At 47.5% G+C, this 115,343-nt stretch carries 102 protein-coding genes, 32 tRNA genes and 1 pseudogene (2 of these 135 cut by a window edge); 88 read left to right on the plus strand and 47 right to left on the minus strand.

What is annotated here, in order from left to right:
* On the minus strand, window positions 1-1,415 hold the 5' portion of the coding sequence (locus tag NDI48_13265; GenBank protein MEP0832171.1) for a hypothetical protein. The gene continues 256 nt to the left of window position 1, outside the view; only the first 1,415 of its 1,671 coding nucleotides appear in the window; it begins with the start codon at window positions 1,413-1,415; the stop codon falls past the left edge of the window.
* A gap of 311 nt (window positions 1,416-1,726) precedes the next feature.
* Between NDI48_13265 and NDI48_13270 the strand changes: the two genes are divergently transcribed.
* The 5 genes from NDI48_13270 to NDI48_13290 all read left to right on the plus strand — a co-directional run bounded on the left by NDI48_13270 (window position 1,727) and on the right by NDI48_13290 (window position 4,292).
* A complete protein-coding gene (locus NDI48_13270; GenBank protein MEP0832172.1) occupies window positions 1,727-2,083 on the plus strand; it encodes an iron-sulfur cluster assembly accessory protein in 357 nt (118 codons plus the stop codon).
* A 214-nt stretch (window positions 2,084-2,297) separates the two neighbouring features.
* Window positions 2,298-2,720 carry a hypothetical protein gene (locus NDI48_13275; protein ID MEP0832173.1) on the plus strand — a complete coding sequence of 141 codons (423 nt, stop codon included), beginning with the start codon at window positions 2,298-2,300 and terminating at the stop codon, window positions 2,718-2,720.
* Between the two features lie 358 nt (window positions 2,721-3,078).
* On the plus strand, window positions 3,079-3,954 hold the full coding sequence (locus NDI48_13280; GenBank protein MEP0832174.1) for a M48 family metallopeptidase: 876 nt from the start codon (window positions 3,079-3,081) through the stop codon (window positions 3,952-3,954).
* Window positions 3,933-4,015, plus strand: a tRNA-Leu gene (locus tag NDI48_13285). Before NDI48_13280 ends, NDI48_13285 begins: the two co-directional genes overlap by 22 nt.
* Before the next feature lie 22 nt (window positions 4,016-4,037).
* Window positions 4,038-4,292 (plus strand): hypothetical protein, encoded by a 255-nt coding sequence (locus tag NDI48_13290; protein MEP0832175.1) that lies wholly within the window; start codon window positions 4,038-4,040, stop codon window positions 4,290-4,292.
* Between the two features lie 232 nt (window positions 4,293-4,524).
* Here the strand turns inward: NDI48_13290 and NDI48_13295 are convergent, their stop codons facing one another.
* Entirely contained in the window at window positions 4,525-5,709 is a 1,185-nt protein-coding gene (locus tag NDI48_13295) for a hypothetical protein (protein MEP0832176.1), read from the minus strand.
* 728 nt (window positions 5,710-6,437) lie between these two features.
* Between NDI48_13295 and NDI48_13300 the strand changes: the two genes are divergently transcribed.
* Both NDI48_13300 and NDI48_13305 read left to right on the plus strand, forming a co-directional pair.
* A complete protein-coding gene (locus NDI48_13300) occupies window positions 6,438-7,499 on the plus strand; it encodes a polysaccharide deacetylase family protein (GenBank protein MEP0832177.1) in 1,062 nt (353 codons plus the stop codon).
* Window positions 7,500-7,825: 326 nt separating this feature from the next.
* Window positions 7,826-9,325: an S-layer homology domain-containing protein gene (locus NDI48_13305; protein MEP0832178.1), complete on the plus strand. Its 1,500-nt coding sequence runs from the start codon at window positions 7,826-7,828 to the stop codon at window positions 9,323-9,325.
* A 383-nt stretch (window positions 9,326-9,708) separates the two neighbouring features.
* On the opposite strand, the gene NDI48_13310 is transcribed toward NDI48_13305, so the two are convergent.
* On the minus strand, window positions 9,709-10,668 hold the full coding sequence (locus NDI48_13310; GenBank protein ID MEP0832179.1) for a cation transporter: 960 nt from the start codon (window positions 10,666-10,668) through the stop codon (window positions 9,709-9,711).
* A gap of 142 nt (window positions 10,669-10,810) precedes the next feature.
* Between NDI48_13310 and NDI48_13315 the strand changes: the two genes are divergently transcribed.
* Window positions 10,811-11,686: a Cof-type HAD-IIB family hydrolase gene (locus NDI48_13315; GenBank protein MEP0832180.1), complete on the plus strand. Its 876-nt coding sequence runs from the start codon at window positions 10,811-10,813 to the stop codon at window positions 11,684-11,686.
* A gap of 171 nt (window positions 11,687-11,857) precedes the next feature.
* Here the strand turns inward: NDI48_13315 and NDI48_13320 are convergent, their stop codons facing one another.
* Window positions 11,858-12,922 carry a DALR anticodon-binding domain-containing protein gene (locus NDI48_13320; GenBank protein MEP0832181.1) on the minus strand — a complete coding sequence of 355 codons (1,065 nt, stop codon included), beginning with the start codon at window positions 12,920-12,922 and terminating at the stop codon, window positions 11,858-11,860.
* A 99-nt stretch (window positions 12,923-13,021) separates the two neighbouring features.
* On the opposite strand from NDI48_13320, the gene NDI48_13325 reads away from it, so the two are divergent.
* Window positions 13,022-13,720: a Crp/Fnr family transcriptional regulator gene (locus tag NDI48_13325; protein ID MEP0832182.1), complete on the plus strand. Its 699-nt coding sequence runs from the start codon at window positions 13,022-13,024 to the stop codon at window positions 13,718-13,720.
* Between the two features lie 272 nt (window positions 13,721-13,992).
* On the opposite strand, the gene NDI48_13330 is transcribed toward NDI48_13325, so the two are convergent.
* From NDI48_13330 to NDI48_13355, 6 genes are all read right to left on the minus strand, one after another.
* A complete protein-coding gene (locus NDI48_13330; GenBank protein MEP0832183.1) occupies window positions 13,993-14,844 on the minus strand; it encodes a fatty acid desaturase in 852 nt (283 codons plus the stop codon).
* Between the two features lie 50 nt (window positions 14,845-14,894).
* Window positions 14,895-15,182, minus strand: a complete 288-nt coding sequence (locus tag NDI48_13335) for a hypothetical protein (protein ID MEP0832184.1) — start codon at window positions 15,180-15,182, stop codon at window positions 14,895-14,897.
* Window positions 15,183-15,328: 146 nt separating this feature from the next.
* Window positions 15,329-15,553 carry a pentapeptide repeat-containing protein gene (locus tag NDI48_13340; protein ID MEP0832185.1) on the minus strand — a complete coding sequence of 75 codons (225 nt, stop codon included), beginning with the start codon at window positions 15,551-15,553 and terminating at the stop codon, window positions 15,329-15,331.
* Window positions 15,554-15,620: 67 nt separating this feature from the next.
* Complete coding sequence (locus tag NDI48_13345) at window positions 15,621-15,833, minus strand: hypothetical protein (GenBank protein ID MEP0832186.1); 213 nt, start codon at window positions 15,831-15,833, stop codon at window positions 15,621-15,623.
* A 293-nt stretch (window positions 15,834-16,126) separates the two neighbouring features.
* Entirely contained in the window at window positions 16,127-16,450 is a 324-nt protein-coding gene (locus NDI48_13350) for a DUF1816 domain-containing protein (protein ID MEP0832187.1), read from the minus strand.
* Between the two features lie 116 nt (window positions 16,451-16,566).
* A complete protein-coding gene (locus tag NDI48_13355) occupies window positions 16,567-16,845 on the minus strand; it encodes a DUF1830 domain-containing protein (GenBank protein ID MEP0832188.1) in 279 nt (92 codons plus the stop codon).
* Window positions 16,846-17,599: 754 nt separating this feature from the next.
* Here NDI48_13355 and NDI48_13360 point away from each other — a divergent pair.
* On the plus strand, window positions 17,600-18,322 hold the full coding sequence (locus NDI48_13360; GenBank protein MEP0832189.1) for a Crp/Fnr family transcriptional regulator: 723 nt from the start codon (window positions 17,600-17,602) through the stop codon (window positions 18,320-18,322).
* A 134-nt stretch (window positions 18,323-18,456) separates the two neighbouring features.
* Here NDI48_13360 and NDI48_13365 read toward each other — a convergent pair whose 3' ends face one another.
* Complete coding sequence (locus NDI48_13365) at window positions 18,457-18,894, minus strand: secondary thiamine-phosphate synthase enzyme YjbQ (protein ID MEP0832190.1); 438 nt, start codon at window positions 18,892-18,894, stop codon at window positions 18,457-18,459.
* Between the two features lie 253 nt (window positions 18,895-19,147).
* On the opposite strand from NDI48_13365, the gene NDI48_13370 reads away from it, so the two are divergent.
* The 6 genes from NDI48_13370 to NDI48_13395 all read left to right on the plus strand — a co-directional run bounded on the left by NDI48_13370 (window position 19,148) and on the right by NDI48_13395 (window position 27,847).
* Window positions 19,148-19,468 (plus strand): hypothetical protein, encoded by a 321-nt coding sequence (locus tag NDI48_13370; GenBank protein MEP0832191.1) that lies wholly within the window; start codon window positions 19,148-19,150, stop codon window positions 19,466-19,468.
* Between the two features lie 184 nt (window positions 19,469-19,652).
* Entirely contained in the window at window positions 19,653-21,599 is a 1,947-nt protein-coding gene (locus NDI48_13375; GenBank protein MEP0832192.1) for a response regulator, read from the plus strand.
* 350 nt (window positions 21,600-21,949) lie between these two features.
* Window positions 21,950-22,216 carry a hypothetical protein gene (locus NDI48_13380; GenBank protein MEP0832193.1) on the plus strand — a complete coding sequence of 89 codons (267 nt, stop codon included), beginning with the start codon at window positions 21,950-21,952 and terminating at the stop codon, window positions 22,214-22,216.
* A gap of 77 nt (window positions 22,217-22,293) precedes the next feature.
* Entirely contained in the window at window positions 22,294-26,967 is a 4,674-nt protein-coding gene (locus tag NDI48_13385; GenBank protein MEP0832194.1) for a PAS domain S-box protein, read from the plus strand.
* Window positions 26,939-27,319: a response regulator gene (locus NDI48_13390; GenBank protein MEP0832195.1), complete on the plus strand. Its 381-nt coding sequence runs from the start codon at window positions 26,939-26,941 to the stop codon at window positions 27,317-27,319. Before NDI48_13385 ends, NDI48_13390 begins: the two co-directional genes overlap by 29 nt.
* Window positions 27,320-27,460: 141 nt before the next feature.
* On the plus strand, window positions 27,461-27,847 hold the full coding sequence (locus NDI48_13395) for a hypothetical protein (protein ID MEP0832196.1): 387 nt from the start codon (window positions 27,461-27,463) through the stop codon (window positions 27,845-27,847).
* Between the two features lie 157 nt (window positions 27,848-28,004).
* Here the strand turns inward: NDI48_13395 and NDI48_13400 are convergent, their stop codons facing one another.
* A complete protein-coding gene (locus NDI48_13400; GenBank protein ID MEP0832197.1) occupies window positions 28,005-28,784 on the minus strand; it encodes an MBL fold metallo-hydrolase in 780 nt (259 codons plus the stop codon).
* A gap of 382 nt (window positions 28,785-29,166) precedes the next feature.
* Here NDI48_13400 and NDI48_13405 point away from each other — a divergent pair, with 382 nt between their 5' ends.
* The gene (locus NDI48_13405; GenBank protein MEP0832198.1) at window positions 29,167-29,523 is read left to right on the plus strand and encodes a hypothetical protein; all 357 of its coding nucleotides are present in this window, start codon (window positions 29,167-29,169) and stop codon (window positions 29,521-29,523) included.
* Between the two features lie 249 nt (window positions 29,524-29,772).
* Here NDI48_13405 and NDI48_13410 read toward each other — a convergent pair whose 3' ends face one another.
* Window positions 29,773-30,189 (minus strand): pentapeptide repeat-containing protein, encoded by a 417-nt coding sequence (locus tag NDI48_13410; protein ID MEP0832199.1) that lies wholly within the window; start codon window positions 30,187-30,189, stop codon window positions 29,773-29,775.
* A gap of 75 nt (window positions 30,190-30,264) precedes the next feature.
* Window positions 30,265-30,603 carry a hypothetical protein gene (locus NDI48_13415; protein MEP0832200.1) on the minus strand — a complete coding sequence of 113 codons (339 nt, stop codon included), beginning with the start codon at window positions 30,601-30,603 and terminating at the stop codon, window positions 30,265-30,267.
* A gap of 94 nt (window positions 30,604-30,697) precedes the next feature.
* Here NDI48_13415 and NDI48_13420 point away from each other — a divergent pair, with 94 nt between their 5' ends.
* The 36 genes from NDI48_13420 to NDI48_13595 all read left to right on the plus strand — a co-directional run bounded on the left by NDI48_13420 (window position 30,698) and on the right by NDI48_13595 (window position 38,272).
* Window positions 30,698-30,961: a hypothetical protein gene (locus NDI48_13420; GenBank protein MEP0832201.1), complete on the plus strand. Its 264-nt coding sequence runs from the start codon at window positions 30,698-30,700 to the stop codon at window positions 30,959-30,961.
* 82 nt (window positions 30,962-31,043) lie between these two features.
* Window positions 31,044-31,583 (plus strand): HNH endonuclease, encoded by a 540-nt coding sequence (locus NDI48_13425; protein MEP0832202.1) that lies wholly within the window; start codon window positions 31,044-31,046, stop codon window positions 31,581-31,583.
* A 3-nt stretch (window positions 31,584-31,586) separates the two neighbouring features.
* The gene (locus NDI48_13430; GenBank protein ID MEP0832203.1) at window positions 31,587-31,967 is read left to right on the plus strand and encodes a hypothetical protein; all 381 of its coding nucleotides are present in this window, start codon (window positions 31,587-31,589) and stop codon (window positions 31,965-31,967) included.
* An 856-nt stretch (window positions 31,968-32,823) separates the two neighbouring features.
* Window positions 32,824-32,896 (plus strand) — tRNA-Asp (locus tag NDI48_13435).
* 179 nt (window positions 32,897-33,075) lie between these two features.
* Window positions 33,076-33,147: transfer RNA gene (locus NDI48_13440), tRNA-Glu, on the plus strand.
* A 16-nt stretch (window positions 33,148-33,163) separates the two neighbouring features.
* Window positions 33,164-33,237: transfer RNA gene (locus NDI48_13445), tRNA-Cys, on the plus strand.
* Window positions 33,238-33,263: 26 nt separating this feature from the next.
* Window positions 33,264-33,336 (plus strand) — tRNA-Lys (locus tag NDI48_13450).
* 13 nt (window positions 33,337-33,349) lie between these two features.
* Window positions 33,350-33,421: transfer RNA gene (locus tag NDI48_13455), tRNA-Asp, on the plus strand.
* A gap of 19 nt (window positions 33,422-33,440) precedes the next feature.
* Window positions 33,441-33,512: transfer RNA gene (locus tag NDI48_13460), tRNA-Met, on the plus strand.
* Window positions 33,513-33,622: 110 nt separating this feature from the next.
* Window positions 33,623-33,707: transfer RNA gene (locus NDI48_13465), tRNA-Ser, on the plus strand.
* An 11-nt stretch (window positions 33,708-33,718) separates the two neighbouring features.
* Window positions 33,719-33,801: transfer RNA gene (locus NDI48_13470), tRNA-Tyr, on the plus strand.
* Window positions 33,802-33,846: 45 nt separating this feature from the next.
* A tRNA-Trp gene (locus NDI48_13475) sits at window positions 33,847-33,921 on the plus strand.
* A 2-nt stretch (window positions 33,922-33,923) separates the two neighbouring features.
* Window positions 33,924-33,998: transfer RNA gene (locus NDI48_13480), tRNA-Arg, on the plus strand.
* 7 nt (window positions 33,999-34,005) lie between these two features.
* A tRNA-Ser gene (locus NDI48_13485) sits at window positions 34,006-34,091 on the plus strand.
* A 9-nt stretch (window positions 34,092-34,100) separates the two neighbouring features.
* Window positions 34,101-34,174: transfer RNA gene (locus NDI48_13490), tRNA-Phe, on the plus strand.
* 7 nt (window positions 34,175-34,181) lie between these two features.
* Window positions 34,182-34,256: transfer RNA gene (locus NDI48_13495), tRNA-Asn, on the plus strand.
* Between the two features lie 10 nt (window positions 34,257-34,266).
* Window positions 34,267-34,341 (plus strand) — tRNA-Gln (locus NDI48_13500).
* 5 nt (window positions 34,342-34,346) lie between these two features.
* A tRNA-Gln gene (locus NDI48_13505) sits at window positions 34,347-34,421 on the plus strand.
* A gap of 36 nt (window positions 34,422-34,457) precedes the next feature.
* Window positions 34,458-34,531, plus strand: a tRNA-Leu gene (locus NDI48_13510).
* Between the two features lie 4 nt (window positions 34,532-34,535).
* Window positions 34,536-34,609, plus strand: a tRNA-Pro gene (locus NDI48_13515).
* Window positions 34,610-34,612: 3 nt separating this feature from the next.
* A tRNA-Leu gene (locus tag NDI48_13520) sits at window positions 34,613-34,686 on the plus strand.
* 90 nt (window positions 34,687-34,776) lie between these two features.
* Window positions 34,777-34,848, plus strand: a tRNA-Thr gene (locus NDI48_13525).
* Window positions 34,849-35,096: 248 nt separating this feature from the next.
* A tRNA-Thr gene (locus NDI48_13530) sits at window positions 35,097-35,168 on the plus strand.
* Between the two features lie 46 nt (window positions 35,169-35,214).
* A complete protein-coding gene (locus NDI48_13535; GenBank protein MEP0832204.1) occupies window positions 35,215-35,844 on the plus strand; it encodes a hypothetical protein in 630 nt (209 codons plus the stop codon).
* Window positions 35,845-35,887: 43 nt separating this feature from the next.
* Window positions 35,888-35,963 (plus strand) — tRNA-Gly (locus tag NDI48_13540).
* 183 nt (window positions 35,964-36,146) lie between these two features.
* Window positions 36,147-36,217, plus strand: a tRNA-Gly gene (locus NDI48_13545).
* 10 nt (window positions 36,218-36,227) lie between these two features.
* Window positions 36,228-36,299, plus strand: a tRNA-Gly gene (locus NDI48_13550).
* 5 nt (window positions 36,300-36,304) lie between these two features.
* Window positions 36,305-36,380, plus strand: a tRNA-Val gene (locus NDI48_13555).
* Window positions 36,381-36,385: 5 nt separating this feature from the next.
* Window positions 36,386-36,459: transfer RNA gene (locus NDI48_13560), tRNA-Arg, on the plus strand.
* 71 nt (window positions 36,460-36,530) lie between these two features.
* Window positions 36,531-36,604 (plus strand) — tRNA-Ala (locus NDI48_13565).
* A gap of 8 nt (window positions 36,605-36,612) precedes the next feature.
* Window positions 36,613-36,685, plus strand: a tRNA-Ala gene (locus NDI48_13570).
* 65 nt (window positions 36,686-36,750) lie between these two features.
* Complete coding sequence (locus NDI48_13575) at window positions 36,751-37,629, plus strand: HNH endonuclease (protein ID MEP0832205.1); 879 nt, start codon at window positions 36,751-36,753, stop codon at window positions 37,627-37,629.
* A tRNA-Ala gene (locus NDI48_13580) sits at window positions 37,620-37,693 on the plus strand. Before NDI48_13575 ends, NDI48_13580 begins: the two co-directional genes overlap by 10 nt.
* Before the next feature lie 88 nt (window positions 37,694-37,781).
* Window positions 37,782-37,867: transfer RNA gene (locus NDI48_13585), tRNA-Ser, on the plus strand.
* A gap of 11 nt (window positions 37,868-37,878) precedes the next feature.
* Window positions 37,879-37,965 (plus strand) — tRNA-Ser (locus NDI48_13590).
* A gap of 235 nt (window positions 37,966-38,200) precedes the next feature.
* Window positions 38,201-38,272 (plus strand) — tRNA-Lys (locus NDI48_13595).
* Window positions 38,273-38,291: 19 nt separating this feature from the next.
* Here NDI48_13595 and NDI48_13600 read toward each other — a convergent pair.
* Both NDI48_13600 and NDI48_13605 read right to left on the minus strand, forming a co-directional pair.
* A complete protein-coding gene (locus NDI48_13600) occupies window positions 38,292-38,522 on the minus strand; it encodes a hypothetical protein (GenBank protein MEP0832206.1) in 231 nt (76 codons plus the stop codon).
* Between the two features lie 78 nt (window positions 38,523-38,600).
* A complete protein-coding gene (locus NDI48_13605) occupies window positions 38,601-38,765 on the minus strand; it encodes a ribbon-helix-helix domain-containing protein (protein ID MEP0832207.1) in 165 nt (54 codons plus the stop codon).
* Between the two features lie 213 nt (window positions 38,766-38,978).
* Between NDI48_13605 and NDI48_13610 the strand changes: the two genes are divergently transcribed.
* The 14 genes from NDI48_13610 to NDI48_13675 all read left to right on the plus strand — a co-directional run bounded on the left by NDI48_13610 (window position 38,979) and on the right by NDI48_13675 (window position 47,409).
* The gene (locus NDI48_13610; protein MEP0832208.1) at window positions 38,979-39,806 is read left to right on the plus strand and encodes a hypothetical protein; all 828 of its coding nucleotides are present in this window, start codon (window positions 38,979-38,981) and stop codon (window positions 39,804-39,806) included.
* Between the two features lie 82 nt (window positions 39,807-39,888).
* Complete coding sequence (locus tag NDI48_13615) at window positions 39,889-40,608, plus strand: Cthe_2314 family HEPN domain-containing protein (protein ID MEP0832209.1); 720 nt, start codon at window positions 39,889-39,891, stop codon at window positions 40,606-40,608.
* Window positions 40,609-40,870: 262 nt separating this feature from the next.
* Window positions 40,871-41,068: a ribbon-helix-helix protein, CopG family gene (locus NDI48_13620; GenBank protein ID MEP0832210.1), complete on the plus strand. Its 198-nt coding sequence runs from the start codon at window positions 40,871-40,873 to the stop codon at window positions 41,066-41,068.
* A complete protein-coding gene (locus tag NDI48_13625) occupies window positions 41,065-41,457 on the plus strand; it encodes a type II toxin-antitoxin system death-on-curing family toxin (GenBank protein ID MEP0832211.1) in 393 nt (130 codons plus the stop codon). The genes NDI48_13620 and NDI48_13625 overlap by 4 nt, the downstream gene beginning before the upstream one ends.
* A gap of 267 nt (window positions 41,458-41,724) precedes the next feature.
* A complete protein-coding gene (locus tag NDI48_13630) occupies window positions 41,725-41,925 on the plus strand; it encodes a type II toxin-antitoxin system HicB family antitoxin (GenBank protein MEP0832212.1) in 201 nt (66 codons plus the stop codon).
* Complete coding sequence (locus NDI48_13635; GenBank protein ID MEP0832213.1) at window positions 41,922-42,131, plus strand: type II toxin-antitoxin system HicA family toxin; 210 nt, start codon at window positions 41,922-41,924, stop codon at window positions 42,129-42,131. The genes NDI48_13630 and NDI48_13635 overlap by 4 nt, the downstream gene beginning before the upstream one ends.
* Window positions 42,132-42,355: 224 nt before the next feature.
* The gene (locus NDI48_13640; GenBank protein MEP0832214.1) at window positions 42,356-42,697 is read left to right on the plus strand and encodes a hypothetical protein; all 342 of its coding nucleotides are present in this window, start codon (window positions 42,356-42,358) and stop codon (window positions 42,695-42,697) included.
* On the plus strand, window positions 42,645-42,914 hold the full coding sequence (locus tag NDI48_13645; protein ID MEP0832215.1) for a hypothetical protein: 270 nt from the start codon (window positions 42,645-42,647) through the stop codon (window positions 42,912-42,914). The genes NDI48_13640 and NDI48_13645 overlap by 53 nt, the downstream gene beginning before the upstream one ends.
* 263 nt (window positions 42,915-43,177) lie before the next feature.
* Window positions 43,178-43,717 (plus strand): GNAT family N-acetyltransferase, encoded by a 540-nt coding sequence (locus NDI48_13650; GenBank protein ID MEP0832216.1) that lies wholly within the window; start codon window positions 43,178-43,180, stop codon window positions 43,715-43,717.
* A 165-nt stretch (window positions 43,718-43,882) separates the two neighbouring features.
* Window positions 43,883-44,500: a cation transporter gene (locus NDI48_13655; protein ID MEP0832217.1), complete on the plus strand. Its 618-nt coding sequence runs from the start codon at window positions 43,883-43,885 to the stop codon at window positions 44,498-44,500.
* Between the two features lie 147 nt (window positions 44,501-44,647).
* Window positions 44,648-45,175, plus strand: a complete 528-nt coding sequence (locus NDI48_13660; protein ID MEP0832218.1) for a dihydrofolate reductase family protein — start codon at window positions 44,648-44,650, stop codon at window positions 45,173-45,175.
* Between the two features lie 224 nt (window positions 45,176-45,399).
* Window positions 45,400-45,660, plus strand: coding sequence for a hypothetical protein (locus NDI48_13665; protein MEP0832219.1), 261 nt, complete (start codon window positions 45,400-45,402; stop codon window positions 45,658-45,660).
* A 125-nt stretch (window positions 45,661-45,785) separates the two neighbouring features.
* Window positions 45,786-46,790 carry a GNAT family N-acetyltransferase gene (locus tag NDI48_13670; protein MEP0832220.1) on the plus strand — a complete coding sequence of 335 codons (1,005 nt, stop codon included), beginning with the start codon at window positions 45,786-45,788 and terminating at the stop codon, window positions 46,788-46,790.
* Between the two features lie 214 nt (window positions 46,791-47,004).
* Entirely contained in the window at window positions 47,005-47,409 is a 405-nt protein-coding gene (locus NDI48_13675; GenBank protein ID MEP0832221.1) for a hypothetical protein, read from the plus strand.
* Window positions 47,410-47,457: 48 nt separating this feature from the next.
* On the opposite strand, the gene NDI48_13680 is transcribed toward NDI48_13675, so the two are convergent.
* Entirely contained in the window at window positions 47,458-47,943 is a 486-nt protein-coding gene (locus tag NDI48_13680; GenBank protein MEP0832222.1) for a low molecular weight phosphotyrosine protein phosphatase, read from the minus strand.
* 298 nt (window positions 47,944-48,241) lie between these two features.
* Between NDI48_13680 and NDI48_13685 the strand changes: the two genes are divergently transcribed.
* Window positions 48,242-49,636, plus strand: coding sequence for an SGNH/GDSL hydrolase family protein (locus tag NDI48_13685; protein MEP0832223.1), 1,395 nt, complete (start codon window positions 48,242-48,244; stop codon window positions 49,634-49,636).
* 124 nt (window positions 49,637-49,760) lie between these two features.
* On the opposite strand, the gene NDI48_13690 is transcribed toward NDI48_13685, so the two are convergent.
* From NDI48_13690 to murC, 3 genes are all read right to left on the minus strand, one after another.
* Entirely contained in the window at window positions 49,761-50,105 is a 345-nt protein-coding gene (locus tag NDI48_13690; GenBank protein ID MEP0832224.1) for a YbaB/EbfC family nucleoid-associated protein, read from the minus strand.
* A 120-nt stretch (window positions 50,106-50,225) separates the two neighbouring features.
* Window positions 50,226-51,203 (minus strand): UDP-N-acetylmuramate dehydrogenase, encoded by a 978-nt coding sequence (gene murB, locus NDI48_13695; protein MEP0832225.1) that lies wholly within the window; start codon window positions 51,201-51,203, stop codon window positions 50,226-50,228.
* Window positions 51,204-51,385: 182 nt separating this feature from the next.
* Window positions 51,386-52,978, minus strand: coding sequence for a UDP-N-acetylmuramate--L-alanine ligase (gene murC, locus NDI48_13700; GenBank protein ID MEP0832226.1), 1,593 nt, complete (start codon window positions 52,976-52,978; stop codon window positions 51,386-51,388).
* Between the two features lie 352 nt (window positions 52,979-53,330).
* On the opposite strand from murC, the gene nadD reads away from it, so the two are divergent.
* Together nadD and NDI48_13710 are read left to right on the plus strand one after the other, a co-directional pair.
* The gene (gene nadD, locus NDI48_13705; protein ID MEP0832227.1) at window positions 53,331-53,996 is read left to right on the plus strand and encodes a nicotinate (nicotinamide) nucleotide adenylyltransferase; all 666 of its coding nucleotides are present in this window, start codon (window positions 53,331-53,333) and stop codon (window positions 53,994-53,996) included.
* 271 nt (window positions 53,997-54,267) lie between these two features.
* The gene (locus tag NDI48_13710) at window positions 54,268-55,284 is read left to right on the plus strand and encodes a type I glyceraldehyde-3-phosphate dehydrogenase (GenBank protein MEP0832228.1); all 1,017 of its coding nucleotides are present in this window, start codon (window positions 54,268-54,270) and stop codon (window positions 55,282-55,284) included.
* 278 nt (window positions 55,285-55,562) lie between these two features.
* Here NDI48_13710 and thiL read toward each other — a convergent pair whose 3' ends face one another.
* Genes thiL through NDI48_13725 form a run of 3 tightly spaced genes read right to left on the minus strand, consistent with a single transcriptional unit; the run spans window position 55,563 to window position 58,245 of the window.
* Complete coding sequence (gene thiL / locus NDI48_13715; protein MEP0832229.1) at window positions 55,563-56,582, minus strand: thiamine-phosphate kinase; 1,020 nt, start codon at window positions 56,580-56,582, stop codon at window positions 55,563-55,565.
* On the minus strand, window positions 56,579-56,914 hold the full coding sequence (locus NDI48_13720) for a hypothetical protein (protein MEP0832230.1): 336 nt from the start codon (window positions 56,912-56,914) through the stop codon (window positions 56,579-56,581). Before NDI48_13720 ends, thiL begins: the two co-directional genes overlap by 4 nt.
* Before the next feature lie 14 nt (window positions 56,915-56,928).
* Window positions 56,929-58,245 carry a peptidylprolyl isomerase gene (locus tag NDI48_13725; GenBank protein ID MEP0832231.1) on the minus strand — a complete coding sequence of 439 codons (1,317 nt, stop codon included), beginning with the start codon at window positions 58,243-58,245 and terminating at the stop codon, window positions 56,929-56,931.
* A 571-nt stretch (window positions 58,246-58,816) separates the two neighbouring features.
* On the opposite strand from NDI48_13725, the gene efp reads away from it, so the two are divergent.
* The 3 genes from efp to NDI48_13740 all read left to right on the plus strand — a co-directional run bounded on the left by efp (window position 58,817) and on the right by NDI48_13740 (window position 60,634).
* Complete coding sequence (gene efp, locus NDI48_13730) at window positions 58,817-59,374, plus strand: elongation factor P (protein ID MEP0832232.1); 558 nt, start codon at window positions 58,817-58,819, stop codon at window positions 59,372-59,374.
* Window positions 59,375-59,609: 235 nt separating this feature from the next.
* Window positions 59,610-60,146 (plus strand): acetyl-CoA carboxylase biotin carboxyl carrier protein, encoded by a 537-nt coding sequence (accB, locus tag NDI48_13735; protein ID MEP0832233.1) that lies wholly within the window; start codon window positions 59,610-59,612, stop codon window positions 60,144-60,146.
* A 134-nt stretch (window positions 60,147-60,280) separates the two neighbouring features.
* Window positions 60,281-60,634 (plus strand): metalloregulator ArsR/SmtB family transcription factor, encoded by a 354-nt coding sequence (locus NDI48_13740; protein ID MEP0832234.1) that lies wholly within the window; start codon window positions 60,281-60,283, stop codon window positions 60,632-60,634.
* A 126-nt stretch (window positions 60,635-60,760) separates the two neighbouring features.
* Here the strand turns inward: NDI48_13740 and NDI48_13745 are convergent, their stop codons facing one another.
* Entirely contained in the window at window positions 60,761-61,438 is a 678-nt protein-coding gene (locus NDI48_13745; protein ID MEP0832235.1) for a GerMN domain-containing protein, read from the minus strand.
* A 101-nt stretch (window positions 61,439-61,539) separates the two neighbouring features.
* Between NDI48_13745 and NDI48_13750 the strand changes: the two genes are divergently transcribed.
* Window positions 61,540-61,695: a hypothetical protein gene (locus NDI48_13750; GenBank protein MEP0832236.1), complete on the plus strand. Its 156-nt coding sequence runs from the start codon at window positions 61,540-61,542 to the stop codon at window positions 61,693-61,695.
* A 505-nt stretch (window positions 61,696-62,200) separates the two neighbouring features.
* On the opposite strand, the gene NDI48_13755 is transcribed toward NDI48_13750, so the two are convergent.
* Genes NDI48_13755 through proS form a run of 3 tightly spaced genes read right to left on the minus strand, consistent with a single transcriptional unit; the run spans window position 62,201 to window position 65,853 of the window.
* On the minus strand, window positions 62,201-63,019 hold the full coding sequence (locus NDI48_13755; GenBank protein MEP0832237.1) for a DUF2993 domain-containing protein: 819 nt from the start codon (window positions 63,017-63,019) through the stop codon (window positions 62,201-62,203).
* A gap of 6 nt (window positions 63,020-63,025) precedes the next feature.
* On the minus strand, window positions 63,026-63,997 hold the full coding sequence (locus tag NDI48_13760; protein ID MEP0832238.1) for an endonuclease/exonuclease/phosphatase family protein: 972 nt from the start codon (window positions 63,995-63,997) through the stop codon (window positions 63,026-63,028).
* 50 nt (window positions 63,998-64,047) lie between these two features.
* Entirely contained in the window at window positions 64,048-65,853 is a 1,806-nt protein-coding gene (proS, locus tag NDI48_13765) for a proline--tRNA ligase (GenBank protein ID MEP0832239.1), read from the minus strand.
* Window positions 65,854-66,043: 190 nt separating this feature from the next.
* On the opposite strand from proS, the gene NDI48_13770 reads away from it, so the two are divergent.
* Both NDI48_13770 and NDI48_13775 read left to right on the plus strand, forming a co-directional pair.
* Window positions 66,044-66,277 carry a helix-turn-helix domain-containing protein gene (locus NDI48_13770; protein ID MEP0832240.1) on the plus strand — a complete coding sequence of 78 codons (234 nt, stop codon included), beginning with the start codon at window positions 66,044-66,046 and terminating at the stop codon, window positions 66,275-66,277.
* A gap of 37 nt (window positions 66,278-66,314) precedes the next feature.
* Window positions 66,315-67,244 carry a hypothetical protein gene (locus NDI48_13775; protein MEP0832241.1) on the plus strand — a complete coding sequence of 310 codons (930 nt, stop codon included), beginning with the start codon at window positions 66,315-66,317 and terminating at the stop codon, window positions 67,242-67,244.
* Between the two features lie 151 nt (window positions 67,245-67,395).
* Here the strand turns inward: NDI48_13775 and NDI48_13780 are convergent, their stop codons facing one another.
* Window positions 67,396-67,863: a hypothetical protein gene (locus NDI48_13780; protein ID MEP0832242.1), complete on the minus strand. Its 468-nt coding sequence runs from the start codon at window positions 67,861-67,863 to the stop codon at window positions 67,396-67,398.
* Window positions 67,864-68,329: 466 nt separating this feature from the next.
* Between NDI48_13780 and NDI48_13785 the strand changes: the two genes are divergently transcribed.
* Complete coding sequence (locus tag NDI48_13785) at window positions 68,330-68,536, plus strand: helix-turn-helix domain-containing protein (GenBank protein ID MEP0832243.1); 207 nt, start codon at window positions 68,330-68,332, stop codon at window positions 68,534-68,536.
* A 297-nt stretch (window positions 68,537-68,833) separates the two neighbouring features.
* Here the strand turns inward: NDI48_13785 and NDI48_13790 are convergent, their stop codons facing one another.
* Window positions 68,834-69,379, minus strand: a complete 546-nt coding sequence (locus NDI48_13790; GenBank protein MEP0832244.1) for a GNAT family N-acetyltransferase — start codon at window positions 69,377-69,379, stop codon at window positions 68,834-68,836.
* Between the two features lie 79 nt (window positions 69,380-69,458).
* Window positions 69,459-69,833 (minus strand): hypothetical protein, encoded by a 375-nt coding sequence (locus NDI48_13795; protein MEP0832245.1) that lies wholly within the window; start codon window positions 69,831-69,833, stop codon window positions 69,459-69,461.
* 93 nt (window positions 69,834-69,926) lie between these two features.
* On the opposite strand from NDI48_13795, the gene NDI48_13800 reads away from it, so the two are divergent.
* The 3 genes from NDI48_13800 (at window position 69,927) to NDI48_13810 (ending at window position 74,623) form a co-directional block, all read left to right on the plus strand.
* Entirely contained in the window at window positions 69,927-71,657 is a 1,731-nt protein-coding gene (locus tag NDI48_13800; protein MEP0832246.1) for a carotenoid oxygenase family protein, read from the plus strand.
* Between the two features lie 496 nt (window positions 71,658-72,153).
* Window positions 72,154-73,596 carry a 1-acyl-sn-glycerol-3-phosphate acyltransferase gene (locus tag NDI48_13805; protein ID MEP0832247.1) on the plus strand — a complete coding sequence of 481 codons (1,443 nt, stop codon included), beginning with the start codon at window positions 72,154-72,156 and terminating at the stop codon, window positions 73,594-73,596.
* A gap of 322 nt (window positions 73,597-73,918) precedes the next feature.
* Window positions 73,919-74,623 carry a serine/threonine protein phosphatase gene (locus NDI48_13810; GenBank protein ID MEP0832248.1) on the plus strand — a complete coding sequence of 235 codons (705 nt, stop codon included), beginning with the start codon at window positions 73,919-73,921 and terminating at the stop codon, window positions 74,621-74,623.
* Between the two features lie 41 nt (window positions 74,624-74,664).
* Here the strand turns inward: NDI48_13810 and NDI48_13815 are convergent, their stop codons facing one another.
* The 3 genes from NDI48_13815 to NDI48_13825 all read right to left on the minus strand — a co-directional run bounded on the left by NDI48_13815 (window position 74,665) and on the right by NDI48_13825 (window position 82,029).
* Window positions 74,665-78,648 (minus strand): CHAT domain-containing protein, encoded by a 3,984-nt coding sequence (locus NDI48_13815; protein MEP0832249.1) that lies wholly within the window; start codon window positions 78,646-78,648, stop codon window positions 74,665-74,667.
* A 450-nt stretch (window positions 78,649-79,098) separates the two neighbouring features.
* On the minus strand, window positions 79,099-79,773 hold the full coding sequence (locus NDI48_13820; GenBank protein MEP0832250.1) for an acetoacetate decarboxylase family protein: 675 nt from the start codon (window positions 79,771-79,773) through the stop codon (window positions 79,099-79,101).
* Between the two features lie 141 nt (window positions 79,774-79,914).
* A complete protein-coding gene (locus NDI48_13825; GenBank protein ID MEP0832251.1) occupies window positions 79,915-82,029 on the minus strand; it encodes a S8 family serine peptidase in 2,115 nt (704 codons plus the stop codon).
* A gap of 193 nt (window positions 82,030-82,222) precedes the next feature.
* Between NDI48_13825 and NDI48_13830 the strand changes: the two genes are divergently transcribed.
* The 3 genes from NDI48_13830 to grxD all read left to right on the plus strand — a co-directional run bounded on the left by NDI48_13830 (window position 82,223) and on the right by grxD (window position 83,553).
* Window positions 82,223-82,849, plus strand: a complete 627-nt coding sequence (locus NDI48_13830; protein ID MEP0832252.1) for a hypothetical protein — start codon at window positions 82,223-82,225, stop codon at window positions 82,847-82,849.
* 41 nt (window positions 82,850-82,890) lie between these two features.
* Window positions 82,891-83,151, plus strand: a complete 261-nt coding sequence (locus NDI48_13835) for a BolA family transcriptional regulator (GenBank protein ID MEP0832253.1) — start codon at window positions 82,891-82,893, stop codon at window positions 83,149-83,151.
* A gap of 78 nt (window positions 83,152-83,229) precedes the next feature.
* Window positions 83,230-83,553, plus strand: a complete 324-nt coding sequence (gene grxD / locus NDI48_13840; GenBank protein MEP0832254.1) for a Grx4 family monothiol glutaredoxin — start codon at window positions 83,230-83,232, stop codon at window positions 83,551-83,553.
* Between the two features lie 323 nt (window positions 83,554-83,876).
* Here the strand turns inward: grxD and NDI48_13845 are convergent, their stop codons facing one another.
* On the minus strand, window positions 83,877-84,134 hold the full coding sequence (locus NDI48_13845; GenBank protein ID MEP0832255.1) for a hypothetical protein: 258 nt from the start codon (window positions 84,132-84,134) through the stop codon (window positions 83,877-83,879).
* 500 nt (window positions 84,135-84,634) lie between these two features.
* Here NDI48_13845 and NDI48_13850 point away from each other — a divergent pair, with 500 nt between their 5' ends.
* Window positions 84,635-85,411: a response regulator transcription factor gene (locus tag NDI48_13850; GenBank protein MEP0832256.1), complete on the plus strand. Its 777-nt coding sequence runs from the start codon at window positions 84,635-84,637 to the stop codon at window positions 85,409-85,411.
* Window positions 85,412-85,424: 13 nt separating this feature from the next.
* Here NDI48_13850 and NDI48_13855 read toward each other — a convergent pair whose 3' ends face one another.
* Window positions 85,425-86,180: an ATP-binding cassette domain-containing protein gene (locus NDI48_13855; GenBank protein ID MEP0832257.1), complete on the minus strand. Its 756-nt coding sequence runs from the start codon at window positions 86,178-86,180 to the stop codon at window positions 85,425-85,427.
* Between the two features lie 148 nt (window positions 86,181-86,328).
* On the opposite strand from NDI48_13855, the gene NDI48_13860 reads away from it, so the two are divergent.
* Window positions 86,329-87,606, plus strand: coding sequence for an aminotransferase class V-fold PLP-dependent enzyme (locus tag NDI48_13860; protein ID MEP0832258.1), 1,278 nt, complete (start codon window positions 86,329-86,331; stop codon window positions 87,604-87,606).
* 138 nt (window positions 87,607-87,744) lie between these two features.
* On the opposite strand, the gene NDI48_13865 is transcribed toward NDI48_13860, so the two are convergent.
* On the minus strand, window positions 87,745-88,329 hold the full coding sequence (locus tag NDI48_13865; GenBank protein MEP0832259.1) for a hypothetical protein: 585 nt from the start codon (window positions 88,327-88,329) through the stop codon (window positions 87,745-87,747).
* Window positions 88,330-88,345: 16 nt separating this feature from the next.
* Complete coding sequence (locus NDI48_13870) at window positions 88,346-88,684, minus strand: (2Fe-2S)-binding protein (protein MEP0832260.1); 339 nt, start codon at window positions 88,682-88,684, stop codon at window positions 88,346-88,348.
* 133 nt (window positions 88,685-88,817) lie between these two features.
* Between NDI48_13870 and cimA the strand changes: the two genes are divergently transcribed.
* Window positions 88,818-90,509 carry a citramalate synthase gene (cimA, locus tag NDI48_13875; GenBank protein ID MEP0832261.1) on the plus strand — a complete coding sequence of 564 codons (1,692 nt, stop codon included), beginning with the start codon at window positions 88,818-88,820 and terminating at the stop codon, window positions 90,507-90,509.
* A gap of 83 nt (window positions 90,510-90,592) precedes the next feature.
* Here cimA and NDI48_13880 read toward each other — a convergent pair whose 3' ends face one another.
* On the minus strand, window positions 90,593-92,218 hold the full coding sequence (locus NDI48_13880) for a polysaccharide biosynthesis protein (protein ID MEP0832262.1): 1,626 nt from the start codon (window positions 92,216-92,218) through the stop codon (window positions 90,593-90,595).
* 1,251 nt (window positions 92,219-93,469) lie between these two features.
* On the opposite strand from NDI48_13880, the gene NDI48_13885 reads away from it, so the two are divergent.
* The gene (locus tag NDI48_13885; GenBank protein MEP0832263.1) at window positions 93,470-93,688 is read left to right on the plus strand and encodes a DUF4327 family protein; all 219 of its coding nucleotides are present in this window, start codon (window positions 93,470-93,472) and stop codon (window positions 93,686-93,688) included.
* Window positions 93,689-93,752: 64 nt separating this feature from the next.
* On the opposite strand, the gene NDI48_13890 is transcribed toward NDI48_13885, so the two are convergent.
* The 9 genes from NDI48_13890 to NDI48_13930 form a co-directional block, all read right to left on the minus strand.
* Window positions 93,753-95,051: a serine/threonine-protein kinase gene (locus NDI48_13890; GenBank protein MEP0832264.1), complete on the minus strand. Its 1,299-nt coding sequence runs from the start codon at window positions 95,049-95,051 to the stop codon at window positions 93,753-93,755.
* 63 nt (window positions 95,052-95,114) lie between these two features.
* Window positions 95,115-97,403, minus strand: coding sequence for a serine/threonine phosphatase (locus NDI48_13895; GenBank protein ID MEP0832265.1), 2,289 nt, complete (start codon window positions 97,401-97,403; stop codon window positions 95,115-95,117).
* A gap of 169 nt (window positions 97,404-97,572) precedes the next feature.
* A complete protein-coding gene (locus NDI48_13900; protein ID MEP0832266.1) occupies window positions 97,573-98,178 on the minus strand; it encodes a pseudouridine synthase in 606 nt (201 codons plus the stop codon).
* Window positions 98,179-98,353: 175 nt separating this feature from the next.
* Window positions 98,354-100,726, minus strand: coding sequence for a DUF11 domain-containing protein (locus tag NDI48_13905; protein MEP0832267.1), 2,373 nt, complete (start codon window positions 100,724-100,726; stop codon window positions 98,354-98,356).
* 450 nt (window positions 100,727-101,176) lie between these two features.
* Window positions 101,177-104,164: a DUF11 domain-containing protein gene (locus NDI48_13910; GenBank protein ID MEP0832268.1), complete on the minus strand. Its 2,988-nt coding sequence runs from the start codon at window positions 104,162-104,164 to the stop codon at window positions 101,177-101,179.
* Window positions 104,164-106,323, minus strand: coding sequence for an OmpA family protein (locus tag NDI48_13915; GenBank protein MEP0832269.1), 2,160 nt, complete (start codon window positions 106,321-106,323; stop codon window positions 104,164-104,166). The genes NDI48_13910 and NDI48_13915 overlap by 1 nt, the downstream gene beginning before the upstream one ends.
* Window positions 106,324-106,681: 358 nt before the next feature.
* Entirely contained in the window at window positions 106,682-111,121 is a 4,440-nt protein-coding gene (locus tag NDI48_13920) for a porin (protein ID MEP0832270.1), read from the minus strand.
* Window positions 111,118-112,035 carry a DUF11 domain-containing protein gene (locus NDI48_13925; GenBank protein MEP0832271.1) on the minus strand — a complete coding sequence of 306 codons (918 nt, stop codon included), beginning with the start codon at window positions 112,033-112,035 and terminating at the stop codon, window positions 111,118-111,120. Before NDI48_13925 ends, NDI48_13920 begins: the two co-directional genes overlap by 4 nt.
* 555 nt (window positions 112,036-112,590) lie before the next feature.
* The gene (locus NDI48_13930) at window positions 112,591-114,378 is read right to left on the minus strand and encodes a CHAT domain-containing protein (protein ID MEP0832272.1); all 1,788 of its coding nucleotides are present in this window, start codon (window positions 114,376-114,378) and stop codon (window positions 112,591-112,593) included.
* A gap of 808 nt (window positions 114,379-115,186) precedes the next feature.
* Between NDI48_13930 and NDI48_13935 the strand changes: the two are divergent.
* Window positions 115,187-115,343 (plus strand): annotated as a pseudogene (locus NDI48_13935) (hypothetical protein) (it continues 35 nt past the right edge of the window).

Below are 115,343 nucleotides of genomic sequence, written 5' to 3' on the forward strand. Positions count from 1 at the left end.
TGAAGAATGCCCAAGTCATAACGTTCGCCCACAAAGGGGTCTTCTCCTGGATTAAAGCAAATTGCTTTTAAACCCCCAGCGGTTTGGATCTGCTCAATCAGCACTTTGGCTTTGGGGCGAGTGGTTTGAATCAGAATGACTGGCATCCCTTCACCAGCCTCCTCAACTTCCTTCGACTGGTAGCAATCGACACCAGCCCGTAGCATTTCAACACTTTCCCAGGGAATCATTCCCAGGCTGAGGAATGCATCTTTTGGGATTAAATCATCCCGTAGTGGTGCCGCCATTTCCGCTTCGTCTAAATCATCATCCAAGTCATCATCAAAGTCGTCTTCAAAGTCATCTTCGTCAACGAACTGAGCCATTTCCAACAACTCGGTTGCTACATCCGGGAGCGTGGAAACTTTCACCGAAAGCGTTGATTTTGATTCAACTTCCAGGGGGACGGCGATGCGGTAACGCTTGGAGATTGTAGGGAACTCATCTGCGGCTAACTGCCGAGAGGTCGCTTTGAAAAAGCGATGGAGTGCTTCCAAGGCAATGTAAAGCGCGATCGCTTCTTCGTCATACAGAAAGGGTCGCATACCTTCCAAAGGATGCACCGTCCCGAAGTTCGGCACAATATCGGACACGGGCAAGTCCGCTAAATCAAAGTCATCCTCTTCATCATCTTCCTCCTGTTCATCGTCATCTCGTCCAAAGGTGACAAACAAGCAATCTTGCCCTAAAAAGGCTTTTTCCATCGCCTCGAACGACTCCTCGGCTAAAACCGATGCCCGGAACCGTTTTAGGGAATCCAAGGAACGATATAGCAGGACGCCATACTCCATCCCCAGCATTCCCATGACGGAGGCGTAAAACGTTTCCACATCCCATTGATTGATTTCAATGGAGAGAATATTGTGATCAGCTAGCAGTTCCCAAGGGGCATCTTGCCAAAGTTCATCGGATTTTTGCAGCAAGAGGTCGGCATATTGAGGGGGGAGCTCAGGGCGTCGATTGCTAGCGACTTCCGCAAACCCCCGAAATACCTCATCAATTAAAGGTAAATCTGGAACGTAATCAATCGTAATATCCAAATCTTGCAGGACACCGCGCAAATAAAACTGAATTTCCCGGTCTCGCACTACAATCTTCGAGGGTCGAGCCGGTCGAGCCGGGTTTTGGGGATGCTCCATGGCTCGCAGCAAGGCACGCACAACGGCTTCTGGACCCATTTCTGGTGACACCACATCCATTGCCCGCACAATGCCTTCGGAACCATCAACCCAGAGAATACATTCGCTGTTCCCTTCACTTTCCGATTCCATCGTGTCTGCAAAAGCTGACAGCGAACGGCGATCACCTTCCCACACACTAGGAATTTGTTGTAAATTTTTAAGCCGACGACAAGTAGTGGGATTCAGAGCAGACATAGAATAGCGATGGCGTTAATTGCAAAAAGAATAGCGAGCCGAGAACCAGTATAAGAGGAGATATTCCTATTAAACCGCAATAATTTCCGGGCTGTTGTTTTCTGGATCTGGCGCTGGATTTCTACTCTCTTCTACTAGGGCATCTTGAAGTTGCCACGCATGGATTTAAGTCGGATTCGTTACAATAAAAGGTAAAAAGCTAAGCACAGCAAGTTTACTCCCTTGTCAGTTGTCTTAATCAACTTGATCCAAGAGACTGGCAAAATAAACTATTCCCTATATAAAGAGCCAATAGGAGTCGCAAGGTATTCATGACACAAGCAACTCAGCCCCAACAAAGAGGTATCCAACTGACAGAGGCCGCCCTCAAGCATGTTTTAGCCCTGCGGGAGAGACAAGGAAAAGACCTCTACTTACGGGTGGGTGTCCGCCAGGGAGGCTGTTCGGGCATGTCTTACATGATGGATTTTGAAGACCCTAGTAAAGTTCGGGAGAATGATGAAGTCTTTGACTATGAAGGCTTTAAAATCGTCTGCGATCCGAAGAGTATGCTTTATCTCTATGGCTTAGTTCTCGATTACAGCGATGCCATGATTGGCGGTGGGTTCCAATTCACCAACCCCAATGCCAGTCAAAGCTGTGGTTGTGGTAAATCCTTTGGTGTTTAAGTTAGTTATGCCTGAAGGTTGATTGGGCAAGCTAGGGCAACTCACTCCATGACCGTTATTGTCGGTCTTAAGCAAACCAGATCCACTCTTCGAGCTGGGTCTGGTATCTTTTTGAGGGTAGGTAGAATCCTACTCGCGAAATATGTATTAAAGGTTATGTCAATATAGCAAGACGAGATTGATAACTCAGAAAAATCAGTAACCACGACTACTTATGACCGAGTCTATTACCTCCATGTTCGATATTGGTCTGGAACGTTACAACGCGGGTGAAGGTCCAGATACACTGCTTCCAGTTTTCAAGGAAATTTGCGATCGCTCTCCTAAAACGGCTGCCGCTTGGAGTTGTCTAGCATGGCTTTATTTGCTGGATGACAAACCGGAACAAGCCTATAAAGCGGCTCTCAAGGGCGTTAAGTTAGATCAGAGTGCCCCCCAAGCTAGAGTTAACCTCGCCATTGCCATGTTGGAAACCGGTCAAACCGGTGTGCGGAAACACATTGATGTCGCGAGGCAGCTAATGGCGATGGATTCCCAAGTCCGGCACGACTTGATGGAAAGTCTTGAAGATGGACTCAACAGAAAACCCGATTGGAAAAGTTTAAAGCGCGTTCAAGGTTGGTTATCGGAGCCTTGAGTACCTGAGGTCTACGGTTAGTTGGTTTGGTGTTAGGGTAAACCTTTCGAGGCTTTTGTTTTGAGGCGCTACATATAGATCCCCCCTACCCCCCTTAAAAAGGGGGGAGCCGGATCAGAGCTGTTGCAGATCATTGGGAAAACAATATCCGTCCTTGATTTTTAGGCGAGTGCAGACAAGGAGCAAGTACCTTTCTTGAGTAAGTAATGGGGGAGATTTACTTGGAGGTGCCAGACGTAGCCAGCAATCCCATCTCAAACGTGACATCATTAAGATTAGTCACTACACCAAGCTGATCGCTGAAAATCGCTTGACAAAAGCATCATTTAATACCCTTACAGAATTTACCGTAGTCTAAATGGGAATTTCAAAAACACTGCTCATTGGTCTAAAGGCAGACGATTTTCGCCATCCCCTAGATTTTGAAGCCACCCAATCCCTCAAGCAGGTGCCAGGGTTGGACTTGATGGTGCGGAATTTACTTGGCCCCTTAGCGGAACAGTTTTTTTACCTGAACAACATCGCTGCCAGCGTCTTGGTGGGTGAAAATCAACTGCCACATCTTCATAATCTCCTCTTAGATGCTTGCAAAACGCTAGATTTAGATCCACCCCAACTTTACGTACACCAGCATCCGGCACCTAATGCTTATACCTTCGCTATGCGGGGTAAGCAGCCTTTTATTGTGTTACACACATCCTTAATTGATATGCTCACGCCGGAAGAAATTCAGGCAGTGATTGCTCATGAACTAGGACATCTCAAATGTGAACACAGCGTCTACCTGACGCCGCTTAATATCATTATCCTAGCCGCTAGTTTAATCCCGACTTGGGGTTCAGTCATTGCTCAGAGCGTACAGGCACAGCTATTGGAATGGGTACGGTGTGCAGAATTTACGTGCGATCGCGCCGCACTCCTCGCCACTCAAGACCCCAGAGTCGTGATGTCAGTTTTGATGAAACTTGCTGGCGGTTCCCCCACTCTCGCCCCCCAACTCAACCTAGATGCCTTCATCGCTCAAGCGAGAGCTTACGACGCCATCAGCAATACCGAACTCGGTGAAATGCTCAAATCAGCACAAACCGCTCAGCTCACTCACCCCGTACCCGTACTCCGAGCCAGAGAGATTGATCGTTGGGCCAGCTCACAAACTTATCAATCTTTGTTGCAGGGACAAAAAAACGGGTATAATGAGAAGGTTGCTCCCCAGGGCGGGTGGCGAAATTGGTAGACGCACCACACTCAAAATGTGGCGGCCTTTGGTCATGAGAGTTCGAGTCTCTCCCCGCCCACTGTTATCCAGAGGCAACACTCATGACACAACGACTCAAGCGATGGGAATCTCCCCGTCGCCAGGGAAGAAACGACAAGGGTAAAGGTGGTTCTGCCAGGGCGAGACAACTCAAAAAGCAACAGCAGATGCTGAGGAAAAAGCTTCAAGAGGGTCAAAATGCAGACGACCAGAATAATCAACAAAATAATCCCCAGGGAAGAAGAATTCGTTCTCTTCCCTTATTTTTTGGTTTAAGCCCCTTAAAACAGGACTTACGCACTGTACAAATCACATGAGTATGACGCGACGCTGTTGGCGGCAAATCATACATTAACGATTCGGTCAATGCGTAAGTATAGTTGTTGCCATCAAGGTTAGGACAGATTTAATGGCTGAAATGACCACGTACCAGTAAGAAACATAAGAGCCTCCTCACGCTTAGCTCCGGTGCCTTCTGTCCTCACGCTTAGCTCCGGTCTGCCTTCTGTCTTTGCTAGAACTTTAAGAAAATTCAATCCTACCCATCAATCAACCCACAGGAATAGATTGACGACTCCTGGAATTCCCTGCAAACTTTTGCGAGTGTTTCCTAGTTTTAGCCGCTTTTTGGTCAAAGTCAGAAAAAAGTTCCTGAAGCCTTTGAGTATAAGGCAATAACAGTGGTATCTGAGTGGGTTCCAAGCGAGCCATGATTTCATTGACAAGAAAGCGTAACATTTGCCTCACCAACTCACCTGTCACGCCGATGTTAGGAAAAACCATGACACACAAAGGCAGTAATTCCTGTTCTATCGGTGCCATCTTCTTCTCTAGAAAACATAGCCAGAGGTAGAGTTGAAACATCTCCAAGTCTCGGATAGCCGAACTCATGACTCCTGGTTCGTTTAAATTTCCCCGACGAGTGCGATGCTCACAGTAAACTTGAGCCATCCGAGCATAGACGAGATGAGCAATTTCTTGGGTAACAGGTAAGAGTTGCTCAACAACTTTAATGATAGGTAAATTAGGAGGATACTGAGCCGCCGTATTGCAGACTCGTTGCCAGGGAATACACACTTGCTCTTCTACAAACTTGAAGTAGGGAGTCAGCAACACTTGTTCGCAGGGGGTAAGCTTCTCTAACAGTAAGTTACTGCTGAAGTGAAAGTGCGTACTGATGAAGCCAATGGTACGCGGATCGGGAGCTTGGTTTAATCGCTCGCGCAGATGCCATAATACAGGTTCCAGTCCCGTGACTAGCTGTTCTAGCATCGGCTCTGCCCACTCTTTATAGAGAGCGATTGAACAATTCACTGTCCCAATCGAGGAAGTTGCCGTTATTGCTGTTGGTCTTGCTAGCAACGAGGATAGGGAAGGCGATTGCTGCAAGTAAATGGATAGGGCTTTCTTATAAATGTGTGCAACATAGGGCGATAGTTGCCTTGCTTGTGCCAAATTTACTATGTTCGGAATGTAAGTAAACAGAGGGCTTGTCCGCATCCCTGCCGACTCGAAGTTATTATGGAGAAAACGCTCTAGCTTAGCAACTGTTTTTGCTCTCCCTGAAGGAGAAGCCACTTCAGCTAACTCAGAGACAGTGGACGGATTTGTCTCTAAACGCAGCATGGACAAGTTCGGTACGTAACGCTTTGCCCACAACTGTACTAGGCGATCGCCCGATTGAGATGACGACTGTTCGAGAACCGATACATGGGAACTGAATTGGTATTTCATTAAAGAAAAAAATTGAAGGTGAAATATTTGTCGGTGTGGAGTATTTCAGTTGTTGCATACTTTGCCATAGGCATTCTCTGCCTGAACTTGCACACTGAAAAGCGCAGGCATCCGTATTGGCAGTCAAAAAAAGTCTTGCTAAATCTAAAGTCAAGTCAGCACCCTAGCCAACGGCTTGACCCTAGGGAAGATCAACATCACCCTGGTAAAAAAGGTTTCTGGGTTTGGTCAGTAGCAAGTGGTTTGCATAATCTGTGTGGAGATGCCAGAACCTAGCCCTGACCTTTTTCAAGCTAAGGTTATTGAATGCGTAAAGCGACTGAAGCTGGAAGATGCGATTGTAACACTTGATGTCTTTAGTATACAGTATCCACTCCGAAAAGCAAACTTTTGTTAACTATCTTAACGTTTTTTACCGTAATATTATCTTTTGGCTTTTACCTTAGCCTTCGGGCAATCTGCAAACTCTAAAGTAATATCCGAGCAGACGTTTTAAGCCAATTCAACAATATTCTTTCTCATTGGTTAGAGAATAGACCTGTTGCCAAATTCGATAACGGGTTATGCTCACCCTACGATCGATTGCCAGCTCACCATATTTTGATAAAATTACTGACCGAACCTGTCTGTGCAGGGAAGAATCGGCGAGCAATCCTGGTAAAATCTCCCTCCAGGCGGCGATTTAGGAAAGGTAAAGCAAATCCTGAAAATGTGTAAGGAGAGATAATTTGGCTAAGCCGAATGCCTTCCGGTTGCGGAGGTTAATGTTTATCACGCTGCTTGTTATGGCTTTTGGCTTTGTTATTGGCTTAAGCTGGTACTCCCATAAATCCTCTCAGGGAGCATTTAGAGCGAAGAATTCAACGTTACCACCTGCGTCTGTTGTACCACCCCGCCCAGAAATTGCCTCAAATTCAGGAGGTAAAAGCTTACCAACACAGAACCCTGTTGAGACTTCCCTCTTCCCTGCCACTGCCAAACCAAAGGCAATTGATGGGAACCCTCTTGCTCAAAACCTCCCACCAGAGAGTACAACCTCATCGGGTGATGTCCTCAGCCCAGAAAGCCCATCCGGAGAGCAACCTACCATCAGTTTTGGGGTTTCCCCAGAGTTTCAGGCAAAAATCATAAAAAAGATAACACCGTTAAATCAGCAGAAGGTGATCGCACTCACCTTTGATGATGGGCCTTGGCCTAGCAATACATTAAAAATACTGGAAATCCTGAAGAAAAATAACATCAAAGCTACATTCTTTTGGGTGGGACAAGCACTGAAAGAGCATCCACAAATTGCTAAGCAGGTAGTGGCGGAAGGTCATGCCATTGGTAACCATACCTGGAACCATTGGTACCGTCGGCTAGATGCCTCTACGGCTGCCCGCGAACTGGATGACACGGCACAACTGATCTATAAGACGGTAGGGGTAAAAACCTCCCTATTTCGACCACCCGGAGCTGTAATGAATAATGGGGTTGCTGACTACGCCATCCAGCAAAAGAATGCGATCGTTATGTGGTCGAATGACCCAATGGACTATCGCCCACTCCCTGCCCATCAGTTAGTCAATAATGTCATCCGCAAGGCGCATCCCGGAGCAATTGTACTGATGCATGATGGGGGCGGCAACCACCCAGCAACAGTACAAGCTCTCCCGCAAATTATTACCAAACTTACACAGCAGGGATACAAGTTTGTGACTATCCCCCAACTGCTGAAAATGACAGACCCAAAAAAGTCGGAAGTAATCGCGAAAAAAGATTGGTCTTCGAGTTTTCTAACTCAACCCTAGTTTATTCCTTTACCTTTACACAATTTTTACTAACGGTGATCGATATAAAAATGCACTCAGCTAGATAAGTAATCTGAGGCAATGGCAAGCTCCAAAAGACGTAATTTAGAGAAGTCATCAATAGTTATTATTTATGCAACATTTCTCATTGCTGTTAATAGTGACGCGGCGATTGTTGGTGAGTTAAGATCCCGTAGATTGAATTGAATTCCTGAATTTATCAGCTAAAAAATTTACTTCGGCTGAAAATTTTTTGATTTTATCAACAGGAACAATTAAGAGAAGTAAACGTCTATTTAGATAGTTTGGCGTTTGGTGTGGGATTAATGAATTTGAGTCTTATTGCATCAAAGAGTGGGCTGATTTTGGCAGTAGTGGGAATTGTCTTAACCGAGATGACCGCAGGTATTTCGGCTTCTGTAGCTTCCCCAACTAATGCTTCGTCGATGAAGTTTTCTGGTCAAGAAGAAAGCGTTGAGCTAGCACAACAGTTATCTGTTAGCCAAATGACGAAAGATAAGGAGGAGAAAACAGATAAAGATGACGATGATGACAAGGACGACGATGATGAGAATGAGTCGATGGCACAAGAGTGCAGTTGCAAGGATGCCGTCTTCAAGGATGTTTCTCAAAAGACTGGAGTTGAATCATCGAAACTCCGAATTGTCAAAGTAGAAAAAGAAACCTGGTCGGATGGCTGTTTGGGTCTGGGCGACTCCAACAGCATGTGTACTCAATCGATGGTTCCAGGTTGGCGGGTAATTGTCGCTAGCGGCTCCCAAAGCTGGGTTTATCGCACCAATTTAGCGGGTACTGTAGCCAAGTGGGATGAAGTCGCAACTCAAACTCTTGCCAGTAGCCAGACAACAACGCAAACAACCAGCCGGCAAGAGGTGATCACCCGTACCAGTGAGACGATGCAATCCGTCACGGGTGGCAGCAACCAAAGTAGCAGCCAAAGCTCTCAAGCCGAGGGTAGCACCCAGATGAGCGAGGGTGTCAGCACCGAAACACAGCAGCAGCAGACAAGCATGGCTCGCCGTAGCTCTCAAGTCAGCTTTAGCGATATATCCGAAAGTTACTGGGCGAGAGGTTTCATTATGGAACTGGCTCAGCGAGGTATTCTGACTGGATTTCCTGATGGTAAATTTTATCCAGATAAACCCGTAACTCGCGGCGAGTTTGCCGCGTTGCTTGCCTCCGTTTTTAAGAAGACTAAAGTTCGCGATGCGATGAGTTTTCGGGATGTCTCAGCTAGCTACTGGGCTTACGAGGGTATCCGGGAGGCTTATGAGATGGGCTTTTTAGGCGCTGCTTCTGGCAGTCAATTCAAACCCTACCAAAGCCTAACTCGTCTGCAAATTTTAACGGCGTTGACGAAGGGGCTAAACTATACCTCATCGAGTAGTTCCATCGAGCAAATTTTGGCGGTTTATCGCGATGCCGGCGCGATCCCTGCTGAGGCTCGCAGCTTAGTTGCAGCAGCAACAGAGCGGGGCATTGTAGTGAACTATCCTAATAGCAACACTTGCAGTCCTAACAAGGTGGCAACGCGAGCCGAAGTCGCGGCATTTCTCTACCAGGCGATGGTTAATAATGGCGAGGCGACGGAAATTTCGTCGCCCTATATCGTCGGCAAAGAAACCAAATTCAGGGAAGCCGGGGAAATGAGGGAAGTGGGTGGAAGCGATCGCGAAAAACCCCGCCGTCAAAACTGCAACCAAGGCATTGGCAATGGAGCAGAAGGCTGTGATCCTGGTAACTCAAGTCCTCGCGGGGGTAGTAATGATGAAGGTGGACGGACGCCGGGAAATCGCCCACGATAATTAGTTCGTTTCGTTCCCCTAGATGGGTGCATAAAAGTCGATACTTCAACCGATAAGTCAGTAATTGAGTATCCTTTGATTTTGACCCCACTGGCTAGCGCAGCTCAGTGGGGTTTTTTCATTAAATTTTTTGAGAGTCTTGTCCTATTAGCTGGAGAAGCATTGACAAGAAAAGCCCAGCAGTGAGCTGCTGGGCATCATGGCTTGTAGCAAATGCACCAACGAACTTAATACCCTGTTATGGGCTGTAGCCGACTGAGGGGAGGTTCACTCCCCCTTATCACCCGTCAAGAAACCTCAGGGGAGTGGGGAAAAAGTCTGCTATCTTTGACTGCAACTGGGTATAACCCTGATGTCTGCCAAAGATGAATTGATTGTAATCATTAATTACTTCTACCCATCGGGTCATTTTTGCCCTTCACTTCTGTAATTGGAGGGGATTGGTTAAAATTAGCACCGGCTGCCATGTCATCATCGATAAAAAAAGTGACATGCACAGGGCCATAACGCTCTCGAATGACAGTTTCAATGCGTTCAGCAATTAAAGGCGTGAGTTTAGCCAGATCTGGCTGCACAATTAAGTGCATCTGAACATAGACCAAGCGTCCCACCAAACCTCGTGAACGAATGTGGTAACAGTGCGTAACGCCCTCAACTTGGCGGGCAATTTGAGCCAAAACTTCAGGTGCGATCGCCGTCTGCTCTACCATCAGCGGGAACTGCCAACTGACCACTTGCCAGCAACTTCCGGCAGCTAGCAGCACCAGCACAATCGCCAGGAAGACATCAAGCCAACTAATACCCCACCACACGCCCACCAGTCCACCAATGACCAATAGGGTCAGCAACACATCTTTGAACAGTTGACCTGCATTAAAGCGTAGGGCAGGATGACTGAGAAGTCTCCCTTGGTAAAGACCCAAGATAGCCATGCCTATGCTCGTTACGACTAGAACGCCTAATACCTGCATTAAAGGCCAACTGACGCGAACTGGAGAGCTTCGGGTGTCTCCTAAAACCGCACCTATTAGCTGCTGAGCCGACAACCCAATTAAATTTAAACCCGCAAAGCCTAAAATGGCGATCAGCAGAAACGTGATTATGACATCACGTTTACTCTGACCGTAGATGGGGTAACCGTTGGGGCGATAAGCTTTCAGCGTGAGCAAACTTAGGAAGGTGCTGACGCTAGTGAGAAGCGTGTGCAACGACTCTGCCATGAGACTGAGCGATCGCACTCTCCAAGCGGCTGAAACTTTGACTGATAAAATGAGCAACATCAGCCAGAAAGAGGTGAATAAAATCAGACGAACTACCTGAGCGCGGTTTTGTCCTTCAGTCATGGCCTGATGCTGCATTTATCCAAACATTATCGATCATCACTCAGCTTGACTGTGTAATTCACGAGCGATAGTGATGCCTTGCACAAGACGCAACGCTGATGCTGTCCTTGCTAATCTTTTGTTTTCTAACCGCTCAAAGCTTATGCCAGAACCTTCTACAGCTCATCAGTCAGCTTCATTGGACGCTATTGACCTCGATGCTCTTGATATTCAACTCCTGGTATTGGATATTGATGGGACAATCGCCGGTCGATCTAACGAAATCAACGAACCAGTGTTGCAGGCAATCCGTTCGGCTCAGGCCAAGGGGATTCAGGTGGCGATCGCCACGGGTCGAATGTATTGTTCTGCCTTGCGCTTTCATCAAGCCGTTAATTCCACCCTACCCTTACTCGCTTACCAAGGCGCGTGGATTCAACACCCTGCAACCGAAAAGATTTATCAACATCTACCCGTCTCGCGCAGTACCGCAGAGCAATTGTTGGATTACTTCGAGAGTGAAGCGTTGCGCTCTCTGCTGTCCGTTCATTTCTATATCAACGACCAATTGTATGTTCGGGAAATCACCTCGGAAACAAAAATCTATGCCCAACGCTCCGGTATTCAACCCCAGCCCGTGGGTGACTTGCGTAATACTTTAAGCAATGAACCAACAAAAATTTTAGCCTTGAGTGATGACACGGCCATTATTGACCAACTCTGGGGGAGTTTGCGCCAACAATATACCCCAGCCGAGCTATATTTGACCAAGTCGGTGGCAACCTTCTTTGAAGCCACTCATCCTGCCGTCAATAAAGGGGCTGCTGTACGCTACCTAGCCGAAGAACTTCTGGGACTTCAAGCCCACAATGTGATGGCTATAGGTGATAATTTTAATGATGTGGAAATGCTCGAATACGCAGGTTTAGGCGTTGCGATGGGCAATGCACCAACCGAGGTACAAGCTCTAGCCCAGTGGGTTGCCCCGACGGTTGAACAAGATGGTGCAGCGGCTGCCATCGAAGCCTTTACGCTGTAACCCACCAACCCAAACAAGTTATAAAAATCAGAAAGGGAACCGACGACTGGCCGTGTTTCGTCTCGGTTCCCTGACTGGTTCGCTCCTCACACAACCAGAATGATACCTGAAAGTTGTTGATTTTGTCACTACCTGTGGCAAAAATTTTTTTGTTGTTATGTAAAAATATCTTCATAGCTCGATCGGAGCGGTTACATGCAGGTGGTTTTGTAGGAGCGATCGCAGCAACTTTTGAGTAATCCCCACTAACCCCAATCTCGCCTGAGCAAGCTGAGGAGTCTCGGTTTTGACCTCTCCCCAAATGCGGCAGGCGCTGTAGAATTTTTCAAACCCATGACTTAAAGCATTCGCCAGTTCGATCACACCGGCTGGAGTAGGCAGCGTCAGTTGCTCGGTTCCATCTAAAACCTGCGCTATCAACCCTCGTTCTGCCGGATGCTTTAACCGCAAGCGTATGGGTTCCCACTCCATCGGTGAGTTGCCATCAAGCCAGGGAATGGGGTTAGGCTCAACCCATGCCCAGTTTGGATTGATGCTGTCTAAGCCGCTCAAGTTAATTAACCTTTGTCGGTGTGCCAAGCGCAGGAGTGAGCAGCAGCGGGCATGAGCATATTGAACTCTAAACACAGAGTTAGCCTGGTTTGCTGGTTCAGTTCGCTGGCTTTGAGCAGGAATCTGAGGGTGTGGTGAGTATGGATGTTTAATTTCTGCTTCCCTATCCTCCGGTTCCCCTAGCCTGTGAACTGCTATTGACGAATCCTTGGCCCCATGTGATAAAACAAGGGGTATTTGAATCAACTGTTGTAACCAGGTGGCTAAACCGCGATCGCTTAGGCGAAACTGAATCCAGCCTGGAGAGAACACCTCAACGCTGAAGTCTAAGCACACTTGGCTAGGACTTGGAGGCTGAGTCTTGAAAGTTTGACTTTTGATGGCTTGCTGCCCCCAGTTGCCCGTTTCTGCATTAATCGTATTTTGAGCGCTGATTGCCATGCCCTCAGCCAATTGATGTGCGATGTCGAGGGGTGGCAACTGCCAGAGGGGTGCAAGCTGAAGTGCGATCGCAGAGCGATAAATGACTCCTCTATCATCAGACAAACGATGCACAGGAATCGTTTCAACCGTTATTTTAAACTTGTCAAGTAACTCATTTGTGACAAGACTCCTACCCAATAAAGCGCTCGAAGCTAAGATTTGTTGCTGCAAAACTGGCTTAATAGCGACAGAATTCCCCAACAAACTTATACTTAGTGACCAACAGTTGGAAGTATTTTTTGTTACTTTTGACTCCATGTAAGATCTAAAAAAACTGGCGTTTTGCTCACGCTATCGTATATGAATTCATCATCCTCCGCATCAGAGGCATCTCGACCATTTTTAACTTGGCAACGGATTATAGACTGGGCGCAGGAACATTACCGCTATCGGACTTTCAGTAAAGACGAGCGAATTCCCGCCCGTACTGGATTGTTGTATCTAGTACAGAGGGGGGCAATTCGGTTAGTGGGTACGGCGCAAGTGAGTGCGAGTACCGGCAAGACAGCGTCTAAATTATTGAATCCGACAGCCGATGAAACTTTTTTAGGCTTTGTGGGAGCGGGTCAACCCTTTGAAATTGTGGCGCAATCGCCATTTACGCTGCAAGCTTATTCTCACGTCGATCAAACTTCGGTGGTGTGGATGTACTGGCATGACTTGGACAATTGGCCTCACTTTCGTCGGGAAGTGTTAGATGCATTTCGGTATCAGCATCAGCGTAAATTATTGTGGCTGAGTACCTTAGGACAACGACGAACGATTGATCGACTATTGGGATTTCTTACGTTATTAATAGAAGAATTTGGTGAACCTTGTAGCAATGGATACTGTTTACCGTTCCCTTTAACCCATGCACAAATTGGTAGTGCGATTGGTTCTACTCGTGTGACGGTGACTCGTTTGATGGGCAAACTTCGGCAACGTGAACTGATTTGTACCAAAGGAGATAATTTGATTTGCTTACCATCTCAAGCCATAGAAATTTCTCATAATTAAACCATTTAAGTTGGGTAGCCTACCTAGCGGCATCTATGGCATAGTTAGGCTTTAATGCCCCAAACAGTGCGTAGCCTCGTCTCGGCTCAGACCGTGAGCGGCATCAGTATCGACTTGCCTTAAGACTTCTACTGAGTCTAGCTTGTACCCGTTGCTCATAATTAACCTTCACTCTTAGCCGTTAATATTGAAGAAAAAAGAGCTGTTTTTGGGTTCGTTTACCTAAAAATCTATCTAAGTAAGTAAAGCTAATACTCAGTAAAAATTCGACTTTACCCTTGAACTGAACTTTCGGGATTCAGCCTCACAATTTTTTGGGCTAAACCAAAAGTACTTAAAACTTGAATCGCCCACCAAGTTACATCAATTTCCCACCAACGCTGTCCAGCTTTTGCCACATTGGGGTGAGCATGGTGGTTATTATGCCAACCTTCTCCATACGTTAAGAGCGCTGCCCACCAAAGGTTACGCGAGCCATCATCTGAAGAGAAATTACGATATCCTCGCAGGTGAGCTGCCGAGTTAATCAACCAGGTGCTATGCCAGAGCAATACTGACCTTAAGAACATCCCATAGATGACAAACGACCATCCTCCTAACCCATACAACAGCAGTCCCAGGGGAATTTGCAGAAGCAAGTAGTAGCGATTCAACCAACGGTAATAGGGGTCACGGTCTAGGTCAAGCGCAAATCTTTTATAACGCTCGTAGTTGAAAAACTCTTCGCGGATGTAAAAAAGCCACAGCATATGGCTCCACCAAAAACCTCGCGAAGCCGAGTAAGGGTCTTTGTCTTCATCCTCGGTATAGAGATGATGCATCCGGTGTGCGGCAACCCAGGTAATTGGTCCTTCTTGAAGGGCGAAGGCACCGATAGTCGTAATAATGTATTCCAACCAAGACGGCACCCTAAAACTACGATGAGTTAAAAGTCGGTGATACCCTAAACAGATACCAATGCTGCCAAATAACCAGTGGAGAAGTATCATTACTCCCAAAGCTGACCAAGAAAAAAACCAGGGAGCCAAAAGAGCCAAAGCGTGAACTGCACCAATAAAGGCAACAGTCGTCCAGCTGAGAGCAATGGGCTGCTTGCCCTCAGGGACATTTGATTGTCTAGTCATGAATCTTTCCTAAAAATGCTGTGAATAATTCAGGGTTGGTGCGGTTACTTCTAGGTAGCGCTATCTGTGTCCCCAGAGTAGTCATCCAGTATTCCGGCACCAGTTGCTTGCCTCACGCCCTCTTCTGTTTTTGCCTGATCGGGAAAATCAGTTTCTCCAAATACGGAAAGTTGCCAAAATCCCCAAACCTGGCTTCTGAAATCTGTTCCGAGTTGGCTGACTTGCGTCAAAACTTCTGCCCAGTTATAAGCCGTTTGAAGTTTGGTAGCCCACTCTTTTGCTGTTTGTCTTGAGAGTTCATCCGGTTGATTGAGTGAATCAGACTCTGGAACATTCATCGTTAGTCCCAATAGTTTTTATTAACATTCACTTGAGAAAAGTTACTTTTGCAGAAAAAAGAGCTATATCCTTACAAAGAACGAATTTCAGAGTTTATGTACTGAAAGTATGCGACCTTGGAGAGATAATCCCCGCGCTGACAGTTTCAGACATGGATTGTGCCATTTGGCATCGTGGTGTCATGCAGGTTGGCACTCGTTAAATCGGCTTCATCCAGGATGGCTTTGTATAAGTAAGCTCTACTTAGATCGGCACCACTGAAGTTAACTCCACTCAAGTTGATACCATTTAAGCGTGCGCCACTTAGATTAGTCCCCTGGAAATCCCTTCTACCGGCTGCATATAGCCTCAACAGTTCAGTAGCATCCATTTTCTTTCCTCTTAATAAAAAACTTTTATAAAGCTGTATTTTTGCTTGATGAGCGATTAGCGATCGCTTATTTCCGATCGGCTATAGATCCAGCCTCAACAAGCTTGGCTAGTGAATCGCTATCGAACTCATTCAGAGCTTTGCACAGATTTTCAAACTGCTTGTATTTCTCCAAGCTGTACTGACCTTCATCCATGTGTAATATCTGACAAAACTGCTTGTAATCAGTTTTCCAGTGAAAGGTGTTGAGAGCTTGAACAAAGGCTTTGATTGTAATCATTTAAAATGTCCTGATCAATAAGTGTAGAGAATAGAGCTTTAGGGCAATTTAGTGAGTGTTTGTGGATTTTTTGGGTCTCAAAAGTTTTTTAAACTACCTGCTATCTCTCCGTGATTACCCTAGATATTCTTTATCTTAATTGATTTGAGCAGAGAGTAATACAAAGCAATTGTATCAATAATCTTTTAACCTTTATTAAACCCTTTAAACTGAATTTATTCAACACCCTTTAGAGAGACATGTACTTAAAAATCGAGGTAATTATCAAGATTTACTAACATCCAAAAGCGGTATTAGCGGAGGCAAGCTTGAACAAATTTAGAGATAGCTAGCGAGAGCTTTCCCTCATAAGTTTCTGCCAATTCATCCTCAAAAATTGTTAACTCGCTTGGCTGACCCCGCTTGATATCGACGGCAATTACTTGCGCCCCTTCCTCTTCTAAATCTTCAATGTAACCCCCTAAGGACTGTTTAGCTTCGTTGGCTCTTGCAAAAGAACCAAAGTAGTAGATACAATGAGGTTCTTGGGTGATAATTTCGACCCACCAAGCCATTCCCATGTTCTCCAAATAACACGCAAAACACCCTTGATTATTTTCCCAATTTTTTCTGCTCATTCTTCGCGAGTCCTTTTGGTGGACTTTTGAACTTAAATTGATATTTTTTCTAGCGATAAGGGCAACATTTTTTATCTATATACTGCAAAAAAACGTAGTTTCTCAAAAATGTCTTATCAACTCAAAAGAGGCAAAGAAAAAGATTTATTTAAACTATATTTCTCATTAACACGCAGTTTGTTGCAAGGAATGAGGACGCTAGAAACTTGACAAATTTGAATTTCTAGTTGGTCTGAAGGCAGGGCTTCAAATAACACACGCTGCCCCGGAAAAACTACTTGCTCCCAAGGCGAATTTGGAAGAGTCCGGATAATTTGAATTTTGCAGGTGTCGTTGATATAGAAGCAGAGAATTTTTTCAGGAGAATTATTAAGAACAGAATTTAAAAAAGTCATATTGATAATTCCTTTAAAAAAGGAAATTTGTTTTCAGTAACCTAATACTTCCTGAGGGAGATTGTTGGTTAGGGAGGCGACATCCCTAAACGGCAAGCAGTCACAGAATTTTATAAGTGTTCGTCTTTACTAAAACTTGGTGAGCGCGAAAGTTGTAAAGCGTTACAGTGAAAGTCTTTCATCCGCCACGGCTTTCTACCTGAATCGTTCGAGAGAGGGTGCAAGACTTATTTGTGTACCAATAGCGAGTCTCAACCCAGTCCTGCGAAACTTGCCAACTCGTCACCTGGGGAAGGCGATCAAACTTTAGTCACCGGATAGTCTGGTGATAAGTTCAGACACAACCTGCCTTAAGGCTCAATACCCGCCTAATGTTGCCGATGAGCGCCACTACCCGTGAGAACCCAAAGTCCGTGATTCAGAGCAGACGGAATTGCGGATGTAAAAGAGGGCGCTGTACCTCTGGAACTCAGTCAAATCTTCAGAGCTTTGCTGATGCTGGGTTTTTGCCTACCTCCGCCTCCAAGGCGGCAGCTATTTGAACTTTTAGGTACGTTATCGTACTCACTATTAAATATAACACTTATGTGCGTCAACGTACTAAAAAACTTTGTTACACTGGTTATGTAAGCAACTAGCCGTAGAGCTTGTTCTTTAGAGATTTCACCTTTTGACATCGGAAGCGGAACCTTTAAACCGCACCTTGTGCCGTCAGTTGTCTTTTTTAAACACAACTGGCTCAAGGAGTGTCTCCATGCCCCTGTCCAACCCCCCCCGAACGCCAGGGGAAAACCGACTTTTGGCTGCTCTCCCCAGTGAGATCAAAGCACGTCTAGAACCCAACTTGGAAAGGGTTTCGCTGCCTTTCAAGGAAGTTCTCTACGAGTCCAGAGAAGTCATCGAGTACGTCTATTTCCCCATTAATGGCGTAGTCTCTCTGCTCACCATTGTGGAAGAGCGCACCCTAGCCGAAGTGGGTCTGGTAGGCAATGAAGGCATAGTCGGTCTCTCGGTTTTCTTGGGAATCGAGGCAAGTCCCTTCAAGGCGATTGTGCAGGTTCCTGGGGAAGCCATGAGGATGAAGGCGGATGTATTCAAAGACTTCGTCAACCCAGATAGTCCGCTTTACAGCCTGCTGCTGCGCTACACGCACGCGCTGATGTGCCAAATCTCGCAATCGGCGGCCTGCAACCGTCACCACTCAGTGGAAGAGCGTTGCTGCCGTTGGCTGCTGATGACGCGCGATCGCGTGCAGTCAGACCAGTTTCCGATCACCCATGAGTTCCTCTCCCAAATGCTGGGGGTGCGCCGCGCCGGTATCACGGTGGTGGCTGGGATGCTTCAAAAGGCGGGGCTGATTCGCTACAGTCGGGGTCAGATGACGATCCTTGATCGTCCAGGTCTCGAAGCGGTTAGCTGCCAGTGTTATCGGCTTGTCAAAGAAGAAGAAGACGGGTGCATCCCTTGCGTTGCATAACTGTTTTGAGAAGGGACTTTTAGAGATAAGGAAGACTTGGGGGACAAGGGGGATAGTACTGAGACAATGGGATGCTCCCCAAGTTGGGCAATTCAGAATGTTGACAGGATGCGATAGCTGAGTAATGAGTATTTTCACTCACCGCTAATTTGCACCAATACACTTCTTTTCCGAGGGCCATCCAAGTCAAAAAACAAGATTGATTGCCAGGTGCCGAGAGCCAATTTACCATCCACCACAGGAATGACTTCACTGGTACTCAACATCATCGCTATCAAGTGAGAGTGAGCATTCATGGGTTCATCCGGAGGGACATCTCTTAAGTGAAGGTCATTATGGAGATACCGCTCTGATTCAGGAGCCAACTTCCTAAAATGTATCTTTGTATCTTCGATTAATCTTTTTTCATATTCATTAATCGCTAAGGCTGTGGTTGTATGGCGTGAGAAAACGATGACTTGACCGTTTTTGATGCCTGTTGTCTCCAGGATTTTCTCAATCTGAGGAGTGATATTGTAAATCCCAATTCCCTTGTCTGTCTCTACTTCCAGGAATTCATTTGTGATGTGCATCGAGTCACCTGCTGCGGAACCAGCGTATTTTTAGAACTTTTTGGGCGAAAATCACTGTTGCTATCCTCTCATGGGTCGCTAACGACATGACCATCCCTTTTGTAGAGGAGGCATGAATGCACGTTACGTAAAATTTGGTATAGTTCCCTACTCAGGGAACTGTTGTTCTGCTAATCTGTTTGAAAATTAGATAGCCTAACTTAAATAAACACAAAGATTGCTGGATAATTTTTTAACATTTTTTAACAAAAAGATGATCAAACATTTTTCAGAAGAGTGGATTAATGAATGGTGCCAACTCAACGGTTGGACAGATTTATATATTGAGCGCTGTCACTACTGGGCTTTCCCACCGGGAGCCGTCATGCCTGAGCCAATCCCCACGGACGTGCTCAAAGTGATTAAAGCGGAAAAGGGATTATGTGGTGAGGAACGCTGGTGGTCAATGGCAGCGGTGGTGGTGAGTTTAATGGCTGCTCTTTTGAGCTATTGCCTGAAGTCCCCCATGCCAATCGTTGTGGCTTTTGCTTTTGGGGCGATCACGGTGGGTCTTCTTGAAGTTGAGTTGAACTAGGGTAACAATCCGCTATCTCTGCGCCTAGGGAATTCTTTTAGTCCCTGGAAAACTCCGCCTCACCTCCTAGTCAGCCCTCGATTGAAGAGTCTTACTTTGTTGAGGTAGGCGGACTACCCATAATTTGCCAAAAGAATTAAGCTGAGTGCTAGATAAAGATTTAAACTCAGGTTAACTAGCTGCTGTGAAAATTCTGCTAGTGGAAGATGATGAGCTTGTTGCCGAAGTTCTCAAGAAAGCTCTTATAGCTCAGCATTATTTAGTCGATTTGGCGGCTGATGGTCAGGAGGGTTGGGAACTAGCAGAAGCGTTTGAATACGATCTGATCTTGCTGGATTTGATGCTGCCGAAGCTAGACGGTCTTAGCTTTTGCAAACAGAGAAGGGCAATAGGCGATCGCACCCCGATTGTGATGTTGACAGGTCAGGATACCAGCACCAGCAAAGTCATCAGCTTAGACACAGGCGCTGATGATTATATCATAAAACCTTTTGATTTGCAAGAACTCCTGGCGCGAATTCGAGCCTTGCTGCGTCGCGGCAGTTCAAACCTAACACCCGTGCTGGAGTGGGATTGCCTGCGTTTAGACCCCAGTAACTGCCACGTCACCTATAATGAGCAACTGTTGCATCTCACCGCCAAGGAGTACGGTCTCCTAGAGCTTTTCTTACGGAACACGCAACGAATATTCAGTCAAAGTGCGCTGCTCGATCATCTTTGGTCGTTTGAAGAACCCCCTTCAGAAAATACGGTTAGGGCGCACATCAAAAGTTTACGGCAGAAGCTCAAAAAAGCTGGAGCCGCCTCGGATTTACTAGAGACGGTGTACGGGTTGGGGTATCGATTGAAACCCAGAGAAGGCAAAGTAGCGCAGCCCTCCGCTCTATCGCAAGTGGCGCGGGATGTATCTCAACAGGCACCGCAGAAAACGGAAACAACGAGTACCTCACGTCCCGATTCTAAATCCACTGCAACCTCACAAATTCCCCCAGAACTGATGGTGCTTTGGGAACGGAGTAAGGAAAAATATCGCGATCGCATCAACATCTTAGAGCAAGCTGTGACCGCTCTGGTCACAGATACTCTCAGTGCAGAATTACGACAACAAGCTCAGATGCAGGCGCATACCCTATTAGGGTCACTCGGTAGTTTTGGCTTAATGGACGCCTCTCGTCTATCCCGTGAGATTGAACAGACGTTTCAAACCAACAGAACGCTGAATCCAGCCCAAAAAGAGCAGTTGTCTACCCAGGTTTTAGCCTTACGGCAAGTACTGGCGCAACCCATGACTCCTGTGGCATCGGTTGAGACGGTGCCACAAATCGATCTCAATCCACCGATGAGTGTAGAGCCAAAGCCTCGACTGCTAGTGGTTGACGACGATGTTGCATTGGCGCTGGCTTTAGTTTCAGAAGCTTCATCCTGGGGAATACAGGCAGACATTGCTAGCAATTTAGCTAAAGCTAGAGAGGCGATTGCCCACATCCGACCGGATGTTGTACTCCTAGACTTATGCTTCCCAGAGTCACCAGAGAACGGTTTCGATCTGTTAACGGAACTGACATTAGAGCAGCCGTCTGTACCCGTTGTTGTATTTACGGCACAGGAAAGTTTTACTCAACGGGTCAAAGTGGCTCGTTTAGGCGGACGGGGGTTTCTGCAAAAGCCTGTTACTCCGGCTCAAGCCATGGAAGCGATCAGCCAACTTCTGCAACAATCCAGTAAGACAGAAGCCAAATTGCTACTGGTAGATGATGATCCTCAGATCTTGGATGTTGTTCGCACCCTACTAGAGCCTTGGGGATTCAATCTGACGCTGCTAGACGACCCTCAGCAGTTTTGGGATACCTTAGAGCAGACAGCTCCCGATTTGCTGATTCTAGATGTCGAAATGCCCGAATTGAGCGGTATTGATCTTTGCCAAGTAGTCCGTAATGACCCACGTTGGAGTGAGCTGCCGGTGCTGTTTCTCTCGGCTCGCACTGATATAGAGACCATCCAATCGGTGTTTACAGTCGGTGCTGATGACTATGTTAGTAAGCCAATTGTCGGGCCAGAGTTAGTGGCTCGTATCCTAAATCGGCTGGAACGAACCAAAATTTTACGTAAACTCCGAAAATTTATCGGCTAATTACAATCCCTTGATTTCTATTGATAAGGGTAACGGTTAAAGCTTTAATGTAGAGTTTTTCACCATTAATTGTGCCATGAAGGCTACAATTATTTTAGGCAATTAAAGAACCGTAAGGCTTAGGCTCAGCTAATAACCAGTCTCTCCCAATGGAGTCTGGAATTAAATTGTTACGTAATCCGTACAATTCTCGTCTTGATCAATGCTTGAGTTGATGCTGAGAAAATCGATATGCCGTTCCTAATCGGTGTTTGATTTCTGGCAGTATCACTCCTCAAAAGAGCAGTACAATTCCACGGTTTGAGGCTAACAATCATCTAAATTGTCGATTCCAAGAGTAGAGATTTCTTGTGAGATGGGCATCCTGCCCGTCTGAGTCAGGCAACTTTAATGCACAACAGCTTAGCTGTGGTCAACAGGTTCCTAAAAAGCTAGAAGAGAGATGGACGTTCTATCCTCAGTCTGAGTTACAACACAATCGCCACCACAGGACAGCCGTGACGAAAAACAATAGGGCGGTGGGGAGTTCCGCATCAGCTCAGGAGATTAAACACGACTTGCCCCCACCTGACTCCGTCAGCGGTTCGCACGGCAAGCCCGTCCAATGGGGACACTAAGGTTAGAGGCGCTTTTCGGGAGGGCTAATCAACGGCACTCCACCTTGATACAACGCTCTTGGGAAAGAAAACGAACAATGATGACAAGCGAACTGGGTCTGAGCTTGCTGATTCTTCTAGGTTTTGCCACATCGGCAACGCAGTCCAGTGTAATAGGGCTATTGGGTTCCAGCCTGATATTGGGGATTGTGTGGCTCGTTTATGCCTTGAATCGGCAAATCCAAAAGCGTCAACAAGCGGAAGCTGACTTTGAAGCCCTCTACAATCAGGCTCCTTGTGGCTATTACTCTGTAGATCAAGACAGTGTGTTGAGCGCTATTAATGATACCCAATTGCGCTGGTTAGGTTACAGCCGAGAGGATGTGATAGGCTCGCTCCAGATTACAGATTTAATTGTTTCTGAGGATGCGTCATCCTGGGCAAAAATCTTTTCCCGTATCCAGTCTCAGGGTGAAGTCAAAGACATAGAAATTCAGATGATTCGTCAAGATGGGACAAGCATCCCCGTACTCTTGAGTGCTACGGCAATCAGAAATGCGGTCGGTCAATTTGTGGGGGCTTGTGGCACTATCTTGAATATTACCCAGCACAAACAGAGGGAGGATGCGCTCCGCAAGAATGAAGAACGCTTTCGGTTGGCGATCGATCATATTCCCGATGGCTTCGTGATCTATGATGAACAGCGGCGGTTACAGTTTGTTAATGCTGAAGGGCTAAGACGGAGTGGACATTCCCAGGAGGAACTGCTGGGATACACCGATGAAGAAATCTATCCGCCCCAAATTACCTCTCAATATCTACCAACCCTACTACGAGCCATAGAGACGCGCAGCTTACAGACCTCAGAATGTACGCTCACGTTGCCCACCGTTGGGACTTTTACCGTGGTGGTAACCTACGTCCCATTACTGAATAAACAAGGGGAAATCTCGTCCATTTTCGGTATCACTCACGACCTGAGCGATCGCAAGCGGGAAGAAGAAGCTTTACGTGAGAGTGAAGCACGCGTTCGCTTAGCCTTAGAAGCGACTCAAATCGGCACTTGGGACTGGGATATTTTAACCAACCAGATGACTTGGTCGAGTGGTGAGCAACAGGTGTTTGGTCTGACCAATGGGACTTTTGAGGCGACCTATGAAGCTTTTGAAACTTGTCTTCCTCCTGAAGAACGGGACTCCCTACTCGGTGCGGTGAATCGTTCTCGTCGCACACGGCGGGAATTCCATCACGAATTCCGGCTGATGTGGCCCGATGGTAGCCTGCACTGGGTGGAAGGAAAAGGCAAGTTTTTCTACAACCAGGAAGGACAGGCCATCCGCATGGTCGGCACCCTCGTGGATATTAGTGAACGCAAGCAAGTTGAGGCTCAGTTACAGCAGAGTGAAGAAAAGTTCCGCCAGTTAACCGAAAACATCAATAAAGTGTTTTGGATGACAACAGCGGATTTCAGTGAAATGCTCTATGTCAGTCCCGCTTATGAGCAAATCTGGGGACGCAGTTGTGAAAGCTTGTACGCCAATCCTAAATCCTTTGCGGAGGCGATTCACCCCGAAGATCGACAACAAGCACTCGCGAGATTTGAGGATAACACGACCCAAGAATTGGACATTGAATATCGGATTGTCCAACCAGACGGCTCCTGGCGCTGGATTAGAGACCGCTGTTTTCCCATCCGAAACCATGCAGGAGAGGTTTACCGTCGCGTAGGGATTGCCCAAGACATTACCGAGCAAAAACAAGCTGAAACCTGCCTGCGACAGACGAACGAAGATTTAGAACGTCGAGTTGCCTTAAGAACCACAGAATTACAACAAGCCAATAAGCGATTGCAACGCGAACTGCTGGAACGGGAGCAAATGGAACAAGCCCTGCTCCTAGCCTATCAACACTTACAGTTCCATGTGGAAAACACCCCTTTAGCGGTGATTGAGTGGGACTGTAAATATCGCCTGATCAATTGGTCAAAACAGGCGGAAAAAATTTTTGGTTGGACAAGCGAAGAAGTCATCGGTAAGCATCCCCAGGAATGGCGGTTTATCCCTGAACAGGACAGCGAACGAGTCAATAAGGTGATGGACCAGTTAGCTACCGGCTCTCAACCGCGCAACCTTAGTGATAATCGCAACTACACCAAAGATGGCAGAGTCATCGACTGCGACTGGTACAACTCAGCTTTGTGTGATGCCTCTGGAAACCTAGTCTCAATTTTGTCTCTCGTTCAGGATGTCACGGAGCGCAAACAAGCTGAATCTGCACTGCGCCAAGCTTATGATCAGCTAGAAATTCGGGTTCAAGAACGAACACGAGAATTGTTCAATGCCAATAAAGAGTTAAAGAGTGAAAATACCGAACGTAAGCGGGTAGAGGCAGAACTCAACACCCGTGCCAGACAGCAAGCGGGTGTTGCCGAACTGGGTCAACAGGCACTAGCCGGTAAGCCACTCGACCCCCTGATTAATCAAGCGGTTGCTCTGGTTGCACAAATTTTAGAGGTAGAGTACTGCAAGGTTCTAGAACTTCTGCCCGATGGAAAAGCCTTGCTTCTGCGCGCTGGTGTCGGTTGGCAAGAAGGACTGGTAGGAGAAGCCAGAGTGAGTATGGATCTTGATTCTCAGGCTGGCTATACATTACTGTCGAGAGAACCTGTGATTGTGGAAGACTTAGGGCAAGAAGTAAGGTTTAGTGACCCCTGTCTCCTGCATCAGCATGGAGCTAAAAGTGGTATCAGTGTGATTATTCCCGGTCGAAACCGTCCCTATGGGGTTTTGGGAGCGCATACCACTCAATACCGGAAGTTTACGAAAGATGATATTCACTTTCTCCAAGCCACCGCTAATGTGCTGGCGACCGCAATCAACCGCCAGCATGTAGAAGAGGCACTCCGTCAGGCTCATGATGAGTTAGAAATTCGCGTTCAGGAACGAACAACAGACCTGGAAAAAGCCAATGCAGAACTTCAACAGAAAATTCTTGAGCTACAGCAGGCACAAGAAGAACGAGCCACACTGATCGCCATTCTGGAAGCTACTCCTGATATCGTTGCCACAGCCAGCGTTGATGAACAAATATACTACCTCAATAGTGCCGCTCGGAAGGCATTTGGATTTGGGGAACAAGAGGATTTTGCCAATTTCACCCTTGCCGATGCTCATCCGGATTGGGCTTATGAACTGATTCGTCATGAAGGAATTCCAGGGGCAATTCGTGATGGAGCCTGGGTGGGCGAAACGGCATTTTTAAGCCACCCGAGGACACGAGGAAGAAGTTCTGACGGTTCGCTCAAGGCTCCTGACGACCAAGGCATCGAAATTCCGGTCAGCCAAGTGATTATTGCCCACAAATCTCCGGATGGACATGTAAAGATGCTTTCGATGGTTGCCCGCGATATCACGCAACAAAAGAAAATCGCTGCAACCCTGTGTGAAGCGGAGCGACGTTGGCGCAGCCTACTCGAAAATGTACGTCTAGTGGTGGTGGGACTGGATAATCAGGGAAAGGTTGAGTATGCCAATCCCTGCTTTCTAGAATTGGTCGGGTACACCAAAGCCGAGGTCATAGGCAGCGATTGGTTTGAGACATTCCTGCCGCAACACCAGAAAAAGCGGCAGCAGAACAATTTTGTAGAATTTTTAGAACAGGAATTTTACACTCATAATCAGACCATCATCCTGACGAAGTCCGGTGAAGAGCGAGTGATTGCCTGGAACACGACGTTACTCCAAGATTTACAGGGTTATGTGGTTGGTACTCTGAGCATCGGGGAAGATATTACGGAACGTCAGGTGATCGAACGGATGAAAGACGAGTTTATCTCTGTGGTGAGCCATGAACTCCGCACTCCGTTGACTTCAATTCACGGGGCGCTAAACCTGTTATCGAGTGGCTTGGTGGATACTCAGTCAGAGAAGGGTCGTCGCGTCATCGATATTGCAGCACAGAGCGCCGAACGCCTCGTGCGGCTCGTCAACGATATCCTGGAGTTGGAGCGCTTAGAGTCTGGCAAAATTAGCTTGCTCAAACAAACCTGCGATGTCGCTGAGCTGATGATCAAAGCCACAGAGATGATTCAGGTGATGGCGAATCGAGCTGGAGTAACTTTGTCTGTGTCTCCCAACAGGGTTTCCCCGGAGGCATCGGCAAAGGCGATCTCACTATATGCTGACCCTGATCGGATTATTCAGGTCTTGACAAATTTACTCGGTAATGCAATAAAATTCTCGCCTAGAGGTGCTACCGTCTGGTTGACGGTGGAACTGCAAGAGCCAGAAGAACGGGAAAACAACCCCATCGTTTTAGACCCAACGTTACGGTTATCGCATCAAACCGCTCAAACGCCAACGCTCGTCAATGGGAGAACCACACACGGCCCTTCGACCAAGCTTCGCCAAGCCTCGTCAGTGGCGGAGAATTCTCTGTTCATCCTAGGTAAAACCGACCCATCCCTCGCCACCTCACCACCCCACCGCCTCACCTCCACTGTCTTGTTTAAGGTTAAAGACCAAGGACGTGGCATCCCTGCTGATAAACTGGAAACAATTTTTGAGCGCTTTCACCAAGTTGATGCCTCGGATTCCCGGAAAAAAGGAGGCACGGGTTTAGGATTGGCCATTTGCCGGAGTATTGTGCAGCAGCACGGTGGAAGGATTTGGGTTGAGAGTACTCTAGGTGAGGGCAGTACTTTTTACTTTACGCTGCCCGAACGCCATACTGAGGACGGCAACGATGACCACAAAGAAAGTTTTAGTGATTGACGATGAAGATGGTATTCGAGAAATTATCCAAATTTGCCTGGAGGCAGCAGCCGGATGGGATGTGTTAACGGCGGCTTCAGGTAGTGAGGGCTTAGCCACAGCTCAAGCTGAACAGCCTGATGCCATTTTGCTCGATGTCATGATGCCTGATATGGATGGACCGACAACGTTTCGGCAGTTGCAAGCTCATGCTGCCACCAAGCACATCCCAACAATTCTGCTCACCGCAAAGGCCAAAATTAGCGAACAACAGCAATTTATTGATTTGGGTGTAACAGGGGTGATTACAAAACCTTTCAAAGCTCAGGATTTAGTCAATCAGATTTGCGCGATTTTGCACTGGAAAGAATGACAAAAAAGTAGAAATGATGAAGTATCAAATAGCCCATTTTTTATTCTTCATACTTTATCTTTCAGTCTTCTATGACTGTTGTTTCGTCTATTTCTTCTGAGGTTATTTTCAGAGGGCGATTGGCCTTCGATCAGGGTTTCGATGATGGCAGAAACTAGAAAGAAAGCGCCAACAGCCATAAAGCTTAAAATTACTGGCATTCTTTTCGACTCCACTGTTGATACTTCAACAGTAGAAGTCTTTTCTTTGCTAGAGCTATTCCCTTATGCAACTCGTTTAATCGACTCTCTACTTTGGGTAAAACGAGGGCAATTTTTAAGGATGACTGAAATCTCGGAGTGGACAGTTTGGCAACTGGTACAGATGAGTTTGGCTTTTGTGGCGTGTCTGGGAATACTAACGATGGACAACATAACATACACCAAGCCAGAGCTAGGTGGGGAACTTCTGCTGATGGTTCTGGCTTTTTCTTTTTATCGCAACTCTCAGGTCAGCATATCTGTAAATAGGCAGACTTCTGCTGATTGATGTTGTTGGAGTATAAAGATGATTTCCCCATTCTAGGGGGATAGTGCTTGAATATTAACCCAGGATGACCCCTAACTAGGATGACCTCTAAAATAATAGGGTGCGTCTCAACGCACCCTACAGCAGTCACATAGCAAGATGCTTGCTTGTCAACTCCCTAAGTGGCTAAGGCTCGTGGCTTAAGTTCTAGTTCAAAGCGATCGCCTGGTTTAGGTTCGATGACTTGGGTAGAGAGATTGTTTTGAGCCAGCTTTGAACGAAATTCCTCAATACTCCCCACCGACCGCAGCGCAGAAACCAGCATTCCTGCATATTCGACTTCACCCGGTTCTGCTGAGGGCAGCATCACTTGGGGTTGCAGCCATTGTGCAACTTCTAAGCCGCTCTGGGTTCCTCTAATAATTGGCCCAATCAGGGGCAGCGCTAGGTCTATAAGTGGGGTAATCACGACATCAACAGGTGCAGCTTTCTTCAAGGATGGGGAATGAAAGCCATGGGGTTCGTAGTAGATCGTTAAATCCGTGCCTAACTCTTTGAGGAGATAGCCATTTTCTACAAGAGTCGGCCCAACAGGGCTACCGGGAGTTGCTTTGATTTCAACTCGATGATCGAGGCTGAAAGTTTCTCCATGCTTGAGGGCTGTCACTTCGGTATAACCCAACTCCCGCACCACCTTGGCGGCATTGGGAGAACCCACGACAGGAATTGTGCGAGCCAGTTGCTTCAGAGTTGGCGGATGTGCATGGTCTTCCAACCCTTGGGATAGCACGATTAGATCGATGTTGTCTGGAATTGCGCGATCGCTGTGTCGTGAACCTTTAAACAGCCAGTCGAGCTTACCAAAGACTAACGAATCCACTAACCAGGGGTCAATGAGGATTCGTTTTCCTCCAAGTTCAATTAGCCAGGAGTTACTGTCGAACCAAGTCAGGTACATAGTCGTTGTGAAGAGGACGCCTGTTCTTATTTTAAGCAATTGTTACGTAATATTAACTATTGCCTCAAAAAAAGGTCAAGAATTGAATATACAAAGCCATATAATTGAGTTGTCACTGCCTATTGAACTAAATAGTATTACGATAAAAATTGGTTTTTTCCGCAATAGTGTAAACAGCAACCCTTTGAAAACTTTTTTATATTGAAAGAGGGGCTTTATTCTGGCATGACCCAGATCTAAACGATATCCATCCCCAAAGAAGAACTTATCCCTATCTTTACTGGGTGTTTCTGACTTCACAAAATTTTCACGAATTTTTTTTAAATTACAGAATGTGATGTATGAATTAATTTTAATACTCATAAGTTAAGGAACATTAACGATGAACAGGTATCAAATAAGCCAATTAGAAGCTGCGGGCGAGTTCCTAAATCTGCTGGGTATTCCCGGTCCTTATACTTTCAAAGAAAAAATCAGAACGATTGAAGTTTCCCAAGAGGCGATAGAGGGTAGACTTCTAGGCTCTTGTGAAAGCTGCTACATTTCCATTCGAGAAGTAACAACTAAGATTTGTAAAGATATCTATGCTGAGCGCCTCAAGCGGCAAAAGAGGTTTCCTAGAAAACTTAACTTTGTGGATTGGCGGGATGATTTAGAATTATCTTCCTCAATAGTTAGTCCTAAGGGGTGGCTTGGAAGGAGGTTAGGTTCAAGACAAGGAAAAAGCTATCGCCTGTGAGATATTGCGCTCATGCTGTACTCAAAATGACTGCTCAAAGCCCCATTGCAGCCCGTGTGGACTATATAGTATCGAGCTTATTCGTTGCCTAAAAGCTCCCCTTGACAATATCACCCAATCGGGTGAACGCATCAGGTGAAGCCTAAGGAACTGCATCGAGCCTACGATCCAGAAATGTAACCACTGAGTCACCCCACCCTTTCACTCCGGTGGGGTTTTTTGGGGAAATTTCGGCAATTTCAGTTATTTTTATTGAGAAAATCGCGAACAATCTCTTTTAGAGACTCTCCCCTCTGGCAGGGTAGTATTGCACAAAAGAACAACGGAAAGTGTCGCTTTACTCAAGGTTGCATCCCTCAGGTTAGCATCGCTTAAATCGGCATCCATGAGGTTAGCATCGCTTAAATCCGCACCACTGAGGTTGGCTCCACTCAAGGTAGAACCACTGAGATTGGTACGCCTTAAATCAGCCCCCCTGAGGTTAGCCTTACTCAAACTGGCACCTTCTAAGTTGGAACCATAAAGGTTGGCTCCATTCAAGTTACATTGATCACACTTCTTAGTGGTTTGTAATTGCCGAATCAGCTCAGGGGTTTGAGCTTGGGTTGGACTTGCCAATACAACCAGAACCAGCAGTAAAAGAGAAGTCGGAAGCTTGAGATGCATAAACTTAGGAGCTACAACAATCCATGTAGGGGTAAAGGGTTTGAGGGCACCTTGACAAGAGTGCCCTCAAAAGTGTTAACTGTGCGACAAACTCTCTAAACTTAAGGGAACCATATCTCCACTTGTTGTCAGTCCTAATAGCATCGGCTCGTGCGGTCGAATAAACTTACCCGTGAGTACGCAGCGTTCTTCTTGTTGGGCTACAGCTTCTATACTGGCTCGGATATCAGACCGGGAAAATTCGGGGCGATAATCACCGGATTTTTGCTGCACATAGTTCCAAAGTACATCTCGTATCAGAGCTTGATATCCCTGGTTGCCAGAGAGTTCTTTGAGCTTCTCTTTGAGTTCTCTCTCTAAACGGATACTGGTCACTTCCATGTCAGTGGTTGCCGTTCTAGTGAGTGTACGCATCATCTTTTTTCTCCAAAATATATGGACATGTTTGTAATACCAGTGTAGTATGTAAAAGTCAGCTTTCAAATCCATCTTTACCAATTCACTTTCTGTGAGCCTTCATATATCTCTTTCCACCCTATGCCCTGATGCTGCCGCCCTTCGAGGTTGGCACTCAGTGACATCACGGGTGGATTTTTGGTATGAGGGCAGGTATAGCTCGATAGAAGAACATAAAGCAGAGATTGGCAATCAATTTAATAAAGACGCCGGGAATTTCCTGGGTGTTGATAGTAAAGCGGGACGCAATAGCGTCTTTCCACAACGAGATACCAGCCGGGGGAGGTACAGGCGAACAAACGCCGTACCAACATAGGACAAGAAGACTCTTAATGTTTTCACCTAACCCCCGCTCTTAAACCAAAGAGGCGGGGGTTTTAACTATGAGGAAGCAAACCGTGACGAGCGCAACTGAAGTGTTAAGGCAATCTGTGGTGGTGTTCTCGAAGAACTATCTGCCAGTCAGTCGGGTCAACATTAAGCGAGCGATCGCTCTCCTCGTGACGGGGAAAGCTGAACCTCTAGATTTTACGTTAGGCAAAGGAGGCAAAGGCATTGCCGTGCATTCACCCAGTGTGGTGCTGTTGGTACCTGAACACATTCGTTTGACGATTACAGATCGAGAGCGGGTTTGGAAAGTGCCTCCTGTGAATCGACGGGAAGTTTTAAGACGAGATAAGCACACCTGTCAATACTGCGGCAGCACCAAGCACTTAACACTCGATCACGTAATTCCCCGATCAAAAGGCGGAAAACACACTTGGGACAACGTAGTTATAGCTTGCGAACGGTGTAACAGCCGAAAAGGCGATCGCACTCCCCTGCAAGCGGGAATGACACTACGCACCCAGCCGAAAGCGCCAATGCACCCAACTGTTGCCTTCTCGGAGCAGTTCTGGCGTGAACAGCAAGTAAACCTGGAGAGGCAGGAGATATAGCTGATGCTGAAACTCACTTATACCGAAAACGGCTTTTATTTAGAGCGTCTGGCTCAACCCCTTGAGGAATGGGTCACGGCACGAGTGATTCTGGCGCTGAGAGCGGGTACTAACCTTTGTGTCGAACCCAGCACGGCATCGTTTCTGCTGCCCGTGGGGATGCCACAGCTGCGTCATCTGGAACGGCATAAGGAGGGAGAAGATGCGATCGCGCTTTCAATCTGCGATGCCGAATACGTCGAAGTCAGCCTCAAAGGAACTTGGATGACATCAGACATTGATGGTGCTGAAGGGGTCTTTGTAACATCCCTGAATTACGCGGTTGAATTTTTCCTGATCAAGCTGTGGGAAGAGTCTCAAATCCGGACTAGTTGTCTGCCATAACTCGCGCAGCAACCCTAATCATACCAAGTTGCGTTCATACGTAGCACTTTCTCTCCCCCTTGTCTCCCTTGTCTCCCTTGTCTTCAACAGTCCCCCTATCTACTATCTTTGACTGCAACTTGGTATCAGCCACCAATTGAATTGTGTGAGGTAGCACGGCGATGCTACCTCCTCTTTCCTTCGGCTGTATGAGAGGCACTCTTACAGAAGACTAAGGGCAAAAAATTTGCACTATATATTATCGACACTTCCTTAGCTTCTCTCGCTCAAGCCTAGTAACTGCAAGGCATTGACAACCTCAAAAAAAACTTTCCCCAAACCCTTGACACTTTATGTAGTATTTATGTAGTATTTATGTAGTGAAGCAAAGAACGGAGCTAAAAACTCCAACTCCAAAGCACTATGTTGTTACTACTGATTCGATTCCCCGGTCAACGTAGACCAAATCGGGATTCAAACAAAAGACCGAATCAGCCTCCTTTCCAAAAACCTGAAAGAGTGCGAGAACAACGGTCATCCGAACACATCAATCAAATACAAACCAACGTTCGCTATCACAATATCAGACAGATATATCAACTAGAACGTCGGTTCTTTCTCTAAATAATCTAAGTTCTTTCACTGAACCTTGAAAACTGAATAAGAAAGCACCCATTTAATTCATCAATCTGTGCTGACAGCCATAAGCACAGATGTCTTGAACGGAAGCGTAGCTCAACTGGTAATTAGTACAAGATGTTCTTCAATCTGTTCTGAAAACCCGTTGATTTCCTCTTACAAAAAGAGGTCAGGTAATAACCGGCTACGCTCCCAAAAATCAAGACCTATAAATAGTGGGAATTGCTGATTGAGTCCTGGGACTGTAGCTCAGTGGTTAGAGCGTTCCCCTGTCGAGGGAAGGGTCGCCAGTTCAAATCTGGTCAGTCTCGCTCAACGGCAATTATGGAAGTTTAAATTCAGATCTTGCACCAGGCTTTTTACCCCACCCCAACCCTCCCCTTATCAAGGGGAGGGAGCTAAAGTTCCCCCGAACTCAAGCCGGAGCTTTAGTGAGGAGGCTAGGGGGGTGGTGCAAGATGTGAGTTAAAACTTCCTTCTCCCACCGAATGGCCCCATCGAATAAGGGCTAATTCACCTGTCTTTCAAGCAGGCAATACGGGTTCGAGTCCCGTTGGGGCTATCAGATTGATGAACGAGGTCGAGTACCCAAGTGGTTCAAGGGAGCGGATTGCAAACCCGTTATTCGTGGGTTCAAATCCCACCTCGACCTCTCAATCTGCTAATCATCTGGTGCATGGGAGTATAGCTCAACTGGCAGAGCAGCGCCCTCTTAAGGCGAATGTAGCAGGTTCGACCCCTGCTACTCCCACATCAGTTCGCGAGGCTCCATCGTCTAGTGGTTAGGACGTCGCTCTGTCACGGCGGAGATGGGGGTTCAATTCCCCCTGGGGCCGTTGTTCGATTTAATGGCTTGGGAGTATAGCTCAGAGGTAGAGCAGTCCTCTCATAAGGGACTAGTCGCAGGTTCAAGTCCTGCTACTCCTACTGAAAAACATAGCCTCATCGTCTAGTGGTTAGGACACTGCCCCCTCAAGGCAGAAACGAGGTGTACCCTTCGGGAACACTGACGCGAACAAATCCCCCTGGGGCTATTTGGAGAGGTGGCTGAATTGGTTAAAGCACTTTCCTGCTAAGAAAGCATGGGGCAACCCATTGCAGGTTCAAATCCTGTCCTCTCCGCCTTTTTACCTGGGTCGGCTCGCCTATTAGCGTGGGCAACTGTCTGTAAAACAGCCGCTTTCGTGCGTTGCAGGTGCAAGTCCTGCTCGACCCATTGAATTTTGGATTTCAGATTTGGGTTTCAAAGTTCAAATCGTATGTGGGGATGGTGTAATTGGCAACATCTCGATCTCCAAAATCGAAGATCTGAGTTCAAATCTCAGTCCCCGCGCCAATGAGAGCGTAGTTTAACTGGATAAAACATTAGTCTACGAAACTGAAGAGGTGAAGGTTCGATTCCTTCCGCTCTCGTCAACTTGGAGAGGTGGTCGAGTGGCTTAAGGCGCAGACTTGGAAAGTCTGATTAGGTTTTACCTAACGCAGGTTCAAATCCTGTCCTCTCCGTTGAAACTTTCCCCGGTAGCTCAGTTGGTAGTAGCGCCTGTTTGAAGCACAGGAGGTCGTCAGTTCGATACTGACCTGGGGGGCTGTCGTTGCCTCATAGCTCAATGGTAGAGCCACGCGCTGTTAACGCGGGGGTTGTAGGTTCGAGTCCTACTGGGGCAGCCATTTATTTCATTGCCGGGTGGACGAATAGGCAAGTCGCAGTTCTCTGAAATCTGAGATACAGGTTCAAGCCCTGTCCCGGCATCCACGAATTGGGGAGTAGGCGACGTTGGCAAAGCCACCTGATTTTGGATCAGGATTTCGTAGGTTCGATTCCTGCCTCCCCAGTTGTGCTCTCTGACTTTGATAGAGCAGCTAAATAATACTCCTGTAGCCCAATCGGAAGAGGCAGCAAGCTTAAACCTTGCGCGTTGCTGGTTCAAACCCAGCCAGGAGTATCTACGGGATGTGGCGCAGCTTGGTAGCGCAGCAGCTTTGGGAGCTGATGGTCGCAGGTTCAAATCCTGTCATCCCGATATGCCCCTGTAGCCCAATCGGAAGAGGTGCCGCACTTAGAATGCGGAGGTTACTGGTTCAAGCCCAGTCAGGGGTATTGGTGCGATGCGGGGATAGAGCAACGGTTAAGGATCGGCAGTCTCATAAGCTGAAATCAGCAGGTTCGACCTGCCCCCGCCACCAAATTGCAGGCGTGGTGCAATGGCAAGCATAGGAGTTTCGTAATCTTCTGATGCGAGTTCGACTCTCGCCGCCTGCTTCGAGCAGATGTGGTGTAATACCAAGTTGCAGTCAAAGATAGTAGATAGGGGGACTGTTGAAGACAAGGGAGACAAGGGAGACAAGGGAGACAAGGGGGAGAGAAAGTGCTACGTATGAACGCAACTTGGTATAAGTGGTAACACAAGGGCATGGTAAGTCCTCGATGTGTGTACCCTAGCCTTCGGCAACGGCTAACGCCGAACGGGAACGCTTCGCGAACAATCCCCGCCGTCTGCTCCAGATAATGCAGGTGTGATGTAACTGGCAACATGAGGCTCTTGTAAAGCCTTCTTGCGAGTTCAAATCTCGCCACCTGCTTGTGGCTAGGCTAGAGGTCTTTTTTTGTAGTGGAGAGGAGGGAAATATGACAACCATGACGGTTACGGATGCTCTAGCAGAGTTGACGCTGTTGGAAAAGCGTATTAATTCAGCAAGAGTAGCTTTGGACAATAACACATTGATTGCTGTTGTTGAAGTCGGCAAAGTGCCAACAGGCTTTAAGTCCAGAGACGATCATGCAGCGCAAGCGAGAGCATCTCTGCAAAGGGTGGACGCTCTGATCGATCGCAGACGAGTTATCAAAAGAGCGATCGTTCTTTCTAACGCTTCGACGATGGTTTTTGTTGCAGGGCAAGAGATGACAATCGCAGAAGCCATTGAAATGAAAAGCTTCATCTCCTACTACAAAGAAGTGCTTGCCACGATTACCTTAGCTTACTCTCGCACCTGCCAGGAGTACAAAGTTGCCCAAGCGCGGGTGAAAGAGCGACTGGATAAACTGGCGATAGAAGTGTTAGGTAAGAATGCTTCTTCGGAAAAGTACCAGTCATTAGCGGATAGCTTCCTGGCACGCGAGGGGGTTGAACTGCTCGATCCAACTACTTTGGCAGAAGAAATTGCCAGACGAGTGACGTTCGTCGAACAGTTCGAGTCAACTTGCGATCGCGTTCTGTCTATCAGCAATGCGCGGACAATGATTGAAATTCCCGACTAAAATGGGCTTGCTGGTCACTCGAAAATCTCTAAATTTATGGTTTTGGTGGATAGCTCAATGGGTAGAGCGCATGACTTCCAATCATGAAGTTGTTGGTTCGAGTCCAACTCCATCAACCATGAATGTTAAAGCTTAAAGCTCAACGCTTAACGCTCAAAGTTCAATCGTTAAAGATTAGACAGTCAACATTCAAACCATAAAGGTTAAAGCTCGATAAAATCCAGGGGTTCTGGTTGTAGGTTCCATAAAACCTTGAGGTTTCCACCTGGCTGAGTGGTCAGCATCCCACTTCTTTTAATCAAGCGGATATGGTGTAACGGTAGCATCTGAGCCTTCCAAGCTTTAGGTACGAGTTCAAATCTCGTTGTCCGCTCTTTCAAAATGCGGGTGTGATGTAGTGGTTAGCATCTGAGTCTGCCAGTCTCAGCGCATGGGTTCGAGTCCCATCATCCGCTTTCGTAGTCCTGTAGCTCAGTCGGGAGAGCGCCTCTCTTACAAAGAGGATGTCACAGGTTCAAATCCTGTCAGGACTACCAATTATGGGAGTGTAACTCAACTGGATAGAGTACCAATCTTCTAAATTGGCTGCTGTAGGTTCAAGTCCTACCACTCCTGTTGCAAACAAGATAAAAGGAGGTTTTTTTTTCTGAAATTAATTGAACGGAATGTTGCGATCGCGATTGTATGGGTCTGTAGCTTAATTGGTAAAGCATCGCTCTGGCAGAGCGAAAGATGTCAGTTCAAGTCTGACCAGTATCCAGAAAACATGGGTCTGTAGTTCCAATGGGAGAACGCTTCTCTTGCAAAGAAGAAGTTGTGGGTTCGACCCCCACCAGATCCACTGTGTCTGAAGTAAAAGTGGTCAAGGTATCTTACAATATTCTTTGACCTTGACCACTTAAGCCAATGACTAAGAAGCAGCGTAAGTACAGCAAAGAGATTTTAGAAAGTGTTGTTAAAGAATCGCGAAGTATTAGTGAAGTTGCTAGAAGACTAGGCATTCCTGATAGAGGAGGAAACAGGAAAACAATTAAAAGTAAAATTAAGCAATTTGGAATTGATTGCAGTCACTTCACTGGACAAGCTTGGGCTAGAGGTCAAACGGCAGATACAAGCGAACCAATTCGTAGAATGAGAACGAAGCTCTCATATTCAAATGATGAAATATTTGTTCAAAATTCTAAATACTTAGGAGGGGGTAGCAGACTAGCTCCAAGACTCAGGAGCCTGGGATGGAATTATGTTTGTCAAGAGTGTGGATTGTCAGAGTGGAGGGGGAAAGCCTTGACCTTGCATTTAGATCACATCAATGGTATCCCTGATGACCACCGTTTGGAAAACTTACGTTTTCTTTGTCCTAATTGTCATCAGCAAACACAGACTTGGGGGAATAAGAGAAGGGATGGATATTGCAGTCCACCTTTATTAATTCAAAATAGTCAACTAATTTTGTCAACAGAAATAAATCATATATCGGTTAATACTTCTATTAAATTTTATTCTAAAAATCAATCAATAAATTGCTCTTATTGTGCTAAAGCTCTTACTACATCAAATCAACATAGTTACTGTTCTATGCAATGTTTCAACTTAGCATCCAGACGAATTGTAAGACCGCCTAAAGAGGAGTTAGAAAAAATGATTTGGACTAAACCAACTACTCATATAGCAAGGAATTTTGGGGTCAGTGATAAGGCAGTCGAAAAATGGTGTAAGGCTTATGGCATTGAGAAACCTCCCAGAGGTTACTGGGCAAAGCTAAATTCCAAGAATACGGGTCTGTAGCTTAACTGGGAAAGCAGCTAATTCGCAATTAGCGAGATGTGGGTTCTATTCCCACCAGTATCTACTTACGGTGTCTGAAGTCGAAGCGGTCGAGACACCAGGCCGTGACCCTGGTCATTAACGGGTTCAAGCCCCGTCAGGCACCCTTGAATGGAAGCTGCTGCCGAGAGGACGGCAACCTGTCTCGAAAGCAGGAGTGCAGTGAACAACTGTAGGGGTTCGACTCCTCCAGCTTCCGTTATTCAACTTGGAAGATGCCGCTGAATGGACGGCAACTGCGCTTGAACCGCAGGGTACGGCAGAGATGTCGTAGGGGTTCGATTCCTCCATCTTCCTTATCCACCAGAAGCCGAGAAGCGAGGCACTGTGCTGATAACGCAGAGGTAGGAGGGGCAGTACCTCCCTGGTGGATTTCCCTTACCTGCGGGATGCAGACTTGTCCCTCCGAAGGACAAGTAGCCAGGTTCAACTCCTGGGTAAGGGGTCATTCCTCGATCGCTCAACACCAGAGTTCTCTCCTGTCAACCGCAGGGTTCCTGCATCAAATCCAGGTTGAGGAGTTCACGTGAATGGGGATGTAGCTCGATGGCAGAGCAATCGGCTTTTAACCGATTGGGTGTGGGTTCGAGTCCCACCATCCCCACTAATTTACCCATTCGTTGTCAGTCACTTGTGGGGTTGGCGTCAGGGTCATAATTGCCCGTGGGCTGGAGTTTGGTCATCATTTGTCTGAGCAAGAAAGCATTGCTATTCCAAGCAGCGTATTGATTTGAGCCTCGCCCTCTCTGCCTCAGATAAAGTTCAGCTTTATCCCGGCAGCAAGTAGCCAGCAAGCTAACGACTGATACTAGACCAAGTTCATCAATCAGTTCCATCAGGTCATCTTGAGTCATGAGTAAACCTCCAGGGTTGTTTATTTCCTGAAGAATACCATGGCGTACCCTCAAAGGGTACTTACTGTATACTGATGGTTACTTGCTTTGTTGTTCGTCTACGAGATTGTATTCCTTTACGGCTGCCATAACTAGCAGAGTGGACATGGGGATTCCAGTCTGTTGGGAGATATTTTTCAATTTTTCCTGCAAACGTTTAGGAACTGTGACTTTAATCACAGCCGTCTCTTCTTTATCAGTCATTTCGAGGAGTCATGTTTAGATGAAACCAGCTTATCCCCTTTCCGAGTACCGATAAAGGGTAGCTATAGTCTTTGGCAGTACCGCTTCAGTGGTCGGAGTAGGGTAGTAAAGACATTTAGGCTTCAGAAGTACACGATAACATTACAGATAAGCGTGTTATATCGCTCTGCACATTTGAATAAATAGTCAGTTCCGCAGTCATAGAAGGAAATTATGGGAGTTGCCATTTGGGCTGCACTTCGGCAAATAGAAGCACTTCGTGAATCTGTTGCTTTCACAATTGAACACGGGGCTATCCAAAAAAACAAAAAATTAGATCTTGAAGAATTTGCTCAATGGATCAGGGATCAAGGTGTCACACCTGTAATCATAACTTATAGGGATTTTGAGACAGACCAAGAAACTGGAGAGGAAGAAGTCAATCTCCTTATATCAATGGAGAAATTTCTTGAGGAACGTTATCCATATGCACGAGCTGTTAGCAACGAGATGCGCCACATACAACATGGCGGTTTCGATTTTGGAGTTCATCGCAGTGGCGTAAGCTGGCACAGTTTACCCAACTTTGTCATTACTTCCGCTTTTGTTCGATTATTGGGAGCATCCGAGCAGTTTGAGTTAGATGTTCTCAAATCCCTTCTGTACTACAGACCTGCTGGAAAAGATGAGCTAGTCGATGAGTGTGATGTGGTTGCGGTAACTCCTGAAGTTTTAACAGAAGAACCTGACGAATCTGGTGCTTACTCAAGACCAACGATTTGGACGTGGATTAAGAAATCCGCTGAGAATAATGTAGAGCGAAAGAAAATTTTCAAGGGAGTTTATGAGATTGAAACTACACCAGAAGAATTTAATGGATTAAAGAAATCCGCTGTCAACAAGTATAGAAATGAACTTTATGAGAAACGTAACGCGATTGCACATGGACGTGCAAACGTCAAAATGCTTCTGAGCGATTACTGCACTGCTGAAATGTTTATGTTTGAAACAATTCGCACAATTGGTCAGCAGTGCCTTGATAAGCTGAAGGTAAATTTATGAGTTCAGCTAGCTGGACATAGTTACAATATTGGTTTTTATGGATAAAAAATATTGGACGTAGCCTTGCTACGAGAAGTGTTCTATGATTTTCGAGTTTCCATCTGAGGATGATTGGCAGCGTATATCTCGCACTTTTCCGTTTAAGGAACTCAATATTCCAAACGATAGTTTCGGTCAATACGGAGCTGCAAGTAACGATTTCAACCTACTATTTACGAAGACAGAACTGGAGGAATGGACAAAACATCTAAAAAATCGATTGTATGACGTTCACATGAGTTATGTAATGTTGTGCTTCTACTTTGAAAAAGGTATTCCAGACAAGGAATGGTTTATTTCGCCAGGACGGAATGGTGAGTCCGTTCAATATTTTCCACATTTCACCCAATATCACTTTCAAATAAAGAGTTGGTTTGATTACTATGTGGACACGTTCTATTACAAACTGTTTTCGGCACTGGATACTATAGGGCAGATTCTCAATATCAGGCATAACCTAGGGATAAAGAAACCAGATTTAGGTAAGGTTATGAAAAAACTAGAAAAGATGCGTCCGGATATTCATAACGAGCTAAAGCGATTGAAAGACAAGTCTGCTTTCAAGCAAGCGAATGAACTGAGAAACGATATTACACATAACTTCTTACCAAGTAGCATAGGTGGAAGCATTACAAAATTTCAGGATGCACCTGCTTTAGGGATCGGAGAATATGTACCATCGGCAACTATTAAACAAAATGTTATCGATGTGCTTTATGTATTTGCCGATATCCTGAATTATCTCAAGAGAGATGATAAATAGAGTTTTGCACAGCCATAGCTGTGCAAGCGGATAACATTATCTATATCGATAGATCTTTGCGATCGCGTTTACCTTCCATCTCACTTCAAGCGTTGGGTTTCGTTTCGAGTTATATGTCACCGATGAGTTTAGCTGTTAGCGTTCCAAGGATGCGATCGCTATGCTTGAAGATGTTATATAAGAATTTATACTCACAAAAAAGAGCTGTGTTAGTAGATAGATACAAGTGCTAGACTTTGTGGACTCCCAAAGAGGATTAGCTGTGGCTTCCATCACCATTAACATTCCAGACGCTCAATTACAGAAGTTGCAACAATTAGCACAGGAAAACGGAATCTCTCTTGAAGACTTGCTACGTGCAAGCATTGAGGATTGGCTCAGTTATCCAAAGAGCGAATTTGTCCAAGCGTCAAACTATGTGTTGAAGAAAAATGCTGAGTTATATCGACGCTTGGCATGATACGTTACCTGACGCTAGTCGAAGTGCTTAATCTGCACCGTCAGATTATCGAGCAGTCAGGAGGTGCTTTGGGTGTGCGTGACTTGGGTGCATTGGAATCTGCTCTAGCTCAACCTCGCATGACATTTGGCGGAGAAGATTTGTATCCAACGCTTGTTGATATGGCTGCTGCTGTAGGTTTCTCGATAGTGATGAATCATCCGTTTGTGGATGGCAATAAGCGCACAGGTCATGCGGCAATGGAAACGTTCCTGGTCTTGAATGGAATGGAGATTAGCGCTTCTGTCGATGAGCAAGAACAGGTTATCCTCGCGTTAGCATCTGGTAATTCAGGGCGTGAGTCGTTTGTCGAGTGGTTGAAGCAACATATCACAGCCATCGAACAGTAGCTTTAACTATTATCTACTACAGTAATGTATCAGTTGGAGCGATCGCGCTTACCTTCCATCTCACTTTAAGCGTTGGGCTTCGTTTCGAGTTATCTGTTACTGATGAGTTTAGCCCTTAGCGTTCCAAGTATGCGATCTGCGCTTCGCAGCAGCGCTTCGCTATCGCAGTTAGGTTGAGATTGTGATGGGCGATTGCCCAAGGGGCACCAGCAAAGCTGATCGCACAGCTACGCTAAAATCTAGGCACAGTACTCTGAGAGCTTGATTATGAAAATTAAGGCAGTCATCTGGCAGGAAGATGGGGTATGGTGTGGTTCTGTACCTGCTCTACCAGGCTGTCACACTTGGGGAGAAAGCTACGAGCAACTGTTGGAGATGCTAGAAGATGCTATTCAGGGTTGGCTGGAAGTTGCTAGTCAACAGGAAGAGCTTGAACCTGAGAAACAATTGATTGAGCTATCTGTATGAAATCTGTTTCCGGTAAAGCTCTTTGTAAGATTGTTGAGCGATATGGTTGGGAACTAAAACGAGTCACTGGTAGCCATCATATCTACGCTCATGAAGATATTAGGGCGATTCTCTCCATTCCTGTTCATGGTAATCGGGATCTGCCTACTGGAACTTTAAGAAGACTTCTCAAGGATGCTGAGCTTACTGAAGAAGACCTAGACTAACAGCGCGATCATCCATCACGGTAGGTTGAGTTGACACAAGGAAATCCAACATCTACTTTTGCTCATCATCTATGCCAATAACAGCGATCGCGCCTACCTTCCATGTGACTTCAAGCGTTGGTTTGGTTTCAGGGTTATCTGTCACCCAAGAGTTTAGCCGTTAGCGTTCCAAGGGGAGCGATCGCAAAGCTTGATATACTCATGAGATTTGACAATCAAATTCCATGAGCGGCATTGACCGTGACATTATCCTCGACCTCCGGCATATCGCCAAACATCTACCCGATACAACTCCAGTGCAAAGGTTATTGAGACGAGGACGATCAGCTCACGTTTTTAACGATGATGCCACAATGGATAGAATTGCCCAAGCCATTATAGAAACAGGAGAATATACAGGCATCATCAGAGGATATGAGCGTTACGGGTTATTTTTTACTGAACCCATTGGTTACAGAATCAATCCTGATGATGGTTCCCGAACTCCACTATTCTATGGAGAGGTGAAAATTGATACAGAAAACCGATATCACGTCATCCCCCGCACTCGACCCAGTGAGGGATAATTGGCACTTTACAGAAGTCTGGATCGATCCAATGTTGTCACCTCCATATGTATTACTACTCCTGAGCAACCAAGCAGGACACTGTTGCGTGTACGATCCTGCCGAAGGTTACAAGGTGATATTTAGCAGTTCAACCTACCAAGAAGCGCAGAATTGGCTGCTAGAAGATGAATATGAGCCAATTGAAGGGCGACTCTGTGCATCTGACTTTCAGTAGAGTGCGATCTGCTGAAAGCAGCAGCGCAACGCTCTCGCAAGCTTGCTGACGGTAGTTTTATTGCTTCATTATTGGGTAAAGAAGTGAACCGTTGAAGCTCATACCAATTCTCTATGAAGTTGCACTTTATGAACCCCCGGCTATCGCCGTCCCCCTTATTAAGGAGGACTACAGGGGGTAATCAATTAAGTGTATTGTTACTGAGAAATGGTATCACAACCGATTAACAACCCCTTGCACTTAACTGCCAATCAACTTGAGCCTTGCAATACTGTGAACTGATGAGTTGTGTACTCGAAACAATACGATTACAGCTTCGTTCTTGCCAGATAGAGGATGTTCAAATTGTCCACATACTCTGGATAAATGACTGCATTCGCTATTTCCTCTTCGACAACCGAGTAATTTCGTTGGACGAGGCACAATCCTTCGTTGAGGACAGCCTTGCAAACTTTGAACAGCATGGGTATGGAATCTGGCTAGTTTTTGAGCGCGGCAATGACAGTCTCGTCGGTTTTGCTGGCTTCTTGCCTTCACAAGAAGGGACTCCCAGTTTAATTTACGGAATTCATCCTAATCGCTGGGGATGTGGTTACGCCACGGAAGCCACCAGTGCCGTGTTGAATTATGCACTGGAAAATCTTGCTCTGTCCAAGGTGAGGGCGGATGTAGACGAACCGAATGTTGCATCTGTGCGAGTACTTGAGAAGCTACGCATGAGGCGAATCGGTGACGCAGTCGTTAATGGGCATCCACTTATTTATTTTGAGCGCTCGCGCTCGGAGGAGTCAATCAATAGTTAACCGACTTAAGCTACTAATGGAGGCGGTAAGTTAAGAGTTATTTGGCACAAACAATAATAGAAACGTAGTGATCAGCAAAATGTTGATAATCGTATTAAACTGCTGAAGTTGGCATTAGCAGAAATACAGAGGGGCATAAATCTTATGTCAGATTGCGGTTGCAAGATGGAAGCGCGAAACAAGCAGGAGCGGAAAACCCTTCTCACCGTTCTTACTATCAACAGATTGATGTTTTTTATCGAGTTTGGCTTCGGGTTCTTGGCACAATCTATAGGACTCATTGCTGATTCCCTCGATATGTTTGCCGATGCTTCTGTTTACGCTATCAGTTTGTACGCGATCGGTCGCAGTGTTTCACTTAAAACTAAAGCGGCTTTCATCAGTGGCATTACGCAAATAGCGCTAGCGTTGACGGCACTAGCGGATGTAATGCGTCGATTTATTTGGGGTAGTGAACCCATCAGTGGCTTAATCATAGGAATTGGTCTTCTTGCACTCATTGCTAACGTTACCTGCTTGCTTCTGATCTCCAAGCATCGACAAAGAGATGTTAATATGAGAGCCTTGTGGATCTTTTCCAAAAATGACGTGATTGCGAATTTAAGCGTTATTGTTTCTGGCGGTATTGTCGCGTTGACAGGTTCTCGGTATCCTGATTTTGTGATTGGATTCATGATTGCTGTTTTGGTATCGTGTGGTGGCTTTCAAATTTTACGCGAAGCTCGAACCTTATCAGTTGTGAACAATGAACGAAAACAAAGAACCCAATCAATTTTTTCGTAATGAAAAGTTAGATGAAAATCAAATCTTTGTTGAGGTGCCCACCGATCAACAATCCCAGAAAATTAGATTGACACGACACACCTTAACAGCAATAAATGTCAAAGATTCACAATAGTGAGAGTGGGCTAACCGTTCGCGTAGCGAGAAATGATTGTGACAGACTATATTCTTCAGATAGCAACCAGCCTTGATGGATACATTGCAAGATTAGATGGGAGTATTGATTGGTTACCAGTCCCTGAAGAGGGTGGCGAAGATTACGGCTACACTAAATTTTACAATTCAATTGAAGCATTGGTCATGGGTGCTACCACCTATGAACAGGTTTTAAGTTTTGGCGATTGGCCTTATCCAGGCAAATTTTCGTATGTTTTAACCACTCGAAATTTATCGACGACACGCACTGATGTACGTTTTGTGAAAGGTGGTGTTGAAGAAGTTGTAGAGGATGTCAAGAAGAAGGGTTATAAACGAGTTTGGTTGGTCGGAGGTGGAAAGGTTGCAGCCTCATTCATGGAGAAGGGATTAGTGAGCGAGTACATTATTGGAGTCATTCCCATTATCTTAGGAGCAGGTATCTCTCTGTATCAATCAGTACCAGAACAAAATCTCGATTTGATTGAGACAAACACTTTCTCTTCTGGTGTAGTCGGGCTTCGTTACAGGAAGAAGTGATACCTTGATTGATTGATTATCCATTGGCACGCGATCTAACAATTGTTGTAGCCAACACTCAAAGCCATTCGTGTTGTGTTCAAGCGTCATTACTGCTGCTGAATGTACATTCAATAGCAAAAGCAGAATTATCTTGGCGATCGCCACTTGGATGCGTCAACCTGAAAAACGCTGTAGTGTCTCCAAGTATAATCTCTACTATTTTCTGAACTTCCAGCCCAGCTATGATTCACCCAAAGCAAGTCGATCGCTTCAACGGTTCACTCACCGAATTGGCAGAAGACCTAGGGAATCTTCAGTACGATGTCCTTGCAGAATTTCTCGGCTTACTTGCTGTCAAGATTGAGCAGGATGCAAAAAAGGATAACGAACGTGGCAGAGTCAAGCTTGCAGCCTCATTGAAGCGATGCGCTGATGACCTGAAGAATGCGAAGGATGGGATTACCCAAGCATGGACAATCTGTCAACCTTATATAAAAGATTAGAGCGAAAGCTGATCACCCAATTGGGTCAGCCAACAGGATGAAGTGTGATTTCCGTAATCACTTGTAGCATGAGTGTAGTTAACTAAAGCTTAAATTGCTGCAACTGCCGCATCCTACGAAATTTTATGACTACGCTAACCATCCGCCCTTATGCCGGGGAAGCCGATTTAGAAGCGATCGCACATCTCATAAACGCTTGTGAAGCAGTAGATCGCACGGATTCAGGTACATCTGTCTCCGAACTACGACAATCGTTTGATGACCCATCCGTAGACAAAGCCCGTAACATCTATCTTTGGAAAGATGCAGAAAATCAGATAATTGGAATAGGTCGGTTGTGGATTCCTCCAGCAGACACAGTCATTGATGGCTTTCTGGGGTTTCGCGTCCACCCCACGGCACGGGGCAAGGATCTAGAGAAACAGATCATTGCGTGGGGCGAGGGACGGATGCGCGAGATACAGCAAGAGCGTGGTGTGCTGATGAAGCTACGCTCTCGCTCTCGCGCCGATCAATCTGAGCACGTTGCCCTACTAGAAAGCTCCGGTTTCAGAGCCGATCGCTACTTCTTCACAATGGAGCGATCGCTCTCACTACCTATCTCAGAACCTCAACTGCCAGAAGGTTTTGTAGTGCGGGAGATGCAAGGAGAACAGGATATTCAGGCTTGGGTAGAGATGTACAACCAGGCGTTTATCGACCACTGGAATCATCATGAATTAACTGTCGAGCGAATGCGCCATGAATGGAAAAACCCATACTACAAACCCGAATTAGACTTGATTGCGACGGCAACCGATGATACCTTTGCAGCCTTCTGCCACTGTCATATCAATCCAGAAGACAACAAACGGAACGGACGCCATGAAGGTTGGATTATCTGTCTGGGGACACGGCGAGGCTTTCGTCATCGAGGACTGGGACGGGCAATGTTGCTGGCTGGAATGCAGCGTTTACAAACGGCTGGTGTAGAAATAGCCAAGCTTGGTGTTGATGTCGAGAACCCCACTGGTGCGCTTCGGCTTTACGAATCCGTGGGTTTTCAAAAAGCTTACACTAACATCAGCTATGTCAAGGATGTGTCTAATACCGAGTTGCTGTCTAACGTAGAATTTAACGTAGACGCGTAGCGGCTTGCCGCAGCGTCCCACAAAGGGCACTCCAGGACGCTGAGGTAAGAGAAAGAGAGAGTTATATGTTTGAATGCAACTTGGTATAACATTTTGATTTCCCTGTTACAGCAAAAAGACTGGAGTCGCAATTGACTCCAGTCTTTTTTGTTTCGCCCAAATTTGAATTTTGCCTATATCGTTAATTGAATTAAGAAGTACATGGTTTAGCAGTATGTCGATTCAAGCAGGGAGAGAGGTGAAATTTACACAAGTCCTAGAGAAGTTAACCAAATGGAGACACGAACTGGTTGAGCAAATGAGGAATCCCAGCACAACTCAGCGAGTGAGAGAGGAGACGCTGCTATTGAAAAGTCAGCTCGATCACGCGATCGCCTGTCTCCAGATGTGTGAACGATACCAAATCTCACTCAATGCCAAAGTGATGGAAATCCCTCCACCCCAAAATAGGCGTTCATCTAAATACTATTTAATGGATGACTGTGGCTCAACAGAGCGTGATTGTTGGACAGAGGTACAGGCTAATGGCAAATCTCTTGCCGTTTCACCTGAAACTCTTCTGATTCAGCGGGACGCTGGTGCTTCTTGTTCAACCGTTAATTCTCAGCGTCGAGCTTAGAGGCATGTATACTTTACCCTGCACTATGTGCCGCTTCGTTAACATACTTTATTGGGTCAGCTTGTAGGTTTTAACAATATCTTGTAGTAGACCTTCACAAGCATCTAGGAGCAAATCGATCACTTTGTCAAATCCCTCCGGTCCACCGTAATAGGGATCAGGGACTTCTCGCTCACCGTGATGGCTGGCAAAATCACACATCAGTCGTACTTTATCCCGATACTTTCCGACTGGATCGAGGGAGAGAATATCTCGATAATTCTCCCGATCCATGGCTAAAATTAGGTCGAAGGTTTCAAAATCCGATTTTTGAAACTGCCGTGCTTGTCCCTTGAGCTTTATCCCCCGACGCAGAGCGGCTGTTGTCATGCGTCGATCTGGGGGAGAACCAATATGATAACCGCCAGTTCCAGCCGAATCACAGATAATGCTGTCAGTGAGACCTGTTTGTTCAATCAGGTGATTCATAATGTTCTCGGCGGATGGAGAACGGCAGATATTACCAAGGCAGACAAAAAGGAGTTTGCAGGACATAGGTATAATACTTAGCTTCTTGTGCCGTCAGAACAACGACCAATTGTTAGACAATGAGAATCTTGCACGTTTGTGTCGGGAACAGTTATCGCTTCCTGTCCTACTCCGTGCAGGCTTCTCGCTGTACCAGTGTTAAGTTTAGCAACGAAACTGCCCCATGCTGCCGTTACTCCTCTTGAAACCGGATAGCTCAACTCAAGCTCAACCATTGGCACTGTCCTTCCGGCAAAAGTCCATTGGTTACCCTAAATGTCAAAGGATGCTGCCTGATTCCAGGGTAATTTAAGGAAAGTATTGAATGTTCAAGTCGCGTCGCCGCTCTTATCGAAAGCCCCGTCGTTCATTGCCACTCCCACTCATCCTCGTAGCTATCCCTCTAGCTTTGATTCTCCTGGAATTGTCGGTACGGCTTTTCGTTGGTGTTACGGGTAAAAGCGCTGAATTAGCAGCTTATGAAGGTCAACCAGCTAATGTCACCGCTTACTGTCTCCAGTTCCTGAGTCAAGAAAAAAAGCCCTACGACGGTTTACCCGACCGTGGACGCCTTGCCGCCCAACCCAGTCTAGCTGGAGGCTACAAATTAGTCGGCAACCAAAAGAATAGTTTCTGGCAGATTAATGAGCAGGGTTTCCGCGACGACAACCCAGTTCCCTTAGAAAAAGCCAAAGAAGAAATCAGAATTTTTCTTTTAGGTGGCTCTACCGCTTTCGGTCAATGGAGTGCCAGTAACCAAGCAACCGCGACCATAGCAAAGAAGCTGGAAGTCCGTCTGAACGAACGGGTGGCGCAGCAGAGGAGTTCTCCCCAAAAGTACCGACCGATACCGTTGCCAGTCTATAAACCGGAACTAGAAAAAGCACTGACTTTGCCACCGAAACTTCGAGAGGGTCAGTATCGAGTAATTAATGCGGCTGTACCAGGCTATGCCTCTGGAAATCAACTGGCTCAGCTAGCCCTGCAAATTTTGCCCTACACTCCAGATGCTGTGATTGTTTTGGATGGATATACCGACCTGATGCTGCCCAGTCATAAAGCTCAAACGGATATTCCCGAAATCGACGGCTTCTTGAACAACGCACCAAGACACTTATGGGCTTACCTCACTGGGAAATTGACCGATTGGATTACCGATACTTATTTAGTGAAAGCTATACAGTACTGGCTATTGCGTCCGCAGCCATCAGTCAGTCAGCTCAGTTTGGTGGTCACGGAAAAGACCGCGCCCTTAGAACAACATCTTGCTCCTGACCCGACTGAACTACAGCGTCGTGTGGCACGATACCACAACTTCCACAAGCAAATGGTCAAGCTGACGACAGGGGCAAACATTCCTTTATTGATTGCTGTTCAGCCAGAAATTACAGGTCGCGGTACGCGTCAGCTTTCGCGCGATGAGCAAAAGCTTTTAAAGGAATTGGGAGCTATTTACAAACAACGGGTACAAACAGGGTACGCCCAGTTGGAGAAAGTCACACAAAAACTACAGGAGGCGTTTCCCAAAAATGTGAAAACTCTATACTTTTACAATCTTTACGAAAACTTTCCCAGTCGAGCGTTTTATGACGCCATTCACTTGACCGAGGAAGGGAACGCCCTGCTAGCAGAGCAATTGTATCAGGCGATCGCAACTGTACCCAAGCTACAAGTGGCTCCCCCCAAAAAAAGGGGGATTGGGAATGATAACGAAGGATGAAGGATGAAGAAGGGAAATTTTATACGAGGCGATGTCCTCATATGAACTCCAGCGCGGCGCTAATACCCTTCACACTTCATACTTCACACTTCATACTTTCCCAGCCCCTACTGCTTGCAAGCAATTACATTCCGGGAAGATTTAGCCCACTGGTGAGTTCTTCCATGCGTTCGCGCATCGTCGCGGTGGACTTATCGTAGGCATCTCTCATGGCTATTGTCACGAGTTCAGAAAGTGCTTCTGCGCCCTGACCCATAGCATCGGGAGAAATGGTTACTCGTATCGGCTCTTGGTTACCGCTAAGAACAACCTTGACAGTACCATCGTCTGAGGAACCCTCAATCTCCATCTGCTCCAATTCTTCCTGAAGCTGTTTGGCACCTTGTTGAACCTCTTGGGCTTTTTTGAATGCCTCGGCAAGCTCTTTCATCTTGCCTAAACCGAAGCCAAATCCTTGTCCTTTTGTCATAAAAATCTCCGGGAAGTCTGGGAACCCACTCCTTCCAGGGGTGGGAGGAAAGACAACTCAGCAGCTAAAGCTGCCTACAGTAGTCTTAATCTTAGTACTACTCGTGTCTCTGTAACAGCTTTAGACGGGTTGAAACTCGCCTAATATTTTCACCTCTGGCTCTAACCAGAGTGACCAATGCTGTTCTACTTGTTGTTGAATATGACGAATGATTTGGAAGATATCGCTGGCTTGGGCACCGCCACAATTGAGGATAAAGTTGGCATGGCGCTCCGCGACTTGAGCACCACCAATGGTGTAGCCTTTTAGGCCGAGTTGTTCAATTAACCAAGCCGCCGGACGAGTATCGGGATTGCGAAAGACGCTTCCACAACTGGGTAAGTGATAAGGCTGAGAGCGTCGTCGTTGCTCTAAATGTTGAGAGGTTGCGGCTCGAACTTGAACTGGATCAGCGCCCGGTTTTAACTGAAAGGTTGCCTCAACGACTAAGCGATCGCCGCATTGTAAGCTAGAGGTACGGTACTGAAAGCCCAAGTCTTGAGGGGTTAGCTCCTCTATGACTCCTGTCGGTGAAAGAGTTTGGGCATTGACCAATATATCTGCTGTGCAGTTTTTGTGCGCTCCTGCATTCATGACGACTGCACCACCGACGGTACCAGGAATGCCCACCGCCCACTCTAGCCCTTCCCAACCGCGTTCTGCGGCTTGCCATGCCAGACGAGCAATGGGTTCACCAGCACCGGCTGTGACTGTCCCTGTTTCCTCGTCGAACTGGGTGCGGCGTAAATGGCGAGTACAGATCACTAAACCGGGCAAGCCGCGATCGCTAATTAATAAATTGGAACCCGCCCCCAATAGCGTTAGGGGCAATCCTTGAGAGTGCCCCCACTCAAAGCTCGCTTGCAGATCTTCTAGGCGTTGGGGAGCAACGTACCACTCGGCTGGACCTCCGACTCGAAATGAGGTCAAGCTAGCTAAAGAGGCTTGAGCTCGGAGCGGGCAATCGGTTCCGGGCAGGTAAAGCAGCGACTCGTTATAAAGTATTTTCTTTTGGGTGAGTGTGCTATTAACACGGGGGGGATCGTGGGACAGAGTCATATTAATATGCGTGAAAAGAATGCCAATGGGTCTTGGGCAATGGAGTTGGGGCCAACCGTATGGTTCTGGGTTTAATTGAGTGTGAATTATGCGCTTGGGTTTTGCGATTGGGGGTTAGGAGCGGGATTTGGGGTTCAGCTTCCCAGTCCGAGCCCCCCATGCCGAGAGTGCCTCCATCAAACTCAGGCTTTCTGGCTCAACTCTTTGGAGCTATCGCTGTCAGCCTTTTGATAAAATTCCATCACCTGGGGAATAATTTGATTGAGATTGCCCGCTCCCAAAAACAGGGCAAGGTCTCCAGGTTGGAGGGTTTGTGTGAGAAATTCGGTGACAGACTCTAGAGTGGGTTGGTAATACACCCTCTTACTCTCGTGACAAGCCCCGTTCGCTGAATTCTGCGAGGCAGCACAGATCTCATCTCGAACCCGTTGGCCTGTTATTTGTCCTAAGTTGGGTTCGCCAGCACTATAAATATCGGTAATCACCACAATGTCAGCATTGTCGAATGCTTTAGCAAATTCTGACAAGAATGTCAAGGTGCGGCTGTAGCGGTGGGGCTGAAAAATTGCCACAATGCGTTGTTGCTCGGACGGTAGTCCTAGAGTTTCGCCTCCCCGCAAGCGGGCGGCTGCGAGTGTTGCCTCGATTTCACTAGGGTGATGGGCATAGTCATCGACAAACGAGATGCCATTGCACTTACCCCGCAACTCAAAGCGGCGCTTCGCTCCTTCAAAGGTAGCGATCGCCGACTCGATCACGTTAAACTCTAAACCCAGATATCGCCCTACGGCTACGGCGGCTAAGGCGTTGCTGAGATTGTGTTTACCCAGCAGCTTCAGATGTAACTCACCCAAAACCTGATCGCCTTCCCACACACAGGCTGTAGTCCCAAACGGTTGATATCTCACATTATCAACGCTGTAGTCAGCACCAACATCTCTCCGCAGGCTATAACTTTTGGTAAGTTTGAGACGCGATCTCACCGTCTCACAATCAATACACCCGATTAACGTTTGGCAGTGTTGAGCAAACGTCTCGAAGATGCTAATCACCTCTTCGAGTGACTCATAGTGGTCTGGATGATCCAACTCAATATTAGTAATGACACCAATCTTCGGAGAAAGCTTGGCTAAAGACCCATCCGACTCATCCGCTTCGGCAACAAGATAAGGACTCTCCCCTAAGCGCGCATTACCCTCCCATGCATCGACCTCACCCCCTACGACAATCGTGGGATCAAGACCCGCTTGCATTAGGAGATAACCAATCAAACTACTCGTTGTTGTTTTGCCATGAGTTCCTGCAACTGCAATGCTTTGGTAATCTTGAATCAAAGCAGCCAGTAAGTCCGAGCGATGAAAAATAGGATAGCCTCGTTCTAAAGCCGCCTGATACTCAGAATTAAATGGATTAATCGCGGTTGAACAAATGACTTGAGGCAAGTCTAAGGGAACTTTTTCCGTCGGTAGGAGCGAGTTCGATTTTGAGGGTTCACACGAGATTCCCGCATTCGTACTCATACCAATCGCGGTCGGGAATGCTTCATAGATGGACTCGCTTCCTGTTCGGAAAAATTCCAAGTTAGTCGCATCTTGCTTTCTAAAAAGATGAGCACCGACCGCTTGCAAACGTCGAGTAATATGCGTCGAACGAAGGTCTGACCCAGATACAGGGAGTTGACGCTTTGCTAGAACGTAGGCAAGGGCTGACATGCCAATTCCACCAATCCCGATGAAATGAAATGGCTTCCCGCTAAAATCAACATTATTCGGCATCTTGACTCCTTACACACCACACCACACAAGCCTACTGTGCCAATAACACGCGCTATCATATCAAGAATTGATTTTTCAAGATATAGCGAACAAGAGATTTATCTGAAGTTTCTCGCTATAGGTCTACTTATGATAGATTGTGTTATTGGTCAGTTGGATTTTTCTATCCCTAGACGGTTTTTATTATTAAACATATAGGCTAAATCCTGATCCGGAAACTTAAATCAAGGAATGACATTCCTAAACCCCAGGCGCGAGTTGCCAAATGTCGCGCTCGACTGGCTCCGTCACGCCAGTACCCTCCAGCGATTAATCCTAACCTTGAGTTAGTCTAATCTGTGCTGAATTGCGTATGGAACGAATAGCCATTTTGGGCGGCACATTCGATCCGGTTCACTGGGGACACCTGAAGATTGCCGAGACAGCATTGAGCCAGCTAGAGCTGGAAAGGGTGATTTGGGTACCCGTTCACCGTCCTCCCCATAAACGTGGGCGACGCTATGAGCATCGGCGGTTAATGGTGGAAATCGCGATCGCACAAAACTCAGCGTTTGTCCTCGATCCGAGGCAAGCCAATCATACTGAACCCGATTTTGCGAGCGATACTTTAGCTGACCTTCAAGATACATATCCTAACCGCCAGTGGTTCTGGATTGTCGGTCTAGACGCCTTCCAGACTTTACCACGATGGTACTGCCGTGAACGACTGATTCCAGCGTGTGATTGGTTAGTGGCACCCCGCCCTCTGGCTATGACTTCAACTGATGCTGGAGTCTCAACCCGTACTAGTCATCCCCAGGAAATCGATTTCCAAGCAAGCTGGCTGTGTCAACAAGTCGCTGAGCAGCTAGCCTCTCAAGATATCCCGATTCGCTGGCAGATGCTACAAATGACACCCCTTAAGATCTCATCCAGCCTGATTCGTCAGTACTGCTCTCAACGCCACTCTATTCGCGACTGGGTGCCAGAAGGGGTCCGAGCTTATATTACTACCCACAACCTCTATGTAGAAAATTAGGGATTAAGCGTTTGACATAGAGGCAGGGAAAGGTAAGCCCAGCGAATAGACATGGGGTAAGGGGGAAAACTTGCTCAATAATCCTGGACAGAAATTCGTTCCCTCTCCTGCTTCCCTGCTCTCACGCTCTTGTCCGCCGCCGCTTTTGCTTCTCCATTGTCCCTTCTCAACATCCTTAACTAAATTACCTGTTAGAAATACTCATGCTTTGCGATATGATCGGGAATATTAAAAAAGTATTTACTTAGTTGAAGACAGAGGGCAAGACGCAGTGATTAGAGTAGCGATCAATGGGTTTGGGCGCATCGGCCGCAACTTCGCACGATGCTGGCTGACCAGAGAAAACAGTCAGATAGACTTAGTGGGCATTAACGATACTTCTGACCCCAGAACCAATGCCCACCTGCTGAAATATGACACCATGCTGGGGACATTGGATGCTGATATCAGCGCTGATGATAACTCCATCATCGTTAACGGTAAAACCATTAAGTGTGTATCCGATCGCAATCCGCTAAACTTGCCCTGGGCTGATTGGGGAATTGACTTAATCATCGAATCGACGGGTGTCTTTATTGACAAAGACGGAGCTTCCAAGCATATCGCAGCCGGAGCCAAAAAAGTGCTGATTACAGCTCCTGGCAAAGGCCCGGATGTTGCTACCTTTGTGGTAGGCGTTAATCATAACGACTATGACCACAGCAAGCACAATATTGTTAGCAATGCTAGCTGTACCACCAACTGTCTAGCTCCTTTTGCCAAGGTGCTTCATGAACACTTTGGCATCATTAAAGGGACGATGACGACGACCCACAGCTACACCGGGGATCAACGTCTTCTGGATGCCAGCCACCGGGATGTTCGTAGGGCAAGAGCGGCAGCGATGAACATCGTGCCAACCACCACCGGTGCAGCAAAAGCCGTGGGTTTGGTTCTACCCGAACTGAAAGGTAAGTTGAATGGTATTGCCTTGCGGGTACCAACCCCGAATGTGTCCGTGGTCGATTTGGTGGTTCAAGTCGAGAAAAGCACCATCGCTGAGCAGGTGAATGACGTTCTCAGAGGTGCCGCCCAAGGCGAACTCAAGGGCGTTCTAGAATACAGTGACCTGCCGCTGGTTTCCTCAGACTATAAGGGTCATGATGCTTCTTCGATTGTGGATGCCAGTCTGACCATGGTCATGGGTGGCGATATGGTCAAAGTTGTTGCCTGGTATGACAACGAGTGGGGCTACTCTCAGCGCGTTGTAGATTTGGCTGAGCACATGGCGAAGAATTGGCAGAGTTAGCAAAGAGATTTGAGGTTTTAGATTGGCGATTTTGGCGCAAGCACACTGACATCTAACAAGCTCAAATCTAAGTCTAAATTTGCTGTTGTTGGATCTATCTGAGGGTAACCGACTGGGTTGCCCTCATTTTTGTCACAGTTATTCACACAAAGATCGGTGTCTATTCATCTTTCGCTTGCGGTCGCTCACGACATGCGGCTTGTAAGCACTGAGGAATAAAATTCATCCGTCCAATACTCAAAACCCACAGAGAAAATCCGAGAAACGATCGCCCAATCTCAAAAATGCTGAAATCCCCTACTCAGCGTCAACCGTTCCTCAGTAAAAGTGCCAGCGCTGTCTCTTAACCAAACCTCATTACCCCTGGTAATCGTACCAATCACAGTGGCTCCTTCACCTAGTTGTGTCACCAAGGTTTCAGCAGGTTCTGGAGGCAAACACAGTACGAGTTCAAAGTCTTCACCGCCATATAACGCCCAGTTCATCGCCTGCTCTGGGGACAAGAACTGACTCCAGGGCGCTGGCAAGGAAATCTTCGTGCGTTCAATAACAGCACCCACGCCACTAGCACGGCAAATTTGGATAACGGCATCGGCTAACCCATCGCTGCTATCCATTCCAGCTAGGGTAATGGGTAATGGAGAATCTAAAATTTTCCCCAAATTAGGCAGGATATCAAGTCTGGGTTTGGGGCGTTGGTGAGCTTGGATGAAACGCGATCGCTCATCTTCACTCAAATTTTCCCCTAACTCTGGGTTGAGCAGTAATTCTAACCCGGCTCGCGAGGCACCATGAACGCCTGTAACCACAATCGCATCCCCAACTTGGGCAGCATTGCGGCGGATCATCCGGGCAGGGGAAACTTGCCCGAAAGCGGTAATTGCGAGACTAACAACGGGCGATCGCACCACATCACCGCCAACAATCTCTGTATTGTATTGCTGCAAGCAATCAGTTAGACCTTGGTAGACTCTCTCTACCCAACTGACTGAAGTCTCACTCCTAATACTTAAACCCACCGTAATCCCTAACGGGGATGCTCCCATTGCCGCTAAATCTGATAAATTAGCCGCCGCCGCACGCCAACCAACATCTTCTGGTGAGGTGGTGCGATCGCTAAAATGCACTCCATCCACCAAAACATCCGTTGTCACGACCAACGATTGCCCCGACTCTGGAAATGGAAGGACGGCAGCATCATCGCCCACAATATCTCTAGGGCAAAATTGCTGCAAGCGTTCCAGAAGTCCCTGTTCCCCAATGTCTCGAACGAGTAGGGAGGACAGTTCACCACTCATGCCGATTTATCAGCATGAGGACGCCGCTGAATCTTCGGGAAGCGATAGAAGGTGTCCCCATCAGCATCTACTTCGGGAACTGCTCCAAACATCTTCACCTGACGCTCTAGATACTTCCGCGCTTGCTCCACATCTACTCTCGATGCTGCCGTTAGCTGAATCAGAGAGATACAACTGCTTTGCTCTTCAAGGAGCTGATAGAAGGAATCATCCAACTGCTGACGATTGAAGGCCGTTTCCAACTGCTGCTGGCGATTTAGGGGGCCAACACGCAGAAATACGCCCGCCAGAATGACGAGCGTAATCACCAGTACTAAATCAACAATTGGCATTGAGAATCGAGCAACTACGAGGTTGGGGTGTCAAGTATCGTGGGTTGAGAATTAGGAGTGATTACTGCTTCTGGCTTGGCTATAGCCTCAGTAATTTGCGAATTGACTAAATTCTCAGCCTCTTCAACCACTTTAGCGGATTCAATTTCATCCCGCTTTGTAGATGTTTGCTTTTGCCCAGATGAAGCTTCCGCGACTTGGGGTGTGACCAAATTCTCGGCTCCCTTCACAACTTTAGCGGATTGGATGACATCGCCCTCTTTCAGCTTTTCGAGTACCTCTTTGCCCTCGACGAGATAGCCAAAGACAGAATAACGTCCATCTAGAAGGTTGAGACCGGCTGGGGTTAATTCGGGTTCAAACAGGAAGAAGAAGAACTGAGATGAGCCACCATTCGGGTCATCGCCTGGACGCGCCATAGCGACGGTACCGTAGGCAGAGAAGGGCAGTACCGGCTGGTCACGGTAACGACCTGCGTCTTCTAAGGTAATGCCATAGACTGGCTCGGAGTCTCCTCTGACGAGGACTTCTAGGGGAATGGCTCGGTATTCGCCTGTTGCGGGGTCAACAAAACCCTCTTGTTTTCCCGGTGGATCACCAACTTGTAACACGTAGAAGTCTTCGGCGCGGATAAACTCCAGTCCGTTATAAAACCCTCGCTGAACCAAGTCCACAAAGTTACCAGCCGTAACAGGGGCACTGTAGCCATCAACCACTACGGTTAAGTTACCTTTGTTGGTGGTCATTTCTACAGTGGCGCGGCCTTTGAGCTGAGGCAGGTTGCTGTACTCTGCGGGTACCTCAAAGGGAAATTTCCCCATCATCAACTCTTCAAGTTCACCCACTTGATCGAGGATTTGACCCCGCAGAATCAAGATCTGTTCTTTATCTTTCGCTTCAACCGCTTCTCGGATTGAGGCAATGCCTTGATTCATTTGAGCAATCAAGGCTTCGGCTTGGGGTTGTTTCTCAATAGGGATGTCGGCGAGAAGTTTCTGTGCGCGATCGCTCAAAATTGTAGCCGCTTTGGTAATATCTCTACCGACCGGACTCCAGCGCTTAGCCCGTAATTGTGTGGAAATATCTTCAAGACTGGCTTGAATATCCCGCACAGGCTGATTGTCAATCGGTAGCGAATATCGCAACAAGGCTTTGCCATCTGTGATCGCATTTCCCACGGGTAATCGGCTTTCACGGGCGGGTTGGCTGTTCCCCGAATCCCACCAAGCCCCAGACAAACCTAGGGAGAGCGTAACTAAGAGCAGCGCTAGGAGGCTGGTCTGTGTCAAGCGTTTGTACCAATCAAGCTTGAGAATTTTTGAAAATCGCATAGCTATATCACTGAAGACTTCGCACCATTAGGTTTGAGGCTTATCCACAGCATGAAAGAACTTTATTTTTCATATTGCCATGAAGGGTTACACCTTAGACGGTTGAAGGTTGAAGCTTAGCAGGTCGAGCCAATTGGCAAATTGTCATTCAAGAAGGCAGAAGGCAGAAGAAGGAAGGCAGAAGGGAACCCATTGAAAGGGGTTTCAATCCCCTTTCAATTGGGAGCCATCAAACCGAAGTTTTGTTTATGGGCTTCATACCCTTACTCCTTAAAAGTCGTGGGCCAAGGATAAAGACATTTCTTCTGCCGTCTGCCGTCTGCCGTCTGCCGTCTGCCGTCTACCGTCTACCGTCTACCTTCTACCTTCTGCCTTCTGCCTTCTGCCTTCTGCCTTCTACCTTCTACCTTCTGCCTTCTGTCCTCGTATGATCTCCGGTTTGCCTTTTCTGGTGAAACCGGATTTTCCCACCTACAATCTTTGATGACCGCAACAGAGGTAAAATAAAGTGCCGATAGCCAAGCAGTAGCGAGTCTATCGAGCGTCTTGTTCTGCCCTTTGAAACAGGTTCATGATTTCTAGTAACGACTTTCGCCCTGGTGTCACGATTGAGTTAGATGGGTCTGTATGGCGGGTAGTGGAGTTTCTCCACGTCAAGCCTGGGAAGGGTTCCGCCTTTGTGCGTACAAAACTGAAAAACGTGCAAAGTGGAAGTGTTGTTGAGAAAACCTTCCGCGCTGGAGAAACGGTACCCCAAGCCAATCTGGAAAAGCGCACAATGCAGCATACCTACAAAGAAGCTGACCAGTTTGTCTTCATGGATATGGAAACCTATGAGGAAAGCAGTCTGAATTCGTCTCAGATTGGCGAACGCGTCAAGTATCTCAATGAAGGGATGGAGGTTAATGTTGTGACTTGGGGTGATCAAGTTCTGGAAGTAGAACTTCCCAACTCGGTCGTGTTAGAAGTTGTGGATACCGACCCCGGTGTCAAAGGCGATACCGCAACTGGTGGTACGAAACCCGCGATCGTTTCAACCGGTGCTCAGGTCATGGTTCCTCTGTTTATTTCGATCGGAGAGCGGATTAAAATCGACACCCGTAACGATTCCTACTTGGGTCGCGAATAATCGGTTTTGACCAGGCAAGAAGCATCGGGGTGGGTTGAAAGTTGGCAAGTCTTAGGGTTGAATGTTGACCCGTTGCAAGTTGACCGTTAATTAAAGATAACCTTTAACCTTCTTTCCCGACGCGACGCTTGAACACATGCTCCGAAAGGGCTTATGCTGTGCCATACAACCTTTTAACCCTCAATCCTTCCTTCAACCTTCAAGCTGTTTCTCGCCCCTAGCTCCTGATTTAGTTGTGACATTAGACTTTAATCAACTTCGCGAATTGCTCACCGCGATCGCACAAACCGATATTGCGGAATTGACCTTAAAAAGTGCTGACTTTGAACTGACAGTGCGTAAAGGCATTCCGATGGCTACGAGTGTTGCCCCATCTCTAAGTAGCCCTGGCGGCAACACAATTTCGGGATTGGTCAATGCCTCTACCCCAATGGCAACCCTGCCGACTTCATTGACTCCTGTCCCGGCAACCGCCACTACTGAGACGGCACCAGCACCGCCCGTGGCGACTCCTCCAACCGTAGATCCCAAATGGGTAGACGTTAAGTCTCCTATGGTGGGGACATTTTACCGATCACCCGCTCCAGATGAACCGCCTTTTGTGGAATTGAGCGATCGCATCCGCACGGGACAGACAATTTGCATCATCGAAGCGATGAAGCTCATGAATGAAATTGAAGCCGAAGTCTCAGGACAGGTCATGGAAATTCTGGTGCAGAATGGAGAAGCTGTGGAATACGATCAGCCATTGATGCGGATTAATCCAGGTTAAGACTCCTCCTGTTTCGCCTGCGTGGGCTTTCTTAAGCGATTTCTGTAAGAATTCCTTGAAGATTACTCCATTGTTATCAATAGACTAACGATAGCTGGTAAAATTTGGGGATCACTTAGTTCGGGATAGTAGGGATGCCCACAGCGAACACTGTACCACAAGAAGTAGTACAACAAGTTGCTGAATATTTTAGTATCTTGAGTGAGCCAATGCGACTGCGAATTTTAAATTTGCTCCGCGAAGGCGAAAAATGTGTACAAGAGCTAGTAGAGGCAACAGCCACGAGTCAGGCGAATGTATCCAAACACCTCAAGGTGATGCTGCAAGCCGGTATCCTCAGTCGTCGATCTGAAGGAACATCAGCTTACTACAAAGTAGAAGACGAGCTAATTTTTGAGCTTTGTAATTTGGTTTGCGATCGCCTCGCCACACGAATTGAACAGCAAGCCCGTCATTTCCGGGACTTCAGCCTCACCAATAAGGAGTGACCTAAACTTCCCCTAGCTGATCAATTCAGGAAATAACTTTCTTGCACGGGTCGATGGTACAAAGATGAGTGGGAGAGCGAAAACCCTCCTAACCCCTAATCCCTCGTTGTCAGAGCTAGAAAAACGCTATAGATTAAAGTTTTGCTCGAAGGTTTCGCGAGTGATCGGCTGATCCAGCATTAACCCCTCTCCCCCTAAAACTTCTAGTGGCTTCCCTTCTACAGAAATCCAGACTTTAGCTGATGGCTCTAAAGTACTAGCGGTGTAGATAACCTGCGCTACCCGACCCGTCATGGAGGCACTGCCGCCACCATCGGTAAATTCCTTGGACAAATCTACATGAACACCGTCAGGTTTGGAAGTGACCTTTCTCAGCGTTGTTCCTTGAGGAATTGTTGTAGCGAAAGCTGGGTCAGTCGGCCCTGCTAATAAGCTGTTGAATGCGCTTTCTAAAAGTTCACCAGGTTTGCCGGTACTTTTGAGTGAGACCGGACTAGGAACGACCTGTACTTTGTTATTGACATTATTGACCCAATAAACCTTAACGGTTTCCCCTTGCACGGACTCGACAGGCTTATTCGGTCTTGAGCCTAAGGGCTTCGCAGGCTGGGGCTGTACTGATGTGGAGGGCTGGGCAGGCTGAGACGGTACAGATGCAATTGGTGATGGTGTCGTTGTCGTGGAAGACTCACTAGAATTCGAGTTTTCCCCCGGTGAACATCCTCCTACGGCTACGAGTACAGCAGAAATACCAGCGATCACACATAAAACAGGAATGCGACGAACATTATATTGGTCTTGCATTGTAAATAGTTCCTCACAACTTTGACTTTATTTGACAAACTGAGCTAAATTTTTTCTGGGGGCTTTGATATAATTGATATAATTGAATCAAAGAGGTGATAGTGAGACATTCGCTCTTAGACAAGCTTTCCCGTGAATCTAGGGAAGCTTGGGAAGATATCATTACAACTCTCAGGCGAGGAAAGACCCCAAACCTGATTACTGAAAAACGTAAACAAGCGTTGCTAGAATTGGCAAAACTTTTAGAGGAACAATAGTCTTGCATGGCATCCAAGCGTAACAAGAACTTGATCAAACGCACGGCAAGGATTTACCTGAATGATTTGAATCAGGGTAAATCCCAAATTGTGCGTCAGTTCTTGTATCAATGCCATCTCTCGCGTGTTTAACAGGCGGTTGTCCCATTGGCTGTATAGAACTTTGGTGCAGTTGTTGGAAAGAAAGTGTGAGGAAGAGGGGATTCAGCCGGTGGTGAAAGACCCCTTCAAGACTTCGCAATTCTGCTCTGCCTGCAACAGATGGGACAGACGAAACCGAAAAGGCGATAGGTTCAAGTGTGTTCATTGCGGCTACCTTGCTCATGCTGACCACAATGCGGCTCACAATCTAGAACTTTTAGGTGTGGCGGGAGTTTATGGTCTCCGTTCCTACTTAAGTTCAAAATGTCAAACTTTTGGGTAACCATATCAAAAAACCTCCATGAAAATTAGACAGCATGGGCATACAGAGGTTTTAACAAATACGACACCTACACAAGATAATTTATGGACGACGCTCCCCTGATATAGAGGCAGACGACTGGTTGGAGGCATCAACTCGGACAAACGCTGCGACTTGTAGTTCATCAGTATCTACCTTCCATTGTAAGACTCGTGCTGTAATCCCGGCCTCTTCCAGGGTGCGGAGATCGAATCGTCTACCGATACCCTCAGAAAACCCTGCAATTAATATCGGTGAGAGCGATTGCCCGTTAAGAGTAACGGCTGGTTCCATGAGTTTTAAGCTGTGTCCGGCGGTAAAACTCAGTCCTGACTCCACCATCAGCGCGGTTGTTTCAGCATCTTTTTGGCGCAACTCGACCTGAAAACGGATGCGGTTGTTGCCCAAAAAATCCATCCGGGGATTGAGAACCTCATAAGCCTCCGGTGAACCTCCCAAAAAGCGACTACCTAGAACCCGTAATCGAGCCATCACAGCAGGTGACTGCAAAGCCTTGTTGATATCTGCCTCGGTAAGAGCTAAACGTACCCCCGCTTGTGCCGGTTGCCGTAGCGCTGCCTTGGGTGACCTCTGCCCTCCCTGCCTGAGACGTTGTAAATCCACATTTAGGGGGTCTGTTTCTATTTCCAAGGCCCCAATGCGAATATCCGGAGTGAGCCATAATCCTCGCCCAGCAATTCGCACTCGCTCCACTTTTCCTTGCACAAGCTGATAGCTAGGAGCATTGTCAACACGGACTTGCAATTGCTCTACCTTATTTAATCGAGAGCGGAGATTCTTCGCAATAATTTTATCCGTTACTATGCCGATTGGGGAGACAAGTGCAAGTAAGCCAGAGAGTAGGATGGTTAAAAATTCCATATTAAATTATTGTTTATAAATCAATAAATCCGTGATTAAAGGTAAATGGTCGGAACCAACCTGACGACCCGTGCGAATCTTTAAGACTTTAATATCTTCACCTACTAAACAATGGTCGATGGGAATAGATAGTAATGGAGAGTAAGTCGGCCATGTGGGTAAAATGCCAAAACCCCTTCGTGCGTTGCGTAGCCCAGCCTTGCTGACAAAGCGCTTATAATAGGGAGACCACATTGTTATATTCAAATCTCCAACCACCAAAGAATTTTTTTTATTTGCAACCTGAACGGCAATTGCATCCAGTTGGCTGTTTCGTTCCTCAAAAAAAGGCTTTCCAGTTGCCATAGAAGGATGGGAAGCGACCATTGAAATCATGTTTCCTGGAATCGTGACATCCGCCAAGACACTTCTTCTACCCTTTCCTAAGGACTTAACGGATTTGTTTTCCAGAGGTAGCTTGCTATAAATGGCTGTCCCATCTACCTCCTCCTCTTGGTGAGCTATGGAGTAGGGAAGAATATCTTGTAAAACTTCTAATTTTTTAGCTCCCGTCTTGCCGACTTCCAGGAAAACTGCAATATCAGGCTTTTCTTCCCTAACTAGAGAAATGACTTTAGCATAGTCATTATGATATTTATCAACATTGGACTGTAAAATTCTGATTTTTTGTCCCTGTATATTATTTGCACTACCAAATGACTGAGGAAGATACCAAGGCGCAATGTCATATAGGTTAATGAGGAGACAGAATAAACTTAAACCTAATCCTAAGCTATGGCGCGTGAGCAAAAAGAAAAAGAAGGGACAAAAGCTAACTATTAAATATTGCAGTTTGAAATGAGAAGTCAGTTCTAGGTAATTATTAAATAATCCAAAGTATCCTGCCAGAGAAACTAGAGTTAATAAAGCTGTTCCGAGTAAAAATATTCCGTCAAAGACAGATTTAAAGATAGGTCGCCATTTAAGAAGATTAGGCATAATTCTCCATACTTGTAAGGTGCGTTGTTAACGCACCCTACTACTAATAATTATTGCAAAGCAGCGTTAATCCAGTCTTTTAAGGTTGATACCACTTTATCCAGGGGAATATCCTGGGATTTTTTGGTGGCTCGTTCGACAACTTCTAATTTACCGTCTTTGAGCGATCGCCCCGTTACAATCCGGTAGGGAATCCCAATTAAATCAGCGTCTTTGAACTTCACACCGGCGCGTTCGTCGCGGTCATCGAGTAGAGTTTCGATACCTGCTTGATTGAGTTCGGTGTAGAGTTTTTCTGCTGCCTCCATCTGCGCGGCATCTCCCACGTTGGGAACGGTGACGATCGCATGGTAAGGTGCGATCGCAACGGGCCAGATTATTCCATCTTTGTCATAAGACTGCTCTACTGCTGCCTGAGCTAATCGCGACACGCCGACGCCGTAACATCCCATAAGTAGGGGAAGTTCTTCGCCTGACTCACTGGTGTAGGTGGCACCCATCGCTTTAGAGTATTTTGTTCCTAATTGAAAGATGTGTCCTGCTTCGATGCCGCGTGCGCTTTGCAGAGTTTGGCTGGGGTTATGGATTGCGCGATCGCCTATTTTTGCCTTCCGTAAATCGACCTCTAATTTAGGTAACTGGAATTGTTCGCCCCAGTTCGCCCCAACGACGTGATAGCCTGATTCGTTGGAACCTGTAACAAAGTTTTTTAGCTCAACGACTGTCTTATCCACCAATCGCAAAAATACAGGCGCGACTTCTTTATTGGGGCTGATGTAATCGTCTGCAATATCTGGGGCAATGTAGCCCAAGGGTAGCGGTTTCGATGCCCATTTTTGTTGAGCTGCGGCATCGGGTACGGTGAGCGAGAGGAGGGTTTTCGCCTTGTACTGCTCTGCCTGTCTCACCAGCTCGTTGTTCAGCTTCACTTCATTAACATCTTGATCGCCTCGAATGCTCACTAGCACCAGTACCGTCATGCCATTGTCATAGACGGCTTGGTAGAGGACGTTTTTCACTATTTGGGTCGGTGAGCATTTCAGGAATTGACAGAGGGAGTCAATGGTTGGGGTGTTGGGGGTTTCGCGTTTTTCGTAGGTGGTAAAGGGTGAGGGTTCGGCAACGTCGGGCAAGGATACTGCTTTTTCTACGTTGGCAGAGTACTGACCATCTTCGGTGTAGAGAACCTCATCTTCTCCCGCTTCTGCCAAAATCATGAACTCGGTGGAACCCGAACCGCCGATTGCCCCGGAGTCTGCTTCTACGGGTCGGAATTTCAGACCAGAGCGACGCATCATGTTGCTGTACGCTTGGTACATATCCTGATAGGTCTTTTTCAGGCTCTCTTCATCGGTATGGAACGAGTAGCCGTCTTTCATGATGAATTCGCGACCGCGCATCAGTCCGAAGCGAGGGCGAATTTCATCCCGGAATTTGGTTTGAATTTGGTACAGGTGCAGGGGGAGTTGGCGGTAGGAGCGAATCATGTCACGGGCAACGGTCGTGATCACTTCTTCATGGGTTGGGCCGAGTGCCACTTCTCGCTCTTGCCGGTCTGTGAAGGCGAACATGATGCCTTCGGCTTTGGTGTAGGTATCCCAGCGTCCGGACTCTTTCCACAATTCAGAGGGTTGCAACTGCGGCAGCAGACACTCTTGAGCACCTGTGGCATTCATCTCCTCGCGCACGATTTGGGAGACTTTTTGCAGTACGCGCCACATTAAGGGGAGATAGGCGTAAATCCCGCTACCGATGCGACGTATGTAGCCTGCGCGGAGTAGTAGTTTGTGACTGGGGATTTCCGCTTCTGCTGGGTCTTCCCGCAGGGTGACGAAAAGCATATTAGACAGTCGCATCGTATGTTCCCTTTCTCTTACTGGATTATCGCTATCCCAGTCTAGAACATCAGTTGCAACGCTTCAGCAGGGAAGTTGGGGAGGGTTAAGGTGTAGCGCTGTCAGAGTCACCTGGTAGTACATCTCCAGAATTTATACAACTGTGTTCGATTTATCCGGATTGGCAATACATCAAATGGTGTATGTAGCTATGCCACGAATCCAACATCTAGATATAGAAAACCTCATTAGTGAAATCCGTCAGCGGTTAGAGCTAACTCAGGAGCAATTAGCCCACCAGTTGGGCGTTACTTGCTTAACGGTCAACCGTTGGGAAAATAGACACGCCAAACCGTCTCCGATGGCACTGAAACTTATTGAACTGAAGCTGAAGCAGATGGGTGAACGAGGTCAAGATCTGTTAGAGCGGTATTTTACCGAGTAGCGAAGCGCCATCAATTCCTTAATGCGAGGACACAACCATGAGCCAAAATGCCAAAACCGTAGGAGGAGGTACAAGGATGAAGAAGTTTAACTATACCAAATGGGGCTTAATAATTGCTATTGCTGGAGTTATTGTTACTGCGTTAACAGTACCAGAACTTAGGAGGGTTATCGGGCTTCAATCTGAGACACCTAAATCAGAATCACCTATAGTATCAAAGGCAGTGGTTGAACTCATTACACAGACAGAAACAGGGGAAGCTTTAGACGGAGTACAAATTCGGTTTATCTCTCAAGGAGCACCTGAAGTTCAATACACCGATAATAATGGTTATGCTAAAGTTCAAATTCCCAGCCAAGGTGATGTGGTTGTCAACTTAAGCAAAAAAGGTTATCCGCCTCAAAACTTTATGATTAACTTAGAAAATGACCAAACTAGAACTAGAATTGTAAGGTTTACACAATCAGGTGTACCAAATGTACAACCACTTGCTTCTGCGTCTCTGCTTCCTTCCCCAAGTAGTTCACCTTCCCCCTCAACCTTACCTCCACAGAATTTATCGCAGGCAAATTCAGTTTCCCAACTAAGTTTTAAAAACGAAGAATTTCAATTTGATCTTCAAAAATGCCAGAGAAAACAGGGAATAGTAACTTGTGATTTTTTGTGGAAAAATATAGCAGATAAAAATAGAAATGTCGGCATAGGTAATGGCTCAAGCATACGTTCTCGCTGTTTTGATTTTTCGGGTAATGAATACTTCCCCCAAGAAGTGCAGCTTGGAAAAAGCCAAGGCAAGGAAGCCTATATAAGCCTAATCCCTGGTATTGCTGTAAAAGCAAGTCTGCGCTTTGAACTACCGCAAGACATAACCAAGTTAGCAGTACTGGAAGTAAAATACGATAACGTCTCGGGTGGACAATTCCAATCTGCTGAATTCCGTAACGTTGACATCGTTGTATCCAACTAAAACTCACCGTGGCTCTTGGTAAACAGCTTCGGTTGCTGACATTCTCATCAGTACGCCGAGTACGATCGCACACAAAGCCTTCCTCACCTTTCTAGCTGTGTCGTGTAAGGCAAGGGTGATGTGAACAGCAGGTGCGATCGCCTCTCTTCCCCTAAGTCACCACATCAGCATCAAAAACAACCTCGAACTCAGCCGCAGGCATCCACTTCCCAAGAAAGCGCTTATGATTTTCCGCTTCTATGCGGCTGTAGAAGCGACCAACCGTATAGTGTTGAGCATTCGGCAACAACCTAACCAGTGTCCAGGGATAATTCTTTTGATTCCAGAAGCTTTGCGTCGGAAGTGGGGATGGTTCTGCTATTCGACCACAACCCCGATGCTGCAAAATAGAGTGAATCTGAGCTAAAAGTTGCGCTCTCTCTGGTGCCTCATCATTCGGTAATAAGCTCCATTCACGCACTGGCGCTGGTAGCCAAGTCAAGCTGTAAGAAACTGAGCCTTTGCAAAGATGCCAAGACAAGCGGCGCGGTTGTTTGCGGCAGTTGAACCCATCGGCTCGTAAAGACGCAACAACTCTGTCGCCCTCAGCTTGGAGGCGAAGCCATTCGGAGTGTTTCATTGTATGATTTTGGTGATTGTTTTTTTAGAAAGGGCGATCTGCGACAATTGCGAAAATGCGATAAATGCAAAAATGCGATCGCCCGTTATTTCATGGAAGATTTCAAACAGTACACACGAATAATTTCTGGTTAATCGTCTACGCATCACCTCCTTAGTCCACTCATCCGCAAGCGAGTCAGCAAGGGAATTAATTCCCTTGCTAACAGCGAAAGTCCTCTAAAGAGGACTAAATGCTGATTGCACAAGGATTTCAGTCCACTTAAGTGGACTTGATCTATGAGCCAAGAGTTTAAACTCTTGGCGGACTGGCTTCGTGTGAGAAACTACCCATAGAGAGACAGGGAAACAGGAAGTATGGGGACTTCCCAAAGTGTTTCCCCGTCCTTTTTGTTGTCTTCAACCGGAACAAGTGTCCGGTTATAGAGAGAATGGTAAATGATAAAAACTCAAATAGCAACCCTGAATTGGCAACTCTTAAACAGTTACGCGAACGACTGGGAATGACGCAGGAAGAATTAGCCACTCAGCTAGGAACAACAAGCAGAACAATTAGACGCCATGAAACAGGCGAAAGAGAAATTAGGTTTTCGCTTCCTCAAATCAAACGATTGATTGAGCTAATGCAAAGAGCAGGAATGTCCTCTGATGACTTACCCGACAACATCGACTGAGGCGGCATCAGTTCATCCCAGTCTCAAGATTCGGTTGCAACAGCTCTCTCAGTGAGGCTGAGGGAGGGGATGCGTGAAGCGTAGCTATTCCGTTGGAATCGCGTTTGTTTGTGTGGGGAGTGCGATCGCGCACAATTACAGATAGTGCGTCTACATCATTGAGTCTAACTAATTAGCTTCATTACCTAATACTTGAGTTTGATGGAAACTTTTTGGGATTGTAACTCTTAAATAATGACTTTTTTGTCTTCACCTGAATTCTAGGATTCAATTAGACACACTATCTTACTGAACTCATCATCTCAGAATCAAAAAAACAGCAACTAAGAAAACAATGAACAAAATGATTCGCCGAATCCATTTCTCCCTCTCTGTCACAGGGATTAACTGCTTCTGCATATTTACACATGGTATCCAAATCGTTGGCTCTGACCAAAAACCAGATTCGATAGTTATTGTGTAGCCTCTCGCTTGATAAAAATCAATAGCTGACAGTGATGACATCACATACATAGTTTTGTGCTTCTTCTCAATCGCTGTATTTTCTATAGCATTAAGTAACTTTGTGCCAATGCCTAAACGAGTAAAATCAGGATGCACAAAAATGGCATTAATTGTAGGTGTATGAACTGACAAAGAGGCGAATCCAACCAGTTTAGAGTCGGAATAGGCTACGAATGATATCTCATTTTGATATGATCTAATTGGCTTCTGACTTCTAATTAAAGACTCAATTTGCCTAGCATCATACTCTTTAGATGTTAAAAACCTCAGGGAACTTTCTTGGAGTTCTAATATACTCTCTAAATCCCCAAACTTTGCTAAATCTATTTGAACATCCATGAGATGTCTTTCCCCAATTTCTGCGTTCTGCCCTGCCAAAATATATAAATTCTAAGTTCGAGCGTCGATGCAAATATCGCTACGATTCCTTGTGATATTCACCGATAATTTCTAGAAGACCAACAATGTTGTCATTGAGTTCTTCCAACTCTTCAGCCGGAACCCACCACTCAGTATGATATGAGTCACCTACCTGTTGAATCTGGTACTTGTCCATGAAAGACTTTTTGACCTTGAAGCGCGTCACATAGCCAACTCCCTTGTCTCTCACATTCCACTTGGTCGTAATTTCAGTGGCATAGCGCTCATTTGTGACTGGGTAGAAAATTGGTTGCTCACGTAAGCGAGGTGGCCAACGCTTGAAGCTGCTCTGTTTAACTAGCTCAAGTTCTTTCGCTCCAGTCGGTCGGTATAAAGTTACAGTTTCCTCAGAAGATGGGCTATCTGGTTTCACGTTTGATGCCAGCCAAGAGTCGTTAAGTTAGCATATCAGAATCAAAAATAACCTCGAACTCAGCCGTAAGCATCCACTTCGGAAGAAATCGCTATGGTATCTGTTCAAAATTTTACTCGTTCCAGCATCGGTCAATATGAAGCTACAATCTCTGGCGCTTGGCCTCAGGAGCTATCGGGTCATATTTTCGTAGCGGCTCCCTATCACCAGCTTGGAGAACGTCATCTGTTTGGTGGTGCGGGTGTCACCATCCGTTGGGATCTGGCCCCACAAAATGGTAAAGTCAAACTCCTGTGCAAACGAGTTAATACCTGGGATAGTTTTTGGCAAGATTTGCTTCCCCTCACTTGGCGGCAGAGAGCTTTTTTTCCGGCAAGAATGAGTCTATTTGGTATTGCCGAGCCAGCGAACACCGGAGTTGTCAACATGAATGGGCGACTGCTCCTAACCGCCGATGCGGGACGCTACTGGGAAGTCGATCCGGTCACCCTAGAAACGATTACGCCGGTGGGATACTTTGACGAACATATCATCAGTGTTCCCCTATCATTCTTCCCAATGGTGGCGAATACAGCTCACCCTTTTTACGACCCAGAGACGGGTGAGCTAATTAGCTGCGAATTGAAATGTGTGCCGCGTCCAGGGCAATTGTTCTATGACATGATCAGTCAAGTTTATATTACAGTTTGGGACGGCAAAGGCACATTAAAGCACTGGGAGTTGGATGGAACTCAACTCGATGGTAGCCCCCATACCATCATCCTCACCGAAGAATGCGCGATGATTCCCGATATGCCTTTCCAAATGGGCTTAACCACACTCATGGGGCTTAAGGTTCCACCCACCAATGCTTATCCTCATACTCAGGTTTATATCGTAGACCGTAAAGACTTAACAGCCGCCAACTATAAAGTTCCTGCACGCCTGGTTACTTTTCCGGGTGATAGTTACCATTTCTTGTGCAACTACCGTCATAACGATGGAAATATTCAGATGGTGGCTGTCCAACAGGGAACAATTAGCCTGACTCAATCATTGGAACCCTCTGATGTCATGCACTTTACGGGCAAACCCTACAGCGAAGAATATTGGGGTATTCCCTGGATGTTTGGTTTTGACCCAGGTGTTCTACGTAAAGTAGCTATTGGTGATGGTCAAGTAATTCAAGAAGAAGCGTTTATCCATCCCGGATGGTATTCCACCATGCTCTATACGGCTGACCCACGGGAGCAGTTTACCGCTTCAGGTTATTCGGCAATTTACCAAGGTTATGCTGGGTATTGGCGGGATTTAATCTGCCGTCGTCAGTACCTTGCTTTCCGGGATCATCCCAACCGTATCCTGACGGATAAGAAACTGCCCACTCACAATTTACCCTCTATTTTAGCTCGTATTCCTCTAGCAGAAGATTGGAAAACCCTTACCGCTCAGTTGGAAAAAGAACAACAAGAACATCCGGAGCGGGAGTTAGCTACCTTAGGTCGTGAGTTCCTTGATTTTTATGTGTTCCCCGATGATTGTCTTCTCGACAGTGTTCAATACATTCCTCAAGGTAAGGGATATATTTTCACGAAAGTATTTGTCGGAAATCATCTGGAAGCCTGGTTATTTGCTGCCGATAACCTCAAGAACGGCCCTGTTGCCAAGCTGACTCTGCCAGACAAGGTTAACTTTGGCTTCACCTTACATTCTGAGTATTTTGAGAAGCTGGTTTCTGCTCCTCCTTCCTATCGTGTTGATCGGGTTTCCTGTGCTTTGCGGAGTTTAGCCAAAGTTCCTAGAGAATTTATCTTCAATCAACCCGATCAAGTCCTTAATCGTTGATGAATCACTAAGTCAAGGTTATTACACACAAAACCGATCCCCTCTCCTTGTCTGAGAGGGGATTATTTTTTCTTTTCATGTTGTCAAATTTTAGAGAATATGTATCCCTTGTTGCGAAGGACTACAAAGACAAAACAATATTCTAGACACTCCGGCTGTGGCGAGTGTGACAGTTACAAAAGTGATTGAATTATCTAATTTTAAAAAGCCTGGATTAATCTAGCCATAATTCTGAAAACTACTACCCAAAAGGTCAATCCTTAGAAAGGGAAAGCAGTTTGATGGAATGGCTACTGTTTCCTTGATAGGGTTTGCTGCCCCAGACTTTCCGCCGCACGACCCAAAGAATTTATGACAGTCGAGGTACTGGTTGTATCGCCAGAGTGCATAATCATTATTTCAGCTAAATCTTAGGATGTGCAGTAGCGATGTTAGGAGCATCGGCGTCACATGAGTGCTGCTGCCAAACTTGATCGCCACTCAGGAGACAACCCCCTTGCCAGATTTGATTATTCAGGCTCAGCCCCCTCTAGAATTTATCCCACCGACTTTTAATCCCTTGGTGCTAAGAGTCGCTCAACAAGTGATGCCGATGTGGAGGCATCGGCACACAGCGATTAGCCAAATTGAAGCAGACAACGTCGAGGTTTTGGTCGATTTGTATCGTCAGTTTCAGGAGGGTAAAATTCGTTTCTTAATGGCATTTCGGCATCCCAGTGTTGATGACCCCTTTTGTGTGGCTCACTTGCTGTGGCGGTTGGTACCGCAGGTTGCCAAACAACAGGGTATATCGTTACAGTCCCCCATTCATAGCCATTTTATTTATGATCGGGGCATTCCCCTCTGGGCGGGTTCACAAATGGCTTGGCTCTATTCCCGATTGGGTGGCACTCCGATCCATCGGGGTAAGGCCGATTGGATGGGGTTACGCTCGATTCGGAACTTATTTGCAAATGGTCAGTTCCCGATGCTGGCTTCCCCCGAAGGAGCGACTAATGGACATAATGAGATTATCAGTCCCCTAGAACCGGGAATTGCACAATTTGGATTTTGGTGTGCTGAAGATTTGCACAAGGCAGAGCGATCGCAACAGGTGTGCATTTTACCCATCGGAATTCAGTATCGTTACGTTGAAGCGCCCTGGAAAGCCATAGAAAAGCTGTTAAGCGAATTAGAAGCGGCGAGTGGTTTACCGGTTGAACCGGTAAGTGTTGAGTTGATCCCTTCCACTCAAACCCTAACCCCGAAAGCTGAACACTCACTTTATCGCAGGCTCTATCGTTTGAGCGATCGTTTATTGTCGTTTATGGAAGAGTTTTACACTCGCTTCTATCATCAAACTTTGCCAAAGGTGACGGCGGATACCACTCCTCCATCCCCAGAGTCAATCACCCATCTCAATCATGCGTTAACCGTTCGCCTCCAAGCGTTACTCAATGTTGCGCTACAGGTAGCCGAGGAGTATTTTGATTTGTCTGCGAAGGGGAGTTTAATTGATCGCTGTCGTCGTTTAGAGCAAGCCGGCTGGAATTATATCTATCGAGAAGAGTTGAAGAATGTGAAAGCCATCTCTCCTCTGGAGAGAGGATTAGCCGATCGCATTGCGGAGGAAGCTAACTTGCGGATGTGGCACATGCGTTTAGTCGAAACGTTTGTGGCTGTAACTGGGTATTATGTGATTGAAAAACCGACTGTAGAGCGATTTGCTGAGACGACCTTACTGTTATGGGATATGGTCACTCGCATTAAGGGTCATAGCCCTTTCCAGCGCCCTCGGTTAGGCCGACAACGGGTACAGATGACTGTTGGAGAGCCTCTATCGGTTTCAGAACGCTATCCTATGTATCAGGCGAGTCGTCAGAGTGCTAGACAAGCGGTGGCGGATCTGACTCAAGACCTGCAAAAAGCGATGGAATCTCTGATCTCGTCAGAAGCCTAATGGGGTGATGCGATCGCCCAGTTTGTAATAAGCGCTTGAGCGCTGAAGCCCAAGTACGAAACCATCACAACTCATTCGATAGAGTACTAGCCGCCGTTTTTCAGGAGATAATATCTATTTGAGGCTTGACAACGAGTTTTAGATATGTTGTCAAAGTACGAGTAATACCTGTTTAAATTTTGTACACTTTCTCACTAGGGAGTTTAAAAATTCCAGTGGCGCAATGTTTACACTCAAAGGGTATGAGGGGGTGACGAACAGCGAGATGATGGCTTTTCGCTGTTTCCAACACTGAAATTGATGAATCTGACCAAAGTTAACCATGCGTATTCTTGCCATTGGCGATATTCACGGATGCTCAACTGCATTTGATACCCTGATCTCTAGGGTTAGGCCACAGCCAACCGATACCATCATCACCCTTGGCGATTATATAGACCGAGGACCCAACTCAAGAGGCATCCTGAATCGGTTAATCAAACTACACAAGACCGGAAAGCTTGTGGCTTTACGCGGCAATCATGAAGTGATGATGCTGGCAGCACGTTTCAGCCGTAGGGAGGAGTCCCTGTGGCGCTGTCGGGGTGGCAAGGAGACGCTAACGTCTTACTCGAAATCGAACCGAGTGGCTAAGCTCAAGGATGTCCCCGCTCGTCACTGGCACTTTATAGAGAATGTGTGTGTAGACTGGTACGAAACCGATACCCACTTTTTTGTCCATGCCAACGTCCATCCGGATATACCGCTAGCACAGCAGTCCGCAAACATGTTGTTCTGGGAGAAATTTGGCAATCCAGTGCCCCACATTTCAGGCAAAACGATGGTTTGTGGACATACGAGTCAGAAAAGTGGCCTGCCGATCAATCGGGGTCACGCGATTTGTATTGATACGAGAGTTTACAGCAAAGGCTGGTTAACTTGTTTGGATGTGACCAGTGGCAGAATCTGGCAAGCCAATCAGGCAGGGAATGTACGAACAGCCTGGATTGCTCAATTTGCCACCTATTCAACCCATGCGAGATTTTAGATTTTGGATTTTAGATTCATTGCCTTGTTCCCTATTCCTGCTTACCAAGGACTGCCAATCATCGTAAAACCGGCCCAAAAATAAGGATGTGTCAAATTGCGGGTTCCTAGCTTGGCCAGTTCTGGTGGTAAAGCTACATTCTCTTTACCCGAAAAAAGTTTACCTTCTTTGAGCGAGACTTGCCCCCTGAGCATCGCTAGTTGTGCCTGCCGCAGCGCTTCCGCTTTAATGGGTGATACTTTCAATTGCTGGTATAGCTGTGTCATGAGTGCTAAAGTTCCTTCATCACTCACAGACCAGAGGGATGCGATCGCTGATTTTACCCCAGCTTGTACCGCTAACCCCGCAAAACCTAACTCGGCTTGCTGATCTCCCAACGCCGTCTTACAGGCGCTCAATACCAATAACTCCACAGGCGGATTACCCCAACCTAACCCAGACAATTGGTCTAGTTGTAGCTTCGTATCCCAAAATTCAATGTAAGAGTTGCCTGGTGCTCCCGGACGGAAGGTGGCATGGGTTGCCAGGTGAATCAGTCCAAAGGGCTGTTGCTGTCGTTGTGCCTTCAGATTGGCTAGGGTAAAGTTATCGTTCAGGAAGGACTTGCCCTGCCACAAAGAAGGTGTAATGAGCGATAGCTCGACAGGCACCGCCGGTAAAGGGCTTTTCTCTGGGAATTTTGACGCTCCCATCGCCAGAACCTGTAAGTCTTTAATGCTCTTGTAATTAGTATCAGTAATCAGACTGAGACTGGGCATCAAGCCAAGGCTATATTTCTCAACCAGAAACTGTTGACCATCATAAAGAGCTGCGATAGGCAGAGAGCGCAAGCCTTGATCCATGATGAAAGAGAGATTCTGGATACCTCGCGCTTTAATCTCCGCATCTAGAGGAGCTATCAACCATTGATAGAGTTGCTTACCAGGAGCCTCGTAATCACGGCCACTTTGAGCATTGGTCACTTCAGACTGAAATTGATAAACCACTTGGAGAACTTTCTCACGCGTTGCCCCAGTCACTTGGCGACGAATCGGTTCGCCCTCCCCTGTCACCAGCACTAATTCCAATTGGTATGGAGAATTTGGGGCTTCAAGGTTTGAGTTTCGGTCTGGAGGAGTTATATTGCTTGCCCCATTGACTACAAGCCGTTGGGGTACAAATGTTGCATAGATTAGTGCTGGTTTGACGCCAGTTGCTGTCTCCACTTTACGAAGAATATTACGAGCGTCTGCCAGAGTTACAGTCGGAGTCTTACCAGCGTGGCCCAAATATTGCTCGAATTGCCGTGTTAAAGGTTCTTCCAGGGAAGGAACCAAGTTAGGTGTCACTTCAGTTGAAGACGAGTTTCCGACTAACTGTTGTGGTGATGAACTCTTTGTTTGCGAAGAGTTTGCTCCAGCAATAGGAAAATTATTAGTATTCCCATTGCGTGATGGATTAGTTGCTCCACCCCTATTTGGTGAATTGGGCGTGCTACCACCGGCTGTAGTGCTGGTAGTGCCACTGGATGGATTCGCTGCGACGTCACTGGCTGTAGCCCCTGTGCTACCACCGACTGTAGTGCTGGTAGTGCCACCGGATGCGTTGGTTGCGACACCACTGGCTGTAGCGGCTGTACTACTACCGGATGTACAAGAGGGACAGGTATTGGAAGTACTGCTTGTACTTCCACTAGAATTACTATCTTTACTACCTCCGGGGGGATTAGTAATGCTGCCACCCGTGGGAGGAGGCGTTGTCCCACCCGTAGGAGGAGTCGTTGTCGTGCCACTTGTGGGTGGAGTCGTTGTCGTGCCACTTGTGGGTGGAGTCGTTGTCGTGCCACTTGTGGGTGGAGTCGTTGTCGTGCCACTTGTGGGTGGAGTCGTTGTCGTGCCACTTGTGGGTGGAGTCGTTGTCGTGCCACTTGTGGGTGGAGTCGTTGTCGTGCCACTTGTGGGTGGAGTCGTTGTCGTGCCACTTGTGGGTGGAGTCGTTGTCGTGCCACCCGGTGGCGGAGTGGTACCACTCGTGGGTGGAGCGGTTGTACCGCCACTCGTGGGTGGAGCGGTTGTGCCACCCGGTGGCGGAGTGGTACCACCCGGTGGCGGAGCCGTTGTACCGCCACTCGGTGGAGGAGTCGTTGTACCGCCACTCGTGGGTGGAGTTGTACCGCCACTCGTGGGTGGGGGAGGGTTGGTTCCCCCTAGATTGTGTAAGACTACAGGGGGGCTTGCTTGATTTCCCGTTCCCAGATTATTCCAACTCAACTCGCCGTGTGTAACGGTGCCAGCGGCGATCATCTTTATAGTGCCCGAATTGCCGGCTCCCTGGTCAGTTGTATTGACATTTTCAACCTTAATATTGCCCCCAGCGGATAACAACGAGACAGAACCCGCATTTCCCGCATCCAAATCCTTGGCGTTGATATCACCGGTCGTAATGTTCCCTTGGGCCGTCAATCTCACATGCCCAGCATCACCTACAGTTTGATCAGAAGTATTGATATTCCCTACATTAATGCTCCCTGCTGCCTTCATAATCAGCGACGGAGTGGTGGTCAAAATCACATAATCTGGATCGCTCGTAGGAATCGAGAGAGTATCAGGTTGGGTAATAGTAATATCTGCGGCTGTGATACTGCCGCCTGAATCTACCTTGAGAGCCGCCCCTGTGTAGTTTCCTAGTGCAATGTTACCTCCAGAGGTAATGATGGGGTCATGTTCACTGATGACGTTGGCGGGGCCGCCTGATAAGTTGATAAACAAGACACTCCCTCCACTCTGGGAGTGACTATCAAAAGAAATAATTCCATCACTGACAAAACTTAAGTTGCCGCCACTTTGAAAGGGGGGTGTATTTGGAGTGTTTAGTGCCAGGATGTCAATACCTTGCTTGGCCTTAATCTCAAGGTTCCCTCCTGCCTGAGCTAGGAAAGGATTGGTGGCTGTATCTCGTACCGTCAGCGTGTTCTGCGCCAGTAGATTTAAGTCACCCGTTGTTTGCAACTGGCTTTCTACTAAAGTGAGGTTATTTTGAGCGGACACAATGGCGGTCTGGGCTGTTACACTCCCTTTGATCGCAACATCTCCGCTTTGGATGGGAAGACCAGACCCCGTCAGTTCTACCTGGCCTAAGCTATTAACGCCCAAACCCGTAGCTTGAGAACTCCCTGTCAATAGCTGGGGTAAGGTGCTTGGAGTGATCGTGGAGACTTCTGAGGCCGGAACCTCTAGGCTGAGTACGTTCCCTGGTGTACTCAGGAGTACTGTACTCTGACCAGGAACTGCCGTAACGGTAATTTGTCCTCCTGGCGCATTTAATTGACCAGTACTCACCACCGTACCGCCCACTAGAGATAAGTTGTTCCCCTCGCCTACACTGAGTTGACCCATATTCACCACTGCTCCGGGTGTCTGGGATGTAGCGAATGTGAAGTTACTGGGTTGACCGACCAATGTAGCGTAGTTATTGGGTTCGGTGGCGCTAAACAACTGATTATTACTAAGGCCAATACCCGTCGCTGTAGTCGCGGTGAACGAGGCTGGAACGTTCAAGCTGGCATTTGAGCCAAACACAATCCCCGCCGGGTTCATCAGATATAGATTGGAATTGCCGCCCGTAACTTGGAGGAGTCCGTTAATATAAGAAGCGCTGCCCCCTGTCACACGGGTCAGGATATTCTGGATAGTTGGGTTAGAGAGGAAGTTGGCGATCTGACCTTGATCCAAACCAAACTGGCTGAAACTGTGGAAAAGATTCGCTCCTGACTGAGTGCCCCCTTGGATATCCAATTGGTTGGGATTGCTGTTAGGAGTAACAAGAGTACCTGTACCATCGGCAGCTGGCACAATCGGTTGCGCCTGCGCTACATTCCAGGGGCAAATCAGGCACGCAACCCAAGGGAGCAGCGATAGGCCAATATGTTTTGCTTTATGTTCCCTATTGAGTTTAATCCCAAAAAGGCAGAGCGGTTGACCTTTGGGTATAATATAATCTTTCTTTTCCGCAGGATTGGTGACCAGCCATCCGCTGATTCTAAACACAGGACATTTCCCCTAGTTTTTTGAGATTCAACACGCTGTTGCTACAACGTGTCGCACTGTTAGACCAACTCCAGCCTCCGAATTACAGGGATACAGAGATTCGGTGAGACTGCACCCATTTGTTACTTAATCATTACTGCGGTTCTGACTGTTTGTCAGATTGTAGGGCAAAAATTTTTGAATATTCTCAAGCTTCACTAGTATTTTAAGCTAGCTTACTCCTAATTATGATCACAAGTTATCCTCTCTAGGGTGCAATTTAGTCCCTAGAAAAATTGAGAGCTTACCGACCTCAAGCGAACGGGTCTTTGAGAGAGGACGATTCAGGTGTTTTGGCTCAGACGACAGCGCCAGATTTACCCGTCAGTATATTGAGCTAGTGCATCTTAGCCAATTGCTCAAGCGCATTGATATATTGATATCGACGAGCACCTGGAACTCACCCTCGGCTTAGAACTGTCTAACCACAGGTTCTCTCAACCCCACCGCTTCAGGCGCACCAACGACCAAACGCAACTGATTCAAGGAAAGCGTTAACCAAGGATGGTCTAAGCCTAAATTGGCAAAAGAACTCTCACTAGGTACTTGCAATTGATTCGCGACTATGCTTATGCGAGACTCAATCTGACTTGGAAATAACAAAATAGAATCCGATTTCGTGCTAAAAGCATTGGCACTTAACGGTAACTGCAACTCGAAGTTGGGTGGGTTGTAGCTAAAGTGGCACAAGGTTCGTTCTCCCTGACGAACCAGGAGGCGATTTTTATACCCTGAATTGGCAGAAGTATTTTTCTCCCAAGTAAATTCTGCCAATTCCTTCGGTAAACCCCAAATATTGCGACCTCCTGCCACCGAATCAGCATTATCTACATAAATATGGGAAACCCAACCCCCAATTTGGCCTGAATAGCGGACTAGACCAGCGACAACGATCAGTTCGCTATATTCCAATACAGACCCTGCACCATAATGAGAAGCATAAATCCCACCTACGGTTTTTCCCGGCAAAACACAAACGAGTTCAAACTGTGGGGGGATGAAGGGGCTTACTTGTTTAGCATCGAGGAAGTGGCAAGTTTGGAGCGCATAGCCCAGAAGCGTCCAAGGTGCCTTGGGATAGGTCATTTGTGTCATTCCCAGAGATTCTATTTAGTTGTATTAAGCCTTTTTTTTCATCCATAAACATCCACACGTTGATAGGTAACCGTTGGCTTGTAGGATGGGTCTCTTGCGCGTCCGGATGATGCCAATTAGAGGTACAGGCATCTATACGCCAACGGCTAATTCCCAGCTTTTGAGGACACCCGTATCCATCGGCGCATAATCGATCACCTGCAACTGCCAAACTCCCACTGCCGATTTATGCAAAAATTGTTTGAGCGCCGGCGTCGTTTCCACAGAATAGGTTTTTTGTAACTGAGTTAATGAACCCAGTGTACGATTTTGCAACAAAACAACCTGACCATTGGGAGCCTTTAAGCTCACCTCAATATCTCCCAGAAAGTCGTGTTGAATATCGACAATGACCTGAATCTCTCGCAGTGAGGCCGAATCATTGACTTGAATCGCACTCGTAACGCCTTGAGGGTTGTCATCGGGTATTCGCACAGGGGTGTCATTGCGTGTAGAGAGGCGTCGGATACCGGATTGGGGACTTTGGGGTGTTTTTTGCTGAGCCGCTTGTACGGCGTTAAAGGCATTGACTTTGCCATAGCCAAACCACTGTGAGTGACCGTTCGTATCGTAAGTGCCCAGTCGCATCCCCAACTGGGGATCGGCGTCACGGTCAACGATTTTATCCGCCGTTTCTTGGAGAATACGCTTGACTTCCTGCGCCGTGAGGTCGGGGTTAGCACACAGAACCAGTGCGGCAACGCCAGCCACAACCGGACAGGCACTAGAGGTACCACCAAAACTACTCACGTAGTCCCCCGATTCATACCCTAGCGCCCCTACTAAGTCAGCGCTGAACATCCCTAATCCTGGAAGTGACACCATCAGTTCGGGTGCCGTGCTAATATAGCCCGTGCGTTCAAACCACATTCCCGGCGGTGCGTTGTTACTAGGCGCACACACTGAGACATTCGTTCCCCAGTTACTATAAGCCGCTTTTTTGCTCAGGCTGGTACAGGCGGAAACGGTAATCACGTCGGGATGAATCGTAAAGCCACCTAACCAGTTGGTGGGTCCTTTGAGCAAATCGTTAGGCCAACTTTTCTCATAAACCGTACCACTGACAGGGCGATTGGCATTCCCTGCCGCAAACACAATCACACAGCCTTTCCCCCGACGCCCCTTGGTGGCAGCACGAGTCAGGGCCGCGCGTTGGCGGAGAGAGAGAGGAAAATAAACGGCAGCCGGCCCCCAACTGCAAGAGATGACGCTGGCATCATGGGCGATGCAATAGTCAAACAATTGTTCTATCGTGTCATCATCCAAGAACCCAGTCGTGCGGATGGGCATCAAGGCACAACCAGGAGCAACACCCGCAATCCCGACGCCGTTTTCTTCCGCAACAGCGATTCCCGCGCAGGCGGTGCCATGACTCTCTTCTGAGATGTCCGGCAGCGGCAAGAAGTCATTATCTTTAAAGTCTTTGGGGGCGACAATTTTGCCCGTTCCCTGAAAATCTGAGTGGTTCAAGTCAATGGCATCATCGGCGACGGCGACAACAATAGAGCGATTGCCACGGGTAAGATCCCAGGCTTTTTCTACATTAATATGGGAATTTGCCGCGAGCATGGAGCCGCCCGGATGGTTGAGATACCATTGCTTAGGATAGTAGGGGTCTTTGGGGTGGTAGTGAGCTTCTTTGGGGATGACAATTTCGGGTTCAGCGATGAGAATTTCTGGACGCCCCATGAGTCGGTTGGCGATTTTGACCGGATTTTCTGTGGCATTACGGGTGAGTTGAAAGACGAAAGTGTTGGGGATGCCAGCCACAGGTTTGACGGTTTGTAGACCAAATTCTGCGGCAACGCTGGCGATCGCCTCTTCCTCGGTTTCCTCGGTAAATTGAATCGTGAGTTGGTCGGTCAGATAAATCAGTGTCTCTGGATTATTTCTGAGTTGATAAACATGACTGACAAAGGCACTGGACTCACTTTCCCTTGCCGCTTGCATCACCTCATCCCTCTGCTTGGGGGCTACTTTGAATTCTTCGAGGTGGGCGTGAGGAATGCTTTGTTCATATTCGGCGGGCAACGCTTGCGCTAACGCTTCTCCTGCCGCTTTGGAGGTCGGGCGAACGGTGAAGCGATCGCCGACTTTCTCCAGCGCCAGTTCTTCACCTCCCCGTTGCAGAAGTACACCTACACTTCGTTCTGGGACACTCCCCGTTGAGTGAGAATCGTCTGGTAAAGACTCTGGACGACTGGTCATCGGTTATACTCCTTAAGTCCAAAATTTTACATCTGGAAGGTTAGGAAACTTTCAGACAGTGATTTCAGTCTAACCCTCGCAAGACTTTGGCTCTAGCCATACCAGAAAACTGAACCGTTAAGAACAGTCTGGCAATGATAAGATACCCAAAGTTTAGATACGTTTTATATTCCAATACCCCCACAATTGTTTCATGGTCTCCTCTGGAACTGTTCGTAGCTTTGGCTTTTCCTGCCTGGTCTGTTTACCTTTCACAGCGGCTTTGGCATTGCTGCCACCAGCACAGGCTCAAAATTCTGTGCCTGCGCTTCCAGAAGGTGCCAGTGATACGCAGCCTGACTTGACCGATCCTAATAATATGCGACCCCTGAATCAGGATGGCAGCATTTTGAGTCTGCAAGGCGGGCAAAGTTTGATGGGAGAGGCGAGTAATGCCATTAGTAGCCAAAACTATACTTTGGCGGCGAAAAAGCTCCAAGATGCACGTCAAGTCTTCAACCAGCTATCTAATTTCTATTTACAACTGTCATCTAGTTTCTCAGGAATCGATAACCGGATTTACGAAGCCCAGCGAAAAAAAGCCCTAGAAACGGCTGAAAAGCGAGATGAAGCGACTTATCAACTTGCACTGGTACACCGGGCGCAAAATCAGCCCGAATTGGCAGTACCCTTGTTGATTCAGATCATTCGTTCTCAGAACCCAACCCGTGATTTGGGTAAAAAAGCTTATCAGCAATTGTTTGAGTTAGGCTTTGTGGATTCACCCTATCCCAAACCTCGCAGTGGCGAGTCTACTTCCTCCACGACTCCTGACAAGTAAATTATTATATGTGAGACGTTTGAAGAGAAGCGGGAGTTTCAATGATTAGCCTACAGCAAGTTGAGGCATTGATTAAGGCCGAGATACCCGATGCTCAGGTGCAGGTTCAAGATTTAACCGGTGGTGGCGATCATCTTCAAGCCATTGTCGTTTCGTCCCAGTTTGAAGGCAAGTCTCTGGTAAAACAGCATCAACTGGTTTATGGGGCAGTACGTCAGGCGATGGATACGGAAGCGATTCATGCCTTAGCCCTCAAAACTTACACCCCTGAAGCTTGGAAAGCTACAGGCCAGGTTGTTTAAACGATGATAATGCTAGAGTTCTCTCTACAGTCCCTAAACTAACGCTATACAAGATAGCAGGAGCATTGGCGGAAAACTATGAACCCAGAAGTGAAAGAGCGGATTGACAATTTAGTGAGCCAGAATAAAATTCTGGTTTTTATGAAGGGCAACAAACTGATGCCCCAGTGTGGTTTTTCCAATAACGTTGTCCAGATTCTGAATACGCTAGGCGTACCCTATGAAACTGTAGACGTTTTGAGCGATTACGACATTCGCCAAGGCATCAAGGAATATTCCAACTGGCCGACGATTCCCCAAGTCTATATCAATGGTGAGTTCGTGGGCGGCTCAGATGTCCTGATTGAGCTGTATCAACAGGGTGAGTTACAGCAATTGGTAGAAGTGGCCTTAGCCTCCTAAAGAACTAGGTGTATTGTTGGATAAACCCAGTTGTGGCTATTCGGCTGACACAAAGAATTTACGATCAGGCTTTTAAGTCCGCTTTTGCGGACTTTTTTTATCTTTATGTTACCCCTAATACTCAGTTGTTTAACTCTCTCAAGCTCTGTTGAACACGAATGAGTGTCACCTCAAAACTCGGTGTTCGAGACTCGATTGCGAAAAAAATATTAATAAGCTGTTAAAATATTTTGGGCTAATTCAATATCTGACGGCGAAAGGCAAATAGGCAGTTGAACATTAGCCAACTGTCTATTTACAAATAACCCCAAACCTGTAGGTACCTAGTAGTAGTCCGATTCGGGTTCCGGCATGGGCATCGCCGTCACTTCAAAGTTAGATGGATCGCGCAGATAACGCATGGCTTCTTCCTCCAAGCGGTGGATCAGATAAACTTCAAGAGCGTTAGTGTGCCGAAGGGCATCGACGTATCCATCTACATAGAGCCGCAGGTCATCATAGCGATAACCCCGGTTCCACATATAAACCAGAGCGTCAGTAAGCTGCTGGTAGTAGCGTATGGTGCGAGTATCTTGAAGCATAGACTTAAAGAGTTTTGAGTTATGAATTTTAAGATTTGAGGGGCAAGCTGTCAATCCGAATAATTAATAACTAACAACTACAGCTAGCTGCTAACTATCCTCCTACTTCTTATTGTGCCTGAGGTAGACTGTCGTTGCTCCTAACTTGAGTAAGATAAGACCGCTTTTGATTGTTCTTGCTCACTACAGAGCTAGCTTTTGGTTCATGATGGAGTCTAGTTGTAAATATACCGTTAGGTCGCTCTTTTACGGGCGAAGTTAGAACAGGCGAGTGGTACTGTGTTGCCAATAGGGGGATTTTTTGTCAATCGATGGCTACGGCATCGGCTCCCGTAGGAGAATAAGATACTTTAACCTTTATTAATTTTATTGTACTGCTGATTCTCCAAAGGTTTGGACTTCAACCTTCAACCTTCAACCGTGTGAAGTAGCCTTTGTTACAAAATCTTGACATAAGCTCTGTTAACCTGAAACGCACCGCGTGAAGGAAGTAGGTGGCTGTGGCAACGGTTTGTATTCAAATTGTCGAGGGAAACCCCCACTTGCGATCGCTACTCGGCTGGCACTTACAGCAAGCTGGTCATTGGGTTCATCAATCCGCTACTATTCATCAAGCCAGAGAGACCTTTTACAGTCGTCAACCGACTCTGGTCATTCTGGACTCTGACCTACCTGATGGGGATGGGATCGAGTTTTGTCGTTGGCTACAGCAGCAGCGACAGTCGCTCATTCTCATGCTATCTGCCCGCAATACAGAAGGTGATATCGTCACGGGTCTTCGGGCAGGGGCTGATGATTATCTGAGCAAGCCTTTTGGGATGCAAGAGTTTATGGCAAGGGTTGAGGCATTAATTCGGCGTGTGCGCGTGACAAATGCCCCCATGTCTCTGGACTACGGCGATCTCAAGATTGATTTAGTACAGCGTCGTGTCCGCTTTAAAGACGAATTGATTGACCTGACACCCCAGGAATTTAGTTTGCTCTATGTACTAGCACAGGCGGAAGGAGCACCCTTAACTCGCTCCGAACTCCTGCGTCGTGCTTGGCCTGATGCCATTGACAACCCGCGCACGATTGACACTCACGTTCTGTCTTTACGCAAAAAAATTGAAACCGATCCCCGACAACCCAGCGTGATTCAAACCGTTCGCAACATCGGCTATCGGTTCAATCCTTTGCTGCTTCAAGGGAACCAAACCCCAACACCAGAACAACTGACAACTCACAAAAATAATGGGCGTCCTCCTGTGCGAGTGGCAGCTAGGGGATCGTTTTAATTCTGGCGGTCGTTCACAGCCACTCTTGAGCCGCTTGAGTCTCCGCGTACACTAGCGTTTCTCGTAACTGTTTCCAGTCAATTTGCTCAGATGAAGTGTCTTGAAGCAGTTGACCGTTCTGTAAATACAACATCCGGCTACAAAACAACTGAGCTATATCTAGCTGATGATTGACCATCAAAATCGACATATTCTCCTTAGCCGCCAAGTCCGCTAAGACACCTAGAACGTGAGAGGCAAGACCCGCATCTAGAGCAGAGGTTGGCTCATCCAGGAGTAGAATTTTAGGTTGGACGATTAAGGCACGAGCGATCGCAACGAGCTGCCGTTGTCCTACAGAAAGTTGTAACTCCGTTCGTTGTAACCAGTCAACAGGGATATGAAGTAACTCTCGATAAGCCTCTAGGCGTTCCTGAATCTGTCGTTGAGGCAGTTGTTGCAACGTCAAAGGGTAAGCTAACGCCTCCTGAACCGTCATGCCTAGGAGTTTGGGTTCTTGAGAAACCAGCATCACCTGTCGTCTTAACTGGAGGACAGGGATTTTCCGAATATCCTGGTTTTCTAGATAAATAGCTCCACTTCTGAACTCACTCAGGCGGTTCAAGAGTCGCAGCAGTGAAGTCTTCCCAGCCCCCGATGGCCCGATAATACAGAGGCGCGAACCCGTAACCACCTCAAACGAAATATTATTCAGTAAATATTGACCACCCAATGCAGTAACAAGACTGACTTGCTCTACACGCAGTTGGGGAATCTGTGTTGTTGCCAAAATGAGCTGTCCTCAACCCTAACGTTAGGTTACATTTTATGACCCATTAATTCACTCCTGTTTCTTCGCTACTGAGAGCTTCATCTGGATTGGGCGAATTGACGATAGGCTTTAACACAGCGCAACAGAGTTAGGTCGGAGATAGAGTATGTTACCAAAGCTGAACGTTTATCCCAGACTACAGCTCCACATTAGCTTCAGCGATCTCGCCGCAAGCTTGTTATCTTTCCTTTCCGTCTCCAAGCGAGAACAAAATATCCGAGAAATCCAATCCTTTTGGAAAACTGACAAAGAAGTATTGGTAACTCTCTCTGTCAGAACATCCCTCGATCTAATGTTACAGTCACTCAACCTCCCCGCTGGGTCGGAAGTTTTAATGAGTGCGGTCAATATTCGGGACATGGTTGAAGTGGTGAAACGGCATGGCTTGGTTCCGGTTCCGGTTGATATTTCCTTGGATACCCTAACTCCTTCGCTCCAGTTACTAGAAACTCTTATTTCCGAAAAAAGTCGAGTATTTTTGGTCGCTCACTTATTTGGCTCAATTATTAATTTAGAACCCTATTATCAACTGTGTCAAAAACATAACATTCTGCTTGTAGAAGACTGTGCCCAAGCGTTTGCTGGCTCTAAATATTACGGATATGAGAAGGCAGATGTCAGTTTTTTTAGCTTTGGCCCGATCAAGTCCTGTACTGCTCTGGGAGGAGCTATTACTCTGATTCGCGACAGCACATTAGCTGAAAAGATGCAAAGCATGGAGGAAAAATATCCCTGTAAGAGTGAGTTTTGGTTCTTGAAACGGGTTCTGAAGTATCTCGGCTTGAAGTTTTTTTCAATTCCTGGGATTTATTCCCAGCTTCTAGCTTTTCTCAGGTTACTCGATCGCGACCTGGATGGGGTGATTAACTCTCTGACACGGGGTTTTACTCACGGTGATATTCTTGCCAAAATCAGGTATCGTCCTCCAAACCGGATGCTCTCTCTGTTGAACCGGAGATTGAAAAATTGCAACACCCCATGGTTTGAACGACGAGAGTTGAAGGCGCGAAATTTTTTATCACAGCTGTTGCCTGAGATACTTTGTCCTGGTCACAAAGCTGATTACCATTCGTTTTGGGTTGTTCCTATACTCCTGTCTAATCCAGAATTGCTGATGGCAAACCTGAGAGAACAGGGGTTTGATGCTACGAGGGGAAATACGAGTTTAGCCTGTATCAAGGATTTGCGATCGCACGAGACACTCCCAGTTCCCAGTCCTGTGAATGGAGAATGCCTGCTCGAACAGGTTCTGTACCTTCCCGTTGCGGAATCCTTACCGGAGCAGGAACTCGAAGATCTTGCCAAACGGGTCAATGACTTCTATCTCGCTTCTCGGTTGAGTCAAGTACACTCAGACTTAACTTCCAACCTGCTTTCTTTATAGAAAAGTGGGGTAACTTCAAAGCCTATCTCCTCGTAGGAGACCGGAGCTTTAGTGAGGAGTTTGGAGTGAGGTCTGCCTGGGGTCTATTCATCATTCAAAAATCGGCGTAAGTCGAGGCAAACTCATCGCTTACTACAATCAAATTTTCCCCAGATTAAATGCAGTCCAAATTACCCATCCATCTGTAAGCAGCAGCAACAGTGAAAATCCCAACAAAATCAGATACATCCAAGGCTGTGATAAGGGACGAACATCGGTTGTATCAATTCCAGTAAATTTTTCCACTAACTTCACTAACCGGGAAAACCCAACCACACGCATCGGCAGCAAATAAGCCTTATCTGAGGACTGGCTGAGAAAGTAATAAACTAGCCCCCCTTGCCCCGTCGTTCGCATCTTCAAATCTTTGATATCCTGCCAAGGTAATGACCAACCTTTGCGGAAAAAACTGGGTACCCAACCCGGATAAGCCACCTGAATTTTTTCCTCCTCCACAATGACCCGTTCACTCAACGCACCATATAATGCGATCGCACCCACACCAATTCCCACCCACAGGAATAGAGGTGGTATCGGTGTTGATGATACTTGCGCCAAAAACGGGAGAGGAAGGGTCAGCGCTAAATAAAACATCATTAAGGTAATACGAATTAGGGGAGAGATGTAAAAAATAGAACAGGAGGACTGTTCAACATCAGATTGTGTTTCAGGGTGAGGTGACATGGATAAGTCCTAATTGTTAATTTTGTGGCGTCCACGCCGTCTTATCGCCTTGCCCCCAAAAGCCGTCATATTTCGTAACGCGAACATCGCCCAAGACCTTAGTCTGACAGGCTAAGCGGCGATTGGCTGTGGGAGAATGAGGAGGCAGTGAGCGCCTCGCCTTATCCTTCCAATTCGGTTCGGACACGTTCCCTTCAACTGTCACGGCACAGGTACCACAACTACCCAAGCCCATGCAGTTGATTATCTTAGCCTTGCCGTTATACAGTTCAACTCCATGCTCGAATAAAACTTGGCGTAAATTGCTCCCCGGCTCACATTCAAAGGTTTTTCCTTGAGCTGTTACTTTAGGCATCGATCCTTTACCTGATTTGTTGTAAAAGGGGGTTGGGTTACGTCAAAAAGCGGAGATTTTTTGGCTTTATGTAAACCCTTCCCTAACTTTAGTTTACATTTCTTTACGATTACCTCAACCATTCTCCCCGTCTATGAACTCGCAAGCATCTACCCCCATCTGGATCTATGACACCACCTTACGGGATGGTTCCCAGCGTGAAGGACTCTCCCTGTCACTAGAAGATAAGTTACGAATTGCGAAAGAACTCGACCAGTTGGGGATTCCTTTTATTGAGGGTGGATGGCCGGGGGCAAACCCAAAAGACGTACAATTTTTCTGGCAAATCAAAGAAGAACCCCTGACTCAGGCGGAAGTGGTAGCCTTTTGTTCGACGCGACGGCCTAACATTGCCGCCGCCGATGACCCGATGCTGCAAGCGATTCTGGCAGCAGGCACTCGCTGGGTGACGCTTTTTGGGAAATCTTGGGATCTCCACGTTACAGAAGGGCTACAAACGACGCTGGAGGAGAACTTGGCAATGATTCAAGACTCGATTGAGTATCTCCGTAGCCAGGGGCGTCGGGTGATTTACGATGCCGAACACTGGTTTGATGGCTACAAGCAAAATCCTGAATATGCCCTCCAGACTCTGAATGCCGCACTCAAGGCCGGTGCAGAATGGCTGGTGTTGTGTGACACGAACGGCGGTACCCTGCCTCATGAAATCGGACAAATTGTTCGGGATGTTCAAGAAGCGTTGAACGTTGGAAGGTTGAACGTTGAAGGTTCAGAAGAACCTGCTAACCTGCAACCTTTATTAGGTATTCATACTCATAATGACTCGGATACAGCGATCGCAAATGCTCTGGCGGGTGTCTTAGAGGGCGTCCGCATGGTGCAGGGAACCATCAACGGTTATGGCGAACGCTGCGGCAATGCGAATCTTTGCTCTCTGATTCCCAACTTGCAGCTCAAGCTAGGATACCGCTGTATTCAGGATGAGCAACTAGTGAAACTGACCCAAACCAGTCGCCTGATTAGCGAAGTCGTGAATCTGGCTCCCGATGACCACGCGCCCTTTGTGGGACGTTCGGCGTTTGCTCACAAGGGCGGCATTCATGTCTCGGCGGTGGAACGTAACCCCCTGACTTATGAACATATCGAACCCGAAACGATTGGGAATCGACGCCGAATCGTGATTTCTGACCAGTCCGGACTGAGTAACGTTTTGGCAAAAGCGCGGACTTTTGGTCATGAACTCAATAAGCAAGACCCCGCCTGTCGCCAAATTTTAGAGCGTCTTAAAGGATTGGAAAGCGAAGGCTATCAATTTGAGGCAGCAGAAGCCAGTTTTGACTTACTAATGCGCGAAGCGTTGGGATATCGGCAGCAGTTTTTTGAGCTAAAGGGCTTTCAGGTACATTGCGATATGTTGCAAAGCATTAGTGGTGATTACAGTAATGCCCTTGCCACAATCAAAGTTACTGTCAATGGCAAAGATATCCTAGAAGCTGCCGAGGGAAATGGCCCGGTTTCCGCCCTAGATGCCGCCTTACGCAAAGCCCTCCAGAACTTCTATCCGGAAATTGCCCAGTTTCAGTTAACCGACTATAAAGTGCGGATTTTGGATGGTGGTGCGGGTACGTCTGCCAAGACTCGCGTGCTGATTGAATCGAGTAATGGTCAAAAGCGGTGGACGACTGTAGGCGTTTCGCCGAATATCCTGGAGGCGTCTTATCAAGCGGTGGTGGAGGGGATTGAATATGGTTTATTGTTGCAGTCTTCAGGAAAGCCTGAAAGCCGGATGCCTGTGAACGAAGGTTCTAAAGCGTCGGTGCAGTAAAGGACTCCCTCCCCTTGATAAGGGGAGGGTTGGGGAGAGGTAAAAAGCTTGGTGCAAGATCTGAATTGACTCGAAGTTTTTGGTTATTGTGTGACCAAATCCTTCTCCTTAAGATTTTCTGTTGCCTGATTGTAATTTGGAGTCACATTTTTCCGTTCTTTGGCGGCAGCCCGCATGTAGGCTACCTCTGTTTCCAAACCCGGAAATGTTGCCAAAATTTCAACTAATTCGTCAAACTCATCAGCCTTGACAATTGATGTGTTCAAAACTTCTGGTGTGAGTCTTCCATACAAGTTTTTGGCAAGTAAGGCTAGAATATCTTTCTGTTTCGGTACCTCAATCTCTCCCGCTTTCACTCGTTTGGGATTAATACCCCACTTCAAAATTTTCAAAAGTGCCTGGGGAGAGGCTTGGGCGCAAATAGAACTGGTAATTTCCCGAATCGCTTCTGCTAGACAGGGCTTTAGCTTTTCTTCTGGTAAATCTAGGTCATTCACTAGCGCTTTCAGGGCAGCCACATGCTTGTCTAGAATTTCATTTGAGAAGGGAGCCAGTTCGGCAATAATTGTATCTCCAGACGGGTCTTTGCTGCGGAAGGGGTCTTCTAGCGTGTTAATCAACAAATGGATGTCTGTGGGATTACCGTAGTCAAATTGACCCAGGAAAAATGGCTCTTCATAGCCCGGTTGTAATCCTTGGAAGTAGATAGGCCATTCCTTGCCAGACTGGACGATTTTGTAAAGAATCATCTCTAAGGTTTCTGTGGGCCAACCTAAATTAGTGACGGTGAAAAATTTCAGTTGGTCAGGCTTAGAGAAAATTAAGGAATTCAGTAGCAAATGACGCGCTTCGCTCAAATTTTGGGCAGTTAGATAGCGATGAGGAGCATGAACATTAACGACAGGCCCGATTTTAATTTTCTCGTCAATTTGAGAAGCCACTAAGCTGTTATCTAGGGTATGAGTAAAGCGCACCATTGAATAAGTCACTTTACCCTGCTGTACGGCTTGGGCAAATTGCCATTCAGCTATTTTCTTGGAAGCGGCGTACACTTCAGCCGTAAAGTATCTAGAGGCTTTACCTGTTGAAGAGAATACACATTGCTCTACGCCATATTTTTCACAGAGATTGATAATATTCTCTGTTCCTAAAAGGCTTGTTGATATTGTTTCTCTGACTTTTTTTTCTGCTAATCCGGGCTGACGTTGAGCGGCTAAGTGAAAGACGAGTTCTGGTCTTTCTGCATCAAATATAGAGTTGAGGGCATCATAGTTGCGAACATCGGCAGCATAGCGAGTGACGGATGCCTTTTTGTCTGCAATGGGTTTAGGTTCTAAGGCATAACCACAGCGGGCGTTGTCTACAGAAATTACATGTTTGACACCGAGTTCAACTAGCTTCTCGACTAAGTCGCTGCCAACGCATCCCTCTCCACCTGTTACAAGCGCAACCTTTCCTTTAAGTTTTTCGCTAACTTCAGATGTATATAGGTGAATGGTGCGATCACGGACATCGGCAAACGGATCGTCTTCGAGTTGTCCTTCTGCTTTATAAGCCTCGATGAGTTCTACAGTTAAAGTCTTTAGTTTGGCTAGAACTTCAGGATCGTGCGGTTCCGGCGAACCTGGTGGCACTAATTCTTGTAGGCGTTTAATTACCTCGGCTTTTCTGGTAACAGGCACCACTGCTAAGTCGGATTCCGGCTTCACTTTTAGTAACTCCTGTAAGTTAGTAAAAAAACTGATACCTCTACATTCAGTCGCCCAAGGTAAGCCCTGAGCGACAAAATTGTTTACATCATAATATACAGTTTTGAATTTCTGCTAATAGATAGAGGCTTACTTTACGCATTTTTTATATATGTTTATATTCTTCAAGAAAACTATAAAGGTTAGGTGAAGTCCACCCCAGGTAAAAGCAAATTTATATCAATTTTCACGCTTTCCTTACTTGGGAGATGGGAAATGAACATTGATTTGGTTTTAAAGAATAAACTTACAAATCATTAGAAGAAGCGCTTAAGCCTGTCTCTAAGTGAAATGAGTTACTCTCTGATTTATTGGGGTTTTACTGACAATAGCCTACCCGTTCTCAAGGCTGAGTATCTGACCCAGTCGGGTGAACTCGTTCCTGGACAAAAGAGCAATCCTAGTAGATGACAAATTTTAAAACCCTAGAAAAAGGTTTCCCTCCAGGAGCATGAGGAAGGAACAGCGCACTCTACGCTATTTAAACACACAATCTGGCTTTTTGACTTTTTGAGTACAATTACTATATAACTACCCTAGTGGTCAGAGCGTTTATACTCTAGTCACATTCAGCTTAGCGTATTCAGCCAGGACTCTATCGTTAAACATAGGTTTGACGGTAGGATCAAGGGTGGCAGTTAATAATGCAGACTGCTTAGGTTGTTCTTGTGTAAATCTCCTTAACGCTTCTTGTTGTAGGGTTCAACGCTTGAGTTGAACAACAAAGAGAGTCTAGCTTAAGGTAGAACACGAGCGCGTGCAATTTCGCTATTGTCAAAGGCGAAGAACCCATCGCTGGAGTCAGTGAATCCAACCCTACCCAATCTGACGATTGGGTAGTGGGAGCTGTGACCTGGCTTCAACGCTAGCATAACTTGATGCGATTAGGTCTGTTCCGGACAGCGCTGGTATTTCCAGAAAAGTTGATCGGGGTGAGATTTCTAAAGGTTCTCGGTCGCTTTGAGCAGGTGCAAGTCAAATGGGAGGAGAGTCCAACTGTATGTCCAGACAGGCGGAACACAGCTATTCAGAGCCAATGGTAGTAATTACCGTACACCTTGCCAAAAACACTTGCACTTCTATCCTAGATACGCTACAAGAGTATATGATTGCTTCTTGGCCGTACAAGACTCTACGAACCGGCGCAATAGCCAAATCAGGAAGCATTATAGTTCAAGCATTTGCAAAAGCAATTTCAAATTCATTGAAAGTATGACTCAGCAAGTTACTCACCCAATGGTGAAGTTTCAGCGTCAGGTGCATTCTCTGGTGGAATCCAAGATTATTAAGCCTAACGACAGCCTGTGGAAAATCGCCCTGCTGTATGGAGATGAATGGTCTTACTGGAAGAAAGAGCTCCTTGAATTTGGCTTCACCATGCAAGATCCAATTGGAGACTTACTGGCAGTAGAAGCCTGGGATGAAGAATAGAGGCGTGAGGGACTTAGGTGGAAGTTTCATGCAGAAAGTTCCACCTCCAAGCCAAAAGCGACGCTCAGCTCGACTGGGCATCTGCTAAAGCTTGAGCTAGTTCTTCAGCGGTTTGATAGCGATCGCGCACTTTCGGTTCACAGACTCGCTCAATCACATGCCGTAGATGGGGCGTGATGGTCGGAACATTGGACACATCAAACCCATATCCAGAGCCGCGCTTGCGGTAATATTTTAGGGGGGCTTCACCCGTGAGCAGAAAAATTAACGTTGGACCAATCGCATAAAGATCAGATTGCGTGACCGGATTTCCCCGGTCTTGTTCTGGAGAACTGTAGCCCTCAGCCCCTATGCGAGTTCTGTGAGCTGTACCACTCTCTTTGACTGCGCCAAAATCCAGTACAACAATTTGATTATCCCGATGGCGTACCATTAGATTTGCCGGTTTAATATCTCGGTGGATCAGGGGGGGTTGGCAGGAATGGATGTAGTTCAGGATGTCACAAGTCTGAATCATCCACTCGATGGCCTGTTTCGGCGTGACAGGACCTGAGCGCGAGACGCGTTGCTCCAAATCCTGACCGTGAATTAACTCCATCGCCAGATATTTTTTACCCTCTTCGACAAAGAAGTCGTAATACTTGGGAATCCCTGGATGCGCTAGCGTCTTCAGGGTACGAGCCTCTCGTTCAAACAGTTCTTGGGCTTTAGTAATTTGAGCCATGTCCTCATTCATTTCCTTGAGGACAAGCAAGCTAGGACGTCCGTAACCACTCGTCTGTTTATCCCAAGCCAGATAAGTCGTGCCCATTCCCCCTTGCCCCAATGTCCGCAAGACTTGATACTGCCGAATGCTGCGCTGGATGGCAACCAAGGGTTGACCGCAATGCATACAGAACAAGTTGGTCTTTGGGTTGCCTGGGTGGGTACAGCCTTCGATGGGAGGGGGGTGTAAAGGGTCATGCTTCAAAGGGGTAAAGCCTTGCTCATGACCCTCGACCGTTGGCGGACGATGCGCGGAACCTATCGACCCATTCCCCATTACGGTGGGTTCCTCTCGTTGGAATTTCAGTAAAGGGCCTTCTCGTGCCAGTTGGATCAACGCCTCATCGGGCACCAACCCCCGCGATACCAGTACACCGTTGAGGAAGGTACCATTTGTCCCCTGATTGATGAGCTGCCACAAATTTCCCGATGCAGAAGAGCTTGCCCGGAGTTCCAAGTGATGTCGTGAAACCAAGGGGTCATCAAGAATAATGTCATTATCAGGAGATCGACCAATCCGAATGGTGGATTGGCTCTGGAAATTCCACTGTTGCAGGGGGGTGGATGCCTGGGGATGTAAAAGGGTCAGCGTGACCATATGTGAGTAAAAAATAAAAAGGCAGAAGTAGGGATGATTTCTGGCCTTTGCCTTTTGCGGAATTTATTTATAAAGGAGTTGCTGTTGCTCAAAGTTGGGTCGTACCTTCACCCGAATCAGGATGGCCGTAATATTGTCGTGCCCATTGTGATCGTTCGCTAGTTCGATTAACTGTAGAATACCCTGATCGAGATTGGCACGGGAACTAAGTAAGGGGGCAAGGTGGGTCTGCCAGTGAGTCTCGACAAGATCATTATCGGACAGACCGTCGGAACACATAATAAATAATGTATCTTCATTAAGTTCCAACATCTGTACATCAGGATTAACGAATTGTTCACCGCGCGGTCCCAAGGCTTGAGTCAGCTGGTTCGCGTCGGGGCGCTTGAAGGCAATTTCTGGGTCTACCCCCCGAATGATTTCTCGTTGAGCTACCTCGTGATCGACCGTGAGTTGCTCTAAGCCCCGCTTGCGAGTCAGGCGGTAGAGGCGACTATCCCCGACATGAGCGATCGCCACATTGGTATTCTGGATCAACATCATGACGAGGGTCGTGCCCATGCGACCACTACCAGAACGAGCATTTTTCTCGTTGACTTCATAAATTGCCTGATTCGCGATACGTACTCCCTCACGGACAATTTCTTCGCTGGGCAATTGCTCATCCTGCCAATGCTCTTGAAAGTAGCGCCGGATGGCCTCAACCGCCATGCCACTGGCTACTTCTCCGGACGCATGTCCTCCCATTCCGTCACAGAGAATATATAAACCGCGAGCCTGTACTGACCGACCCATGGGATTTTCCACTTTCTGGATCAGGGTCTGGATGCCAAAGGAATCCTCATTATGCTCCCGTTGGTGACCGATATCCGTGCAACCCGCGTCATCTAGACTTAGTAGCTGCATCGGTAAAATCAACGTTGGTAGCTCATCGCCTTCATTAGTGCTCATAGCTTCATGAGGAATTCTTGGGAGTTGAGTGCGTCCAGTTTCGGCGGGTGTATCGGCGACTAGGCTATCTGCCGACTCAGCATCATCAGAATTAGGATTTGGGTTGAATTGGGAGGTCATGGCTTCGTGTTGACGGGCGATAGATTCCAAGCGCGATCGCAGTTCGTGAATTGTTTCAATTTCTTGAGTACACATCTGCTGGAAAAGGCCAGCTAAGGACATATATTGCGTCCGCTGGGACTGGTCAAATAACCGTTGCCACATTTGACCCAAATTTTGTAGGGTCAGTGGTTGTTCTGTCGGGTCTGGATACAAGCGAACCAAGCCCAAGGCTTGGTCTTCATCCACCCGTAAATTCGTCGTTTCCAACAGGCTTTGACGACAATGCCAGGGTTCTAGTGCCTGCCAGAGTTTGGCCATTTCATCGAGCCAGTATAAAATTTGCAATGTAGAAAGCTGTTCGCTGTCCCACAACTCGCGGAGCAACTGCCACTCGGAACGGTCTTCTAGCAAGACTACCGCTTCTCCAGCCTGCTGCCATGCATCATGAACGGCTGGTAGAGTTTGGTAGTACGAGGCTTTGAGCGCTAAATACGGTTGAGCAATTCCTGGAATCCCCCGAACGTTCCAAGGGTCGGTGGGCGAGGTAGGAGCCGATCTCAGGCGTATATCAAACGTCTCCGAGCCACCTTGTTGTTGCTCCAGCAGGGCTTCTAAAGGTGACTTCTGAAACGGCTGACAATCTAAAACCCTTACAGACAAGCCGTAGCCTGGTTCTGCATCAGTGGCTGCCCAATTAAGACTCTCAGGTTCTATCAGTCGGTAACGCTGTTGGTTATCCAGATAAACAACCGTTGGAGTCGGTGAACACACGTCGCCCTGCTCTGAGGTGCCATTAGGCGTCCCCTCAGTGAACTTGGACTGAAGCTGAGTGGAGAGAGGCTGTGTGACTTCCTCCTCGGCAATTGCCTCAAGGTCTTCTGCTGTGGTAAAGGGGACAGTATCGTCCTCTCGCTCGTCTTCTAGAGGCGGTAAAGCCGACTCCCAAGAAGGGACGGGTGTTGTTGCCAAAGTTCCTGGTTGGGGCCGTTCGTCCTGATCAGCCAGAGGTACCTCTATCGGTAATTCCTCGGCTGGGTCGGTATCAGTAGCGCTGGGATCTGACACCTCCAGGGGAGCGGCTTGCTCATCCTTCCCAGAGATGAGAAAATTTGGATCTTTGGAGAAAATAGCCCTCCAAACTGTTCCCGTGAAAGCACCGCAATTGTGACAGGTTTCAGCAGTGACGGGTACTTGGGCTTCACACTCATGACAAGTTTTATGGATCAGGGAAGTTCCACAACTTTGACAAAACTTATTGGTATTGGGGTTTTCAAACTGACACTTGGGACAAACTAACATAAGGGAACTTCCTCACTTCCTGTCAGAGGTTTTAAAGTTTGGTATATAAGCTAACTGCCATCTAGTTTGCCACGTCAGAATCGAAGGTTGCAGCTTTTGGAATTCAGTCCAAAGCTGAGGAAGCTTATGCGTGAGCCGATAGCAATCCAGCTATGACTGATTTGAGTCGTCATAGCTGCTGTAGAGCCTCCAGTTCTGTCGGTGTTAGGTCACGCCATTGACCTGGCTCAAGACCGTCTAGACGGAGTTGAGTCAACTGCTTCTGACCCGCGACGCCGATCGCGATCCGAACGATTCGCAATGTGGGGAACCCCACCGTCGCCGTCATCCGCCGCACCTGTCGATTCCTCCCCTCCGTTAAGGTTATCTCTAGCCAAGAGGTGGGCACGGTCTTACGAAAGCGGATCGGGGGTTGACGAGGGGGTAGGAGGGGTTCTTCGGCTAATCGCTGCACCAAAGCGGGTCGTGTGTGGTAATCCTGAATGACCACACCACTACGTAACTGGTTCAAGGCAGCTTCATCCGGAATACGCTCTACCTGTACCCAGTATGTGCGAGGATGACAAAATCGTCGATCTGAAAGTCGATGCTGCAAGCGTCCATTATTGGTTAATAGCAGCAGTCCTTCGCTGTCCCGGTCAAGCCGTCCTACTGGGTAAACCGAAGGTATGGGTATGTAATCTTTCAGCGTGCCACGGTTGGTCTGGCTGGCGTCCTGATCAGTGAACTGGCTTAAGACGTTGTAGGGTTTGTAGAACAAGAGATATCTGTACACGCGTTTTGCATTGAAATCTGGCTGGAGTCATAAGGATAAAACAGTGAGTCGAGAGAGTTAAAAAACAACTTTTCTCTATCCCCCCGCCCCGTACTTCCCAGCTTTCCATTGAGAAACTGACTCCTGAACCTATGCTCTAGTATGTTCGGTGATACTGGTGGCATTAAGACAAGAATTAGTCAATTTTGACGGCAAAGCGCACAAATCCGACATTACCTGGAGTTGTGTTGGGAAGATCTCCCAGTTGCAATAAAACAGAGCCATTGGGATTGTTGGTATTCGGACAGGGAGAGGTTACGGGGGTTAGAGGAGAGGCAAATGTTCCCTGGTCTGTATCCGATGCATTCGTTTGGGGGGTCTGCGTGCCATTTTGATTTAACAAAATTCCACGACCGCCGCCAAAACTCTCAAAGATAAACGTGGTTCCAGAGGGAATGGGGTCACAAAGACGAGCATTGTTAACCTCTTGGGAGCCATCGGAGAGGAAATAAATAGTGTACTCGACTTCATCTCCATTTTGTAAGGGTGTTTCTGATTCTAGGTTGATTACCCCTAACAACCCTCCAGGCAATTGAGACCAGCCCGAAGCATCATCAGTCATATCTTTGGGGTCATTTACCACACTATTGAAGTTAATACCGCTAATGGGCACATCGCTTCGCGTTGCATTGGTGATACGCTTCACCAACCGCAAGCGTGGTTCTGTCCCTGGAGGGTTCGCTAAATCAAGCGGAGTCGTGTTGTTGTTATCACTGGGGTTGCCGTTGCCATCTGGATCGGGGTTCACACCATCGGTGGAAGTGTCACGCGTGGGGCCGACGGGACTCTGAGCTGTTGCCTCCGCTTGATTGTCGTAGGGACTGAGTTGATTACCGGGGGTAATAGTAACAAGCAGTTCAATTGTTTTTGTTTGCCCGATCACTAAGGTGTCGGTGCCAGAGAGTAGATTTGTATCATTGACGCCATTGAAGTTGTTATTGGGGGCAAGGTTACCCGTTGGACTGCTGACGCGATTGACAGTGAATGGCGTCGAACCAAAGGTATTGGAAAGATTTTCCGTGACTTGGACATTGTTGAGGTCAACATTGCCCAAATTCTGGATGGTGATGGTGTAGGTGAGTTGGAAATTGCCGTTACCCAGGTCAACCACGGAAGCTACGGTCTTAGCGGCACCAATAATCGGACTGGCTGTAACTTGCAACGGTGTGGGGTCAGGGAATCCCACCACAGGAATGTAATCTGATAGAAGCGTCGAATCGCCGAAGTTAGGTGGAAGACCAAAAAGTTCGGATTGATTGAAGATGGTGCCAGGGGGGGTGTTAGGCGGAATCCGAACATCCACGCTGATTTGGGCAATGGTTCTGGCTTGAATCGTGATACCCGTGATTTCCAAGAGGTTAGTACTGCCATAGTTGTTGGGAGTGCTACCACTAATCTCTGTTAACCTTAGCGTGTCAGCAACGAATGTCCTTCCATTTTGCAGTTCGTCCCTAAACCTCAAGTTCGTTAAGGTCAACGGACTGCTGTTGGCAATGCGATAGATGTAGGTGACGGTTCCCCCCGCAGGCACTGTTTCGGGTGACACACTCTTCTCGACTTGTACGGCAAAAGCACAAGCGGCACCATCATTTCTGACTACTCCTTGTGCAATACTGAGTAGGCTAAATTGACCTGTACCGGGACTCTCGACCGTACCTACATCCACAAGGTAGAAAGCACTGTTATTAGGGCTCGTTTCGTAGGCGAAAAACTGACCAAAGGCATCAAAGAAGGCTCCCCCAACCGTACCAATTTGGGGATTGAGTGAAGGCAAGAAGCTAAGCGCGCCAGTCGTGCGGTCAATTCTCGCGACCTGCCTTGAGATAGTATCAAAGCCATAGAGCTGTCCATCTCTGGGATTGATGGCAAAGTCGGCTATGTCAGTCGGTTGTGATAGGGTGACGGTCGTACCAACCAATGTTGCCGCAGCTCCTGTGACATTAATTGTAAATAGTTGCTGGTTCTGTGGGTTCTGCGGATTACTACTTAAGATCAGGTAGTTGCCATTGACATCGACATCGCCAGCTAAATACAAAATCGGTTGTCCAGGTAAACCCGCAGGAACACCTAGAGAAGTTGGTACTCCATTGGGCGCAATCCGATAAACAGCCCGTGTGTCGGGATCGATGCCGTAGATCAATCCATCTTGAAAATTAAAGCCGATCGCGTTGTAGCGGATATTCGGAGGGATGACAATACCAGCAATCGGGTTTAGGGTAAACGGATTGACGTTGATGTTTACGGTGTTGAGTTCCGTTGGGGCGCTCACATCCGTCACATCCGTGCCTTGTCCTCGACTCACATACAATGTGTTTGTACAAGGAAAACTCGCTGAAGATTGTGCTGGCGCTGGAGGAGAATAACTCAATGCGATCGCTAAAATTAAAGCAGCAAAAAAAGCGGTCAAACGATTGATTCGTTTGCGCCAATAATTGCCCCCTCTAGTGATGGCGATGAGTGCCTTTCTCTTCCAATTTTGAGCGGCTGGTGGGAGGTAATTGCGATACACGACCTTGTTAACCTCTCTTTCACGATGCTTTTGGCAAGAGAAAAAAATACCAAACTAGCACAAATACAGCTTTTGTACAGATAGTTTTCAAAAAATCAATCCATTTTTTACCACATAAGCATTTGACATCGAGCCGCTAGCTTGTAACTTTCCCAAAGGAAAAACGAAAGCAACGCCCAATCAAACGTTGCTAATCAAAGACTTTTATTCAGCTCTATTGATGATTAAAAAGTTAAGACATCTCAGAGGTTTGAAATAGCTCGTGCATAAGCGCTGCTACCAAGAGCGCTTACACTTATTCTGGATTTTGCTAACAAAGTCAGCGAATTGCTTTCTTGCCACCTGATGAAACCAGAAGAGTTGATATTAGCGCTTTGCTACAGTTACCAAACCTATCTATAGGAATAGAGTGGGCATGACCCTCTCTACCCCTAGCTCATCTACTAACTATTAATCGATTCTGACGCGGAAGCGGATAAAACCAATATTACTTGGCGGCGTCGTGGGCAGTTCTCCCAGATTCACTAAGATTGATCCGTTAGAGTTGTTGGTATTGGGACAGGGAGAGGTAACCGGAGTTAGACGGGAAAAGAATGTCCCTTTGTCTGTATCTGGGGCGTTAGTTAGAGATGTATTTGTTGCCTGTTGATTCAACAAAATCCCTTGCCCCGGTTGAAAACTATCAGGAATAAATGTGGTTTTCTCTGGAATGGGGTCACAGACTTTGGCATCGGTGACAGATTGAGTTCCATCCGAGAGGTAATAAACGGTATATTCGACTTCATCTCCAGTCTGTAAGAGAGCATCGGAAGCGATGCGGAAAACACCCGTGAGAACTCCACCCGGCAGTTGAGACCAACCAGAAACATTGTCGTTGAGGTCATTGGGGTTATCAACAAAGCTCTGGAAGTCAATTCCACTAATGGGCGCACCACCTCGGATTACATTTGTAATGCGTTTCACCAAGCGTAAGTTTGGCCCTACATCCAATGGAGTCTGGTCATTGTTATTGGTTGGGTTGCCATCATTATCCGGGTCTGGATTAATCCCAGCTTGCGATTGATCGCTCACTGAGCCAGAAGGACTTTGAGCTGTTCCTTGTACCACGTTTTCATAGGTACGAGTTTGGTTACCTGGGGTGATAATGACGACCAATTCAAGGACTTTTGTTTCACCAACAGCTAAGGTATCTGTACCCGATAGCAAATTAATGTCAGTACGACCATTGTAGTTAGAATTAGGCGTAAGGTTGCCATTAGGACTTGTGACACTATTGGCAGGAACTGTAAACGGTATGGTATCAAAGGTAGTGGCAAGGTTCTCCGTAAGCTGAAGATTAGTGAGATTCTCTTGCCCGTAGTTTCGGGCACGAATTCTGTAAGTTACGGTGGAGTTTCCTCCATCAGAAGGAACAATGGAAACGAGTTCCTTGGCAACTCCTAAAGCCGGTATTTGGTTGAAGCTGACTGGTGTGGGTTGGTTGTTATTAGGCTCGTTGGCGATGCCATTGCCATCGGGGTCTGGGTTTGTGCCATTTTGAGAGAAGTCTTCAGTCGGGCCCGCAGGACTTTGACCTGTCGCCTGAGCTTGGTTGTTGTAAGGGCCAAGGTTGGCACCAGGAGTGACATCGACAATAAATTGAATGGTCTTGCTTTGACCAACGACTAATGTGTTGTTTGTACCTGCTAACAGATTGAAGTCAGTGCGACCATCGTAGTTGGGATTAGGAGTGAGGTCGCCGCTTGGACTGCTAACACTATTCGGGGAAACGGTAAAGGACGTTGCGTTAGCAAAGGTAGTGGTGAGATTTTCAATAACTTGCACATTGTTGAGGTCAACATTCCCTAGGTTGCTGACGACGAGTGCGTAAGTCACTCGGAAGACACCGCCGCCAAGATTAACGCTCGATGCCACTGCCTTTGTCAAACCAATCCTCGGAGTGGGGGGAGCTGGAGTAATGACTAAGGGTGTCTGATCAGGGTAGATGCCTGAGGGGGGAAAATCTGACGGAATCGTAGGTGGAAGGGTCAGTCCAGGCACGGATGGAACGTTATTGATTGTGGCTTGATTCAAGACTGTGCCAGGAGTTGCACTCAAACTGACCCGGACATTGACGGTGATTTCAACAGAACCTCTAGGTGGGATGGTAATCCCTGCAATTTCCAGCACTGGAGTTCCGCCATAAGCATTAGGAGTGCCACCCACGCTAGTATTGTCTAGCGTTTGATCGACGTAGATTAACCCAGGAGGTAACTGGTCGGTGAAAGTCAAGTTTGCCGTGCTTAATGGCTGTCCTAGCTGGTTAGCAATGCGATATCTGTATGTAACGATGCCATTGGCGGCTACTGATTGAGGATCGACAATTTTCTCCGCGATCGGCGCAAAGGCACAAGATGCACCATCAAATCTTGATATGGCTCCAATAGAGGTCTGGTTCTGTTGTTCAAAAACGATTGGGTTAGCGTTTGCAACGTTACGAGCTACCAATAAATTACTAACATTACCATTACTCTCTACAACGTAGAAGTTCCCAAACGCATCGAAGAAAGATGCACCAACCGCAGCATTACCAACAGCAACATTGGTTATTGGATTGCCAAAGTACGTGACTACACCCGTCGTCGGGTCGATGCGAGCCATCTGTTTTCGGTTGCTGTCAAAGGAATAAAGCTGATCATCCACGGGATTGAAGGAGATGTCGGCAAAGCTAGTACCTGCGAGTGTCCGCGAGCTGACGACAGTATTAGTGGCTAGATTGATCGCAAAGAAGTTCGGTTGATCCGCAGGAGCAGGCGGGTTAGGCGTGACACCTAAAGGATCAAAAGTGGTGAGATAGACGTAGTAGAGTCCATTTCTATCGATATCACCTGCAAAAGCATTACGCCTACCGCCCGCATCTGGGGCTGGGAGTACCGGAAACCCAGTTGCGGGGCCTCGTGGGATAGCTGTTCCACTACTATTAATTTGATAAAGTGATGGAGGATTGGCTCCGTTACCAGAATCAGGGTTACCCGAATTGGGTGCAATACCATAAATGAAGCCATCTTGAATATTAAATCCTATGGCGTTGTATTGACGAGTTGCAATGCCGACAGTGTTAAGCGCAAAATTAGGCGTTGTGATAACGCTGGAGAGTGTAGTCGCTCCGGTAGCTGGTCCTTGACTGATGTACAAAGTCCGATCGCAAATAAAACTCCCCGCAGCTCCCTGTGTTAAGGCTGGAGGGTAGTAGCCCACTACCACCGCCAACAGAGTCAAGAGGCTGATTAGCCCATGCCCCAACTTCCGCAACCGGAATGATACTTTTGGATAGGGGAACATCACCCTCTGACTCCGACGGGGCATGATTTTATTCGCAGAAGATAAAGCCAAGCCGATCAATATTTGGGCTTTTTTTTTCCACGTCTGGACGCCGATTCGCTGGGAATTGCGCTGCACTACCTCGATCCTCCCCTAGGTTCTACTTGCAAGTCGGTTTCTTGATTTTCAAAGATGATTTCCAAGCCTCTCGTGTCTTGGAAGATGAATTCCACGCGGCGATCGCGTGCATAATCCACAACGTCAGTGCCCGTGGTTCGGCGTTCTACTTCACCAAATGACCGAATTGTCAAGCGTTCTGGAGCAATTCCTTGACGCAACAGATAATTTCGTGCGGCGATCGCACGACGCATTCCTAAGGCTTGGTTGTAGGCCGCACTGGCACGGGGGTCAGTGTGACCCTGAATGTCAACGGTGAGAAAGGGATAAGAGCGCATTACTTCACCAATTTGGTCGAGGATGGCGGCGCTTTCCGGACTGATGGTGGATTGGTCGAGAGCGAAATGGATATTCCGTGCTATGGAGAGCCTCAGTTGTTCTGGTGGAGGAGTCGGTTCTGGGGGAGTGGGTGGTACTTGTGCGGTTGTACATGGGGGAATCACACCAGAAGGTGCATCAGGTTGGGCTGTGCCAGTCCCATCCGCCGCGAGAACCCTGGCATTGAGCGCGGGTTCAGAGGTGCCGTACTGGGGATGAGTTGCGATCGCGCTGACTTTTTCCCCAGGCTGTAAATTATCGAGAGTGACGCTAAAATCCCCTTTCTCATCTGTAGTTACACTCGTGAGGGGTTCACTTAACGGGCCATAGGGAATAGTCGTATTTTCCCGAACTCGATACACTTCAACCGTTGAACCCGGATCAGCTTTTCCAAACAGCTTCACCTCTCTTCCCAATACAAAAAACTCCGAACTGTGAAACTGCGGCGCATTAATCGCTGAGTTCCCCGTTTCTTCGCGTCGGTTGGGGGAATTCCGGAGGGGATTCGGGCCATCCCCGCGTTGAAAATGAATCGGGTTAACATTCTGTTGGGTGTTGAGGTCAATGCTCAACCCTTCGAGTTGGGCAAAGCGATTGTTCTCAATCCTGTTGCGCGCAGAGGAGCGATTCTGCTGGACATCGTTTTTCGGATAAGCCGTCACCACCACACCCGGCCCTGACTGATAACGAATTTGGTTATCCATCACCTGGTGATTATTTCCCATCAGGTAAACAGCCGCCTGACGCAAGCGTCTGCCGTTCGAGGTGATTTGGTTATTGCGAATTTGTACAGCACCGTTGGGCTTAAATAAATACACCCCACTGCCATCATTGCCACAAATTAAATTGCCTGTAATTTGCGACTGGTCAATCTCCCCTTCTAGGCGAATGGCATCGGGCATTCCAGCTAGCCCATTAGCCACGATGATGTTCTCTGTTACCAGCATATTTTCGGCTTGAGCGCCGGTAATGATGCCACTACCCTGATGGTTGGCAATGCGGTTGCGTCGGATTGTAGTTCCTTGACTGTTAAACACGTACAAGCCAAAGGCCGATAACTGACTGGGCATTTGCCCATTGGGTGGGATACCCAACCAATTCAGTTCAATCGCGACATTCTTCGGTGGCTGGGATTCGCTGGGTTTGGAGTTGGGTTTAGGACTCCTCAAATCCAAACTAGAGGTGGGTGCCTGGAGCGTTACATCGGGAAATGAAGGATTCCGGTCGATCACAATATCTCCCGGTGGTGTGTTGAGTGTCGCCCCACCCCACTTGCCAAAGCCATAGATACTTAAACCCCGCACGGTGATGTTATCGGCGACAATGGTTAGTCCCCGTAAGACTTCTTGGTTGGGTGCGGGGGCTAGAGCCACCACAGGAATAGGGATTTCAATTTCTGCCGTTGGCGAACGGGTTGCATCATAACCCGGTTGGGTTGTACCATCCACCACCAACCCCGGATTGGCTAAGGATGGTAATAGTGCCGTGAGGTAAATAGTGGTTTGGTCTGGGGGTAAATTAAATTCAATGCGAGAGGGTGTATTGGCGTCGAGGGGTCGAACTTGGGCTTTTTCCGCCTCACTCAATAGCCCAAGGCTGAGTTCACCATTGACAAGGGCGATCGCCTCCCGCAAGGTTAAGCTATTGTCGGGTTGAATCAGGCCATCCTGATTACTATTCACCACCACGGATACAGAATTGGTCGGTTGCGCTGTCGCCCTCAGTGGCGCGACTAAAACGCTAAACAGGAGCAGTTGAGGAAGGCAGAAGGCAAAAGGCGGAAGGCAAAAGGTTTTGTTCACAAGGAGATTCAAACCCCTCCTGAACAGGAGCCAGTGAACATTGTTCACTCTAGGCTTGATACCCTTACTCCTTTCAGTCGTGGGTTCATGTCGAAGGTATTGGGCAAGGACATTCCTTCTTCTGCCTTCCTTCTTCTGCCTTCCTTCTTCTGCCTTCCTTCTTCTGCCTTCCTTCTTCTGCCTTCCTTCTTCTGCCTTCCTTCTTCTGCCTTCCTTCTTCTGCCTTCCTTCTTCTGCCTTCCTTCTTCTGCCTTCCTTCTTCTGCCTTCCTTCTTCTGCCTTTTTCAAGTTTGACCCTTGACAGTTGACTCCCCGCATGACCGAAAATTTCAATAATTTGTATTGCACTCCTAACTATTCACTCCTCACTCGTGGTATTAGAAGGGCGGCTCGATTGCGTCCCTGGGGTATCCGGTGCTTGCTCGTTGGCAACGGGTTTTGTCAGCGATTCCTGCTGTTGGGGTGGCACCACTCTTTGCCGTCCAAAACCGCCGAAGAGTTCGTTGACTTTGAAGGTCAAATTGAAGTAAACGCCGCCTTTAGAGCGATAACCGGTAAAGTCTCGGTCATCCACACCGCCAAAGCTATAGCCCAAGGCTAGGCGCAAATCGGGGGTGACATAATAGCCTGTTTCTACCGCAAAGCCTGTTTCGCTGTAACTGGGCGAATCTTGACCAATCCAGCGTCCTTCCACCGCCAAATCCATCCGGTAATTCAAGCGGTAGGCAGCGCGGAGTTGGGTCAGGAAGATGGTAGAAGAATTGGAGAAGTTATTAGCTAAATCGGTGTCGCTGTAGCGGACTGCGCCTTTGCCATAAAATTCCCAACGCCAACTGGGGGCAAAAATCGCCTCTCCGGCTAAAAGGTGTTCTGTGGAACCGGTGCCACTGCCAAACAGTAGGGTTTCGGGAATGGTCGAGGGGTTTTTGCGGTACTCATAGCGCATCAGCGCGTTCCAGCGATCGCTATTGGGGTCGCGATAAGCTAAACCTACGCGCAGGTTTGCCGTATCTTTCAACCCTTCAATCAGCTGGTTGGCAAAGTTGGCTTGCTCGTAACGGGCAAGCAGGGTTAAGGAGGGAGAGAGTTTCCCTGCCCCGGCAATGGAAAACACGGTATTGTTGTTGCCGGAACCCATGCGGTGTTCTAAGCGAGCAGAGGCTTTAAAGTCGGGGTTATCGGTATATTCAACGCCGATATTGAACACATCACCCCCCAACAAGGCGAGGGAGGAAGCGGTTTGACCAACGGTATAGGGTTGTGCAAAGCGCACCCCTGCCGCAGTGGGAATCCCGCTGTTGCTAAAGGTATGCTCATAGCCCAGATTTACCAGTAATCCAGGGGAAACGGCCCAACGGTGATTGAGTCCCACTGCCCCCTGTCCGGTTACCCCGTTGAAGCCACTAATCACAGAGTAGCGACCAGTGATGGTGGTGTTATCCCAAATGTTGTGGGACAAAATCGTGTCGAGGCTGGTGATGGAATCGTTGCCCAGAATGCCACCATCAAAGAATTGGTGGGCGAGACGCAGGGTAACCCCTTTGTAAGCTCTCCAATCCATGCCTAAGGTGGTGCGATTGGGGTAGAGGGGGTCATTATCGCCGAGGCTCAGTTCGTTTTGGGCCAGGAACGTCAGGCTTTCACTAATGGGGAGTCCCAGCCGGGAAACCAGTTGGGAGGCGCTACCGGTGAATACATTGCCGACTCGGTCTTCGCGATCACGGTTGACAAAATCAACACTTAATGCTGCATTGCCAATTTTTTGCTGCACTCCCGCGCTGATGGTGGTTAGGGAGTTGTTAACCCCAGTACCCGGAGGGACGGCGACGCCTGGGTTGAACAAATCGAAGAAGTCGGTGCGGACGAGGGGGGAGACACCGAAGTTTTCTTCGTAGTCGTATCCGGCGCGTAAGGTGGTGCTGGAACCGAGAGAATAAGCGATCGCAGCACCGTAGCGAGTTTGTCCAGGCGTAAAGCTGAGGGTGGCATCATTGCTAAAGTTTTCCTCAACGGAGCGGTAATAGGCTCGTCCCAGCAGTCCAGGAAGGATAGTCGCATTCGCCTCTAAGCGATACGCAGAACCGGAGACATTGCCTCGAAACAGGGAGTCATTCTCCGAATGAGCCACTTCCCCAATGATTTGTCCGTTGGTGCCTAGGGCAAGCCGGAAGTCTGCACCATACAGTTCAAAGTCTTGGATTCCCTGTTCTTGGCGCAGGTAGGTTCCAGCAAGCCAGCTTTCTCGCTGGAACGCTTGCGAGAAGTTGTATTGTACGCGCCCTGCATAGAGATTGGTGTCGTCACTCTCAATACCCCCCTCATATTGGTAAGTAACGACAATCCGCCGCACGAGCAGGGTTGAGCCAGCACCGGCCTCACTCAACGGCGCATCAAAAAAGGCAAACTCGGTGGCGAGAACCGGACGGCGAAATAAAATCGTGCCCCGGTCATAATCAATCTCATAATCCGCTCCCCGTCCTAGAGGCTTGCGGGAAATCACCGTACCGGGACGATTGGCTTCTTCGGTTTCGATAAAGATGTTCTCACTTCCCGGCACTAGGCGTCGTCGAGACACGAAGTAATAACCACTGGTGCCATTGGGCGCAATGGTATCCCGCTGGAACCCTTGGAGGTTGCGCGAGAACATGGCGGTGAGTTGCAGGTTGCCAAAGTTGTAATTGCCTTTAAAGCCGTGCAACTGGCGGGTGGTGGCGGTAAACAGTTGGGATTCTCTGGCGAACTCGTTGCTGTTATAGTCTCCCCACATCACATAGTCGGGTTCTTTCCCCAGTCCGGCATTGCGCTCAAAGCGGAGATAAACGCTATCGATGGAGGGGGTAAGGTAATCAACGGTAGAACTATCCCCAGTTACGGGATACTGTTGTTCGCAAAACTGTGGCCCTCGGAACAGACGGGTGATGCCATCACAGGTTTCGTTGAGGTTGCGGCTGCTGTTGTAAGCCCCCGTGAACAGCCACTCGCCAATTCGTCCTGTGGCAAAAACGGCTCCTTGTAAGTCAAATTCCGTGCCGTCGTCGATGGTTTCTGGGTTGAGGAAGTCTCGCCGCCTGCCCCAAAAGTTAGTTCCGGATGGCCCAATTCGCAGGTTAATTACGCCCGAAACCAAGGAGGGGCGTAAATTGGTCACGAATTCCACCTGGGTGTAAGCTTCCAAGGGGGTTTGTGCCACCGCCGCCGGGGAAGCGGCGGAGAGGGGGAGATTCGATGACTCGGAGTAACGTGCTGAAGAATTCCCTGTCTCTCCTTGACTCCTGATTGAACCTTGGGCTGTCCCTATATTCTCTTTTGGCTCGACGAGGGCGGCACGAATTCGCACTTTTTGCGCCTCTAGGCTGGATTGGAGTTGGGCGCTGAATTGTCCTCCCCGTGCCATCACCTGAAAACCGGGTTGGTCTTTGTCTTGGTCGGCACCGACAAACTGCCCTGCTGTCGCGGTCAAGGTGACTAGGCTATCTTCGCTCAAAAGTTGACCCTTTTCATCGGTAATTCGTCCGGAAAGGGTGAGGGTGGAACGACCATCGGCTGACACACGGGGGTCGCCTACGGGAGCAAATTCCAGTTTGAGGGCGGTCTTTTGCACCACAACCTGAATACTCACGGGTGCGCCGTTTCCGGCTTGGACGGTGAGGGTATTGTCGCCCTCTTTTAGGGGGATGTTGTACCAAGCTTGGTTAATCAGGTTTTGTGCCTCATCCCGGTTCTGCTGAGTGGCTGTCTTCGGGTCGAGGGGTTTTTGGTTCACACTGACCTGAACCGAGTCACTGGCGTTGTATTGAATGACGAGGTTCGTAGACGGATTATCGGTAACGCCACTTTGGGGAGTGAGGATGCGAACCGTGCCTGGAGCCAGTCCGGCGGGTGCTGTGGCTGGGGCGTCGTTTTGCTTTAAGGCCAGGGAAGGCGATAGGATTCTGACTCGGTTGGGGTCATCGGTTAGGGTCAGGATAGGCGGTTTTCGAGCAGACTCCCCCAGATTTTCTGGTTGCTCCTCTGCCTGTCTTTCCGATGCTAGGGTGTGTTGGGGTTGTTCTGTGGCTCCGGATTCCTGACTTTTAAGGATTTCGCTTCGGGAAACACTATCCTCTGAAGCGTGAAGTCGTCTATCTGCCTGTCTTTGAGCATCAATTGCTGTAGAGTCTATGTTTAAAGACGGGAGTACAGATGACTCGGCAGAGGCGTTTTTAGGGAGTATTTCTACGGTTTGGGGCACCTTTTTTCCCTCACCTTTAAGCGAGTCAGTTAATATCTGAAGTTTCTGATTGTCACCCGGCAAATCATAAAAAAATGCAGGATTAAGGGATTCATTTTTTAGATTTAAGGGTTCATTCTTCAGCGCTTGATTGAAATGAGTTGAGCGATATTCCGAGACTGATGAAATCTCTGTTCCCAGTCCAAGTTTTAGGGGGACATCTGTTGTTAAGACTTCATCTTTCCCTAAACCTAAATTCGGCGGTTCTGGCAATTCGTCAGCCTTCGCCGTAGGCAGAAGCCCGATGGTTCCCAATACGGTTGTAAGTAAACTCAAGCTGAGTGAGGGAAACCATCCTTTCGACAGTAAAAGGTAAAAAGTAATCTTGTTGGGGAAAGTTGGACGGGTCAACTCGGAAGGATGAAGCCTGCGCTTTGTGCGGCTGGATTCTGCGTTCAATTTGTTGCCCAAATGGCTAGCATTCGGTTGGGTGGAAGGCGAAATCTCTTTCACGAATTGATGGATGATTTCATGCTTCATCCTTAATATTTCATCCTGACTGTTTGGCTTTTCTTGAGGACGTTTCATGGCTGCTGCTCCCCATAAGCGGGTGTCACGGCAAAATTCATCCGAGCCATTCCGCCCGGTTCGAGCCGCACAAGGCGTGACTGACTATTGCCTTCAATGAATTTGATGTTCGGAGCAAGGCTGTATCCCGGCAGACTGCTCAAATCCAATGTGGCTGTGCGATTGCCGGCGATGACGTTGACTAAAGAGAATAAGCCATTGGCATCGGTGGTGATGCGATTGCCGTCATCCATGAAAAGCACAGCATTCGGTACTCCCGGTTCTCCAGGTTGCTGCTGACCGTCAAAGTTTTTATCGACAAATACGCGACCGACGATAGTGGCACAGTCGGATAAAATGCCCTGCCGAATCCGGAGTTGAAAGGCCGCTAGATTGCTTCGAGGCTCCCGCGCCACATTTCTCCCATCCCCTCGGACGGCGTCGGGTGTGACCACAGACGCATAAATAATCGTGAGTGTATCCCCCGGCGCGAGATTTGGATAGGTAAAAGTGATTTGCCGATCTGCGGTTACGGCCGGAGGCAAATTCACGGGTGTGGTGGTACCGCCAGTGGTGAGTGCGCCTTGCAACGACTCTGGCAAAAACCGCACGCCTAGTGGTGGTGTGTCGGTTATCGTAATCTGATTGGCTGGAACCTGTCCGGTGTTGGTCAGTGCGAGGCGATAAATGACGGTATCACCGGGTTCAGCCGCAGCGCGATCTGCGGTTTTGACTAATTGAAGAATCGCTTGACCAGCCGTCAGTGTAGTTTCATTGGACTGAACAACGTCTGGTAAATTCCCTCCCGACGCGGAAGCGGAATTTTTGATTTCAGTTTGAGCGGTAAGCGGTGACGCACCAGCGACGAAGAATGCGGTCAGAAAAGCAGTGAAAAGCAGTTCAAAACTGCCCAACTGCGGTATTAGAAATTTCATCAGAAGGTAGCACCCTGGAATGGGTTTGATTTTATAACGTTAGAGTAGAGGCTGGATAGTAGATGCCCTGACTAACTTTTGGTAGATTTCATAGATTCTCTCAAAACAAGAGAAATCAACTTTTTTAAGAGTTTAGTAGACTCCCTGATGCTGAGCATAACAAAGGAGCTTAATCTGTAAGATGTAAGCTGCTTTTTGAAAGAGTATAACAGGCATTTACGACTAGGGTTTCAACCCGGTTGGCGACGTAAATTATCCAAGTTTATTATTGTAGAGCACCGAGAACACAATGACCTTATAGTAAGCCAGAAATCTTAGTTCTTTTGCTGCTTTCCTTCAGTTTGTTTCTGAGAGTCTCAGCAGGCCATATAAGGTATAACGTGTATACGTATTAACCTAGGTTTTGGGATTTGTGTCAATGCGTAAGTCCTAAAAAATTGTTGCCAATAACGCCGAAGAACTATCCCGTCTGATTAATTAGCTCAACGCTGAAGTTTCAGTCAAACTCAGCCACGAATTACCAAGCCATGAATGAAATATCTCTCTTGAGAGAGTTTACCAGGGATTACCAATCATCGTAAAGCCACTCCAATAGTAAGGATGGGAGAAACCTCTATCACCCACACCCATTAATTCCGTGGGCAGGGGAAACTCGCCCTCGCTGGTAAGCAACTGCTGATTTTTGATATGCACCTTTCCCGATAGCATCGCTAACTGTACTCTTCGCAGAGCCTCGGTTTTAATGGGAGCGGTTTTGAGCTGTTGGTAAAACTCACTCATTAACCCCAACGTCGCTTCATCATTGACATACCACAGACTGGCTAAGGCCGATTTAACTCCCGCTTGTATGGCTAGCCCCGCAAAGCCTAATTCCACTTCCTCGTCTCCTACCGCCGTGCGGCAGGCAGACAGCACCAATAATTCCACGGGCGGGTTCGCCCATCCCACAGACTTAAGCTGCAACGGAGCCATCTTCTGGTCTTGCAACTGAATATAAGAGTTAGCAGGTTTTCCAGGCAGAAATTCGGCATGAGTTGCTAGGTGGATAATGCCAAAGGGAGTTTTTGCCCGCTGCAACTTCAGGTTTTCTAGGGTAAAGCCTTGATTGAGGAACGATACACCTTGCCAAGCTTGGGTGATGGTGGTCAATTCTACAGGTACAGCGGGTAAAGGTCGGTTGTCTCTAAACTCACTAGCTCCCATGGCGAGTACCTCGGATGAGTGGATATCGCCGTAACGGGTATCCGTGAGGGAAAGACTGGGCATCAAGCCGACACTGTAGCGTTCTACAATAAACCCCTTACCATCATGGAGGGCAGCCAAGGGGATGGTGCGTAATCCACTGTCGGTGATATAGGTCAAATTTTTAATTTCTCGCTGCTCGATGTCAGCTTCTAAGGGAGCCATCAGCCATTGATACATTTTTCGGGCTGGGGCGAGATAGCCTAAAGCATCGCGGGCATTGGTCACTGTAAACCGAAACTGTGCCGCCATGGCTATCACTTCGGCACGGGTGATATTGACGGATTTACGGATGGGTTTACCGTTGCCAGAAATTAAAATCAATTCTAAGCGATCGCGCGGACTCGGCTTCAGGGCACGCAACAGTAAAAGTTCCGCCGAATCTTTATCTAAACCTTGAGATGTAGCCGGCGATGGAGTCACGCTTTCAGGGACAAAGATGGCATAAATAACGGCGGGTTTAACGCCTGTGGTACTTTCTATGCCGCGCAGGAGATTCCGAGCTTGCACCAAGCTGATGCCTGGTGTTTCACTGATGCCGAGATATTGTTCAAAATCCGTAGTCGAGGATTGGTCAATACTCTCCACAGCCCTCTCTAGCGGCTGAGAGTTGTTGTTTTGAATCGGTGCTGGCTCTAGCGGTTTCTGGGGTAACGTCAAGTCAACAGGATTAAGGGTTGCTGCCGGGGTGGGAGAGGGTGAGGGTGACGGTGTGGGAGAAGGAGAGGGTGACGGTGTAGGAGAGGGTGATGGTGTGGGAGAAGGGACTGGCAGGGGTTGCAAGAGGGTAAGCAGGGCAGAATTGGGACTCCCCAACAGAGCATTTTTAGGATTAGTCAGGCTGAGATTAACGGTGCGATTATTCCTCGCGGTACTGAGGATAGGGACATTAAAATTCTGGCGGGTGACAGAATTGGTGAACGTGAGGGTTCCCGTGGTGGTGGTGTAGTCGGTGCCAGAGATGGCCGTGCCATCAGCCGTATTGTAGTTAACGCTGATATTTCCCCCAGCCCCAATCGCAGGCGTGCGGTCTACTTGAACCGCGATCGCAGCTTGGGTTGCATTAGGATTAATACTGTAAGTGGGATTGCCGAATAACACTCGAATAGCTTCATAGGCACCAATATCAGGAACCGGGTCACCAATCCCTGTGCGGGATACCCCTCGCTGGTCGGTGGTGACACCTGCAACCGTTGTTCCTGCATTAATGGCGGGACTGCCAGGAAGTAACGCATGAGTTTGGGTAGCACCACCGTTATTGGCGAGAGTTGTATCGATAACGCGTTCAAGACCGACACCCAGAGTGGCTAGCTTTAAGTCAGTTGCGATCGCGCCCAAATCAGCACCGTTGCCTCCCAAAAGGTTATAACCCGTAGAGGTTAACGTCCCTGTAAAGTTGCGACCATCGGGATTTCCTGTGGCAGCAATGTTTCCAGCGATAATATTGTTTCCGAAGCTAATAGTGCCGCCGTTGTTGGCTATACCACCCCCCCGACCTTCGCCATTAAGGCCAGCAATGGCACCCGTGTTTCCTTCGTAAATGCCACCCCCAGCCCCACCATTAGCCTGGTTGTTGAAGAAGGTATTATTGATGAGCGTTAAAGTCCCAGACGGATTGTTGTTAAAAACCGCTCCACCGTAGCCACTGCCACCATCACCGCCCTGAGAACTGCCACCGCTTGGTGTTCCACCTCCACTTCCGCCCCGTACCTGGTTGCTAGAAAAAGTACTAGAGGTAATGCGAACTGTTCCACCGTTATTAAATACAGCCCCGCCGAGTCCAGTTCCGCCGCCGCCGCCGCCACCGCCGATTCCAGCAAGAACAACATTGTGAGAACCGCCATTCCCAGCACCGAAGCCGCCCGTCCCACCCGGAAGCCGAAGAAAATTATCATTGCTAGCAGCACCCCCACCACCGCCGCCAAAACCGCCATTACCCCCTCTACCACCTAGGCTGCCGCCAGAACCGCCGCCGCCACCAAAGTTTCCGTCGGTGCCATTAGTACCAGGGTTGCCACTATTACCGCCATTACCCCCATTACCGCCACCACCACTGCCAGGACCGC

Source organism: Microcoleus sp. AS-A8, assembly GCA_039962225.1.
GTDB lineage: Bacteria > Cyanobacteriota > Cyanobacteriia > Cyanobacteriales > Coleofasciculaceae > Allocoleopsis.

Coding starts and splice junctions, on each gene's coding strand:
- murB (MEP0832225.1), bottom strand. CDS start 51,203: ATGACTCTGTCCCACGATCCCCCCCGTGTTAATAGCACACTCACCCAA.
- NDI48_13410 (MEP0832199.1), bottom strand. CDS start 30,189: ATGCATCTCAAGCTTCCGACTTCTCTTTTACTGCTGGTTCTGGTTGTA.
- NDI48_13575 (MEP0832205.1), top strand. CDS start 36,751: ATGACTAAGAAGCAGCGTAAGTACAGCAAAGAGATTTTAGAAAGTGTT.
- NDI48_13790 (MEP0832244.1), bottom strand. CDS start 69,379: ATGGATGTTCAAATAGATTTAGCAAAGTTTGGGGATTTAGAGAGTATA.
- NDI48_13275 (MEP0832173.1), top strand. CDS start 2,298: ATGACCGAGTCTATTACCTCCATGTTCGATATTGGTCTGGAACGTTAC.
- NDI48_13760 (MEP0832238.1), bottom strand. CDS start 63,997: ATGCCTAATCTTCTTAAATGGCGACCTATCTTTAAATCTGTCTTTGAC.
- NDI48_13535 (MEP0832204.1), top strand. CDS start 35,215: ATGACAACCATGACGGTTACGGATGCTCTAGCAGAGTTGACGCTGTTG.
- NDI48_13295 (MEP0832176.1), bottom strand. CDS start 5,709: ATGAAATACCAATTCAGTTCCCATGTATCGGTTCTCGAACAGTCGTCA.
- NDI48_13670 (MEP0832220.1), top strand. CDS start 45,786: ATGACTACGCTAACCATCCGCCCTTATGCCGGGGAAGCCGATTTAGAA.
- NDI48_13835 (MEP0832253.1), top strand. CDS start 82,891: ATGATTAGCCTACAGCAAGTTGAGGCATTGATTAAGGCCGAGATACCC.
- NDI48_13270 (MEP0832172.1), top strand. CDS start 1,727: ATGACACAAGCAACTCAGCCCCAACAAAGAGGTATCCAACTGACAGAG.
- NDI48_13845 (MEP0832255.1), bottom strand. CDS start 84,134: ATGCTTCAAGATACTCGCACCATACGCTACTACCAGCAGCTTACTGAC.
- NDI48_13395 (MEP0832196.1), top strand. CDS start 27,461: ATGATGGCAGAAACTAGAAAGAAAGCGCCAACAGCCATAAAGCTTAAA.
- cimA (MEP0832261.1), top strand. CDS start 88,818: ATGAACTCGCAAGCATCTACCCCCATCTGGATCTATGACACCACCTTA.
- NDI48_13685 (MEP0832223.1), top strand. CDS start 48,242: ATGTTCAAGTCGCGTCGCCGCTCTTATCGAAAGCCCCGTCGTTCATTG.
- NDI48_13610 (MEP0832208.1), top strand. CDS start 38,979: ATGGGAGTTGCCATTTGGGCTGCACTTCGGCAAATAGAAGCACTTCGT.
- NDI48_13625 (MEP0832211.1), top strand. CDS start 41,065: ATGATACGTTACCTGACGCTAGTCGAAGTGCTTAATCTGCACCGTCAG.
- NDI48_13330 (MEP0832183.1), bottom strand. CDS start 14,844: ATGACTAGACAATCAAATGTCCCTGAGGGCAAGCAGCCCATTGCTCTC.
- NDI48_13675 (MEP0832221.1), top strand. CDS start 47,005: ATGTCGATTCAAGCAGGGAGAGAGGTGAAATTTACACAAGTCCTAGAG.
- NDI48_13600 (MEP0832206.1), bottom strand. CDS start 38,522: ATGACTCAAGATGACCTGATGGAACTGATTGATGAACTTGGTCTAGTA.
- NDI48_13340 (MEP0832185.1), bottom strand. CDS start 15,553: ATGGATGCTACTGAACTGTTGAGGCTATATGCAGCCGGTAGAAGGGAT.
- NDI48_13310 (MEP0832179.1), bottom strand. CDS start 10,668: ATGACTGAAGGACAAAACCGCGCTCAGGTAGTTCGTCTGATTTTATTC.
- NDI48_13740 (MEP0832234.1), top strand. CDS start 60,281: ATGCCCACAGCGAACACTGTACCACAAGAAGTAGTACAACAAGTTGCT.
- NDI48_13355 (MEP0832188.1), bottom strand. CDS start 16,845: ATGACTTTTTTAAATTCTGTTCTTAATAATTCTCCTGAAAAAATTCTC.
- NDI48_13890 (MEP0832264.1), bottom strand. CDS start 95,051: ATGGTCACGCTGACCCTTTTACATCCCCAGGCATCCACCCCCCTGCAA.
- NDI48_13925 (MEP0832271.1), bottom strand. CDS start 112,035: ATGAAATTTCTAATACCGCAGTTGGGCAGTTTTGAACTGCTTTTCACT.
- NDI48_13360 (MEP0832189.1), top strand. CDS start 17,600: ATGCCCCTGTCCAACCCCCCCCGAACGCCAGGGGAAAACCGACTTTTG.
- NDI48_13920 (MEP0832270.1), bottom strand. CDS start 111,121: ATGAAACGTCCTCAAGAAAAGCCAAACAGTCAGGATGAAATATTAAGG.
- NDI48_13640 (MEP0832214.1), top strand. CDS start 42,356: ATGAGCGGCATTGACCGTGACATTATCCTCGACCTCCGGCATATCGCC.
- NDI48_13680 (MEP0832222.1), bottom strand. CDS start 47,943: ATGTCCTGCAAACTCCTTTTTGTCTGCCTTGGTAATATCTGCCGTTCT.
- NDI48_13895 (MEP0832265.1), bottom strand. CDS start 97,403: ATGTTAGTTTGTCCCAAGTGTCAGTTTGAAAACCCCAATACCAATAAG.
- NDI48_13660 (MEP0832218.1), top strand. CDS start 44,648: ATGATTGTGACAGACTATATTCTTCAGATAGCAACCAGCCTTGATGGA.
- murC (MEP0832226.1), bottom strand. CDS start 52,978: ATGCCGAATAATGTTGATTTTAGCGGGAAGCCATTTCATTTCATCGGG.
- NDI48_13690 (MEP0832224.1), bottom strand. CDS start 50,105: ATGACAAAAGGACAAGGATTTGGCTTCGGTTTAGGCAAGATGAAAGAG.
- NDI48_13350 (MEP0832187.1), bottom strand. CDS start 16,450: ATGAGCAGAAAAAATTGGGAAAATAATCAAGGGTGTTTTGCGTGTTAT.
- NDI48_13280 (MEP0832174.1), top strand. CDS start 3,079: ATGGGAATTTCAAAAACACTGCTCATTGGTCTAAAGGCAGACGATTTT.
- NDI48_13635 (MEP0832213.1), top strand. CDS start 41,922: ATGAAATCTGTTTCCGGTAAAGCTCTTTGTAAGATTGTTGAGCGATAT.
- nadD (MEP0832227.1), top strand. CDS start 53,331: ATGGAACGAATAGCCATTTTGGGCGGCACATTCGATCCGGTTCACTGG.
- NDI48_13780 (MEP0832242.1), bottom strand. CDS start 67,863: ATGAAACACTCCGAATGGCTTCGCCTCCAAGCTGAGGGCGACAGAGTT.
- NDI48_13655 (MEP0832217.1), top strand. CDS start 43,883: ATGGAAGCGCGAAACAAGCAGGAGCGGAAAACCCTTCTCACCGTTCTT.
- NDI48_13870 (MEP0832260.1), bottom strand. CDS start 88,684: ATGCCTAAAGTAACAGCTCAAGGAAAAACCTTTGAATGTGAGCCGGGG.
- efp (MEP0832232.1), top strand. CDS start 58,817: ATGATTTCTAGTAACGACTTTCGCCCTGGTGTCACGATTGAGTTAGAT.
- NDI48_13775 (MEP0832241.1), top strand. CDS start 66,315: ATGAGCCAAAATGCCAAAACCGTAGGAGGAGGTACAAGGATGAAGAAG.
- NDI48_13630 (MEP0832212.1), top strand. CDS start 41,725: ATGAAAATTAAGGCAGTCATCTGGCAGGAAGATGGGGTATGGTGTGGT.
- NDI48_13810 (MEP0832248.1), top strand. CDS start 73,919: ATGCGTATTCTTGCCATTGGCGATATTCACGGATGCTCAACTGCATTT.
- grxD (MEP0832254.1), top strand. CDS start 83,230: ATGAACCCAGAAGTGAAAGAGCGGATTGACAATTTAGTGAGCCAGAAT.
- NDI48_13860 (MEP0832258.1), top strand. CDS start 86,329: ATGTTACCAAAGCTGAACGTTTATCCCAGACTACAGCTCCACATTAGC.
- NDI48_13325 (MEP0832182.1), top strand. CDS start 13,022: ATGAATTCATCATCCTCCGCATCAGAGGCATCTCGACCATTTTTAACT.
- NDI48_13305 (MEP0832178.1), top strand. CDS start 7,826: ATGAATTTGAGTCTTATTGCATCAAAGAGTGGGCTGATTTTGGCAGTA.
- NDI48_13415 (MEP0832200.1), bottom strand. CDS start 30,603: ATGCGTACACTCACTAGAACGGCAACCACTGACATGGAAGTGACCAGT.
- NDI48_13335 (MEP0832184.1), bottom strand. CDS start 15,182: ATGAATGTTCCAGAGTCTGATTCACTCAATCAACCGGATGAACTCTCA.
- NDI48_13290 (MEP0832175.1), top strand. CDS start 4,038: ATGACACAACGACTCAAGCGATGGGAATCTCCCCGTCGCCAGGGAAGA.
- thiL (MEP0832229.1), bottom strand. CDS start 56,582: ATGAGTGGTGAACTGTCCTCCCTACTCGTTCGAGACATTGGGGAACAG.
- NDI48_13665 (MEP0832219.1), top strand. CDS start 45,400: ATGATTCACCCAAAGCAAGTCGATCGCTTCAACGGTTCACTCACCGAA.
- NDI48_13720 (MEP0832230.1), bottom strand. CDS start 56,914: ATGCCAATTGTTGATTTAGTACTGGTGATTACGCTCGTCATTCTGGCG.
- NDI48_13865 (MEP0832259.1), bottom strand. CDS start 88,329: ATGTCACCTCACCCTGAAACACAATCTGATGTTGAACAGTCCTCCTGT.
- NDI48_13400 (MEP0832197.1), bottom strand. CDS start 28,784: ATGTACCTGACTTGGTTCGACAGTAACTCCTGGCTAATTGAACTTGGA.
- NDI48_13800 (MEP0832246.1), top strand. CDS start 69,927: ATGGTATCTGTTCAAAATTTTACTCGTTCCAGCATCGGTCAATATGAA.
- NDI48_13315 (MEP0832180.1), top strand. CDS start 10,811: ATGCCAGAACCTTCTACAGCTCATCAGTCAGCTTCATTGGACGCTATT.
- NDI48_13615 (MEP0832209.1), top strand. CDS start 39,889: ATGATTTTCGAGTTTCCATCTGAGGATGATTGGCAGCGTATATCTCGC.
- NDI48_13820 (MEP0832250.1), bottom strand. CDS start 79,773: ATGACCTATCCCAAGGCACCTTGGACGCTTCTGGGCTATGCGCTCCAA.
- NDI48_13390 (MEP0832195.1), top strand. CDS start 26,939: ATGACCACAAAGAAAGTTTTAGTGATTGACGATGAAGATGGTATTCGA.
- NDI48_13745 (MEP0832235.1), bottom strand. CDS start 61,438: ATGCAAGACCAATATAATGTTCGTCGCATTCCTGTTTTATGTGTGATC.
- NDI48_13345 (MEP0832186.1), bottom strand. CDS start 15,833: ATGATTACAATCAAAGCCTTTGTTCAAGCTCTCAACACCTTTCACTGG.
- NDI48_13725 (MEP0832231.1), bottom strand. CDS start 58,245: ATGCGATTTTCAAAAATTCTCAAGCTTGATTGGTACAAACGCTTGACA.
- NDI48_13385 (MEP0832194.1), top strand. CDS start 22,294: ATGATGACAAGCGAACTGGGTCTGAGCTTGCTGATTCTTCTAGGTTTT.
- NDI48_13825 (MEP0832251.1), bottom strand. CDS start 82,029: ATGACCAGTCGTCCAGAGTCTTTACCAGACGATTCTCACTCAACGGGG.
- NDI48_13430 (MEP0832203.1), top strand. CDS start 31,587: ATGCTGAAACTCACTTATACCGAAAACGGCTTTTATTTAGAGCGTCTG.
- proS (MEP0832239.1), bottom strand. CDS start 65,853: ATGCGACTGTCTAATATGCTTTTCGTCACCCTGCGGGAAGACCCAGCA.
- NDI48_13770 (MEP0832240.1), top strand. CDS start 66,044: ATGCCACGAATCCAACATCTAGATATAGAAAACCTCATTAGTGAAATC.
- NDI48_13405 (MEP0832198.1), top strand. CDS start 29,167: ATGAACAGGTATCAAATAAGCCAATTAGAAGCTGCGGGCGAGTTCCTA.
- NDI48_13755 (MEP0832237.1), bottom strand. CDS start 63,019: ATGGAATTTTTAACCATCCTACTCTCTGGCTTACTTGCACTTGTCTCC.
- NDI48_13365 (MEP0832190.1), bottom strand. CDS start 18,894: ATGCACATCACAAATGAATTCCTGGAAGTAGAGACAGACAAGGGAATT.
- NDI48_13885 (MEP0832263.1), top strand. CDS start 93,470: ATGACTCAGCAAGTTACTCACCCAATGGTGAAGTTTCAGCGTCAGGTG.
- NDI48_13605 (MEP0832207.1), bottom strand. CDS start 38,765: ATGACTGATAAAGAAGAGACGGCTGTGATTAAAGTCACAGTTCCTAAA.
- NDI48_13830 (MEP0832252.1), top strand. CDS start 82,223: ATGGTCTCCTCTGGAACTGTTCGTAGCTTTGGCTTTTCCTGCCTGGTC.
- NDI48_13370 (MEP0832191.1), top strand. CDS start 19,148: ATGATCAAACATTTTTCAGAAGAGTGGATTAATGAATGGTGCCAACTC.